General features: G+C 72.7%; 108 protein-coding genes and 1 riboswitch (2 of these 109 only partly in view). Of the genes, 36 read left to right on the top strand and 72 right to left on the bottom strand.

Annotation, left to right across the window (positions count from 1 at the left end):
- The 8 genes from trpB to hisI form a co-directional block, all read right to left on the bottom strand.
- On the bottom strand, window positions 1–4 hold the 5' end (the start) of the coding sequence (trpB, locus tag ACGFZF_RS01320; protein ID WP_393550436.1) for a tryptophan synthase subunit beta. Its footprint begins 1235 nt before the window's first position; the window shows 4 of its 1239 coding nt (coding positions 1–4); it begins with the start codon at window positions 2–4; its stop codon lies beyond the left edge, outside the window.
- Between the two features lie 218 nt (window positions 5–222).
- Entirely contained in the window at window positions 223–387 is a 165-nt protein-coding gene (gene trpM / locus ACGFZF_RS01325) for a tryptophan biosynthesis modulator TrpM (RefSeq protein ID WP_393550994.1), read from the bottom strand.
- 136 nt (window positions 388–523) lie between these two features.
- The gene (gene trpC, locus ACGFZF_RS01330) at window positions 524–1333 is read right to left on the bottom strand and encodes an indole-3-glycerol phosphate synthase TrpC (protein WP_147977562.1); all 810 of its coding nucleotides are present in this window, start codon (window positions 1331–1333) and stop codon (window positions 524–526) included.
- A 121-nt stretch (window positions 1334–1454) separates the two neighbouring features.
- The gene (locus ACGFZF_RS01335; protein WP_393550439.1) at window positions 1455–2165 is read right to left on the bottom strand and encodes a DUF2752 domain-containing protein; all 711 of its coding nucleotides are present in this window, start codon (window positions 2163–2165) and stop codon (window positions 1455–1457) included.
- Window positions 2166–2239: 74 nt separating this feature from the next.
- Window positions 2240–2488: an HGxxPAAW family protein gene (locus ACGFZF_RS01340; RefSeq protein WP_147977563.1), complete on the bottom strand. Its 249-nt coding sequence runs from the start codon at window positions 2486–2488 to the stop codon at window positions 2240–2242.
- A gap of 138 nt (window positions 2489–2626) precedes the next feature.
- Window positions 2627–3292 carry a TIGR02234 family membrane protein gene (locus tag ACGFZF_RS01345; protein WP_393550441.1) on the bottom strand — a complete coding sequence of 222 codons (666 nt, stop codon included), beginning with the start codon at window positions 3290–3292 and terminating at the stop codon, window positions 2627–2629.
- Between the two features lie 14 nt (window positions 3293–3306).
- Window positions 3307–4809 (bottom strand): anthranilate synthase component I, encoded by a 1503-nt coding sequence (locus tag ACGFZF_RS01350; protein WP_393550443.1) that lies wholly within the window; start codon window positions 4807–4809, stop codon window positions 3307–3309.
- An 11-nt stretch (window positions 4810–4820) separates the two neighbouring features.
- Window positions 4821–5171, bottom strand: a complete 351-nt coding sequence (hisI, locus tag ACGFZF_RS01355) for a phosphoribosyl-AMP cyclohydrolase (protein ID WP_147977566.1) — start codon at window positions 5169–5171, stop codon at window positions 4821–4823.
- A gap of 84 nt (window positions 5172–5255) precedes the next feature.
- Here hisI and ACGFZF_RS01360 point away from each other — a divergent pair, with 84 nt between their 5' ends.
- Entirely contained in the window at window positions 5256–5891 is a 636-nt protein-coding gene (locus ACGFZF_RS01360; protein ID WP_356609697.1) for a TIGR03085 family metal-binding protein, read from the top strand.
- A 23-nt stretch (window positions 5892–5914) separates the two neighbouring features.
- On the opposite strand, the gene ACGFZF_RS01365 is transcribed toward ACGFZF_RS01360, so the two are convergent.
- From ACGFZF_RS01365 to hisD, 10 genes are all read right to left on the bottom strand, one after another.
- Window positions 5915–7159, bottom strand: a complete 1245-nt coding sequence (locus ACGFZF_RS01365; protein WP_393550446.1) for an MFS transporter — start codon at window positions 7157–7159, stop codon at window positions 5915–5917.
- 4 nt (window positions 7160–7163) lie between these two features.
- Window positions 7164–7751, bottom strand: coding sequence for an ArsR/SmtB family transcription factor (locus ACGFZF_RS01370; protein ID WP_393550448.1), 588 nt, complete (start codon window positions 7749–7751; stop codon window positions 7164–7166).
- Between the two features lie 124 nt (window positions 7752–7875).
- Complete coding sequence (gene hisF, locus ACGFZF_RS01375) at window positions 7876–8631, bottom strand: imidazole glycerol phosphate synthase subunit HisF (RefSeq protein ID WP_147977570.1); 756 nt, start codon at window positions 8629–8631, stop codon at window positions 7876–7878.
- The gene (locus ACGFZF_RS01380; protein WP_393550451.1) at window positions 8628–9038 is read right to left on the bottom strand and encodes a RidA family protein; all 411 of its coding nucleotides are present in this window, start codon (window positions 9036–9038) and stop codon (window positions 8628–8630) included. Before ACGFZF_RS01380 ends, hisF begins: the two co-directional genes overlap by 4 nt.
- Entirely contained in the window at window positions 9035–9772 is a 738-nt protein-coding gene (priA, locus tag ACGFZF_RS01385) for a bifunctional 1-(5-phosphoribosyl)-5-((5-phosphoribosylamino)methylideneamino)imidazole-4-carboxamide isomerase/phosphoribosylanthranilate isomerase PriA (protein WP_356603353.1), read from the bottom strand. Before priA ends, ACGFZF_RS01380 begins: the two co-directional genes overlap by 4 nt.
- 2 nt (window positions 9773–9774) lie before the next feature.
- Entirely contained in the window at window positions 9775–10416 is a 642-nt protein-coding gene (gene hisH, locus ACGFZF_RS01390; protein WP_393550454.1) for an imidazole glycerol phosphate synthase subunit HisH, read from the bottom strand.
- A gap of 5 nt (window positions 10417–10421) precedes the next feature.
- Window positions 10422–10589 (bottom strand): hypothetical protein, encoded by a 168-nt coding sequence (locus tag ACGFZF_RS01395; RefSeq protein ID WP_356603349.1) that lies wholly within the window; start codon window positions 10587–10589, stop codon window positions 10422–10424.
- Window positions 10590–10593: 4 nt separating this feature from the next.
- Window positions 10594–11187, bottom strand: coding sequence for an imidazoleglycerol-phosphate dehydratase HisB (hisB, locus tag ACGFZF_RS01400; RefSeq protein WP_356603347.1), 594 nt, complete (start codon window positions 11185–11187; stop codon window positions 10594–10596).
- A complete protein-coding gene (locus ACGFZF_RS01405; protein ID WP_393550457.1) occupies window positions 11184–12317 on the bottom strand; it encodes a histidinol-phosphate transaminase in 1134 nt (377 codons plus the stop codon). Before ACGFZF_RS01405 ends, hisB begins: the two co-directional genes overlap by 4 nt.
- A complete protein-coding gene (gene hisD / locus ACGFZF_RS01410; protein WP_393550459.1) occupies window positions 12314–13639 on the bottom strand; it encodes a histidinol dehydrogenase in 1326 nt (441 codons plus the stop codon). The genes ACGFZF_RS01405 and hisD overlap by 4 nt, the downstream gene beginning before the upstream one ends.
- A gap of 174 nt (window positions 13640–13813) precedes the next feature.
- Between hisD and ACGFZF_RS01415 the strand changes: the two genes are divergently transcribed.
- The 4 genes from ACGFZF_RS01415 (at window position 13814) to ybaK (ending at window position 17883) form a co-directional block, all read left to right on the top strand.
- Window positions 13814–15442, top strand: a complete 1629-nt coding sequence (locus ACGFZF_RS01415; protein WP_393550461.1) for an oxidoreductase — start codon at window positions 13814–13816, stop codon at window positions 15440–15442.
- A 138-nt stretch (window positions 15443–15580) separates the two neighbouring features.
- Window positions 15581–16618, top strand: coding sequence for a hypothetical protein (locus ACGFZF_RS01420; protein WP_393550463.1), 1038 nt, complete (start codon window positions 15581–15583; stop codon window positions 16616–16618).
- Window positions 16619–16623: 5 nt separating this feature from the next.
- Complete coding sequence (locus tag ACGFZF_RS01425; protein ID WP_356603337.1) at window positions 16624–17361, top strand: LON peptidase substrate-binding domain-containing protein; 738 nt, start codon at window positions 16624–16626, stop codon at window positions 17359–17361.
- A 12-nt stretch (window positions 17362–17373) separates the two neighbouring features.
- Window positions 17374–17883, top strand: coding sequence for a Cys-tRNA(Pro) deacylase (gene ybaK / locus ACGFZF_RS01430; protein ID WP_147977580.1), 510 nt, complete (start codon window positions 17374–17376; stop codon window positions 17881–17883).
- Between the two features lie 111 nt (window positions 17884–17994).
- Here the strand turns inward: ybaK and ACGFZF_RS01435 are convergent, their stop codons facing one another.
- The 4 genes from ACGFZF_RS01435 to ACGFZF_RS01450 are packed head-to-tail and all read right to left on the bottom strand — an operon-like array spanning window position 17995 to window position 21801.
- Window positions 17995–18633 (bottom strand): DUF2567 domain-containing protein, encoded by a 639-nt coding sequence (locus ACGFZF_RS01435; RefSeq protein ID WP_393550465.1) that lies wholly within the window; start codon window positions 18631–18633, stop codon window positions 17995–17997.
- Window positions 18634–18667: 34 nt separating this feature from the next.
- Complete coding sequence (locus ACGFZF_RS01440; protein WP_393550467.1) at window positions 18668–19501, bottom strand: ABC transporter permease; 834 nt, start codon at window positions 19499–19501, stop codon at window positions 18668–18670.
- A gap of 31 nt (window positions 19502–19532) precedes the next feature.
- The gene (locus ACGFZF_RS01445) at window positions 19533–20504 is read right to left on the bottom strand and encodes an ABC transporter ATP-binding protein (RefSeq protein ID WP_393550995.1); all 972 of its coding nucleotides are present in this window, start codon (window positions 20502–20504) and stop codon (window positions 19533–19535) included.
- 37 nt (window positions 20505–20541) lie between these two features.
- On the bottom strand, window positions 20542–21801 hold the full coding sequence (locus ACGFZF_RS01450; RefSeq protein ID WP_393550469.1) for an NYN domain-containing protein: 1260 nt from the start codon (window positions 21799–21801) through the stop codon (window positions 20542–20544).
- A gap of 235 nt (window positions 21802–22036) precedes the next feature.
- On the opposite strand from ACGFZF_RS01450, the gene ACGFZF_RS01455 reads away from it, so the two are divergent.
- Window positions 22037–22210, top strand: coding sequence for a hypothetical protein (locus ACGFZF_RS01455; protein WP_187282634.1), 174 nt, complete (start codon window positions 22037–22039; stop codon window positions 22208–22210).
- Window positions 22211–22286: 76 nt separating this feature from the next.
- Here ACGFZF_RS01455 and dnaE read toward each other — a convergent pair whose 3' ends face one another.
- Entirely contained in the window at window positions 22287–25826 is a 3540-nt protein-coding gene (gene dnaE / locus ACGFZF_RS01460; protein ID WP_393550472.1) for a DNA polymerase III subunit alpha, read from the bottom strand.
- 236 nt (window positions 25827–26062) lie between these two features.
- Here dnaE and ACGFZF_RS01465 point away from each other — a divergent pair, with 236 nt between their 5' ends.
- The 5 genes from ACGFZF_RS01465 to ACGFZF_RS01485 all read left to right on the top strand — a co-directional run bounded on the left by ACGFZF_RS01465 (window position 26063) and on the right by ACGFZF_RS01485 (window position 32304).
- Window positions 26063–27385, top strand: a complete 1323-nt coding sequence (locus ACGFZF_RS01465) for a DUF2252 domain-containing protein (RefSeq protein ID WP_393550474.1) — start codon at window positions 26063–26065, stop codon at window positions 27383–27385.
- 62 nt (window positions 27386–27447) lie between these two features.
- Window positions 27448–28134 carry a hypothetical protein gene (locus tag ACGFZF_RS01470; protein WP_393550476.1) on the top strand — a complete coding sequence of 229 codons (687 nt, stop codon included), beginning with the start codon at window positions 27448–27450 and terminating at the stop codon, window positions 28132–28134.
- 48 nt (window positions 28135–28182) lie between these two features.
- Window positions 28183–28998 carry a DsbA family protein gene (locus tag ACGFZF_RS01475; RefSeq protein ID WP_356603323.1) on the top strand — a complete coding sequence of 272 codons (816 nt, stop codon included), beginning with the start codon at window positions 28183–28185 and terminating at the stop codon, window positions 28996–28998.
- A 355-nt stretch (window positions 28999–29353) separates the two neighbouring features.
- Window positions 29354–31003 carry an alkaline phosphatase D family protein gene (locus tag ACGFZF_RS01480; protein WP_393550478.1) on the top strand — a complete coding sequence of 550 codons (1650 nt, stop codon included), beginning with the start codon at window positions 29354–29356 and terminating at the stop codon, window positions 31001–31003.
- Between the two features lie 326 nt (window positions 31004–31329).
- Window positions 31330–32304: a zinc metalloprotease gene (locus ACGFZF_RS01485; protein ID WP_393550480.1), complete on the top strand. Its 975-nt coding sequence runs from the start codon at window positions 31330–31332 to the stop codon at window positions 32302–32304.
- 93 nt (window positions 32305–32397) lie between these two features.
- Here the strand turns inward: ACGFZF_RS01485 and ACGFZF_RS01490 are convergent, their stop codons facing one another.
- From ACGFZF_RS01490 to ACGFZF_RS01515, 6 genes are all read right to left on the bottom strand, one after another.
- Entirely contained in the window at window positions 32398–32967 is a 570-nt protein-coding gene (locus ACGFZF_RS01490; protein ID WP_393550482.1) for a dienelactone hydrolase family protein, read from the bottom strand.
- Window positions 32968–32990: 23 nt separating this feature from the next.
- Complete coding sequence (locus ACGFZF_RS01495) at window positions 32991–34577, bottom strand: Na+/H+ antiporter (protein WP_393550484.1); 1587 nt, start codon at window positions 34575–34577, stop codon at window positions 32991–32993.
- A 268-nt stretch (window positions 34578–34845) separates the two neighbouring features.
- The gene (locus ACGFZF_RS01500; RefSeq protein ID WP_393550486.1) at window positions 34846–35319 is read right to left on the bottom strand and encodes a GNAT family N-acetyltransferase; all 474 of its coding nucleotides are present in this window, start codon (window positions 35317–35319) and stop codon (window positions 34846–34848) included.
- Window positions 35316–36257 carry an RluA family pseudouridine synthase gene (locus ACGFZF_RS01505; protein ID WP_393550488.1) on the bottom strand — a complete coding sequence of 314 codons (942 nt, stop codon included), beginning with the start codon at window positions 36255–36257 and terminating at the stop codon, window positions 35316–35318. The genes ACGFZF_RS01500 and ACGFZF_RS01505 overlap by 4 nt, the downstream gene beginning before the upstream one ends.
- 41 nt (window positions 36258–36298) lie before the next feature.
- A complete protein-coding gene (lspA, locus tag ACGFZF_RS01510; protein WP_393550490.1) occupies window positions 36299–36865 on the bottom strand; it encodes a signal peptidase II in 567 nt (188 codons plus the stop codon).
- A 62-nt stretch (window positions 36866–36927) separates the two neighbouring features.
- Window positions 36928–37797 carry a TraR/DksA family transcriptional regulator gene (locus tag ACGFZF_RS01515; RefSeq protein ID WP_393550492.1) on the bottom strand — a complete coding sequence of 290 codons (870 nt, stop codon included), beginning with the start codon at window positions 37795–37797 and terminating at the stop codon, window positions 36928–36930.
- Window positions 37798–38342: 545 nt separating this feature from the next.
- On the opposite strand from ACGFZF_RS01515, the gene ileS reads away from it, so the two are divergent.
- Window positions 38343–41501 carry an isoleucine--tRNA ligase gene (ileS, locus tag ACGFZF_RS01520; protein ID WP_393550494.1) on the top strand — a complete coding sequence of 1053 codons (3159 nt, stop codon included), beginning with the start codon at window positions 38343–38345 and terminating at the stop codon, window positions 41499–41501.
- A gap of 337 nt (window positions 41502–41838) precedes the next feature.
- On the opposite strand, the gene ACGFZF_RS01525 is transcribed toward ileS, so the two are convergent.
- The 16 genes from ACGFZF_RS01525 to rsmH all read right to left on the bottom strand — a co-directional run bounded on the left by ACGFZF_RS01525 (window position 41839) and on the right by rsmH (window position 59548).
- Complete coding sequence (locus tag ACGFZF_RS01525; protein ID WP_393550496.1) at window positions 41839–42954, bottom strand: DivIVA domain-containing protein; 1116 nt, start codon at window positions 42952–42954, stop codon at window positions 41839–41841.
- A 55-nt stretch (window positions 42955–43009) separates the two neighbouring features.
- Window positions 43010–43300 (bottom strand): YggT family protein, encoded by a 291-nt coding sequence (locus ACGFZF_RS01530; protein ID WP_147977597.1) that lies wholly within the window; start codon window positions 43298–43300, stop codon window positions 43010–43012.
- 74 nt (window positions 43301–43374) lie between these two features.
- Window positions 43375–43998 (bottom strand): cell division protein SepF, encoded by a 624-nt coding sequence (locus tag ACGFZF_RS01535; RefSeq protein ID WP_147977598.1) that lies wholly within the window; start codon window positions 43996–43998, stop codon window positions 43375–43377.
- A gap of 140 nt (window positions 43999–44138) precedes the next feature.
- A complete protein-coding gene (locus ACGFZF_RS01540) occupies window positions 44139–44858 on the bottom strand; it encodes a YggS family pyridoxal phosphate-dependent enzyme (protein WP_393550996.1) in 720 nt (239 codons plus the stop codon).
- A gap of 16 nt (window positions 44859–44874) precedes the next feature.
- Window positions 44875–45606 carry a peptidoglycan editing factor PgeF gene (gene pgeF / locus ACGFZF_RS01545; protein ID WP_393550499.1) on the bottom strand — a complete coding sequence of 244 codons (732 nt, stop codon included), beginning with the start codon at window positions 45604–45606 and terminating at the stop codon, window positions 44875–44877.
- Window positions 45607–45616: 10 nt separating this feature from the next.
- Window positions 45617–46831 carry a cell division protein FtsZ gene (ftsZ, locus tag ACGFZF_RS01550; protein ID WP_393550502.1) on the bottom strand — a complete coding sequence of 405 codons (1215 nt, stop codon included), beginning with the start codon at window positions 46829–46831 and terminating at the stop codon, window positions 45617–45619.
- A 280-nt stretch (window positions 46832–47111) separates the two neighbouring features.
- Window positions 47112–47924 (bottom strand): cell division protein FtsQ/DivIB, encoded by an 813-nt coding sequence (locus tag ACGFZF_RS01555; protein ID WP_393550504.1) that lies wholly within the window; start codon window positions 47922–47924, stop codon window positions 47112–47114.
- 28 nt (window positions 47925–47952) lie between these two features.
- Entirely contained in the window at window positions 47953–49047 is a 1095-nt protein-coding gene (murG, locus tag ACGFZF_RS01560) for an undecaprenyldiphospho-muramoylpentapeptide beta-N-acetylglucosaminyltransferase (protein WP_356603296.1), read from the bottom strand.
- 6 nt (window positions 49048–49053) lie between these two features.
- A complete protein-coding gene (gene ftsW, locus ACGFZF_RS01565; protein ID WP_393550507.1) occupies window positions 49054–50394 on the bottom strand; it encodes a putative lipid II flippase FtsW in 1341 nt (446 codons plus the stop codon).
- Between the two features lie 55 nt (window positions 50395–50449).
- Window positions 50450–51907: a UDP-N-acetylmuramoyl-L-alanine--D-glutamate ligase gene (murD, locus tag ACGFZF_RS01570; RefSeq protein ID WP_393550509.1), complete on the bottom strand. Its 1458-nt coding sequence runs from the start codon at window positions 51905–51907 to the stop codon at window positions 50450–50452.
- Window positions 51889–52959, bottom strand: a complete 1071-nt coding sequence (mraY, locus tag ACGFZF_RS01575; RefSeq protein ID WP_147977605.1) for a phospho-N-acetylmuramoyl-pentapeptide-transferase — start codon at window positions 52957–52959, stop codon at window positions 51889–51891. Before mraY ends, murD begins: the two co-directional genes overlap by 19 nt.
- Entirely contained in the window at window positions 52956–54380 is a 1425-nt protein-coding gene (gene murF, locus ACGFZF_RS01580) for a UDP-N-acetylmuramoyl-tripeptide--D-alanyl-D-alanine ligase (protein WP_393550512.1), read from the bottom strand. Before murF ends, mraY begins: the two co-directional genes overlap by 4 nt.
- A 3-nt stretch (window positions 54381–54383) precedes the next feature.
- Window positions 54384–56033, bottom strand: a complete 1650-nt coding sequence (locus ACGFZF_RS01585; protein WP_393550514.1) for a UDP-N-acetylmuramoyl-L-alanyl-D-glutamate--2,6-diaminopimelate ligase — start codon at window positions 56031–56033, stop codon at window positions 54384–54386.
- Between the two features lie 16 nt (window positions 56034–56049).
- On the bottom strand, window positions 56050–58062 hold the full coding sequence (locus ACGFZF_RS01590) for a penicillin-binding transpeptidase domain-containing protein (RefSeq protein ID WP_393550997.1): 2013 nt from the start codon (window positions 58060–58062) through the stop codon (window positions 56050–56052).
- A gap of 5 nt (window positions 58063–58067) precedes the next feature.
- A complete protein-coding gene (locus ACGFZF_RS01595) occupies window positions 58068–58538 on the bottom strand; it encodes a septum formation initiator family protein (RefSeq protein WP_393550998.1) in 471 nt (156 codons plus the stop codon).
- A gap of 47 nt (window positions 58539–58585) precedes the next feature.
- On the bottom strand, window positions 58586–59548 hold the full coding sequence (gene rsmH, locus ACGFZF_RS01600) for a 16S rRNA (cytosine(1402)-N(4))-methyltransferase RsmH (protein WP_393550516.1): 963 nt from the start codon (window positions 59546–59548) through the stop codon (window positions 58586–58588).
- Between the two features lie 399 nt (window positions 59549–59947).
- On the opposite strand from rsmH, the gene ACGFZF_RS01605 reads away from it, so the two are divergent.
- From ACGFZF_RS01605 to ACGFZF_RS01620, 4 genes are all read left to right on the top strand, one after another.
- The gene (locus tag ACGFZF_RS01605; protein WP_393550518.1) at window positions 59948–60493 is read left to right on the top strand and encodes a beta-class carbonic anhydrase; all 546 of its coding nucleotides are present in this window, start codon (window positions 59948–59950) and stop codon (window positions 60491–60493) included.
- 179 nt (window positions 60494–60672) lie between these two features.
- Complete coding sequence (locus ACGFZF_RS01610) at window positions 60673–61716, top strand: AAA family ATPase (RefSeq protein WP_393550520.1); 1044 nt, start codon at window positions 60673–60675, stop codon at window positions 61714–61716.
- On the top strand, window positions 61716–63065 hold the full coding sequence (locus ACGFZF_RS01615; RefSeq protein WP_393550522.1) for a DUF58 domain-containing protein: 1350 nt from the start codon (window positions 61716–61718) through the stop codon (window positions 63063–63065). The genes ACGFZF_RS01610 and ACGFZF_RS01615 overlap by 1 nt, the downstream gene beginning before the upstream one ends.
- The gene (locus ACGFZF_RS01620) at window positions 63062–65482 is read left to right on the top strand and encodes a DUF3488 and DUF4129 domain-containing transglutaminase family protein (protein WP_393550524.1); all 2421 of its coding nucleotides are present in this window, start codon (window positions 63062–63064) and stop codon (window positions 65480–65482) included. The genes ACGFZF_RS01615 and ACGFZF_RS01620 overlap by 4 nt, the downstream gene beginning before the upstream one ends.
- Window positions 65483–65848: 366 nt before the next feature.
- Here ACGFZF_RS01620 and ACGFZF_RS01625 read toward each other — a convergent pair whose 3' ends face one another.
- From ACGFZF_RS01625 to ACGFZF_RS01635, 3 genes are all read right to left on the bottom strand, one after another.
- Entirely contained in the window at window positions 65849–66247 is a 399-nt protein-coding gene (locus ACGFZF_RS01625; RefSeq protein WP_356603277.1) for a DUF3040 domain-containing protein, read from the bottom strand.
- A 305-nt stretch (window positions 66248–66552) separates the two neighbouring features.
- A complete protein-coding gene (locus ACGFZF_RS01630; RefSeq protein ID WP_393550526.1) occupies window positions 66553–67341 on the bottom strand; it encodes a methyltransferase in 789 nt (262 codons plus the stop codon).
- A 67-nt stretch (window positions 67342–67408) separates the two neighbouring features.
- A complete protein-coding gene (locus ACGFZF_RS01635) occupies window positions 67409–67939 on the bottom strand; it encodes an SAV_6107 family HEPN domain-containing protein (RefSeq protein WP_356603273.1) in 531 nt (176 codons plus the stop codon).
- A gap of 168 nt (window positions 67940–68107) precedes the next feature.
- Here ACGFZF_RS01635 and ACGFZF_RS01640 point away from each other — a divergent pair, with 168 nt between their 5' ends.
- From ACGFZF_RS01640 to ACGFZF_RS01660, 5 genes are all read left to right on the top strand, one after another.
- A complete protein-coding gene (locus tag ACGFZF_RS01640) occupies window positions 68108–69055 on the top strand; it encodes an ATP-binding cassette domain-containing protein (protein ID WP_393550529.1) in 948 nt (315 codons plus the stop codon).
- Window positions 69027–71114, top strand: a complete 2088-nt coding sequence (locus ACGFZF_RS01645) for a YhgE/Pip family protein (protein ID WP_393550531.1) — start codon at window positions 69027–69029, stop codon at window positions 71112–71114. The genes ACGFZF_RS01640 and ACGFZF_RS01645 overlap by 29 nt, the downstream gene beginning before the upstream one ends.
- Before the next feature lie 29 nt (window positions 71115–71143).
- The gene (locus ACGFZF_RS01650) at window positions 71144–71752 is read left to right on the top strand and encodes a TetR/AcrR family transcriptional regulator (RefSeq protein ID WP_393550533.1); all 609 of its coding nucleotides are present in this window, start codon (window positions 71144–71146) and stop codon (window positions 71750–71752) included.
- Window positions 71753–72101: 349 nt separating this feature from the next.
- The gene (locus tag ACGFZF_RS01655; protein WP_356776371.1) at window positions 72102–72725 is read left to right on the top strand and encodes a DUF4126 domain-containing protein; all 624 of its coding nucleotides are present in this window, start codon (window positions 72102–72104) and stop codon (window positions 72723–72725) included.
- A gap of 35 nt (window positions 72726–72760) precedes the next feature.
- On the top strand, window positions 72761–74194 hold the full coding sequence (locus ACGFZF_RS01660; protein WP_393550535.1) for a phytoene desaturase family protein: 1434 nt from the start codon (window positions 72761–72763) through the stop codon (window positions 74192–74194).
- A 43-nt stretch (window positions 74195–74237) separates the two neighbouring features.
- Here the strand turns inward: ACGFZF_RS01660 and ACGFZF_RS01665 are convergent, their stop codons facing one another.
- From ACGFZF_RS01665 to ACGFZF_RS01685, 5 genes are all read right to left on the bottom strand, one after another.
- Window positions 74238–75050: a hypothetical protein gene (locus tag ACGFZF_RS01665; RefSeq protein ID WP_393550537.1), complete on the bottom strand. Its 813-nt coding sequence runs from the start codon at window positions 75048–75050 to the stop codon at window positions 74238–74240.
- A gap of 51 nt (window positions 75051–75101) precedes the next feature.
- A complete protein-coding gene (metF, locus tag ACGFZF_RS01670) occupies window positions 75102–76019 on the bottom strand; it encodes a methylenetetrahydrofolate reductase [NAD(P)H] (RefSeq protein WP_356603259.1) in 918 nt (305 codons plus the stop codon).
- 157 nt (window positions 76020–76176) lie between these two features.
- On the bottom strand, window positions 76177–76827 hold the full coding sequence (thiE, locus tag ACGFZF_RS01675; RefSeq protein WP_393550539.1) for a thiamine phosphate synthase: 651 nt from the start codon (window positions 76825–76827) through the stop codon (window positions 76177–76179).
- Window positions 76828–76914: 87 nt separating this feature from the next.
- Window positions 76915–77280 carry an Rv2175c family DNA-binding protein gene (locus tag ACGFZF_RS01680; RefSeq protein WP_147977623.1) on the bottom strand — a complete coding sequence of 122 codons (366 nt, stop codon included), beginning with the start codon at window positions 77278–77280 and terminating at the stop codon, window positions 76915–76917.
- Window positions 77281–77426: 146 nt separating this feature from the next.
- Window positions 77427–78590: an NAD(P)/FAD-dependent oxidoreductase gene (locus tag ACGFZF_RS01685; protein ID WP_393550999.1), complete on the bottom strand. Its 1164-nt coding sequence runs from the start codon at window positions 78588–78590 to the stop codon at window positions 77427–77429.
- Between the two features lie 133 nt (window positions 78591–78723).
- A riboswitch (TPP riboswitch) is annotated at window positions 78724–78837 on the top strand.
- Between ACGFZF_RS01685 and thiO the strand changes: the two genes are divergently transcribed.
- The 6 genes from thiO (at window position 78835) to ACGFZF_RS01715 (ending at window position 84624) form a co-directional block, all read left to right on the top strand.
- Window positions 78835–80013: a glycine oxidase ThiO gene (gene thiO / locus ACGFZF_RS01690; protein WP_393550541.1), complete on the top strand. Its 1179-nt coding sequence runs from the start codon at window positions 78835–78837 to the stop codon at window positions 80011–80013. Its footprint overlaps the riboswitch before it by 3 nt.
- Complete coding sequence (thiS, locus tag ACGFZF_RS01695) at window positions 80010–80210, top strand: sulfur carrier protein ThiS (protein ID WP_356603251.1); 201 nt, start codon at window positions 80010–80012, stop codon at window positions 80208–80210. The genes thiO and thiS overlap by 4 nt, the downstream gene beginning before the upstream one ends.
- Before the next feature lie 3 nt (window positions 80211–80213).
- Window positions 80214–81008, top strand: a complete 795-nt coding sequence (locus ACGFZF_RS01700) for a thiazole synthase (protein WP_393550544.1) — start codon at window positions 80214–80216, stop codon at window positions 81006–81008.
- A 150-nt stretch (window positions 81009–81158) separates the two neighbouring features.
- Window positions 81159–83090 carry a Stk1 family PASTA domain-containing Ser/Thr kinase gene (gene pknB / locus ACGFZF_RS01705; protein ID WP_393550546.1) on the top strand — a complete coding sequence of 644 codons (1932 nt, stop codon included), beginning with the start codon at window positions 81159–81161 and terminating at the stop codon, window positions 83088–83090.
- A gap of 6 nt (window positions 83091–83096) precedes the next feature.
- Entirely contained in the window at window positions 83097–83948 is an 852-nt protein-coding gene (locus ACGFZF_RS01710; protein ID WP_393550548.1) for a deoxyribonuclease IV, read from the top strand.
- 97 nt (window positions 83949–84045) lie between these two features.
- Window positions 84046–84624, top strand: a complete 579-nt coding sequence (locus ACGFZF_RS01715; protein ID WP_393550550.1) for a DUF4396 domain-containing protein — start codon at window positions 84046–84048, stop codon at window positions 84622–84624.
- 28 nt (window positions 84625–84652) lie between these two features.
- Here ACGFZF_RS01715 and ACGFZF_RS01720 read toward each other — a convergent pair whose 3' ends face one another.
- Window positions 84653–85285, bottom strand: a complete 633-nt coding sequence (locus ACGFZF_RS01720) for a sulfite oxidase-like oxidoreductase (protein WP_356603239.1) — start codon at window positions 85283–85285, stop codon at window positions 84653–84655.
- 174 nt (window positions 85286–85459) lie between these two features.
- On the opposite strand from ACGFZF_RS01720, the gene bfr reads away from it, so the two are divergent.
- Complete coding sequence (gene bfr / locus ACGFZF_RS01725; RefSeq protein ID WP_147977631.1) at window positions 85460–85936, top strand: bacterioferritin; 477 nt, start codon at window positions 85460–85462, stop codon at window positions 85934–85936.
- A 56-nt stretch (window positions 85937–85992) separates the two neighbouring features.
- Here bfr and ACGFZF_RS01730 read toward each other — a convergent pair whose 3' ends face one another.
- Both ACGFZF_RS01730 and ACGFZF_RS01735 read right to left on the bottom strand, forming a co-directional pair.
- Entirely contained in the window at window positions 85993–86247 is a 255-nt protein-coding gene (locus ACGFZF_RS01730) for a bacterioferritin-associated ferredoxin (RefSeq protein WP_393550553.1), read from the bottom strand.
- 135 nt (window positions 86248–86382) lie between these two features.
- Window positions 86383–87735: a class II 3-deoxy-7-phosphoheptulonate synthase gene (locus ACGFZF_RS01735; RefSeq protein ID WP_393550555.1), complete on the bottom strand. Its 1353-nt coding sequence runs from the start codon at window positions 87733–87735 to the stop codon at window positions 86383–86385.
- 101 nt (window positions 87736–87836) lie between these two features.
- Between ACGFZF_RS01735 and ACGFZF_RS01740 the strand changes: the two genes are divergently transcribed.
- Window positions 87837–87893, top strand: a complete 57-nt coding sequence (locus tag ACGFZF_RS01740) for a trp operon leader peptide (RefSeq protein ID WP_093653364.1) — start codon at window positions 87837–87839, stop codon at window positions 87891–87893.
- A gap of 96 nt (window positions 87894–87989) precedes the next feature.
- Entirely contained in the window at window positions 87990–89858 is a 1869-nt protein-coding gene (locus ACGFZF_RS01745) for an anthranilate synthase family protein (protein ID WP_393550557.1), read from the top strand.
- 178 nt (window positions 89859–90036) lie between these two features.
- On the opposite strand, the gene ACGFZF_RS01750 is transcribed toward ACGFZF_RS01745, so the two are convergent.
- The 4 genes from ACGFZF_RS01750 to ACGFZF_RS01765 all read right to left on the bottom strand — a co-directional run bounded on the left by ACGFZF_RS01750 (window position 90037) and on the right by ACGFZF_RS01765 (window position 93803).
- On the bottom strand, window positions 90037–91038 hold the full coding sequence (locus tag ACGFZF_RS01750; RefSeq protein WP_393550558.1) for a 2-hydroxyacid dehydrogenase: 1002 nt from the start codon (window positions 91036–91038) through the stop codon (window positions 90037–90039).
- Between the two features lie 85 nt (window positions 91039–91123).
- Window positions 91124–91828, bottom strand: a complete 705-nt coding sequence (locus ACGFZF_RS01755) for a response regulator transcription factor (RefSeq protein WP_356603229.1) — start codon at window positions 91826–91828, stop codon at window positions 91124–91126.
- A gap of 8 nt (window positions 91829–91836) precedes the next feature.
- Window positions 91837–93036: a MacS family sensor histidine kinase gene (macS, locus tag ACGFZF_RS01760; protein ID WP_393550559.1), complete on the bottom strand. Its 1200-nt coding sequence runs from the start codon at window positions 93034–93036 to the stop codon at window positions 91837–91839.
- Window positions 93037–93071: 35 nt separating this feature from the next.
- On the bottom strand, window positions 93072–93803 hold the full coding sequence (locus ACGFZF_RS01765) for a lysophospholipid acyltransferase family protein (protein ID WP_393551000.1): 732 nt from the start codon (window positions 93801–93803) through the stop codon (window positions 93072–93074).
- A gap of 191 nt (window positions 93804–93994) precedes the next feature.
- Here ACGFZF_RS01765 and ACGFZF_RS01770 point away from each other — a divergent pair, with 191 nt between their 5' ends.
- Window positions 93995–94777, top strand: a complete 783-nt coding sequence (locus ACGFZF_RS01770) for an alpha/beta hydrolase (RefSeq protein ID WP_393550560.1) — start codon at window positions 93995–93997, stop codon at window positions 94775–94777.
- Window positions 94770–95384: a hypothetical protein gene (locus tag ACGFZF_RS01775; protein ID WP_393550561.1), complete on the top strand. Its 615-nt coding sequence runs from the start codon at window positions 94770–94772 to the stop codon at window positions 95382–95384. The genes ACGFZF_RS01770 and ACGFZF_RS01775 overlap by 8 nt, the downstream gene beginning before the upstream one ends.
- Window positions 95385–95474: 90 nt before the next feature.
- Here the strand turns inward: ACGFZF_RS01775 and ACGFZF_RS01780 are convergent, their stop codons facing one another.
- From ACGFZF_RS01780 to ACGFZF_RS01805, 6 genes are all read right to left on the bottom strand, one after another.
- Window positions 95475–96218, bottom strand: coding sequence for an endonuclease/exonuclease/phosphatase family protein (locus ACGFZF_RS01780; protein WP_393550562.1), 744 nt, complete (start codon window positions 96216–96218; stop codon window positions 95475–95477).
- Between the two features lie 78 nt (window positions 96219–96296).
- Complete coding sequence (locus tag ACGFZF_RS01785; RefSeq protein ID WP_393550563.1) at window positions 96297–97238, bottom strand: ROK family glucokinase; 942 nt, start codon at window positions 97236–97238, stop codon at window positions 96297–96299.
- 66 nt (window positions 97239–97304) lie between these two features.
- On the bottom strand, window positions 97305–97751 hold the full coding sequence (locus ACGFZF_RS01790; RefSeq protein ID WP_356776395.1) for a DUF5304 domain-containing protein: 447 nt from the start codon (window positions 97749–97751) through the stop codon (window positions 97305–97307).
- Window positions 97752–97793: 42 nt separating this feature from the next.
- Complete coding sequence (locus ACGFZF_RS01795; protein ID WP_393550564.1) at window positions 97794–98942, bottom strand: ArsA family ATPase; 1149 nt, start codon at window positions 98940–98942, stop codon at window positions 97794–97796.
- Between the two features lie 121 nt (window positions 98943–99063).
- A complete protein-coding gene (locus tag ACGFZF_RS01800) occupies window positions 99064–99507 on the bottom strand; it encodes an SRPBCC family protein (protein WP_393550565.1) in 444 nt (147 codons plus the stop codon).
- 98 nt (window positions 99508–99605) lie between these two features.
- Window positions 99606–100373 (bottom strand): metallophosphoesterase, encoded by a 768-nt coding sequence (locus ACGFZF_RS01805; RefSeq protein WP_393551001.1) that lies wholly within the window; start codon window positions 100371–100373, stop codon window positions 99606–99608.
- Window positions 100374–100640: 267 nt separating this feature from the next.
- On the opposite strand from ACGFZF_RS01805, the gene ACGFZF_RS01810 reads away from it, so the two are divergent.
- On the top strand, window positions 100641–102437 hold the full coding sequence (locus ACGFZF_RS01810) for an AMP-dependent synthetase/ligase (RefSeq protein WP_393550566.1): 1797 nt from the start codon (window positions 100641–100643) through the stop codon (window positions 102435–102437).
- 131 nt (window positions 102438–102568) lie between these two features.
- On the top strand, window positions 102569–103087 hold the full coding sequence (locus ACGFZF_RS01815) for a hypothetical protein (protein ID WP_393550567.1): 519 nt from the start codon (window positions 102569–102571) through the stop codon (window positions 103085–103087).
- Between the two features lie 72 nt (window positions 103088–103159).
- On the opposite strand, the gene ACGFZF_RS01820 is transcribed toward ACGFZF_RS01815, so the two are convergent.
- Window positions 103160–104302, bottom strand: coding sequence for a glycosyltransferase family 4 protein (locus ACGFZF_RS01820; RefSeq protein WP_356603207.1), 1143 nt, complete (start codon window positions 104300–104302; stop codon window positions 103160–103162).
- A 251-nt stretch (window positions 104303–104553) separates the two neighbouring features.
- Here ACGFZF_RS01820 and ACGFZF_RS01825 point away from each other — a divergent pair, with 251 nt between their 5' ends.
- Entirely contained in the window at window positions 104554–105759 is a 1206-nt protein-coding gene (locus ACGFZF_RS01825) for a glycosyltransferase 87 family protein (RefSeq protein ID WP_393551002.1), read from the top strand.
- Here ACGFZF_RS01825 and ACGFZF_RS01830 read toward each other — a convergent pair.
- A complete protein-coding gene (locus tag ACGFZF_RS01830; RefSeq protein WP_393550568.1) occupies window positions 105723–107048 on the bottom strand; it encodes an MATE family efflux transporter in 1326 nt (441 codons plus the stop codon). The genes ACGFZF_RS01825 and ACGFZF_RS01830 overlap by 37 nt on opposite strands.
- Before the next feature lie 94 nt (window positions 107049–107142).
- Between ACGFZF_RS01830 and ACGFZF_RS01835 the strand changes: the two genes are divergently transcribed.
- Window positions 107143–107694 carry a PadR family transcriptional regulator gene (locus ACGFZF_RS01835; RefSeq protein ID WP_393550569.1) on the top strand — a complete coding sequence of 184 codons (552 nt, stop codon included), beginning with the start codon at window positions 107143–107145 and terminating at the stop codon, window positions 107692–107694.
- Between the two features lie 69 nt (window positions 107695–107763).
- On the opposite strand, the gene ACGFZF_RS01840 is transcribed toward ACGFZF_RS01835, so the two are convergent.
- From ACGFZF_RS01840 to ACGFZF_RS01855, 4 genes are all read right to left on the bottom strand, one after another.
- Window positions 107764–108987 (bottom strand): hypothetical protein, encoded by a 1224-nt coding sequence (locus ACGFZF_RS01840; protein ID WP_393550570.1) that lies wholly within the window; start codon window positions 108985–108987, stop codon window positions 107764–107766.
- 64 nt (window positions 108988–109051) lie between these two features.
- A complete protein-coding gene (locus tag ACGFZF_RS01845; RefSeq protein WP_393550571.1) occupies window positions 109052–110092 on the bottom strand; it encodes an NlpC/P60 family protein in 1041 nt (346 codons plus the stop codon).
- Window positions 110093–110290: 198 nt separating this feature from the next.
- Window positions 110291–111319 carry an NlpC/P60 family protein gene (locus tag ACGFZF_RS01850; RefSeq protein WP_356603197.1) on the bottom strand — a complete coding sequence of 343 codons (1029 nt, stop codon included), beginning with the start codon at window positions 111317–111319 and terminating at the stop codon, window positions 110291–110293.
- Between the two features lie 255 nt (window positions 111320–111574).
- Window positions 111575–112094, bottom strand: the 3' end of a protein-coding gene (locus tag ACGFZF_RS01855) for an NYN domain-containing protein (protein ID WP_393550572.1). Its footprint extends 845 nt past the window's final position; the window shows 520 of its 1365 coding nt (coding positions 846–1365); the start codon falls outside the window, past its right edge; it ends in the stop codon at window positions 111575–111577.

Consider the following 112094-nt stretch of genomic DNA (forward strand, 5'->3'; position numbering starts at 1 on the left):
ACATGCGACTGCTCCTCGCGGGGCGGAGCGCCCCGGATGACGTGCTGACGATGGTCACGTTATGCGCGCGGGTCCGCGGTGCACCGCAACGGCGCCGGGTCCGCCGAGGGCGGTCCGGGCGGACGGTCCGGCGGCCGTACGCGGGTACGGCGGTGCCGGGAGCGGCCGTCGGTGTGGCCGGGTGCGTACGGCGGGTCGCCGTACGGAGCCGGCGGGCGTCCGCTAGCGGTGGTGGGTGCGCGCGGGGCGCGGGCGCCATCGCATGCCGTTGACCTGGCCCGGCTCGTCGCCGATCACGTACCGCACACGGCGGCCGTGGACCCGGCGGGCGGGCGCCCGGCAGCCGCGCGGGCGGCAGCCCCGGGCCAGCGGGGCGTGGGCCGCCACGGGCGCGGCGGCGGTACGGAGCCGTCCGCTGCGGCCCGGTGCGGCGGGCGGGACCGACGCGGCCGCGCGCACGCCGTGGGCGCCCCGGGCGGTGCCCGGGACGGTCGGCGTGGCGTGGCTCGCGGTCATGACGGGGTCAGCTCCGGCCGTGGCGGAGCGCCGGGTGGGCGCCGGCGGCGACCAGGTCGGCGACGGCGGCCTTCGGGTCGCGGCCGGTCACGAGGGACTCGCCGACCAGGACCGCGTCGGCGCCGGCGTTGGCGTAGGCGATGAGGTCGTGCGGCCCGCGGACACCGGACTCGGCGACCTTGACGATCCCCGCGGGGATCTCCGGGACGACCCGGTCGAAGGTGGAGCGGTCGACCTTGAGGGTCTTGAGGTTCCGCGCGTTCACGCCGATCACCCGGGCGCCGGCCTCGACCGCGCGCTCGGCCTCCTCCTCGTCGTGCACCTCGACGAGCGGCGTCAGGCCGATGGACTCGGCGCGCTCGATCAGGGAGACCAGGGCCTCCTGCTCCAGCGCGGCGACGATCAGCAGCGCGAGGTCGGCGCCGTAGGCACGGGCCTCCCACAGCTGGTAGGCGGTGACGATGAAGTCCTTGCGCAGGACCGGGATGTCGACCCGGGCACGGACGGCCTCCAGGTCGGCGAGCGAACCGCCGAAGCGGCGCTCCTCGGTCAGCACGGAGATGACGGCGGCACCGCCGGCCTCGTAGTCGGCCGCCAGTCCGGCCGGGTCGGCGATCGCGGCGAGGGCGCCCTTGGACGGGCTGGAGCGCTTGACCTCGCAGATCACCTTGACGCCGTCCCCGCGCAGCGCGGCGACACCGTCCTTGGCCTGCGGCGCCTTGGCGGCGCGCTCCTTGAGCTCGTCGAGGGAGACCCGCGCCTGCCGCTCTGCGAGGTCGGCGCGCACGCCTTCGATGATCTCGTCGAGCACACTCACGCGAGAGGCCCCCTTCCGGGAGGGTGATGGTGGTGATGATCCAGGTTCAGCCATGTCGATGGTATCCGCAGGACGGGTCTGCACCCGCATCCGGGCGACGTGCGTCCCATCTGCTGGGACTTCAGGGCGCCAGGGCGGAGCCGAAGGGAAGGTTCCGCACAAGGGTGAAGAGGGCCAGGACGGCCCCCACGCCCCACCAGCCGAGCGGGGGGACCGCGAGTCGCATCGGCGCGCCGCGGACGGTGCGAATCAGCCAGACGGCCATGAGGACGGCGAAGAGGCCGTAGCCGACGACGGCGAGGGCGTTGGCGCCCAGCGCGGCGCCGAGGTCGCCGTGGACGAAGGCGTGGGCGCTGCGGAGCCCGCCGCAGCCGGGGCAGAGGATCCCGGTGAAGCGCAGCAGCGGGCAGACCGGGTAGTGCCCGGGCTCGTTGGGGTCGACCGTCCCGACGTAGGCGAAGGCGGCGGCGACTCCGGCGAGCGTCCCGACGGGCGTGACCAGCCGGCGTACGAGGGCGCGGGGCGCGGGAGCGCCCGGGAGGGGCGGCTGCGGGGCGGACACCCGGCCCGCGGGGCCCCAGGACGCGCCGGGCGGGCCGGAGGGGGCGTGGGGGCCGGCGGCGGCAGCGGGGTGGCCGGGGACGCCGGGCGGCCCCGCGGGAGCCGGGTCCTGGGACGCCGGCGACGTCGCCGTCCCGGGCGTGTCGGGGTGTCCGGCGCGCGCCGCGCGGATCCCGTCGGGGCCCGGCACCGCCCGGCGGCCGGGCCCGGGCGCGCCGCGGGGCGGGAAGGGTTCCTCGGTCACGGCGGGGGTCGTCGGCTTCGCGTCCACGCGGTGATTGTCGCCCCTCACGCGCGAAGGCGCAGCCCGGCCATGCCGGGCTGCGCCTTCGCGTCGGTCGTACGTCAGGAGCGCGCCGCGGCGGTCGCGGCGGCACGCGCGGCGACGACGTCGTCGGATTCCTTGGGCATGCCGAGGCCGGCCATCTTCATCGCGAGGCCCACGGCACCGCCGACGAAGATCACCGCGATGCCGGCCCAGAAGCCGGCCACGTTGGCGGCCACCATGAAGACTCCGGCGATGCAGAAGCCGATGAAGGAGATGATGACACCGGTCCAGGCGGCCGGGGTGTGTCCGTGGGCGCTGCCCGCCATGAGTTGCTCCTCGTTGCAGTTGCTCGGTGGTGGCTCGGGGTGAGGTTCGCGCGCGTGCGCGGGACGCTCGGTCTCATTGTCCCGCACGCGGGGCCGCGGAGGTGAATCGGGGGGTGGCCCGGCGATCACGCGTCGCGGTCAGTCCTCGCGCGTCGGGTCCTCACCGCGGTCCAGGGCCTTCCAGAGGTCCTCGGGCCGGTCCGGGTCCGTGCCGGTGCGGGCCGTCCTGCGCGCCGCGCGAGGGTTGCCCTCCCGCTCGTAACGGCCGCCCATCGCGGGCCAGTTCCGGCCGAACCGCAGCGCGAGCAGTCCCGCGACGAGGATCAGCAGCGCGCCGGCGGCGGCGACGTACGGCCAGGCGGTGTGGGCCAGGCCGGCCACGGAGGCGGCGCTGTCGCCGGTGATGCGGGCGGCCTCCGCGTCCAGCGCGGAGCTGTCGGAGGCGCCGAGCACCGCGCTCAGCGCCGCGCCGGCGCCGCTGAGCGCGAGGAGGCCGGAGACGAGGAGGCGTCCGGCGCGCCGGACGGCGAAGACGGCGACCAGCGCGGCGAGACCGACGATGGCGAGCGCCGTCGGGACGCCGGTGACGGTGCCGCCGTCGGCCTCGACGGGCAGGGTGCCGCCGCCGACGGCCGCGGTGCCCTCGGCCCAGATCTGGCCCGCGGACAGCAGCACGACGGTGGCGCCGAGGGCGCCGAGCAGAAGGGCCGCGGCCAGGCTGCGACGGCCGCCGGGCGCGGCGGCCGCGCCGTTCGGGCGTGCGGCTCGGGGCTGGGGTACGGGAACAGCACTCACGTACCCCACTATCCCTTACGTCGTCACGCGCCGTTCATCCGGTTGGCGGTGTGCACGGCGCGGAGCACGGCCGCCGCCTTGTTGCGGCACTCGTTGTCCTCGCCGACGGGGTCGGAGTCGGCGACGACACCCGCTCCGGCCTGCACGTATGCCGTGCCGTCGCGGAGCAGCGCGGTGCGGATGGCGATCGCGGTGTCGGAGTCGCCGGCGAAATCGAGATAACCGACACATCCGCCGTACAGGCCGCGCCGGGAGGGCTCCAGCTCCTCGATGATCTGCATCGCGCGCGGCTTGGGGGCGCCGGAGAGCGTGCCGGCGGGGAAGCAGGCGGTGAGGACGTCGAAGGCCGTCCTGCCCTCGGCGACCCGTCCGGTGACCGTGGACACGATGTGCATGACGTGGGAGTACCGCTCGATCGACATGAAGTCGACGACCTCGACGGAGCCCGGCTCGCACACCCGGCCCAGGTCGTTGCGTCCGAGGTCGACGAGCATCAGGTGCTCGGCCCGCTCCTTGGGGTCGGCGAGCAGTTCCTCGGCGAGGTCGTGGTCCTCCTGCGGGGTGGCGCCGCGGTGCCGGGTGCCGGCGATGGGGTGGACCATCGCCTGCCCGTCCTCGACCTTCACCAGCGCCTCGGGCGAGGAGCCGACGACGTCGAAGCCGTTCTCGAAGCGGAGGAGGTACATGTACGGGGACGGGTTGGTGGCGCGGAGCACCCGGTAGACGTCGAGCGCGGAGGCCGTGCACGGGGTCTCGAAGCGCTGCGAGGGGACCACCTGGAAGGCCTCGCCGGCCCGGATGCGCTCCTTGATGTCCTCGACGGCGTCCTGGTAGGCCGCGCCGCCCCACAGCGCGGAGTACTCCGGCAGCTCGGAGGCGGGCAGGGCGGCGGGGACGCCGGCGACCGGGCGGGCCAGGTCCGCCTGCATGGCGTCGAGCCGGGCGACGGCGTCCGCGTACGCCTCGTCGACGCCGGTGTCGAGGTCGTTGTGGTTGATCGCGTTGGCGATCAGCAGGACCGATCCGTCCCAGTGGTCGAGGACGGCGAGGTCGCTGGTGAGCAGCATCGTCAGCTCGGGGAGTTCGAGGTCGTCGGTGGTGTGCTCGCCGATCCTCTCCAGCCGGCGGACGATGTCGTAGCCGAGGTAGCCGACCATGCCGCCGGTGAACGGGGGCAGTCCGCCGCCGAGCACGCCGACGAGGTCCCGGGGGGTGTGCAGGGCCTCGACGGTCGCGCGCAGGGCCTGCAGGGGGTCGCCGCCCGTGGGGACCCCGACGGGCGGCGTGCCGAGCCAGTGGGCCTGTCCGTCCCGGACGGTGAGGGTGGCGTCGCTGCGGACGCCGATGAAGGAGTAGCGGGACCAGCTGCGGCCGTTCTCCGCGGATTCGAGGAGGAAGGTGCCGGCGCGTTCGGCCGCGAGCTTGCGGTAGAGCCCGACCGGGGTGTCGCCGTCCGCGAGGAGGCGGCGGCTGACGGGGATGACGCGGCGGTCGGCCGCCAGCTTGCGGAAGGTCTCGAGATCCATGGCGGCTGACCTTACTGGGAGAGCGGGAGCACGTCGGCGTCGAAGCAGGTGCGGGCCCCGGTGTGGCAGGCGGCCCCGACCTGGTCGACCTTCACCAGCACCGTGTCGGCGTCGCAGTCGAGGGCGACGGACTTGACGTGCTGGACGTGACCGGAGGTGTCACCCTTGACCCAGTACTCCCGGCGGCTGCGGGACCAGTAGGTGCAGCGGCCGGTGGTGAGGGTCCGGTGCAGGGCCTCGTCGTCCATCCAGCCGAGCATCAGCACCTCGCCGGTGTCGTACTGCTGGGCGATGGCCGGCACGAGTCCGTCCGGGCTGCGCTTGAGGCGGGCGGCGATGGCCGGGTCGAGATTGCTGCTCATGCGGCCATTGTGCCGTGAGGGTGCGGTGTTCCCGGCAGGGCGTCCACTGGGCGGACCGGGCCGTACCGCCGTACGCTGGCGTGCATGTCGACCCATGCCAAGCGTGAACGACTTCTGCTCGCCGACCTGTTGGAGGCGGCGGGGCCCGACGCACCGACGCTGTGCGAGGGCTGGCTGACCCGGGACCTCGCCGCCCACGTGGTGGTGCGCGAGCGTCGTCCGGACGCGGCGGCGGGCTCGGTCGTGCCGCCGCTGAAGGCCCGCCTCGACCGGGTGCAGGCCGAATTCGCCGACAAGCCGTACGAGGAGCTGATCCGGCTCATCCGAACGGGTCCGCCGCGGATGTCCCCGTTCACCATCAAGCAGGTGGACGAGGGCGCGAACACGGTGGAGTTCTACGTGCACGCCGAGGACGTCCGCCGGGCCCAGCCCGACTGGTCGCCGCGCGAGCTCGACCCGGTCTTCTCGGACGCGCTGTGGTCCCGTCTGGAGAAGAGCGCCCGGCTGCTGGGCCGCAAGGCGCCGGTGGGGCTGGTGCTGCGCCGTCCGAACGGCCAGACGGCGGTGGCGCACCGCGGCACCCCGGTGGTGACGGTCTCCGGGGAGCCCGGCGAGCTGACGATGTTCCTCTTCGGGCGGCAGGACACGGCGAAGGTGGACCTGGAGGGCGAGCCGGACGCGATCGAGCGGCTCCACCAGGCGAAGCAGCTGGGTATCTGAGGGCGTCCGGTCGCCCCCACGGCTCAGGCCGTGCGGGGCAGTTCCGCGCGGCGCAGGGCCGGGACGAGCAGCCCGAACGCCCCGCCCAGCGCGCAGAACGCGGCGCTGGCGGTGAAGACCGGCCCGAGTCCCCACAGGCTCACCGCCGCGCCGGTGAGCGGGAAGCTCAGCGGGGCGAGTCCGAGGCTGAAGAAGCTGGAGACCGCGGTCACCCGTCCGAGGTAGGCGGGGTCGCACTCGGTCTGGACGAGGGCCCCGCACAGGGCGCCGGAGAGTCCGGCGAGCAGGCCGATCGAGAGCGCCACGGCGACGGCCACCGGCAGCCGGGGCACCTGGGCGAGCGCGGCAATGGACCCGGCGCCCAGGGCGATGGTCCAGCCCAGGACGGCGCCGGCGCGGGGCACACGGCCCCTGACGGCGAGCAGCAGGGAGGCGGCGCCCGCGCCGGTGCCGAAGCCGGCCAGGATCCAGCCGACGCCGGCGGCGCCCCAGCCCCGTGCGTCGGAGAGCAGGGCGAGCCCGAGGTTGAGCGGGCCGACGAAGCCCAGGTCGCTGAGGGCGACGACGATCATCAGCGGGCCGAGGACGCGGTGGCCCCGCAGATAGCGCAGGCCGTCGGAGAGGTCGCTCAGTGCGGTGCCCGACCGGGCCGCGGGCTCCTCGGGGAGCGGGCGCAGCTCCAGGCCGAGCAGCAGCGGCAGGGAGGCGGCGAAGAGCAGTCCCGCCACACCGAAGGCGGCCGCCGTTCCGCCGAGGGCGACCGCGAGGCCGCCGAGCGGGCCGCCGAGGACGGCGCCGACGCGGTAGGCGAGGCCGCGCATGCCCTGGACGCGGGCGAGCTGGTCGCGGGAGGCGATCCGGGGCGGCAGCGCGCCGACGGCCGGCAGGAAGACGGCGTCGACGGTGCCGAAGACGAGGGCGACGGCGGCGAGCACCCAGAGGGCGGGCGAGGCGACGAGCAGGGAGGCGGCGACGCCGAGGACGACGAGGCAGCGGACGGTGTCGGAGGCGATGACGACCCGGCGCGGCCCGAAGCGGTCGGCCATCACTCCCCCGCCCAGCATGAGGACGGCGCGGGGGACGGCGGCGACGGCCATGACGAGGCCGGCCTCGCCCGGGCTGCCGCCCCGGACGGCGGCCCAGGACAGGGCGAGGTGGTAGACGCTGTCGCCGAGGGTGGAGGCGGTGTAGGCCCCGACCCATCGCAGGACGCCGCGATCGCGGTGGGCCGGCGGGGCGGCGGGGACGGCGGCCGTGGTCGTGGTCAACGGGTCATCCTCGGTAGGGGAAGCCGTGGAGGTGGACGGCGACGTTCTCGCGGCCCTCGGTGTCGCCGGCGGCCTCGGCGGCGCGGGCCCGCTGGTCGTACTTCTTCACGACCGCGTCCAGCTCCGCGCCGAGCTCGGCGAGTTCGGCGGCGGTGAGGCGGGGCAGCCACTCCGAGCTGACGGAGGCGGAGCGCCACTCGCCGGGCCAGGTGTGCCGCTCGTCGAGGAAGCGGTGGTACATCAGGGCCCGCTGCTCGTGCACGGTGCGGCCGAAGGCGGCGCTCGCGGCGGCGAGTTCGGGGGCGTCGCGGACGTCCTCGTCGTGGATGCCGAAGCCGTACGAGCTGGGCTGCCACCACCGCTCCCGGCCGTCCGCGGACTGCGTCTCGGCCTCCTCGATGAGGCCGTGGTCGGCCAGCTTGCGCAGGTGGTAGCTGACGAGGGAGACCGCCTCGTCGACCTGGTCGGCGAGCTGCGAGGCGGTGGCGGTGCGGGCGACGAACAGGGCCCGGTAGAGGCGCATGCGCAGCGGGTGGGCGATGGCCTTGAGGGTGCCGAGGTCGCTGATCCGGCGGTGGTCGGAAGTGGGCATGTCCCTGACCGTAGATGCGAAAGAAAAGTTGCGCAATAGATATTGCGCACATGATCCTGCGCTTCTCGCGAAGAAGAAGGGCCCCCGGAGGGGCCCTTCCTGACGACGAATCAGAGCCGGCGGCTCAGCGGACCGGGTGGCCCGCCTCCCGCAGCGCGTCCTTGACCTGCGCGATCCGCAGATCGCCGAAGTGGAACACCGACGCGGCCAGGACCGCGTCCGCGCCCGCCTCGATGGCCGGCGGGAAGTCGGCGAGCCGGCCGGCGCCGCCGCTCGCGATCACCGGCACGGTCACGTGCGTGCGCACGGCCGCGATCATCTCGGTGTCGTACCCGTCCTTGGTGCCGTCCGCGTCCATCGAGTTGAGCAGGATCTCGCCCGCGCCCAGCTCGGCGGCGCGGTGCGCCCACTCGACGGCGTCGATGCCGGTGCCGCGCCGGCCGCCGTGCGTGGTCACCTCGAAGGTGCCCGCCGGGGTGCGCCTGGCGTCGACGGAGAGCACCAGGACCTGACGGCCGAAGCGCTCCGCGATCTCCCGGATCAGCTCCGGCCGGGCGATGGCCGCGGTGTTCACCCCGACCTTGTCCGCGCCGGCGCGCAGCAGCTTGTCGACGTCCTCCGCGGTGCGCACGCCGCCGCCCACGGTGAGCGGGATGAAGACCTGCTCGGCGGTGCGGCGCACCACGTCGTAGGTCGTCTCCCGGTTGCCCGAGGAGGCCGTGATGTCCAGGAAGGTCAGCTCGTCGGCGCCCTCGGCGTCGTACAGCTTCGCCATCTCGACGGGGTCGCCGGCGTCGCGCAGGTTCTGGAAGTTGACCCCCTTGACCACCCGGCCGTTGTCCACGTCCAGGCAGGGGATCACCCGTACCGCGAGGGTCATGCGCCCTCCCCCGCTCCCGCGGGCCGGTACGCCTCCACCTCGACCTCGACGACCAGCCGCGGGTCCACGAATCCCGAGACGATGATCATCGACGCGGCCGGGCGGACGGCGTCGAACAGCTCCTTGTGGGCGCGGCCGACCTCCTCCACGTCCCGGGCGTGCGTGATGTACATCCGGGTCCGCACGACGTGCTCCGCGCCCAGGCCGAGCTTCCCCAGGGCCGCGAAGGCCACGTTGAAGGAGTTCACCGCCTGGTCGTACGGGCCGCCGTCGGCGATCTGGCCGTCGACCACCGAGGTGCAGCCGGCGACCAGCACCAGGCCACCGGGCAGCTCCACCGCGCGGGAGTAGCCGAACTGCTCCTCCCAGGGGGCGCCGGTGCTCACCCTGCGGACCTCGGAGGTCACGACGCCACCGCCGCGACGGCCGCGAGGGCCTCCTCCAGGGTGAAGGCCTTGGCGTAGAGCGCCTTGCCGACGATGGCACCCTCGACGCCCTCCGGGACCAGCCCGGAGATGGCCCGCAGGTCGTCCAGGGAGGACACGCCGCCGGAGGCGACGACGGGCTTGTCGGTGGCGGCGCAGACGTTGCGCAGCAGTTCCAGGTTGGGGCCCTGGAGGGTGCCGTCCTTGGCGATGTCGGTGACGACGTACCGCGCGCAGCCCTCGGAGTCGAGGCGGGCCAGCGTCTCGTAGAGGTCGCCGCCGTCACGGGTCCAGCCCCGGCCGCGCAGCGTGGTGCCGCGGACGTCGAGGCCGACCGCGATCTTGTCGCCGTGCTCGGCGATGACCTTGGCGACCCACTCGGGGGTCTCCAGGGCCGCGGTGCCCAGGTTGACGCGGGTGCAGCCGGTGGCGAGGGCGGCGGCGAGCGAGGCGTCGTCGCGGATGCCGCCGGACAGCTCGACCTTGATGTCCATGGCCCCGGCGACCTCGGCGATCAGCGCGCGGTTGTCGCCGGTGCCGAAGGCGGCGTCGAGGTCGACCAGGTGCAGCCACTCGGCGCCGGAGTTCTGCCACGCGAGGGCGGCCTCCAGCGGGGAGCCGTAGGAGGTCTCGGTGCCGGACTCGCCGTGCACCAGTCGGACGGCCTGGCCGTCGCGGACGTCGACGGCGGGGAGGAGTTCAAGCTTCTGAGCCATGATCAGAGGGTCTCGATCCAGTTGGTGAGGAGCTGGGCTCCGGCGTCGCCGGACTTCTCGGGGTGGAACTGGGTGGCCCACAGGGCGCCGTTCTCGACGGCGGCGACGAAGGGTTCGCCATGGGTGGCCCAGGTGACCTTGGGGGCACGGATGTTGGCGTTGCCGACCTCCAGGGTCCACTCGCGCACCGCGTAGGAGTGCACGAAGTAGAACCGGGCGTCGGCGTCGAGGCCCGCGAACAGCTCGCTGCCCTCGGGCGCGTCGACCGTGTTCCAGCCCATGTGGGGCACGATCGGCGCCTTCAGCGGCTCGACGGTGCCGGGCCACTCGTCGAGGCCCTCGGTCTCCACACCGTGCTCGATGCCGTTGGCGAAGAGGATCTGCATGCCGACGCAGATGCCCATGACGGGGCGTCCGCCGGAGAGCCGGCGGCCGACGATCCAGTCGCCGCGCGCCTCCTTGAGACCCTGCATGCAGGCGGAGAAGGCGCCGACACCGGGGACGAGCAGCCCGTCGGCGTTCATGGCCCGGTCGTAGTCGCGGGTGATCTCCACGTCGGCGCCGACGTGGGCGAGGGCGCGTTCGGCGGAGCGGACGTTGCCGAAGCCGTAGTCGAAGACCACGACCTTCTTCGAAGTGCTCATTCCGCTCATTCCCAGATTCCCTGGATGCGCAGGACGCCGGCGGCCAGGCACATCACGGAGGCGATGGCGAGGACGGCGATCACGCCCTTGGGCAGTCCCTGCTTGGAGAAGGAGTACACACCGCCGGCGAGGAAGAGACCGACGACGATGAGGATGGTGGAGAGGCCGGTCATGGGGTTACAGGGCGCCCTTCGTGGAGGGAAGGATGCCGGCGGCGCGGGGGTCGCGCTCGGACGCGTAGCGCAGGGCGCGGGCGAAGGCCTTGAACTGGCACTCCACGATGTGGTGGGCGTTGCGCCCGTACGGCACGTGGATGTGCAGCGCGATCTGGGCCTGGGCGACGAAGGACTCGAAGATGTGCCGGGTCATCGTCGTGTCGTAGGAGCCGATCATCGGCGCCATGTTCTCGGGCTCGGTGTGCACCAGGTAGGGGCGGCCGGACAGGTCGACGGTCACCTGGGCCAGGGACTCGTCCAGCGGGACGGTGCAGTTGCCGAAGCGGTAGATGCCGACCTTGTCGCCGAGGGCCTGCTTGAAGGCGGCGCCCAGCGCGAGGGCGGTGTCCTCGATGGTGTGGTGCGAGTCGATGTGCAGGTCGCCGTCGGTCTTCACGGTGAGGTCGAACAGACCGTGGCGGCCGAGCTGATCGAGCATGTGGTCGTAGAAGCCGACGCCGGTGGCGACGTCGACCTTGCCCGTGCCGTCCAGGTCGATCTCGACGACGACGGACGTCTCCTTGGTGGTGCGCTCGACCCGTCCTACGCGGCTCATGAGCTCTGCTCCTTCTTCAGTGCGCGAACCGCATCGAGGAACGCGTCGTTCTCTTCCGGGGTGCCGGCGGTGACCCGCAGCCAGCCCGGTACGCCGTTGTCCCGGACCAGGACGCCCCGGTCGAGGATCTTCTGCCAGGCCTCGTGGGAGCCCTCGGCTCCGCCGAAGTGCCCGAACTGGACGAAGTTGGCGTCGGACTCGGTGACCTCGTAGCCGAAGGCCCGCAGCTCGTCGACCAGGCGGTCGCGCTCGGCCTTGAGCTGCTCGACGTAGCCGAGCAGGGTGTCGGTGTGCTCCAGGGCGGCCAGCGCCGTGGCCTGGGTGACGGCCGACAGGTGGTACGGCAGGCGGACCAGCTGGACGGCGTCGACCACGGCGGGGTGGGCGGCGAGGTAGCCCAGGCGCAGTCCGGCGGCGCCGAACGCCTTGGACATGGTCCGGGAGACGACCAGGTTCGGCCGGCCCTCGATGAGGGGCAGCAGCGAGTCGCGGTGGCTGAACTCCACGTACGCCTCGTCGACGACGACCAGCGAGGGCCGGGCGGCCTGGGCCGCCTCGTACAGCGCGAGGACGGTCTCGGCCTCGACGGCGGTGCCGGTGGGGTTGTTGGGGGAGGTGATGAAGACGACGTCCGGGCGGTGCTCGGCGATCGCCCGCTCGGCGGCGTCGACGTCGATGGTGAAGTCCTCGTGGCGCGGGCCGGAGATCCAGCCGGTGCCGGTGCCGCGCGCGATGAGCGCGTGCATCGAGTACGAGGGTTCGAAGCCGATGGCCGTGCGGCCGGGGCCGCCGAAGGTCTGCAGCAGCTGCTGGAGGACCTCGTTGGAGCCGTTGGCCGCCCAGACGTTGCCGACGGCGACCGGGTGGCCGCCCGTGCGGGTGAGGTAGCGGGCCAGCTCGGTGCGGAGCTCGACCGCGTCCCGGTCGGGGTAGCGGTTGAGGCCGCGGGCCGCCTCGGCGACCCGCTCCGCGATCCGCGCCACCAGGGGCTCGGGCAGCGGGTAGGGGTTCTCGTTGGTGTTCAGCTGGACGGGGACGTCGAGCTGCGGCGCACCGTACGGGGACTTGCCGCGCAGTTCGTCTCGGATGGGGAGATCGTCGATGCCGACGGTCTGCTGCTGGTCGGTCACTTGCTCTCGGGCACCTTCCATCCGAACCGGGCCTTGAGGGCCGCGCCGTGGGCCGGCAGGTCCTCGGCCTCCGCCAGGGTCACCACGTGGTGGGTGACCTCGGCCAGGGCGTCCCGGGTGTAGTCCACGACGTGGATGCCGCGCAGGAAGGACTGCACGGACAGGCCCGAGGAGTGGCAGGCGCAGCCGCCGGTGGGCAGGACGTGGTTGGAGCCGGCGCAGTAGTCCCCGAGGGAGACGGGGGCCCAGGGGCCGATGAAGATCGCGCCGGCGTTGCGGACGCGGTCGGCCAGGGCGGCGGCGTCGGCGGTCTGGATCTCCAGGTGCTCGGCGCCGTACGCGTCGACGACCTTGAGGCCGTCCTCCAGGTCGCGGACGAGGACGATCGCGGACTGGCGGCCGGCGAGTGCCGGGACGATCCGGTCGTCGACGTGCTTGGTGGCGGCGACCTGGGTCTTGAGCTCCGCCTCGACGGCGGAGGCCAGCTCCTCGGAGTCGGTGACCAGGACGGCGGCGGCCATCGGGTCGTGCTCGGCCTGACTGATCAGGTCGGCGGCGACGTGCACGGGGTCGGCGGTGGAGTCCGCGAGGACCGCGATCTCGGTCGGTCCGGCCTCGGCGTCGATGCCGATGCGGCCGGTGAAGTACCGCTTGGCCGCGGCCACCCAGATGTTGCCCGGCCCGGTCACCATGTTGGCGGGGGCGCACGACTCGGTGCCGTGGGCGAACATCGCGACGGCCTGGGCGCCGCCCGCGGCGTACACCTCGTCGACCCCGAGCAGCGCGCACGCGGCGAGGATCGTCGGGTGCGGCAGGCCGCCGAACTCGGCCTGCGGCGGGGAGGCGAGCGCGACGGACTCGACGCCGGCCTCCTGCGCCGGGACGGCGTTCATGATCACGGACGAGGGGTAGACGGACCGGCCGCCGGGGGCGTAGAGGCCCACGCGCTGGACGGGGACCCACTTCTCGGTGACCGTGCCGCCGGGCACGACCTGGGTGGTGTGCGACGTGCGGCGCTGGGCGCGGTGCACGATCCGGGTGCGCCGGATGGACTCCTCCAGGGCCGCCCGGACGGCGGGGTCGAGCTGCTCCAGGGCGTCGGCGAGGGCCTCGGCCGGCACGCGCACGTGCGTGAGCTCCACCTGGTCGAACCTCTTCGCGTACTCGACCAGCGCCGCGTCGCCACGATGATGGACGTCCTCGCAGATGGGCCGCACCTTCTCCAGGGCGGCTTCCACGTCGAACTCGGCACGGGGCAGCAGGTCGCGCAGTGCGCCACCCTCGGGGAGGGCGTCGCCGCGCAGGTCGATACGAGAGATCACGGGTCAATTCTCGCAGACGCCCCACAAGCGCCGGACGGCCGTATCACTGGCTGATACGAGCCACAGTGGCGTCTTGTCGCCACAGCTGACCGTTAGCGTTCAGTCCGTCACTCAGCGGGAAGAACGGCTGTACGAATCCAGGGAAGCGGGTTCGTGGAAAGCGAGGGGGCGGCAGTGACCGAGCCGCACGAGGACGGAATGCCGGACGGTCTCACCGGGCCGGAGCAGGCGATGTGGCGGGGCTTCAGGATCGGCAGGACCTGCGACCTGAGCGAGGGGGACGCGGAGCGGGACGACCCGTTCGGGCGACACGTGTGGGGGCCCGGGCGCAGCGTCCGCGCCGACGTGGTGGCGCTGCTGCTGCTCGACGGCCCGCCGGCGCGGTCCGGGCGTGTCGCGGCGCTGAAGCTGCGCGGGGTGCGGATCACCGGGGTGCTCAACCTCGCCGGCGGGACCGTCGGCCCGTACGTGGAGCTGAACCGCTGCCGCTTCGACGCCGAGATCGTGCTCCCGGAGGCGCACTTCGGGACGGTGCGGATGGTCGAGTGCGCGATACCCCGGCTGGAGGCGGCGCGCCTGCACACCCAGGGCGACCTGCACCTGCCGCGGTGCCGGGTGGAGCGGGGCATCCGGCTGACCGACGCCCAGATCGGCACGGACCTGCTGATCAACCAGATCCGGGTCTGGCCGGACCGGCGCGGCCGGGCGATCACCGCCGACGGGCTGGTGGTGGCGCAGGACCTCCAGGCGGAGCTGATCGAGACGCACGGGGAGCTGAGCCTGCGCGGGGCCAAGGTCGGGGTCTCGCTCAGCCTGCGCGGCAGCGTGCTGCGCGGGGCGCAGCAGCGGCGGGCGCTCAACGCGCCGCAGCTGACGGTGGAGCGCTCGCTCTACCTGAACGCGGCCTGGGTGTACGAGGGCGCCGGCGGCGGTACCGCCGGGGGCACGGGCGGGCAGGCGATGGCCACTCCCCCGTACGGCGTCGGCTACACGCCGGTGAGCGGGGCCCGGCGCAGGCCCGTGGAGTGCCATGGCGGGGTGCGGCTGGACGACGGGCGGTTCGGGGACGCGGTGGACCTGCACTACGCGCGGTTCCTGCTGAACGGCGCGCACCGCGAGGAGGTGTCGCTGCGCCGGATAGTGACTCCGGAGCTGCGGTTCAACGGGGAGCGCCCGGAGGAGGGGCGGGTGGTGCTGAACGGCGCGAAGATCGTGACCCTGATCGACCTGTCGACCAGCTGGCCGGGCCCGGGCGGTCTCGCGATGAACGGTTTCGTCTACGAGAACCTCGTGCCGTACGGGCACTTCCCGCTGGCGCGCCGCCTGGAGTGGGTGGCGGCGGCGACCCCGGAGTACGCGCCGGAGCCGTACGAACGGCTCGCGGCGGTGCTGCGCAACAGCGGCGAGGACGCGGACGCGCGGGTGGTGCTGCTGGCCAAGCAGCGCCGGCGCCGGGAGACGCTGCCGGTGGCGGGGAAGCTGTGGGGGTACCTCCAGGACTGGACGGTGGCGTACGGCTACCGGCCGGGCCGGGCGGCGCTGTGGATGGCCGTGCTGTGGGCGGCGGGCGCCGTCGCCTTCTCGCACTACGAGCCCCAGCCGATGAAGGCCGGTGAGGCCCCCCGGTGGAGCGCCACGCTCTACGCGCTGGATCTGCTGCTGCCGGTGATCAACCTCGGCCAGGACGGCTACTGGCGTCTCGAAGGCGCCTGGCAGTGGGCCTCGACGGCGCTGATCCTGCTGGGCTGGGTGCTGGCCACCACGGTGGCGGCGGGAGCGTCGAGGCTGCTGAGTCGGGGGTAGCGTGAGTGAAGAGGGGGGCGGGTTCTGTCGAAGCCCGCCTCTTTCTTTACGGTGTCTTGACCTCGGACAGGACAACTTTCCCGCCGCCACCAAAGCTTCACAGTCCCCCACTGGCGCCGTCTCCACCTGCGGTTTTCAATGGTCCGCACCATGTCAATGCTCCGCGCCCTGATCGGCACCGCCCGGATGGTCCGGCACGCACCGCGGCTCAGCGCCGCGATGCCGCCGGACGACGACGTGCTGCTCGACGTGCCGGACGAACGGCTCGCCCCGGCTCTGGTCGCCGCCGCCCTGGCGGATCCCGAGCCGGCGGCCAAGCTGCTCGCGACCACCCGGGACGCCGCCGAGTGGGAGAACCGGGACCGCTACGTGGCCCGGCTCGCCACCTTCGCGTACAGCCGCGACGCCTGGCTGGCCCACTGGCTGTCCACCACGCCCCGCGACCCCGACGCCCTCCTCGTGAAGGCCCAGCTGGAGGTCCGCCGGGCCTGGGAGTCGCCGGCCCGCGCCGAGCGGCTGCGCGAGCTCGCGCCGCTGATCGACGCCGCCGCGGAGGCCGCGCCCCGCGACCCGGTGCCGTGGCGCATCGCCCTCGACCACGCCCGCGGCACGCACGCGAGCCACACGGTCTTCGAGTCGCTGTGGGAGCAGGCCGTCCGCCGCTCCCCGCACCACTACGGCTGCCACGTCGCCGCGCTCAAGTACCTCTCGGCCCAGTGGTACGGCTCGCACCGCGAGTGCTTCGACTTCGCCGAGCAGGCGGCCGAGGACGCGCTGCCGGGCTCGCTGATCCAGGCGCTGCCGGCGCGCGCGGCCTTCGCCCAGCTGCTCTCCGGGACGGGACACGTCCGGGAGGACCGGATCGACGCGGCGGCGGACCGGGCCGTCGCGCTGTCCGCGGAGTACCCGACCGCCGATCCGTGGCCCGCGGAGGTCCGCAACCTGCTGGTCTACATCCTGCTGCGGCGCCGGCGCGACGCGGAGGCGCTGGAGCAGTTCCGGCGGATCGGGCCCTACGCGACGTCCTTCCCGTGGACGCTGGTGAGCGAGGATCCGCTCGGCAGGTTCCTGGAGGCGAGGGACGGGGTACGGCTCGAAGTGGCCCGTTCGATCCCGCTCGGTCCGGTCCGTCGTGGACGGGCCGGTCGAGGCCGGGCCGACGGCCATTACGCTTGACCGCTGTGACCACCGCTCGTCTCCCCCTCTTCCCGCTGAACACGGTGCTGTTCCCGGGCCTCGTGCTGCCCTTGAACGTCTTCGAGGAGCGTTATCGCGCCATGATGCGCGAGCTGCTCAAGACCGACGAGACGGAGCCGCGGCGCTTCGCCGTCGTGGCGATCCGCGACGGCCGTGAGGTCGCGCCGACCCTGCCGGGCCTGCCGGACCCGACGGCCCAGCCCGAGAAGGGCCCCGCGGCGGGCTTCGGCCCCGACCCGATCCAGGCCTTCCACCGGGTCGGCTGCGTCGCCGACGCAGCGTCGATCCGGGAGCGCCAGGACGGCAGCTTCGAGGTGATGGTGACCGGCACGACCCGGGTGAAGCTGCTGTCCGTCGACGCGAGCGGGCCCTTCCTGGTGGCCGAGGTCGAGGAGATCCCGGAGGAGCAGGGCGACGAGGCGGGCACCCTCGCCGAGGGGGTGCTGCGGGCGTTCCGCAACTACCAGAAGCGCCTCGCGGGCGCCCGGGAGCGGTCCCTGACGACGAGCGACCTGCCGGACGAGCCGTCGGTGGTGTCGTACCTGGTCGCGGCGGCGGCGGTGCTGGACACCCCGGCGAAGCAGCGGCTGCTCCAGGCCCCGGACACGGCGACCCGGCTGCGCGAGGAGCTGACGCTGCTGCGCGCCGAGACAGCGGTGCTGCGGCACCTGCCGTCGCTGCCGGCGGTGGACCTGACGACGGGGCCCACGAGCCCGAACTGACCGAGGAGTCCGATGGCGAAGAAGCAGAGGAAGCAGGCGGGCCAGGGCGGGGGCGGCACACCGGCGACGGTCGCCCTGGCGGCGTCGGGAACCCCCTTCACGCTCCACGCCTACGACCACGACCCGGCCTCCCCGAGCTACGGCGAGGAGGCGGCCGAGGCGCTGGGCGTCTCCCCCGACCGGGTCTTCAAGACCCTGGTCGCGGACGTGGACGGGGAACTGACGGTGGCGGTGGTGCCGGTGGCCGGCCAGCTGGACCTGAAGGCGCTCGCCTCGGCGGTCGGCGGCAAGCGCGCCGCGATGGCGGACCCCGCGGCGGCCGAGCGCACCACGGGCTACGTCCGCGGCGGCATCTCCCCGCTGGGCCAGCGCAAGCGCCTGCGCACGGTCCTCGACGCCTCGGCCGACGGCCACGAGACGATCTGCGTCTCGGCCGGCCGCCGCGGTCTCGAGGTGGAACTCGCCCCGGCGGCGCTCACCGCCCTCACGTCGGCGGTGGTGGCGCCCATCGGCCGCGGCTGACCCGCCCCGCGCGGCCTCCGGGTCCAGGGCACGGCGGGACGGCGGCGCGGGTACGTCACGGGCAGGGGCCGGGGCGCCCGCGGGTGCCCCGGCCCCTGCCGCGAGCGGGTGTCAGCCCTGGGCCGGCGGGGGCGTCGACGCGTCGGGCCACTCGGGCTCCGGGTCGCGCGGGCCCAGCACCGCCGTCAGCGCCAGGTGGACGATCATCGCGGCGAGCGGCCAGGCCAGCATCGCGGCGCCCCACATCTTCAGCTTCAGCGGTGCGTCGAACACGACGTTCGGGCCGACCGACTTGGCATGGGCGACCACGTCGTGCGTCGGTCCCAGGAACGTCCCGACACCCCAGCCCAGCAGCGAGCCCAGCACGCCGCCGACCGCCAGCGCGAGCACCAGCGCCACCCCGCCGTAGCGGTGGAACAAGAAGACGAGGCCCGCGGCGACCGCGCCGAAGCCCAGGGCGAGGAGCACGAACGTGCCGTCCGCGCCGATCGCGGACTCCCCTTCGCTGTGACGCAGGAAGACCGCCTTGCCGTCCGAGATCAGCGACACCCGGGGGGCGAGCCACAGCCACAGCAGGCCCAGCGCCACGCCCGCGACCGTCGAGACCGCGGCCACCACGGCGGCCTGCCGGAGCTCCTTCGCCGTGCTCGGGACCTCGTCCTTCCCGGACAGCGGAGGGTAGGGGGCGGGCCAGGAGGCGTCGGCGCCGTTCGAGGGCGGCTGGTGAGGCGGAGTCAGAGGTGCGGTCACCCCGCCATCGTGCCAGGTACCCCGGGGGGCCGCCTCAGCGGACCGCCGCCCGCCGGTAGGCCCAGGTGGCGACGGCCAGCGAGACCACGCCGACCGCCCCGCAGACGGCGAGGTCGAGACCGACCGCCGCCCAGTCCGGATGCGGGTCGAAGGTGCGGGCGAGCGCCTCCACGCCGTACGTGGACGGCAGCAGGTCCCGCGCGTAGCCGACCACCCCGGGCAGCCGTTCGGCGGGCAGCACGCCGAGCAGCAGGGCCGCGGACATGCCGAGCTGTCCCAGCAGCGTGGCCAGTTCCTGACGGGGCGCGAGCAGCCCCAGCGCCGCGCCGAGCCCGGCGAGGGCGGCCCCGGCGAGCGGCACGACGGCCGCGAGGATCCACAGGTTCCCGAGCGGCAGCCCGAAGAGGACGGAGCCGGCGACCGCGGTCACGACCGTCCCCGGCACGGTGAAGGAGGCGTACGCCCCGGCCGCGCCGAGCACCACCGCGGCCGGCGGCACCGGCAGCGTGGCGTAGTGGTCCAGGCCGCCGCCGGCCCGCAGCTGCCCGAAGTACTGGGCGAGCAGGTTCAGCGCGACGAAGGCGACGACGAGCACGGCGGAGCCGGCCACGACGGCGCGGGCCTCCGAGCCGCCGTCGACGACGCCCCGCATCAGGATCATGATCCCGATGGACTGGAACGTCGCCACGAAGAGCAGGGGGATGCGGGAGACCCGGGCGCGCGACAGCTGCGCGCGGTACACCGCGGCGAGCGCCGGCAGCAGCCGGGCGCGCGGCGCGAGCGGCGCGGCGCCGTCCTCCTCGTCCAGGCGGGGCGCCCGGGCCGGGAGGGCGCCGGTCGGCAGGGCCTCGGCGGGCACGGTACTCACTGCGTACAGCTCCTGACGTTCACGGGGTGCGTCACGCCTTCACCAGTCCCTCGGTCGCGCCGCCGAGCGCCAGGTAGACGTCCTCCAGGCTGGGTGTCGCCAGGGTGAAGTCGTCGAGCGCGGCGAAGGCCGCGCCGCCGGTCACCGCGGCGACGGCGGCCCGCGCCTCGTCCGGGGCCAGCCGCAGGGTCCAGCGCCTGCCGGACTCCTGGGCGGAGGGCCGCAGGGCGGCGACCTCCGGCACGTCCAGCGGGGCGCGCTCGCGCCACACCAGGTCGACCCGGACCTCTCCGGCGACGCGCTCCTTGAGCCCGGCCGGGGTGTCGCAGGCGATGACCCGGCCGCGTTCGAGGACGGCGACCCGGTCCAGCACGGTCTCGGCCTCGATCACGTTGTGGGTGACCAGCAGGACGGTGGTGCCGTGCTCGGCGCGCCGCCGGTCGACCGCGGACCACACGGCGCGCCGGGCGATCGGGTCCATGCCGGTGGTGGGCTCGTCGAGGACCAGTACCGGCCGGGCCCCGATCAGGGCGGCGGCGACGCAGGCGAGCCGCCGCTGCCCGCCCGAGAGCTTCTTCAGGGGGCGTCCGGCGAGTCCGGTCAGGCCGAGTTCGTCCAGGACGGCGTCCCGCTCGGCCCGCGCGTCCCTGGCGGACAGTCCGCGCAGCCGGCCGGTGGTCTCGGCGGCGAGCGCGACGGTCAGTTCGTCGAGCGCGGTGGACTCCTGGCCGAGGTAGGCCAGGAGGCGGGCGGCGCGCTCCGGATGGCGTACGAGGTCGTGGCCGAGCAGCTCGACGGTCCCGGAGTCCGGGCGCATCAGTCCGGTCAGCTGGCGCACGAGCGTGGACTTGCCGGCGCCGTTGGGTCCGAGCAGGCCGAAGATCTCGCCGCCCCGGACGTCCAGGCTGATCCCGTCCGTGGCGCGGACCTCGGGGGTCGCGGGCGCCCCGCGCCTGCCGCGCGTGGCGGGGTACGTCTTGACCAGATCCCGCACCACACACACCGTACTCACGAGGGATGAGCCTACGGGGTCCCCGGCCCTAATCCCCCGCGGGGGCGTGCTCCGCGGCGGCCCGGACATCGATCTCGCGCCAGAATCCGGCCCGGATCGCGTACCGGTCGTGCTCGTCGATCTGGTCGTCCTTGTGGGCGAGCAGGCCGAACCTGGCCGCGTACCGGAGCAGTTCGCCGTCGATGCGGTGCGGGACGCGGGGGTACATGGTGGCCAGCTTCTGGACGTGGCTCTGCTCGGGAAGTCGCTCCATCCAACGACGGGCGAACACCTGTCCGACCTCGAAGGGGTCGCCGCCGACGGTGGTGATGTCCTCCTCCCGGTCGGCCCAGCGCTGCTCGGCGCTGGTGAGCTGGGCGAGCGTGGGCAGCGACGCCGTCTCGGGCGGTTCCCCGAGGGCGCTGCCGGGGCGTTCGATCCAGCCCTTGTCGGAGGACCAGCGCAGGGTGGCGCCGGCGGGCGGGACGGCGGCCGGGCTGCCGGGTCCGCGCAGTCCGGCGAGGTCCTTGGGCGTGGGCACGCCCCGGCCGGGAGCCGGAGCGGGCACCGCCGCCGCCCCGTCGGCCGCGGGCGCCGGCGTGGCGGCGTCCGGGGCCGGGTGGCCCGCCGCGGCGGCCGCGGCCTGCGCCTCGGCGGCCCGTTCGGCGGAGGCGGCGAGCGCCGACTCCGGGAGCGGGGCGGAGAGGATCGCGGCGATCTCGGGGCGGGGGGCCGGCGGCGGGGCGCACAGTCCGGTGAGGTCCTTGGCGCGGATGGCGCGGGTGATCCACGCCCGGTCGAGGACGCGCCGCTCGTCCGCCTCGGCGACCAGGTCCTCGGACTGGTTGTAGTCGCCGTCGGCGGCCTGGACGGCCCAGAGGTGGACGGCGACGCCGTGTTCCTTGGCGGACATCAGGCCGGGCAGCAGGTCGCCGTCGCCGGTCACCAGGACCACGTCGGAGCAGGCGCGGTTGCGTGCCAGCTCGGTGAGCTCGGCGTGCATCGCCGCGTCGACGCCCTTCTGCGCCCACCGGCCGTCGCTGCGGGTCAGGGCACCGAGCCGGACGGTGACCCGGGGCATCACGCGCAGCCGGCGGTGCTCGGGCTGCGGGACCCGGTCGGGTGCGCCGTCGAACCAGTAGATGCGCAGCAGGGGCTGCTCCGTGTCCGCCTCGGCCCCTTCGCGCAGCCCCTGGATGAGCGCGGCGTGGTCGACGGTGATCCTGGAGCGGGCCGGTTCCCCGGCGAGGAGGCTCGCGGCGGCGCCCAGCAGATAGCCGGCGTCCACCAGAACGACGCAGCGGTCCACGTGTCCCACCTTCTTTCGGGAACCTCGGGATCAGGAGTGCTTCGGAGTGCTCCGAGTCTGCCCGACCGTGGGGACGTTGACGGCCGGAACTCGATCATCGGCGTGGCGGATGTCACGCGGCGGCGCGGCCCGTCCGACCGCTCACTGTCGGTGATGATCCAAAATGCGGCGTATTGCCCGGCATGTGAGGCTGACAGCGGCCCTGGCCCCGAGATCCCCTTGAGGAGGCATCACCATGGCCAAGAATCGAAAGCAGAACCGCAGTCAGCAGCCGCAGTCGCAGGCCGAGCGCGGCGCCCAGCAGGCGCAGCAGTCCTCGATGGAGTCGCAGGCGGAGCAGCGCGCCTCGCAGGTGACTCCGGGCGACATGGCCCGCAAGGGGCGGCAGAAGCGCTTCGGTCACAACTGATCGACCGCAGGCACCGGAAGGGGCGCACCCGTGACGACGGGCGCGCCCCTTCCGGTGTCCGCGTGCGGGACCGGCGCTATCCGGCCAGGCAGGACGGGCCGAGCAGCACCTTCAGGTCGCCGAAGAGCGCCGGGTCGGGCTGCACCCGGTGCCGGTCGAGCCGCAGCACGGTGGTCGTCCGCGGGCCCTGGAGCTTGATCCGGACCTCGGTGTTGCCCTTGTGGTGTCCGAGGATCTCGCCGAGCCTGCTGATCATCGGCGGGGTGACCTTCACCGTCGGGATGGTGAGGATCACCGGCGCGTTGGTGCCGGCGTTGGACAGGTCGGGGACCATCAGCTCCATCGCGACCAGCCGGGGCACGTCCTCGCGCTTGTCGAGGCGGCCCTTCACGAAGACGACCGTGTCCTCGACCAGCTGGGTGGAGACCAGCTGGTAGGTGGCCGGGAAGAACATGCACTCGATCGAGCCGGCCAGGTCCTCGACGGTGGCGATGGCCCAGGCGTTGCCCTGCTTGGTCATCTTGCGCTGGAGGCCGGAGATGATGCCGCCGATGGTGACGACCGCGCCGTCGCTGTGCTCGCCGCCGGTGAGCTGGGAGATCGCCGCGTCCGTCTTGTCGGACAGGACGTGCTCGATGCCGAAGAGCGGGTGGTCGGAGACGTAGAGGCCGAGCATCTCGCGCTCCTGGGCGAGCAGGTACGACTTCTCCCACTCGACGTCGGAGAAGACCACGTCGAGGCCGAAGCCGGGCTCGTCGCTCGCCTCGTCGCCCATTCCGCCGAAGAGGTCGAACTGCCCCTCGGCCTCCTTGCGCTTGACGGCCACCACGTTGTCGATCATGGGCTCGTGGTGGGCGACCAGGCCCTTGCGCGTGTGCCCCATCTCGTCGAAGGCGCCGGCCTTGATCAGCGACTCGATGGTCCGCTTGTTGCAGACGACGGCCTCGACCTTGTCGAGGAAGTCGGGGAAGGAGCTGTACTTCCCCTTCGCCTTGCGCGACTTGATGATCGACTCGACGACGTTGGTGCCGACGTTGCGGACGGCGGACAGGCCGAAGAGGATCACGTCGTCGCCCTGCGCGGCGAAGTTCGACTCGGACTCGTTGACGTTGGGCGGCAGCACCTTGATGCCCATGCGCCGGCACTCGTTCAGGTAGACGGCCGACTTGTCCTTGTCGTCCTTGACCGAGGTCAGCAGGCCCGCCATGTACTCGGCGGGGTGGTTCGCCTTGAGATAGGCGGTCCAGTAGGAGACCAGGCCGTACGCGGCGGAGTGCGCCTTGTTGAAGGCGTAGCCGGCGAACGGGACCAGGACGTCCCACAGACCCTGGATCGCCTCGTCGCTGTAGCCCTTGTCCCGGGCGCCCTTCTGGAAGAGGACGAAGTTCTTCGCCAGCTCCTCGGGCTTCTTCTTGCCCATCACGCGGCGGAGGATGTCGGCCTCGCCGAGCGAGTACCCGGCGATGATCTGGGCGGCCTTCTGCACCTGCTCCTGGTAGACGATCAGGCCGTAGGTGACCGCGAGCACCTCTTCGAGGGGCTTCTCCAGCTCCGGGTGGATCGGGGTGATCTCCTGCTGCTTGTTCTTGCGCAGGGCGTAGTTCGTGTGCGAGTTCATGCCCATCGGGCCCGGCCGGTACAGGGCGGACACGGCGGAGATGTCTTCGAAGTTGTCGGGCTTCATCAGCCGCAGCAGCGAGCGCATGGGCCCGCCGTCGAACTGGAAGACGCCGAGGGTGTCACCGCGCTGCAGCAGTTCGAAGGTCTTCGGGTCGTCCAGCGGCAGGGCCAGCAGGTCGAGGTCGATGCCCTTGTTGGCCTTCACCATCTTGACGGCGTCGTCCATGATGGTCAGGTTCCGCAGGCCCAGGAAGTCCATCTTCAGCAGGCCGAGCGACTCGCACTGCGGATAGTCCCACTGCGTGATGGTCACGCCGTCGGTGTGGCGCACCCAGATCGGGGCGTGGTCGACGATGGGCTCGCTGGACATGATCACGCCGGCCGCGTGCACGCCCATCTGCCGGACCAGGCCCTCGACGCCGCGGGCGGTGTCGATCACCTTCTTCACGTCGGGCTCGTTCTCGTACATCGACCGGATCTCGCCGGCCTCGCTGTAGCGCGGGTGCGAGGGGTCGGTGATGCCGTTGAGGTCGATGCCCTTGCCGAGGACGTCGGCGGGCATGGCCTTGGTGAGCCGGTCGCCCATGGCGTACGGGTAGCCGAGGACGCGGGCGGAGTCCTTGATCGCGTTCTTGGCCTTGATCTTGCCGTACGTGCCGATCATGGCGACCTTGTCGGCGCCGTACTTCTCCGTCACGTAGCGGATCACCTCGACGCGCCGGCGCTCGTCGAAGTCGATGTCGACATCGGGCATCGAGATGCGCTCGGGGTTGAGGAAGCGCTCGAAGATCAGTCCGTGCGGGATCGGGTCGAGGTCGGTGATGCCCATGGCGTACGCGACGATCGAACCGGCCGCGGAGCCTCGGCCGGGACCGACCGCGATGCCCTGCTTCTTCGCCCACATGATGAAGTCGGCGACGACGAGGAAGTAGCCCGGGAAGCCCATCGAGATGATCGTGTCCATCTCGTACTCGACCTGCTTCATGCGGTCGTCCGGGATGCCTCCCGGGAAGCGGCGGTGCATGCCGCGCATGGTCTCCTCGCGGAACCAGGTGACCTCGGTGTAGCCGTCCGGGATGTCGAACTTCGGCATGAGGTTCTTGGCCTCGAACATGCCGGTCGTGTCGATCTGCTCGGCGACCAGGAGCGTGTTGGCGCAGCCCTCCTGCCAGGCGTCCGAGGAGTCGATGGCGTACATCTCGTCCGTGGACTTCAGGTAGTAGCCGGTGCCGTCGAACTTGAAGCGGTCCGGGTCGGAGAGGTTCTTGCCGGTCTGGATGCAGAGCAGGGCGTCGTGCGCGCCGGCCTCGTGCGCGTAGGTGTAGTGCGAGTCGTTGGTGACCAGCGGGGGGATGCCGAGCTTCTTGCCGATCTCCAGGAGTCCGTCGCGGACCCGGTGCTCGATCTCGATGCCGTGGTCCATCAGCTCCAGGAAGTACCGGTCCTTGCCGAAGATGTCCTGGTACTCGGAGGCGGCCTTCAGGGCCTCGTCGAACTGGCCGAGGCGGAGCCTGGTCTGGAGCTCGCCGGAGGGGCAGCCGGTGGAGGCGATCAGGCCCTCGGACCACTTCGAGATGGTCTCCTTGTCCATCCGCGGCCACTTCTGGAGCCAGCCCTCGGCGTAGGCGTCGGAGGACAGCTTGAAGAGGTTGTGCAGCCCGGTGGCGTTCGCCGCCCAGATCGTCTTGTGGGTGTAACCGCCGGAACCGGAGACGTCGTCGCGCTTCTGGTGGGGCTGGCCCCACTGGACCTTCCGCTTGTTGCGCCGGGACTCCGGGGCGACGTACGCCTCGATGCCGATGATCGGCGTCACACCGGACTTCTTCGCCGTGTGGAAGAAGTCGTAGGCCCCGTGGAGGTTCCCGTGGTCGGACATCGCGATGTGCGTCATGCCCATCTCGTTGCACGCGTCGAACATGTCCTTCAGCCGCGCGGCACCGTCCAGCAGCGAGTACTGGGTGTGGACGTGGAGGTGCGTGAAGGGCGGCTTGGTCACGGCGGGAGGCCTCCGGAAAAGACGCGTCGCGAAGCGCCTCGTACAGGGGGCGGTCGGGCGACGGGTGGGCGATGACAGGCTGCGGACAGTCTGGGGGGACAGCGTGGAAGTCTACGTCTCCGCAGTCTCCGTCGCCGGGCACTCGGGGGTACCGTCACGCGTTGAGAGACACGGAACACCCGTCCGTTTTGTCACGCACCATTTTGCGCCACGTCCCGCACCAGGAGGCACTCTCGATGTCGGTCCCCCAGCCCGCCGCCGCACGCGGCGAGCAGATCCTCGCCGTCTTCGACACCGCCTTCGGCGAGCTCCTGGCGGCCGATCCCGCCGCGTTCCGGGTCAAGTTCCGGAAGATGGCCGGTTCGGCCTTCGCCTTCTACCGGGGCACGGCGTGCCTGTTCTACTCCGACCTCGCGGCCGAGCGGCACGGCGGCCCGTACCTGGACGAGCGCACCGGCCGGGTCTGGATCCACGGCGACCTGCACGCCGAGAACTTCGGCACGTACATGGACGCCACGGGCCGGCTGATCTTCAACGTCAACGACTTCGACGAGGCCTACGTCGGCCCCTTCACCTGGGACCTGAAGCGCCTGGCCGCCTCCCTCGCGCTGATCGGCTACACCAAGGCGCTCAGCGACGACCAGATCACCGAGCTGGTCCGGATCTACGCGGCCGCCTACCGCGAGCGGATCCACTCGCTGTCGACCGGCGCCAAGAACGACGAGGTGCCGCCCTTCACGCTGGACACGGCCGAGGGCCCGCTCCTGGGCGCGCTGCGCGACGCCCGGTCCCTGACCCGGTTCGCGCTGCTCGACTCGATGACGGAGATCCGTGACTTCGAGCGCCGCTTCTCGGCGGGCGGCGGCGCGATCGAGCTGGACGCGGCCACCCGGTACAAGGTCCTGGCGGCCTTCGACGGCTATCTGGAGACCCTGCCCGAGGCGAGCCTGGCCCGCCCGGACTCGTACCGCGTCAAGGACGTCGTCGGGCGGCGCGGGATCGGCATCGGGTCGGCCGGCCTGCCCTCGTACAACATCCTGCTGGAGGGCAACAGCGACGCCCTGGAGAACGACGTCGTGATCTACATGAAGCAGGCGCAGACCCCGGCGGTCTCCCGCCATGTGACGGACGCGTCCGTGCGGGAGTACTTCCAGCACGAGGGGCACCGCACCGTGATCTCGCAGCGGGCGCTCCAGGCGCACGCGGACCCGTGGCTGGGCTGGACGGAGCTGGACGGCGCCGGGCAGCTGGTCGCGGAGGTCTCGCCGTACGCCGTGGACCTGGACTGGTCGGACATCGACGACCCGGAGGAGATCGCGGCGACCGTGGCCGACCTGGGCCGGGCGACGGCGACGATGCACGCGGCGGCGGACGACTCGAGCGGCCACTCGCTGGTGCCGTTCTCCACCGAGCGGGCCATCGACGCGGCGATCGCCGCCGACGAGGACGGCTTCGCGGATCTCCTGGTGGACTTCGCCCACAGCTACGGCGCCCGGGCGCGCGCCGACCACCAGATCTTCGTGGACCTCTTCCGCAACGGCCGGATCCCCGGTCTCTGACCCGGTTCACAGGCTCCCCTTAAGAGGGTCCTACACGAGGACGTGGCACACTCTCCAGCGCGATGGACATATCAGGGACGCAGCTCAGGACGCTGCGGGCGGCGCTCTTCACGGCACTGGTCGTGACGCTGTCCGCCGGCTCCCACGTGCTGCTGTCCCGGGTCCCGCTGCCGCTGATCACCGTGGGCCTGATCTCGGCCGGCGTGTTCGCCGTGGCGTACGCGCTGGCCGGCCGCGAGCGCGGTTTCGGCGCGATCGCGGGTCTGCTGGTGCCGCTGGAACTGGCCGCCGACACGGTCTTCACCACCGGGCAGGCGGTCTGCTACGGACCGGCCGGCGGGCCCGTCGCCGGTTCGCTGCGGGCGGTCGGCGTGGACGTGCTGTGCGGCGGCTCCGTGGGAACCCCGCTGCCCGGTGTGGCCGCCCCCGAGAGCGGCGGTGTCGCGGCCCTGCTCCACACCCCCGATCCGGCCCTGCCGTGGCTGCTGCTCGCCGCCCACGTGGCGGTCGGACTGGGCGCGGCGGCATGGCTGCGGCACGGCGAGCGGGCACTGGCCCGGCTGGTCGGCGCGGTGGCCGCGTTCGCGTTCCGGCCGCTCCTGCTGGTCGCCGCGTTCCTCGGCTCGCCCCACCCGTCCGGTCGTCGCGGCGGGCTTCCCTCGGACCGGCCGCGCCGGTCCCGTACGCGTCTCCTCGTGCACTCCGTCGGACGGCGGGGACCGCCGTGCCCGGGCTTCACCCTCGCCTGAGCACCAGTCCCCCTTTTTTCTTTCCTCACACCGACGGAGATCGACATCATGAGCGCACGCAACAACCAGGCGAACAAGGCCGCCGCCCGCGAGCGGCTGCGCGTCGAGCGCGAACGCCAGGCGAAGAAGGACAAGGCCCGCCGCCAGGTGATCGTCGGCGTGTCGGCCGTCGCCCTGCTGGCCGTCGCCGGCGGCGTCGGCTACCTCGTCGTCCAGGCGGGCAAGCCCGGGCAGTGGGAGGCCGCCAAGGACGCGAAGAACGTCACGGCCCCCCGGAACACCGAGGGCGCGAACGGCACCACGGTCGTGATCGGCAAGCCCGAGGCGAAGAAGACCCTGGAGCTGTACGAGGACTCGCGCTGCCCGGTGTGCGCGACCTTCGAGCAGCAGGTCGGCGCCGTCGTCGAGAAGGACGTCGCGGACGGCAAGTACAAGGTCAAGTACGTCGGCGCCACCTTCATCGACAACGCCGCACAGGGCGAGGGATCGAAGAACGCCCTGTCGGCGCTCGGCGCGGCGCTCGACGTGAGCCCCGAGGCCTTCCTGAAGTACAAGTCGGCCCTCTACTCCACGCAGTTCCACCCGGAGGAGACCCAGGACAAGTTCGCCAAGGACTCCTACCTCCTGGAGGTGGCGGACTCGGTGCCCGCACTGAAGGGCAACGCGCAGTTCAAGAAGAACGTGGAGGACGGCACCTTCGACGCCTGGGCGATGAAGATGTCCGCGGCGTTCGACGCGAGCGGCGTGAAGGGCACGCCGACGCTGAAGATGGACGGCAAGGCCCTGACCGCCGAGGGCAGCGAGAACCCGCCGCTGACGGCGGACCAGTTCAACACGGCGATCACCGCGGCCCTCAAGGGCTAGGCCGTGTCTGACAAATCCCGCCTGGCGCGCGACGCCCGGCACGCACACTCGCCGCGTTGTCGGAGGCATCCAAGTACGTCCAGTACGAGGACGATCCTCCGCCTTGCGATTGCACGCACCGGACGCCGCGCGCCCCGCCCTGCGGGCGGACGGCGGTATTTGTCAGACACGACCTAGGGGCGTCTTGTCGATCTCCTCGGGCCCGGACAGGGCCCGGGGAGCCCGTGCTCCGGGGGCCGCCCCCGGAGCGTGCTGACACAGGCGGGGACCGCCGGACGGCACGATGTCGACGGGCAGGCGAACTTTCCGGTTTTCGCCTGCCCGTTCGGCGTACCGGCCAGTAATCTGACTGCCCGTGACCAGTCGTTTCATATCCCCTGCCCCCACCCGCCGTACGGTCGTGAAGGCCGCCGCCGTCACGGCCGTCGCCGCACCGGCGCTGGTGGGCGCCGCCTCCCCCGCACTCGCGGAGACCGAGGCCCCCGCATTCCTCCACGGCGTCGCCTCCGGCGACCCGCTGCCCGACGGCGTCCTGCTGTGGACGCGCGTCACCCCCGTCGCCGACGCCGTGCCCGGTTCCGGCACGGGCCCGGACGTCGCGGTCGACTGGGAGGTCGCCGAGGACCGCGCCTTCGCCAGGACCGTGGCCCGGGGAAGGGCCACCGCGACCGCCGCCTCCGACCACACCGTCAAGGCCGACGTCCGGGGGCTGCGCCCCGCGACCACCTACCACTTCCGCTTCACGGCCGGCGGGACCGTCTCCCCGGTCGGCCGCACCCGCACCACCCCGGCCGCCGATGCCGCCACACCCGGCGTCCGCTTCGGCGTGGTCTCCTGCGCCAACTGGGAGTCCGGCTACTTCTCCGCCTACCGCCACCTCGCCGCCCGCGCGGACCTGGACGCCGTCCTGCACCTCGGCGACTACATCTACGAGTACGCCAGCGGCGGCTATCCGGAGGCGAAGTACGTCGTCCGTCCGCACGAGCCGCGGCACGAGATCGTCTCGCTGTCCGACTACCGCACCCGGCACGGGAAGTACAAGACGGACGCGGACCTGCAGGCACTGCACGCCGCCCACCCGGTCGTCGCGATCTGGGACGACCACGAGTTCGCCAACGACGCCTGGTCGGGCGGCGCGGAGAACCACACGCCGGGCGCCGAGGGAGCCTGGGCGGACCGGGTCGCCGCCGCCAAGCAGGCGTACTTCGAGTGGATGCCGGTTCGCGCGTCGACGGAGGGCACCGTCTACCGGCGGCTGCGCTTCGGCAAACTGGCCGATCTGCACCTCCTCGACCTGCGCTCCTTCCGCTCCCAGCAGGCCGGGGTCGGCAGCGGCGCGGTCGACGACCCGGAGCGCACCCTGACCGGTCGCGCCCAGCTGGACTGGCTGAAGTCCGGTCTGGCGGGCTCGGACGCCCAGTGGAAGCTCGTCGGCACCTCGGTGATGATCTCGCCGGTGGCCTTCGGTTCCCTGCCCGCGCACCTGCTCGGCCCGCTCGCGGAGCTGCTGGGGCTGCCGAAGGAGGGCCTCGCGGTCAATGTCGACCAGTGGGACGGCTACACGGACGACCGCCGCGAGCTGCTGAACCACCTGACCCAGCGATCGGTGCGGAACACCGTCTTCCTGACCGGTGACATCCACATGGCCTGGGCCAACGACGTGCCGGTGAAGGCGGCGACGTACCCGCTGTCGCAGTCGGCGGCGACCGAGTTCGTGGTGACGTCGGTGACCTCCGACAACCTCGACGACATCCTCCACGTCGCGCCGGGCACGGTGTCGGTGGTGGCCGCCGGGGCGGTCAAGGCCGCCAACCGCCACGTGAAGTGGGTGGACATGGACCACCACGGCTACGGCGTCCTCGACGTGACCGCCGAGCAGGCGCAGATGGACTACTACACGGTCTCCGACAAGGCCCGTACGGACGCGACGACCGCCTGGGCGCGCTCGTACCGGACCGCCACGGGAACGCAGCGTGTCGAGCGGGTGTACCAGCCGGTGCACTGACACCTCGTCATGGTCGATTTTCGGCCATGATCCGCATTGTTAACGGGAGATCACATCATCACGGCGGGTGGTGGGTTCGGACGATCGAATCCGGACACACCACCTGTCTCCGTCACCCCGTTCGTTACGCCCCTGTCTCAAACTCCGGAAGACGCACAAGAATTTCTTCCCGTTGCCCCGAAATGCACCACGAATGATTGGGCTTGATCAATGCTCATCAACGGCTGACATGGACCCGTAATCTCCCCGCGATGGCGAGGAAGTCCCTCTCCACCACCCCCCGCGAGGAGTCACCAGTGCGTGCTCTTGTCCGTATATCGCCGCGCATGTCACGTCGTATGCTCGGCACTGCCGTGATGGCCGGAACCTTGGCCCTGGCGCCGCTTTCCGCCCCTTCGGCCACCCCCCTCACCACCTCCGCCGCCGGCACGTCCGCCGCGGACTGCGTGGACGGTTCGGACGCCGTCTCCAGCGCCCGCAAGGCGAAGGGCGGCACCACCCACGCCGCCGAGCCCAACGAGGTCACCGCCGCCCAGGCCAAGGCCATGGACGCGGACCTGACCAACAGACTGTCCAAGATCCGGTCGTCCGGCCGCAGCTCCGCCGCCGCCTCCGCCGCGGCCGTGGTGAACATCCCGGTCTACTTCCACGTCGTCCACAGCGGCACGACCGGCAAGCTCAGCTCCACCGCGATCAACAACCAGATGGCCGTCCTCAACGCCGCGTACGCGGGCCAGGGCACCGGCAACGTGAACACCAACTTCCAGTTCACCCTGGCCGGAACCGACTACACGGACAACGCCTCCTGGTACAACCTGACCTCCGGCTCCACCGCCGAGAAGCAGATGAAGCAGACCCTCCGCAAGGGCGGCGCGGGCGCGCTGAACTTCTACACCGCGAACCTCGGCGGCGGCCTGCTGGGCTGGGCGACCTTCCCGTCCTCGTACAACTCCAGCCCGTCCATGGACGGTGTGGTCGTGCTCGACGCCTCGCTGCCGGGCGGATCCGCCGCCAACTACAACGAGGGCGACACCGCCACCCACGAGGTCGGCCACTGGATGGGGCTGTACCACACGTTCCAGGGCGGCTGCAACGGATCCGGCGACTCGGTGAGCGACACCCCGGCCGAGAAGAGCCCGGCCTACGAGTGCCCGACCGGCCGCGACAGCTGCGCGTCCAAGGCGGGTGTGGACCCCATCCACAACTTCATGGACTACACCTACGACGCGTGCATGTACCAGTTCACCGCCGGCCAGGTCGCGCGGATGAGCAGCGCCTGGACCGCGTACCGCGCAGGCTGAACGTTCCTCCACTGAGGAGCCGGGCCCGCTGAGGCCCGGCAACCGGGGAAGGGCGCGGCGGGAGAGCCCCCGCCGCGCCCTTCTTCCATCGGATCAGAGGCTCTCGACGAAGCCGAGGGCCAGCGTCCAGGTCTCCTCGGCGGCGGCCTCGTCCCAGTCCGGGAGCTCCGGGTCGGTGTACAGGTGGCCGGCGCCCGGGTAGCGGTAGATCTCGACGTCGGCGCCGATCCGCCGCATCTGCAGGTACCAGGACGTCAGCCAGTCGTGCGACTCGAAGGGGTCGGGATCAGCCACGTGCAGCTGGACCGGCAGGTCGTCGACCGTCACGTTCGGGGCGATGTCCGAGGTGCCGTGGAGCATCAGCAGCCCGCGCGCCCGCGCGTCGCCGAGGGCGAGCGTCTGCGCGACCGAGGCGCCGAAGGAGAAGCCCGCGTAGACGAGGCCGCGCTCGGAGTACGGGGCCGCGGCGAGGATCGCCCGCCGCAGCAGCTCGTCCTTGCCGATCTTCTCCTTGAGCTCCGTCCCCTCCTCGACGGTCTCGGCCGTCCGCCCCTCGAAGAGATCGGGCACGTGCACCTCGTGCCCGGCGGCCCGCAGCCGCTCGGCCGCGGCCTCCACCGCCGGGCGCAGGCCGTGGACCGAGTGGAAAAGCATGATGTCCATGCGGCCATCCTCCCTCACGGCGGCTACTTCAGACTGCGCACGTCCAGCCGGCGCAGCACCCGGTCGACCACCTCGGGATCGGCGCCCGGCTCGTTCCGGGCCGACAGCACCTCGTGGCGCGCGGCCGACATCATCTCCCGCTGGATCCGCTGGACGGCCTTGACCCGCCCGGCTCGCTCGGCGAAGGCGGCCCGCCGCTCCTCGTCCAGCATGTCCGGGCTGATCCGCGCCCCGATGTCGAACGCCCCGCGCAGGAGCCGCTCCTGGACCTCCTCGGGCAGCTCCTCCAGGTCCTCGATGTCCTTCAGCCGGCGCCGCGCCGCCTTCGCCGCCCGGATGGCCAGGTTCCGCTCCAGCTCCCGCTCGGCGTCGGTGTCGGCCCGCACCCCGAGCCGCCTCACCAGCCAGGGCAGGCTGAGACCCTGGATGACGAGCGTGGCGATGATCACGCAGAAGGCGATGAAGATGATCTGGTCGCGGCCGGGGAAGGGCGCGCCGTCGTCCGTGCGCAGCGGGATGGCGAGCGCCAGCGCCACCGAGGCCACCCCCCGCATCCCGGCCCACCACATGACGACGGTCTCCCGCCAGCTCATGGGGACCTCCTCGTCGTAGTCGCGCCGGGTGTGCAGCCGCTTGGCCAGCCAGGTCGCGGGAAGCAGCCACACCAGCCGGACGGCGACGACGACGCCGGCCACCGCGGCACCCCAGCCGATCATCTCGCCGAGGTGCCCCTCGGCGGTCCCGAAGACGACGTGGAGCTCCAGCCCGATGAGCCCGAAGGCGATGCCCGCGACGAGCGTGTCGACGATCTCCCAGAAGGTCTGCCCGGCGAGCCGCCCCACGACGTCGTCGGCGTCGGTCGCGTGGTGCGCGAGGTAGAGGGCCACGACGAGGACGGCGAGGACGCCGGAGCCGTGCAGCTCCTCGGCGAGGACGTACGACACGAAGGGGACGAGGAGGGTGAGTCCGGTCTGCAGCGTGGCCTCGCCGAGCAGGGCCATGAGCTTGTTGCTGATCCAGCCGAGGCCGAGGCCGACCGCGATGGCGACGACGGCGGAGAGGACCAGCTCGGCGCTCGCCTCCTCCCAGGAGAAGGAGCCGCCGACCGCCGCGCCGATGGCCACGTGGTAGAGCACGATGGCGGTGACGTCGTTGAAGAGGCCCTCGCCCTCCAGGATCGACACGAGCCGGCGCGGCAGCCCGAGGGAGCCGGCGACGGCGGTCGCGGCGACCGGGTCGGGCGGCGCGACGAGGGCGCCGAGGGCCACGGCTGCGGCGAGGGGGAGCCCGGGGACGAGGGCGCCCGCCACGGCGGCGACGGCGGCCGTGGTGACGAAGACGAGGGCGACGGCGAGCAGGAAGATGGGCCGTCTGTTCGCCGCGAACTGCCGCCAGGACGTGCGCTGCACGGAGGCGTAGAGGAGCGGCGGGAGGACCAGCGGCAGGATGAACTCGGGCGGGATGTCGACGTTCGGCACGAACGGCAGGAAGGCCAGCACGATCCCGACCAGGGTCATCAGGACCGGAGCCGGCAGCCCCAGCCGCTCCCCCAGCGGCACGGTGAGGAGCGCGCCGAGCAACAGCAGGAACAACAGGGCCAATTGGTCCACGGGGAGCCCTCCGCCTTCCGGCGCGTCGACGATCAGGGTCCCAACCCTGCCACGAACGCCCCGAATCGGACGAAAACCCCGTGGGTGCGACACCGCCGGAGGACCGGCGGCGGCGGAAGGAGCCGGACGGCGCGGACCGGGCCGGGGCGCCGCGCCGGTCGGGTGCCGACGGGCTGCCGGCGGCGGAGGGAGCCGGACGGCGCGGAAAGCACGACGGCCGCGCTCGCGGCGCGGCCGTCGGGGGGCGGCCCCCAGGGGCCGCCGGAGCTCAGATCGAGCGGCGCATCGCCCGGTGCGCGATGCCCGCGTCCGGGAACTCGGGTCCGTAGGCCGCGTAGCCGAGGCGCTCGTAGAAGCCGAGGGCGTGCGTCTGTGCGTGCAGGTCCACGGCCGTCAGGCCGCGCCCGCGCGCCGCGTCCTCGATCGCGCGCACCAGGGCCGCGCCGACGCCGAGGCCCCGGGCCGCCTTGGTGACGGCGAGCCGTCCCAGGGAGCCCACCGCCGCGTCGCCGCCGGTCTTGCCCGCCGCGTCCGCGCCGTACAGCAGCCGGCCGGTGCCGAGCGGCAGACCGTCGTCACGGATCGCCAGCACGTGCACGGCCGTCTCGTCGTACGAGTCGTACTCGATCTCCTGCGGGACGCGCTGCTCGACCACGAAGACGTCCTTGCGGACGGCGAAGCAGGCCGCGCGGTCGTCCGGCGCGACGGCCTCCCGTACCGAGAAGCCCGCGCCGGCGCTCACTGGCTCTCCGCCGCGATCCGGTCCAGCGCCTGCTGGAGGTCCGCCGGGTAGGTGGACGAGAACTCGACCCACCGGCCGTCCTCCGGGTGCTCGAAGCCGAGCCGCACGGCGTGCAGCCACTGCCGGGTCAGGCCGAGCCGCTTGGCCATCGTCGGGTCCGCGCCGTAGGTGAGGTCGCCGACGCACGGGTGGCGGTGGGCCGACATGTGCACCCGGATCTGGTGCGTGCGGCCCGTCTCCAGCTTGATGTCGAGCAGCGAGGCCGCGCGGTACGCCTCGATCAGGTCGTAGTGGGTGACGGACTCCTTGCCGTCGGCGGTCACGGCCCACTTGTAGTCGTGGTTCGGGTGCCGGCCGATCGGCGCGTCGATCGTGCCGCTCATCGGGTCCGGGTGCCCCTGCACCAGCGCGTGGTAGCGCTTGTCGACGACCCGCTCCTTGAACTGGGCCTTGAGCAGCGTGTACGCCCGCTCCGACTTCGCGACGACCATCAGGCCGGAGGTGCCGACGTCGAGCCGGTGCACGATCCCCTGGCGCTCGGCGGCGCCGGAGGTGGAGATGCGGTAGCCCGCGGCCGCCAGGCCGCCGATCACGGTCGTGCCGGTCCAGCCGGGGCTCGGGTGCGCCGCGACACCGACGGGCTTCATGATCACGACGATGTCGTCGTCGTCGTGGACGATCTCCATGCCCTCGACGGGCTCGGCCACGATCTGGACCGGCGCCGGCGCGCCGGGCATCTCGACCTCGAGCCAGGCACCGCCGCTGACCCGCTCGGACTTGCCGACGACGGAGCCGTCGACCTGGACCTTCCCGGCGGCGGCCAGCTCGGCCGCCTTCGTACGGGAGAACCCGAACATTCGGGCGATGGCGGCGTCGACGCGCTCGCCCTCCAGGCCATCGGGAACGGGCAGGGTGCGGACCTCGGGACTCGTACTCACCCGTCGAGTATGCCGGACGCCGCCGGTGACCGGTTCCGCCCTCAGTCCTTGTGGACGGTCCCGTCCGGGTCGAGACCGCGGAAGGAGAGGATGACGATCAGGAAGCCGCCGCACACGATCGCCGAGTCCGCCAGGTTGAAGACGGCGAAGTGGGCGGGCGCGATGAAGTCGACCACCGCGCCCTCGAAGACGCCCGGGGAGCGGAAGATCCGGTCGGTGAGGTTGCCCAGCGCACCGCCGAGCAGCAGGCCGAGCGCGATGGCCCACGCGGTGCTGTAGAGCTTCCGGGCCAGCCGGATGATCACGATGATCACGACCGCCGCGATGCAGGTGAAGATGATCGTGAAGGCCTCACCCATGCCGAACGCGGCGCCGGGATTGCGGATCGCGTCGAACTTCAGCAGGTCGCCGACGACCCGGATCGGCTCGTGGCCCTCCAGCTTGGCGACGACCAGCATCTTGCTGCCGAGGTCGACGAGGTACGCGACGACCGCCACCACGAGCAGCGCGACGATCTTCCGCCTGCCCTTCGGCAGCTCCGCGGGGGCCGCCGCCTCGTCGGCCCCTGCTGGATCCGGCGTACCGATGATGCGCTCCGCCTCTGTCACGTGAGTCCCTCAACCTAGGTGCCTGACTGTGCACGAGGGTACGGCACGGCCGTGCGGCACCGTCAGCCGCGGCGCTCCTGTTTCTGCTTGTCCTCGACGCACAGGGTGGCCCGCGGGAACGCCTGCATCCGCGCCTTGCCGATGGGCTTGCCGCAGACCTCGCAGAGGCCGTACGTGCCCGCGTCGAGCCGTTCCAGGGCGTGCTCGGACTGCTCCAGCATCTCCCGGGCGTTCGCGGCCAGCGCCAGCTCGTGCTCGCGCGTGATGTTCTTCGTGCCGGTGTCGGCCTGGTCGTCCCCCGCGCCGTCCCCGGAGTCCCGCATCAGACCGGTGAGCTCCTGCTGGGAGTGGAGCAGCTCGGACCGGAGTCTGAGCACCTCGCTCTCCAGCTCGGCACGGGCCTCGGCGACCTCCTCGGGCGTCCACGGCTCCTCGCCGGGACGCACGGCGAGCTCGCCGGCGCGGGCCTGGGGCACCGCTGCCCCGTCCTCGGCCGTCGTCACGCCACCCGCGGTCTTCTTCGCTGCCACCGTCCTGGCTCCTGTCTTCTCCACCCGTGCCGCGGAAGCGGCCTTCTTCCTGACTGCGGTCTTCCTGGCCGGTGCCTTCCGGGCGGCGGCCTTCCCCACCGGGGTACCGTCCGCCCCCGCCTCCGTCACGGCCCCGTCCGCCACGGCGGACGCGGCGGCCTCCGACGCGGCGGCCCGCTTCGCACCCGTCCGCTTGGCGGCGGTCCTCTTCGCCGTCTTCCTCGCGGTGGTGCTCCCCGTGGCCGCGGTCGTGGTCGTGGTCGCGCTCTTCCGGGCCGGGGCCGCCGTGCCCGCCTTCTTCGTGGCCGTGGACTTCTTGCCGTTCACGGCCTTGGCCGCCCCGTCCGCACCGGCGGGGCCGGCGGCCGAGGTCTTCTTCGCGGCGGTCTTCTTCGCCACCATGTCGCGGCCCCTTCACATTTTGTGATCTTGCTCGCGAATCGTGCTGGGACGATAAATCGGCCCAGGGTCCGCGGCAACGGGGCTCGCCGCCGTTTCCCACCCGCCCATGCCCGCGGCAAGGCGAGCCTGCCTGCGTTGTGCCCAGCTCCCCGGCCGGTAATCACGACGCCCCTCCCCCACATGGGCGCACCCGAAGTCCGTGCCCCCGGTGTGGCCATTCGGGTCACCGGAAAACCGGTCTGCCACGCCGCTCCGGGGCCCGTACACTGGGCCCAGCGAAAGGCTTGGATGGGGACGAGTAGCGTCGTACGCAGCCATGAGCGACCCGGGGACGGTGAGAGCCCGGGGGCCAGCCCGATGTGAAGCATCACCCCGGAGCCGCCGGAAGAAAGCCGTGAGGCGAGTAGACCCGGCATCGCGACCCCAATGAGGGGGCCACGGGCGCACGCCCGGGGCCAAGGAGGGTGGTACCGCGGGAAGCGCGCAGCACGGCGCTCTCGTCCCTCCGGACGGAAACGAAGCAGTCCGCCGGAGGAGCTCACCCCATGACGCCGCCGCAATACCGCCAGGTGCCCGCCCAGGTCGACCTGCCCGCGCTCGAGCACGCCGTTCTCGACTTCTGGCGCGAGAGCAAGGTCTTCGCCAAGACCCTGGAGCAGTCCGAGGGCCGCCCCGAGTGGGTGTTCTACGAGGGCCCGCCCACCGCCAACGGCATGCCCGGTGCCCACCACATCGAGGCCCGCGTCTTCAAGGACGTCTTCCCCCGCTTCCGGACCATGCGCGGCTACCACGTGGCCCGCAAGGCCGGCTGGGACTGCCACGGGCTGCCCGTCGAGCTCGCCGTCGAGAAGGAGCTCGGCTTCGCCGGCAAGAAGGACATCGAGGCGTACGGCATCGCGGCCTTCAACGACAAGTGCCGCGAGTCGGTGACCCGCCACACCGACGCCTTCGCCGAGCTCACGACCCGCATGGGTTACTGGGTCGACCTCGACGACGCGTACCGGACCATGGACCCCGAGTACATCGAGTCGGTCTGGTGGTCGCTGAAGCAGATCTTCGACAAGGGCCTGCTCGTCCAGGACCACCGTGTCGCCCCCTGGTGCCCGCGCTGCGGCACCGGCCTCTCGGACCACGAGCTGGCGCAGGGCTACGAGACGGTCGTCGACCCGTCCGTGTTCGTCCGCTTCCCGCTGACCTCCGGTCCGCTGGCCGGCCGGGCGGCGCTCCTGGTCTGGACGACGACCCCCTGGACCCTGGTCTCCAACACGGCGGTCGCGGCCCACCCCGAGGTGACCTACGTCGTCGCCACGGACGGCGAGGAACAGCTGGTCGTCGCCGAGCCGCTGGTCGACAAGGCCCTCGGCGAGGGCTGGGTGACCACCGGCGAGACCTTCACCGGCGCCGAGATGGAGCGCTGGACGTACCAGCGCCCCTTCGAGCTGGTGGAGTTCCCGAGCGTCGGCGAGGGAACCGGGGCGCACTACGTCGTCAACGCCGAGTACGTGACCACCGAGGACGGCACGGGTCTCGTGCACCAGTCCCCCGCCTTCGGCGAGGACGACCTCAAGGTCTGCCGGTCCTACGGCCTGCCGGTCGTGAACCCGGTCCGCCCCGACGGCACCTTCGAGGAGGACGTGCCGCTGGTCGGCGGCGTCTTCTTCAAGAAGGCCGACGAGGCCCTCACCGCGGACCTGGGCGCCCGCGGCCTGCTCTTCCGGCACGTCCCGTACGAGCACAGCTACCCGCACTGCTGGCGCTGCCACACGGCGCTGCTCTACTACGCGCAGCCGTCCTGGTACATCCGCACCACCGCCGTCAAGGACCGTCTCCTCCAGGAGAACGAGAAGACGAACTGGTTCCCGGACACCGTCAAGCACGGCCGCTTCGGCGACTGGCTGAGCAACAACATCGACTGGGCGCTCTCCCGCAACCGCTACTGGGGCACCCCGCTGCCGATCTGGCGCTGCGAGGAGGGCCACCTCACCTGCGTCGGTTCCCGCGAGGAGCTCTCGCGGCTGACGGGCACGGACCAGTCGTCCCTGGACCCGCACCGCCCGTACATCGACGACGTCACCTTCGCCTGCGGCCACGACGGCTGCTCGGCCGAGGCGACGCGCGTCCCGGAGGTCATCGACGCCTGGTACGACTCGGGCTCGATGCCGTTCGCCCAGTACGGGTACCCGTACAAGAACAAGGAGCTGTTCGAGAGCCGCTACCCGGCGCAGTTCATCTCCGAGGCCATCGACCAGACGCGCGGCTGGTTCTACACGCTGATGGCGGTCGGCACGCTGGTCTTCGACAAGTCCTCGTACGAGAACGTGGTCTGCCTGGGCCACATCCTCGCCGAGGACGGCCGCAAGATGTCCAAGCACCTCGGCAACACCCTGGACCCGATCCCGCTGATGGACCGCCACGGCGCGGACGCGGTGCGCTGGTTCATGGCGGCCGGCGGCTCCCCGTGGGCGGCCCGCCGGGTCGGCCACGGCACGATCCAGGAGGTCGTGCGCAAGACCCTGCTGACGTACTGGAACACGGTCGCCTTCCAGGCGCTGTACGCCCGTACGTCCGGCTGGGCGCCGTCCGCGGCGGACCCGGCGCCGGCGGACCGCACGGTCCTGGACCGCTGGCTGCTGAGCGAGCTCAACGCGCTGGTGGACCAGGTCACGGAGGCGCTGGAGTCCTACGACACCCAGCGCGCGGGCAAGCTGGTCTCCTCCTTCGTCGACGACCTGTCGAACTGGTACGTGCGGCGTTCGCGCCGCCGGTTCTGGCAGGGCGACGCGGCGGCGCTGCGCACCCTGCACGACGTGATCGAGACGGTCACCCGCCTGATGGCTCCGCTGACGCCGTTCATCACCGAGCGCGTCTGGCAGGACCTGGTGGTCCCCGTGACGCCCGACGCACCCGAGTCGGTCCACCTCTCGACCTGGCCGGAGGCGGACCTCACGGCCGTCGACCCGGAGCTGTCCCAGCAGATGCTGCTGGTGCGGCGCCTGGTGGAGCTGGGCCGGGCGACGCGGGCGGAGTCCGGCGTCAAGACCCGCCAGCCGCTCTCCCGCGCCCTGGTGGCCGCCAACGGCTTCGCGGCGCTCTCCGACGAGCTGCGGGCGCAGATCACGGAGGAGCTGAACGTCTCCTCGCTGGCGTCGCTCAGCGAGGTCGGCGGCTCACTGGTCGACACGACCGCGAAGGCGAACTTCCGGGCCCTGGGCAAGCGCTTCGGCAAGGGCGTCCAGGACGTGGCGAAGGCGGTCGCGGCGGCGGACGCGGCGGCGCTGTCGCTGGCGCTGCGCTCCGGCGAGGCGACGCTCGAGGTCGACGGCGAGACGATCAAGGTCGGCCCCGACGAGATCATCATCACGGAGACCCCGCGGGAGGGCTGGTCGGTCGCCTCGGACTCCGGCGCGACCGTCGCCCTGGACCTGGAGATCACTCCGGAGCTGCGGCGGGCGGGCCTGGCGCGTGACGCGATCCGCCTGATCCAGGAGGCCCGCAAGAACAGCGGCCTGGACGTGGCGGACCGGATCGCCCTGCGCTGGACGTCGGACTCCGCGGAGACGACGGAGGCGCTGACGGCGCACGCGGACCTGATCGCGGACGAGGTCCTGGCGACGGACCACGCCCGGGGCGAGGCGGACGCCGGCTTCGGCGCCCCCTTCACGGACGAGTCCCTCTCCCTGACGTTCCGCCTCCGCAAGGCGTAGGCGCTCCGCCAGAGGCCCGGCACCCCCTCGGTGGGGTGCCGGGCCTCTGGCGTGCGGGGCGGGGCGCGAGGCGCGGGCGGGCCGTGGCTCCGGGTGCGCGGGGCGTGCGACGGCGGATCCGCGGCGGGGCGCGGCCCCCCCGTCGGCGACGATCCGCCACCGGCCCTGTGCGGAGCCCACCCGGGCCGGGCGGTCCCGGCCCGGCTTCCGGGGCCGCGCGGACCTGAGGGGCCCGCGCCGTCCCCGGGTACGGCGAAGGGCCGGGACCCTGGTCTCCCAGGGGCCCGGCCCTTGCAGCCTGCCGACGGCTACGCGGTGGTCACGCCACCGCCTGCCGTCAGTTGTCGTCCTCGTCGATCAGGAAGCCGCGCATCGGCGCCGGCGCCTGCTGCATCGGCTGCGGCGCCTGCGGCCGGACCGGTGCCATCGGCTGGGTCATCGCCGGGGACATCTGCTGCTGGCCGCCGTAGGACGGGCCACCGCCCATGGACGGAGCACCACCCATGCCGCCGTTGCCGTACGACGGGGCACCCGCGCCCGCCGAGGCCATCGACGGGGCCGGCGGCAGGGAGGCCGCGGCCGGGGTCCGCGGCGGAGCCAGCGAATCGTCGGCCTGGGTCTCCAGCTGGCGCAGCTGCGACTCGAGGTAGGACTTCAGACGCGTGCGGTACTCGCGCTCGAAGCCGCGCAGGTCCTCGACCTTGCGCTCCAGCGTGGCGCGGGCCGACTCCAGCGAGCCCATCGCGACGCGGTGCTTCTCCTGCGCGTCCCGCTCCAGCGCGTCGGCCTTGGCGCGGGCGTCCCGCTCCAGGCCCTCGGCGCGCGACCGGGCCTCGCCGACGATCTTGTTGGCCTCGGAACGGGCCTCCGCGATCGCCTGGTCGGCCGTCTGCTGGGCCAGCGAGAGGACACGCGCGGCGCTGTCGCCACCCGGACCCTGCTGCTGCATCGGCGGCTGCATCTGCTGCTGCGGGTGACCCATGGGGCCGCCCATCGGCTGGCCCATGGGGCCGCCCTGCATGGGGCCGCCCTGCATCGGGCCGCCCTGCATCGGACCGGGGCCGCCCATGGGGCCGCCCTGCATCGGGCCGGGGCCGTGTCCGCCGGGGCCGGCGGGAAGCTGCGGGGCACCGGACGGCAGCTGCGGCGGGCCCATCTGCGGGGGCTGCTGCTGGACCGGCGGACCGGATATGGCGGCGGGCACGGGGGCACCGGGACCGCCGGGACGATCCTGCGGCTCCGGCGGCTTGCGCATGCCCTGCTGCTGGTTCTGCGCGGCGGCACGCGTCGCGGCGGCCAGCTTGGCGCGCAGGTCCTCGTTCTCGCGGAGCAGGCGGGTCAGTTCACCCTCGACCTCGTCGAGGAAGGCATCGACCTCGTCCTCGTCGTAGCCTTCTCGGAGGCGGACGGTCGTGAACTGCTTGTTCCGCACATCCTCAGGGGTCAACGGCATCTCTACTTCACCTCTACGTAGTCGTCGGCAGTCGGCAAGACCGTATCGTCCACATTCACCTCGCGAAGCTGCTCACGACGGAGATCAGAATGTAGACAATGATCATCAGAACGAAGAAGGACAGGTCGAGTGCCACGCCCCCGAGACGCAACGGCGGGATGAACCGCCGCAGAAGCTTGAGCGGTGGATCGGTGACAGTGTAGGTGGCCTCGAGAACGACCACCATCGCCTTGCCGGGTTGCCATGCGCGGGCGAACTGGAAGACGTAGTCCATGACCAGCCGGAAGATCAGCACGATGAGGAAGCACATCAGAGCGATGTAGACCACTTGTAGTGCGACGCCCATCCCGCGCTTCCCTCTCCCCTGGCTTTACTCTCGCTTGCCCGGCCTCGCGGCCGGCCCGTTCCGGTCTCGTGTTCTCAGCTCTGGTTGAAGAATCCGCCCTCTGCGATGCGGGCCTTGTCCTCCGCCGTGACATCGACGTTAGCAGGCGACAACAGGAACACCTTCTGCGTCACGCGCTCAATGCTGCCATGGAGCCCGAAGACGAGTCCGGCGGCAAAGTCGACAAGTCGCTTCGCATCCGTGTCGTCCATCTCCGTGAGGTTCATGATCACCGGGGTGCCCTCGCGGAAGTGTTCCCCGATGGTACGGGCCTCGTTGTAGGTCCGCGGGTGCAAAGTGGTGATGCGGTAGGGCTCCCGCTCGGACACGACCTTGGGCATGATCACCGGTGCGTTCTTCTCCAGGCTCGGGCGTTCGGGTGTGATGGATGCCACGGGGGCGATGCGAGCCGGGCGTCCGCTTTCGGCGGAAAGCGGGGCGGAATGGGCAACCGGCTCGCGGGGGGCGGCCTGGGCCACCACGCGGACCGGCTCCTCACGCTCCAGCTGGCGAGGGGGCTGGTGGTGGCGCCGGTCGCGCTCGGGCTCCGGCTCCAGTTCGGGTTCGAAGTCGTCGTCGGGGTCGAATCCCCGGCCGTCGTACCCATCGTCCTCCACGAGGCCGAGGTAGACCGCCATCTTGCGCATCGCGCCGGCCATTCTCTGAGTCCTCCGCTCTGTGGTGGATCGCCCTTGCTCAAGGGCCGCAGTGTCACCAAGTGCCCGCGATCCACGGGGTCTGCCCACCTATCAGTGGGAATGACCATATTTTCTGCTGTGGTCCGACTTGCTTGGCGACGTTACCCGAGCCTGGGGCGGACACCCAGTACCGCCGTACCGATGCGCACATGTGTCGCTCCGGCCGCCACGGCCTCCTCGAGGTCCGCACTCATCCCCGCCGACACCATGTTCGCAGTCGGACGGGTCGCGCGCAGGGCAGTCGACAAATCCATGAGGTGGTCGAAAGCCGCTCGTCGCCGCCCCGCGTACGGACCGGCGAGCGGCGCGACGGTCATCAGTCCGTCGAGCCTCAGTCCGGGTGCCGCGTCCACGGCGGCGGCCAACTCCTCGATGCCGTCCGGCGCCACGCCGCCCCGGTCGCCCCGCGCGCCCGACTCGGCGTCGAGGGCGACCTGGAGCAGGCAGCCCAGCTCCCGGCCGGCCTTCCCGGCCGCCGCCGACAGTGCCGTCACGAGCTTCAGGCGGTCGACCGACTGCACGACATCCGCATAACCCGTCACGGAACGGACCTTGTTGGTCTGCAACTGGCCGACGAAGTGCCAGCGGAGGTCCAGATCCGCACAGGCGGCGGCCTTGGGGGCCGCGTCCTGGTCCTTGTTCTCGGCGACGTCGCGGACGCCGAGTTCGTGCAGCAACCGGACGTCGCTCGCGGGGTAGGTCTTGGTGACCACGATCAGGGTCACCTCCGCCCGCTCGCGCCCGGCGGAGGCACAGGCGGCCGAGATCCGCTCCTCCACCCGCGCCAGGTTCTCGGCGAGTTCGGCCTTGCGGCCCGTCATGCCCGTCATGTCTCTCTCAGTCCAACCAGACATATCCCGCGAGTCGCCCCGTGGTGCGATCGCGGCGGTACGAGTAGTGGTCCCCCGACTCGCGGGTGCAGATCCCGTCGGCCCGCCGGTCCAGGACCCCGAGCCGTTCGAGCTGGGCGTGCACTCCGGCGGTGACGTCGACGGCCGGGGTGCCCCAGGAGGTCTCGGCCCACGCGGCCGGCTCGATCTCGGAGACCTCGGCCCGCATCTCCCGCGGGACCTCGTAGCAGCGCCCGCAGACGGCGGGCCCCGTCCGGGCCGTGATGCGGGAGGGCTCCGCGCCGAGATCGACCATCGCCTTCACCGCCGCGGGGACGACCCCGGCCACCATGCCGGGCCGCCCCGCGTGGGCGGCGGCCACCACCCCGGCGACGGGGTCGGCGAGCAGGACGGGGGTGCAGTCCGCGGTGAGGACCGCCAGGGCGAGTCCGCGCCGGGCGGTGACGAGCGCGTCCACCGACGGGATCTCGCGGTCCGCGGCCCAGGGGCCGTCGACCACCGCGACGTCGGGGCCGTGCACCTGGTTCATCCAGACGACCAGCGCCGGGTCGAGCCCCAGGGCCGCGGCGACTCGCGCCCGGTTGGCCAGGACGGCGGCGGGGTCGTCCCCCACCGCGCCGCCGAGGTTCAGCTCCTCGTACGGAACGGCGCTCACCCCGCCCCACCTGTCGGTGAAGGCGAAGTGCGCGCCGCTCGTGTGGTCGTGCTGCCCTATCACGTCGACCGGATCACTTCAGGAAGTCCGGGACGTCCAGCTCTTCCGCCTGCGTGTCCGGGTAGGGACGGGCGGAGGGGACCGCCGGCGGTACGGGCGGCTGAACCGGGGACTCGTTGACCGACGGCAGGGGCTCGGCCGGCGCGGCCGGCTCCTCCCGCGGCGTGACCGTACCGAGTCCGCCCAGCGGGCGCTGGGTCTCGGTGACGCGCGGCGCCGGGGTCGACTCCTCGCGCTTGGCCGAGGCCGAGCCGAGGATGTTGTCCCGGCGGGCCGGCGGCTGGCCGCCGTCGAAGCCGGCCGCGATGACCGTGACCCGCACCTCGTCGCCCAGGGCGTCGTCGATGACGGCGCCGAAGATGATGTTGGCCTCGGGGTGGGCGGCCTCGCTCACCAGCTGCGCGGCCTCGTTGATCTCGAAGAGACCGAGGTCCGAGCCACCGGAGATGGAGAGCAGCACGCCGCGGGCGCCGTCGATGGAGGCCTCCAGGAGCGGCGAGGAGATCGCCATCTCCGCGGCGGCCACCGCGCGGTCGTCGCCGCGGGCGGAGCCGATGCCCATGAGCGCCGAACCGGCCTCGGACATGACCGACTTGACGTCGGCGAAGTCGAGGTTGATCAGACCGGGGGTGGTGATGAGGTCGGTGATGCCCTGCACACCGCTCAGCAGCACCTGGTCGGCCGACTTGAAGGCGTCGAGCACGGAGACCTGACGGTCCGAGATCGAGAGCAGCCGGTCGTTCGGGATGACGATGAGGGTGTCGACCTCTTCGCGGAGCTCGGCGATGCCGTCCTCCGCCTGGTTGGCGCGACGGCGGCCCTCGAAGGTGAACGGCCGGGTGACCACACCGATCGTCAGGGCGCCGAGCGAGCGCGCGATGTTGGCGACGACGGGCGCGCCGCCGGTGCCGGTGCCGCCGCCTTCGCCGGCGGTGACGAAGACCATGTCGGCCCCCTTGAGGACCTCCTCGATCTCCTCACGGTGGTCCTCTGCCGCCTTGCGGCCGACGGCCGGGTTGGCCCCGGCGCCGAGGCCCCGGGTGAGTTCACGACCGACGTCGAGCTTGACGTCGGCGTCGCTCATCAACAGCGCTTGCGCGTCCGTGTTGATGGCGATGAACTCGACGCCCTTGAGACCGACCTCGATCATTCGGTTGATGGCATTGACACCACCGCCGCCGACACCGATGACCTTGATGACTGCGAGGTAGTTCTGCGGTGCTGCCACGTCGAAGGCCTCTCGCCTCGAGTTACGTGTCGCCGCTTCGCGGTGGTAGTCGCGCTGCGACGACGGATGCCGATTGGGACGGTCCGAAACGCCGACCCAAACCCTAACGTTGAAGTTTAGGGTTACCAGTGTCTCTGTTCGCTGGACTCTTCCGAACAGGACACTAAGTCGACAAGTGGCGCACGTTCAACGAACACGCCGAACCTCCCGTTTTTCTTTTCACCCTATGTGATCACCCGTAGCGCTGGCCAACCAGGGTCCTGGCCAGCGACGATGAAGGTCAACTCCCGGCTGCCGCAGGGGCTGTGGGGGCGCTTACATCGAAGTGCCCCGCTTTGGGGGTTGCTTTCATCAAAGCGACCAGTACGCGCGCTTTGAACTCGCCGTCCTCGCCGCTTCCCCAGAAGACCGTACGGCCCCCGCTGAGCTCCAGAGTGATGGAGTCGTACGAGGCGACGCGTACGACACGAGCGTCCCGGGCGACTTTCTCCGGGAGTTCGCCCGTCACGCCCACCGCTTCGAGCAGCAGCCGGTCCGCGTCGAAGCGGCGGAGGCTCGGGGAGGCGGGGACGTCCAGGACGAGTTTCGGCACTCCGCGCGGCGCGCGGTCCACCGTGGCGAATCGCGTTCCGACGGAGTCCACTTCGATGAACTTTCCGCCCTTTTCCAGCAAGAGGACCGGCTTGCGTTCCGTCACCTTCAGACCGATTCCGTGCGGCCAGGAACGGACGACCTCGACGGTGTCGATCCGGGACAGTCCCCGCAGCAGTCGCGACGTGATCGCATCGGTGTCGACGGAGACGAGCGGAGCCCCGACCGGAACGGCCGCGACCGCCTCCACTTCACGCGGCGTCAGAACCTGGGTGCCGGATGTCGTGACCTGCTCGACCCGGAACCACGAGGAGCCGTAGAGCGCCCAGGTCCCGCTCGCGACGAGCAGGACGAGGGCAACGGCGATCATCAGCAACCGCGGCCCCGGGACCCGGAAACGCCCCTCCGGGCGATTCCGGATACCCGGGCGGGGCGACCGGTCCGACGACCCCTCCGGCTTGCTCGCGCCGCTCTTCTCGGCTGTCGTCGGTCCGGCTGCCACCTGGCGTCCCCTGCCTTCCGCTGCCGCCCTATCCCTGCCGGTGGGCGGCGATCGCCTCGTACACCATGCCGACGAGCAGCTCGTCGGCGTCCCGGCGGCCGAACTCGGACGCGGCGCGGGACATCTCGTACAGCCGGTGCGGATCGGCGAGGACGGGCAGGACGTTGCCCTGGACCCACTGCGGCGTCAGCTCCGCGTCGTCGACCAGCAGTCCGCCGCCGGCCTTGACCACCGGCTGGGCGTTGAGCCGCTGTTCACCGTTGCCGATGGGCAGCGGGACGTACGCGGCCGGAAGCCCGACGGCGGAGAGCTCGGCGACGGTCATGGCGCCCGCGCGGCAGAGCATCATGTCGGCCGCGGCGTACGCGAGATCCATCCGGTCCACGTACGGTACCGGTACGTACGGCGGCATACCGGGCATGTTGTCGACGCGCGGCACTTCGTTCTTGGGGCCCACCGCGTGCAGGATCTGGATCCCCGAGCGCTGGAGCACGGGAGCGATCTGCTGGATGACCTCGTTGAGCCGCCGGGCGCCCTGCGAGCCGCCGGAGACCAGCAGGGTCGGCAGGTTCGGGTCGAGACCGAACGCGGCGCGCGCCTCCGGGCGCATGCGGGCGCGGTCCAGGGTGGCGATGGTGTGCCGCAGCGGGATGCCGATGTAGCGGGCGTTGCGGAGCTTGGAGTCGGGCGTGGCGACGCCGACCCCGGCCGCGTACCGGGACCCGATCTTGTTGGCCAGGCCGGGCCGCGCGTTGGCCTCGTGGACCACGATCGGCACTCCGAGCCGCTTGGCGGCCAGATAGCCCGGCAGGGCCACGTAGCCGCCGAAGCCGACCACGCAGTCCGCCTTGGTGCGCTCCAGGATCTGCTCGGCCGCCTTGATGGTGCCGCGCAGCCGCCCGGGGACCGTGATCAGCTCGGGGGTGGGCTTGCGCGGCAGCGGGACGGCGGGGATGAGGGCCAACTCATAGCCCCGCTCGGGCACGAGACGGGTCTCCAGACCCTTCTCCGTGCCGAGCGCCGTGATCCCCACGCTCGGGTCCTGCCTGCGCAGGGCGTCCGCGAGGGCCAGCGCCGGCTCGATGTGGCCGGCGGTCCCCCCGCCGGCGAGTACGACATGCACCGAAATTCACCGCTCTCCGGACGGACGCTTCTTGACACGCCGTCGCATCGACTTCCATCTCATCCCGGCCCGCTTCCCCCAGGTGGGGCGCCGCATGGCCAGGGCCGCTCTCGCGGCGGGTTCCTGTCGCGCGAAGGCGATCAGCAGCCCGACGGCGAACATGGTCGGCAGCAGGGCCGATCCCCCGTAGGAGAACAGCGGGAGCGGGACCCCGGCGATCGGCAGCAGACCGAGCACCGCACCGATGTTGACCACGGCCTGGGCCGTGATCCACGTGGTCACACCTCCCGCGGCGTACCTCACGAAGGGGTCCTCCGTGCCTCCGGCCACGCGGATACCCGCATAGCCTAGAGCCGCGAACAGGGCGAGTACCGACAGCGTCCCCGCCAGGCCCAGTTCCTCCCCGGTGACGGCGAAGATGAAGTCAGTGTGCGCTTCGGGTAGTTGGCCCCATTTTTCCACACTTGCACCGAGGCCGGAACCGAACCATCCGCCTGATGCCAGAGCATAGATGCCGTGTGCGGCCTGCAGACAGGGAGCACCCTCTCCGCCGGGGTCGGTGGCACCGATGCAGGCGAACCGCTTCAACCGGTTCTCGCTGGTCTTGATCAGGAGGAAGCCGATCCCGCCGGCGAAGGCGAGCACGCCGACGAAGAGCCGCGTGGGCGCGCCCGCCGTCCACAGCAGGCCGAAGAGGATCGCACTGAGCACGATCGCGGTGCCCATGTCACCCCCGAGCATGATCAGCCCGAGCAGCATGAAGGTCACCGGGACCAGCGGCACGAGCATGTGCTTCCACTGGGTCAGCAGCCTCATGTCCTGTTTGCGGGCCAGCAGGTCGGCGCCCCACAGGATCAGCGCGAGCTTGCCGAACTCGCTGGGCTGGAGCATGAACGGGCCGCCCAGGGAGATCCAGTTCTGGTTGCCGCCGACCGCGTGCCCTATCCCCGGGATCTGCACCAGCACCATCAGGAAGACGGCGCCGACGAGGATCGGGTAGGCGAGCGCGCGGTGCAGCCGGACCGGCATCCGGGAGGCCACCAGGAGCAGCGCGGCACCGAGGATCGCGGCGAAGAACTGCTTGCGGAAGAAGTACGAGGGGACCAGGTCGTAGCGCAGCGCCGTGATCATCGACGCCGAGTAGACCATCACCAGGCCGAGGGTGGTGATGAGCAGCCCGGCCCCGAAGATCACGTAGTACGCGGTCAGTGGCCGGTCCCAGGCGCGGCGGGCCTGCTCGAAGGTCCGCCGCACTCCGCCGGCGCGTGGCGTGCGCGGCGGCGCCGGGGTGCGGCCGGCGCCGCGTGCGGCGGACGGCCGACGGGTCCCCACGATTCTGCTCGGCATGGTCGCTGTCCCCTCCAGTCGTGCCCGGCTCCGCCGGACCTCCTTGCTGGTCAGGTCAGGCGCGCCCGGTCGTGGCGAGGGAACGGACCGCGTCCGCGAACGCCTCGCCCCGCTTGTTGTAGTTGGCGAACATGTCCATCGAGGCGCAGGCCGGGGCCAGCAGGACCGTGTCTCCGGGCCGGGCGAGGCCGGACGCCTCGCGGACCGCCGCGGACATCGCCCCAGTGTCGGTCCGGTCGAGGTCCACCACCGGGACCTCGGGGGCGTGTCGCGCCAGGGCTTCGCGGATCAGCTCGCGGTCGGCGCCGATCAGCACGACGCCGCGCAGCCTCTTGGCCGACCGGCTGACGAGCTCGTCGAACGTGGCCCCCTTGGCGAGGCCGCCGGCGATCCAGACGATCGGGTCGTAGGCCGCCAACGAGGCTTCCGCCGCGTGGGTGTTGGTGGCCTTGGAGTCGTCGACGTACACGACGCCCTCGATCTCCTCGACCAGTTCGATGCGGTGCGGGTCGGGGCGGAAGGCCCGCAGCCCGTCCCGTACGGCCCTGGGCTCCACGCCGTAGGCGCGCGCCAGGGCGGCGGCGGCCAGGGCGTTGGCGATGTTGTGCGGGGCCGGGGGGTTCACGTCCGCGACCTCGGCCAGCTCCTGGGCCTGCTTCTGCCGGTTCTCGACGAAGGCGCGGTCGACCAGGATGCCCTCGACGACGCCGAGCTGCGAGGGGCCGGGGGTGGCCAGGGTGAAGCCGATCGCCCGGCAGCCCTCCTCGACGTCGGCCTCGCGGACCAGGTCCTCGGTGGCCTTGTCCGCCGCGTTGTAGACGCAGGCGACGGTGTTGCCCTCGTAGATCCGGCCCTTGTCGGCGGCGTACGCCTCCATGGAGCCGTGCCAGTCGAGGTGGTCGGGCGCCAGGTTGAGCACGGCGGCCGAGTGGGCGCGCAGCGAGGGCGCCCAGTGGAGCTGGTAGCTGGAGAGTTCCACGGCGAGGACGTCGAGGTCGCCGTAGGTCTCCCGGTCGAGGACGGCGTCGAGCAGCGAGACGCCGATGTTGCCCACGGCGGCGGTCCGCAGTCCGGCCGCCTCCAGGATCGAGGCGAGCATCCGGACGGTCGTGGTCTTGCCGTTGGTGCCGGTGACCGCGAGCCAGGGGGCCGCCCCGGGGCCGCGGAGCCGCCAGGCCAGCTCGACGTCGCCCCAGACCTCGACGCCCGCCTCGGCGGCGGCGGCGAACAGGGGCTTGTCGGGGCGCCAGCCCGGCGTGGTGACGATCAGCTCGGTGCCCTCCGGCAGGGTCGCCCCGTCGCCGAGGCGGACGGCGATGCCCTCCGCCTCCAGCTCGGCGGCCTGCGCCCGGGAGCGCTCGTCGTCGCCGTCGTTGACGACGGTCACGACCGCGCCGAGGCCGTGCAGGACGCGGGCGGCGGGGATGCCGCTCACGCCGAGCCCGGCGACGGTGACGCGCTTGCCCTGCCAGTCGGAGACCTGCTGATCCGTGCTCACTTTTCGGCTGCCCATCCCGCGTAGAAGAGGCCCAGGCCCACGATCACGCACATGCCCTGGATGATCCAGAACCGGACGACGACCAGGACCTCGGACCACCCCTTGAGCTCGAAGTGGTGCTGGAGGGGAGCCATCCGGAAGACGCGCTTGCCGGTCATCTTGAAGGAGCCGACCTGGATGACCACGGACATCGTGATCATCACGAAGAGCCCGCCGAGCAGGGCGAGCAGCAGCTCGGTGCGCGAGCAGATGGCGAGGCCGGCGAGCGCGCCGCCGAGCGCCAGGGATCCGGTGTCACCCATGAAGATCTTGGCGGGCGAGGTGTTCCACCACAGGAAGCCGAAGCAGGCACCCATCAGGGCGGAGGCGACGACCGCGAGGTCGAGCGGGTCGCGGACCTCGAAGCAGGCGTTCGGGTTGGTCAGCGTCATGGCGTTGGCGCAGGACTCCTGGAACTGCCAGAGCCCGATGAAGGTGTAGGCGCCGAAGACCATCACCGACGCGCCGGTGGCCAGGCCGTCCAGGCCGTCCGTCAGGTTCACGCCGTTGGACATGGCCAGGATCATGAACAGCGCCCAGACCACGAACAGCACCGGTCCGATGGCCCAGCCGAAGTCGGTGATGAAGGAGAGCCGGGTGGAGGCCGGGGTGAGTCCGCGCAGGTCGGCGAACTGCAGCGAGAGCACGGCGAAGGCGATGCCGACGATCAGCTGGCCGGCCATCTTCGCCTTGGCCCGCAGGCCCAGCGACCGCTGCTTGACGATCTTGATGTAGTCGTCGAGGAAGCCGACGAGGCCCATGCCGGCCATCAGGAAGAGCACCAGCACGCCCGAGTACGTCGGGTCCTCGCCGGTGATGACCTTGGCGAGCGCGTACGCGATGAGCGTGGCCAGGATGAAGGAGATGCCGCCCATGGTGGGCGTGCCCTTCTTGCCGGCGTGGCCGCGCGGGCCGTCGTCGCGGATGAACTGCCCGTACCCCTTGCGCGCCAGGAGCTTGATGAGCAGCGGGGTGCCGATCAGGGTCAGGAAGAGCCCGATGGCCCCCGCGAAGAGGATCTGCCTCATCGGCCGGAAACCTCGCTCTCGGAGTCGAGCAGTGCCAGGGCGACCTGTTCGAGGCCTACCGACCTGGACGCCTTCACCAGCACGACGTCTCCCGGGCGCAGCTCACTGCGCAACAGGTCGATCGCCGCCCGCGCGTCGGACACGTGCACCGACTCCTCACCCCACGAACCCTCGTTATAAGCGCCCAGTTGCAACCAGGACGCTTCCCTGTCCCCGACCGCCACGAGCTTGCTGACGTTGAGCCGGACGGCGAGCCGTCCGACCGCGTCGTGCTCGACGAGCGACGCGTCACCGAGCTCGGCCATCCTGCCGAGCACCGCCCACGTCCGGCCCCCCTGGGCCTGAGCCGCCCGCCCCATGGCCGCGAGCGCGCGCAGGGCGGCCCGCATGGACTCGGGGTTGGCGTTGTAGGCGTCGTTGACGATCGTCACGCCGTCCGAACGCTCGGTGACCTCCATGCGCCAGCGCGACAGGGTCCCTGCCTCGGAGAGCGCGGTGGCGATCTCCTCGACGGGCATGCCCAGCTCGTGCGCGACGGCGGCCGCGGCGAGCGCGTTCGACACGTGGTGCTCACCGTACAGGCGCAAGGTCACGTCACTGCACCCGGTGGGTGTGTGGAGCTTGAAAGAGGGCTGTCCGTTCGCTGTGAGCCGGACGTTCTCGGCACGTACGGCCGCTTCGTCCGACTCTCCGAACAGCGTCACGCGCGCGCGGGTGCGCGACGCCATGGCGCGGACGAGGGGGTCGTCGGCGTTGAGGACCGCCACGCCGCCCTGGTCGGCCGGCGGCAGGGCCTCGACGAGCTCGCCCTTGGCCTGGGCGATCTGCTCGCGGCCCCCGAACTCGCCGATGTGGGCGGTCCCCACGTTCAGGACGAGTCCGATGCGCGGCGGGGTCAGTCCGGTGAGGTAGCGGATGTGGCCGATGCCCCGGGCGCCCATCTCGAGGACGAGGTGCCGGGTGTCGTCGCCCGCGCGCAGCGCGGTCAACGGCAGCCCGATCTCGTTGTTGAGCGAGCCGGGCGTCCACACGGTGGGGGCGTGGTGCTGGAGGACCTGGGCGATCAGGTCCTTCGTGGAGGTCTTGCCGGCGGAGCCGGTGAGCGCGACGACGTCGGTGCCGAGGCGTTCGACGACCGCGCGGGCGAGGGCTCCGAGGGCGCTCTGGACGTCGGCCACGACGATGGCGGGCACGCCGACGGGGCGCGCGGCCAGGACGGCTGTCGCGCCCGCCTCGACGGCGCGCACCGCGTAGTCGTGGCCGTCGACGTGCTCGCCGGCGAAGGCGGCGAAGAGGCTGCCGGTCTTCACCTCGCGGGAGTCGATGACGACGGGACCGGTGACCAGCGCGGCCGGATCCGGTATGTCGTACGACTGCCCGCCGACGATTTCGGCGATCTCGGCGAGGGAGAGGGCGATCACTACTTATCCCTGACTGTTCTTGAGGCTGCGTTCAATCGCTTCGCGCAGGATCCGGCGGTCGTCGAAGGGGCGGACCACCCCGGCGATGTCCTGGCCCTGTTCGTGGCCCTTGCCCGCCACGAGCACGGTGTCGCCGGGCCGGGCACGCGCGACGGCCGCGGCGATGGCCGCGGCCCGGTCGGCGTCGACCAGGACGTCGCCGCGCTCGTCCGCGGGCACCTCCGCCGCGCCCGAGAGCATCGCGACGAGGATCGCGAGCGGGTCCTCGGAGCGGGGGTTGTCGGAGGTCAGTACGGCGGTGTCGGCCAGCCTGGCCGCCGCGGCGCCCATCGGGCCGCGCTTGGTGGTGTCGCGGTCGCCGCCGCAGCCGAGCACGACGTGGAGCCGGCCCTCGGTGACCTCGCGCAGGGAGCGCAGGACCGATTCGACGGCGTCGGTCTTGTGGGCGTAGTCGACGACGGCCAGGTAGGGCTGGCCCGCGTCGACGCGCTCCAGGCGGCCCGGGACGCCGGGCACGGCGGCCACGCCGTCCGCGGCGGTCTGCGGGTCGGTCCCGGCGACCGCGAGGGTGACGATCGCGGCGAGGGTGTTGGCGACGTTGAAGGGGCCGGGCAGCGGGGCGGTGGCGGAGATCCGCTCGCCCTTCGGGCCGACGACGGTGAAGGTCGACTCGGCGGCGCCGAGGACGACGTCCTCGGCGCGCCAGTCGGCTCCCGGGTCGCCCGTGGCGGAGAAGGTGACGACGGGGACGGAGGACTCGCCGGCCAGCCGGCGGCCGTAGTCGTCGTCGAGGTTCACCACGCCCTGCCTGCTGCGCTCGGGCGTGAACAGCTGCGCCTTGGCCCGGAAGTAGTCCTCCATGTCGGAGTGGAACTCCATGTGCTCCGGGCTGAGGTTGTTGAAGACGGCGACGTCGAAGACGCAGCCGTCGACCCGGCCGAGCACGAGGGCGTGGCTGGAGACCTCCATGGCCACCGCGTCGACGCCGCGTTCGCGCATGACCGCGAACAGGGCCTGCAGGTCGGTGGCTTCGGGGGTCGTGCGCTCGGACTTGATGCGCTCGTCGCCGATCCGCATCTCGACCGTGCCGACCAGGCCGGTCGCGTGGCCGGCCGCCCGGAGTCCGCCTTCGACGAGGTAGGCGGTGGTGGTCTTGCCCGAGGTGCCGGTGATGCCGATCTGGAGGAGGTCCTCACCGGGCCGGCCGTAGATCTCGGCGGCCAGCTCGCCCATGCGGCCGCGCGGGTCCGCCACGACGAGCACCGGCAGCCCGGTCGCGGCGGCGCGGTCGGCGCCGGACGGGTCGGTGAGGATCGCCGCGGCACCCAGTCCGGCGGCCTGGGCGGCGAAGTCGGCGCCGTGCAGCCGGGCACCGGGAAGGGCCGCGTAGACGTCCCCGGGACGTACCGCCCTGGAGTCGTGGGTGATGCCCGAGACGTCGCCGGTGCCGGGAGTCTCGATGCCGAGCCGGGTGGCCAGATCGCCCAGGGGTGTGGGGCGGGCCTGCTCCGGACGGGGCGGGGCGGTTCGGTACTGATCAGCGTGTGGCACGGCGGTGAGCGTACCGGGCGTACCCGCCGCGGGGCCAAAAGAGGCCCGGACGTCGCCGGAGTTCGATTTCCGGTTCCCGGAATCGGGGGTGATCGTGGTCACTGGTGCTCCCGGGTCGTCACTCGCTGGCGGCGAAGGTCACGGGCAGCCGGGCGGGCGCGATGCCCGTCGGGGCCACATGGAGCGTCTTGAGGGCGAACTCCATGACCTTCTTGTAGATGGGTCCGCAGATCTGGCCGCCGAAGTAGCTGCCCTTGGTCGGGTTCTGGATGGCGCAGTAGACCGTGATCTGGGGGTCGTCGGCGGGCGCGAAGCCCGCGAACGAGGCGGTGTAGCCCTTGTAGCGGCCGAGTTCGGGGTCGACGCGGTTGGCCGTACCGGTCTTGCCCGCCACCCGGTAGCCGGGGATGCGGGCCTTGGTGCCGGTGCCCTCCTCGTTGCCGACCACCGACTCCAGCATCTGCGCGAGGGTCTTGGCGGTCTTGGCGCTGACCACCCGGGTCTGCTTCGGGGCGGGGGCGGGGGTGAAGCGGCCGTCCGGTCCCTTGGTGCCGCGTACGAGCGTGGGTTCGATCCGGACACCGCCGTTGGCGATGGTCGAGTAGACCGAGGTGGCCTGCATGGCGTTGACGGACAGGCCCTGGCCGAAGGGGATCGTGTACTGCTGCGAGGTCGACCAGTCCTTGGGCTTGGCGAGGATCCCCGGGGTCTCCCCCGGGTAGGCGAGCCCGGTGGGGCTGCCGATGCCGAACTTGCGCAGGTACGAGTAGAGGACCTGGTTGGACTCCGCCTGGCTCCTGCCCAGCTGGCCGGTGGCCAGGATCGTGCCGATGTTGCTGGACTTGGCGAGGACGCCGTTGAGCGTCAGGTACCAGGTGGGGTGGTCGATGTCGTCCTTGAACAGCCGGTCGCCGCGGTGCAGCCGGTTGGGGACGGTGACGTGGGTGTCCGGGCTCGCCACGCCCTCCTCCAGGACCGCGGCCATGGACATCACCTTGCTGGTGGAGCCGGGCTCGTAGGCGTCCTGGAGGGACGCGTTGCCCATCGCGGTGGCGTTGGCCGCGGACAGGTCGTTGGGGTCGAAGCCGGGGGCGTTGGCCATGGCCAGCACCTCGCCGGTCCGGGTGTTCTGCACTATCACGTAGCCGCGGTCCGCCCGGGACGCGCGCACCTGCTCGGTGATCGCCTGCTGGGCTGCCCACTGGACGTCCCGGTCGATGGTCAGCTCGATGTCCGAGCCGGGCACGGCCGGGGTGCCCTTGGAGCCGGCGGTGGGCACCCTGCGGCCCCCGGACTGGGCGTAGCGGATCTTTCCGTCCTTGCCGGCGAGTTCCGCGTCGAGCATGGACTCCAGACCGCCGGCGCCGCGGCCCTCGGCGTTGACGTAGCCCAGTATCCCGGCCGCGAGTTCGCCGTTGGGATACACGCGCTTGGTGCTGGGTTCGCTGATGATGCCGGCGAGCAGGTTGATCCCGTTGCCGCCCTGGGAGACCTTGGCCTTCTGCTCGTAGACCTTCTTGAGGTCCTTGATCTGCTTCCAGACCTGCGGGGTCTGCTTGCGGGCCAGCATGACGTAGCGCGACTTGGGGGTACGGAGCTTCCCGACGAGTTCGGCGGGTTCCTTGCCGAGGAGCGGCGCGAGGAGGGCGGCGGCCTGTTCCGGCGCGTCGCGGACCTTGCTGTCCTCGGGGGTGAAGAGCTTGGGGTCGGCGGTGATGTCGTAGGCGTCGACGCTCGCCGCGAGGGCGATCCCGGCGCGGTCGGTGATCTCGCCGCGGTCGGCGGAGAGCGTGTACTCCTGGTAGCGGTGCTTCTCGGCCTTGGCGGCGTACGCGCTGGCGTCGACGGCCTGCACCTGGAGCAGCCGGACGACGAAGACCAGCATCACCAGGGTCAGCCCCAGGGAGACCAGCCGCAGCCGGGGTTTGGGGCTGCCGAGCCGGATCGTGCGCGGCCTGGCCGGGGGCCGGGAGGCGGGCCGGCGTGGCGCGCTCGCGCGGGACCCGCCCGAACGCGGCGCGCCCGCACGCGGTGGCGCGGGTCGGGCGCCGCGGCCGGCGGAGCCGGACCGGGAGGACGCGGGCCGGGCGGGGCCGGGCACCCGCCGGCGCGGGGGCTCCTTGGGAGGCACAGCGGTCACCTGCCGGATCTGGTCGGGGCGGGCGCGGTCGTCTTCGGCGTGTCGGGGGTGCTCGCGGGCGTCCGCACCGGCGTGTCGGGGGACGGGTCCGCGGTGGTGGGCTTGGCGCCGGCCGTGGGCTTCGCCGTGGGCGGTGCCGGGTCGGGCGTGGGGGCGGCGGCCTCGGAGGGCTCGCCGCGCACCGTGCCGTCGGGGTCGAGGAACGCCGGGCTGCCGCCCGGGACCATGCCGAGCTCGCGGGCCCGCCGCTCCAGCGCGTCGGGAGCGGAGTAGTCGTCCACGTCCCGCTGGAGGGCCTGCTCCTCGTCGGTCAGCTCGGTGGTCTTCTTCTTCAGCTCGCTGAGCTTGAAGGAGCCCTGGTTGAGGGCGGAGTTGAGCAGCAGCAGGGTGATCAGGCCGCCGCCGAGCAGGACCACGACGAGCAGGACGAAGGGCGTGCGGGCGGCGGTGCTGGGCCCCGACGGCATGAGCCGCCCGAGCCGCGCGGCCCGCCCCTTGAGCGGCCCCTTCCCCGTCACGAGGTCTCGTCCTCCCGGATCCGCTCCGCGCCCCGCAGCCGGGCCGGGGCGGCGCGGCGGTTCTCGGCGACCTCCTCCTCCGTGGGGAGCTCGGCGCCGCGGGTGAGGAGCCTGAGGCGGGGCTGGTAGCGCTCCGGCACGACCGGCAGGCCGGGCGGGGCCGTGTTCGCCGCGCCGGCCGCGAAGACCTGCTTGACCAGCCGGTCCTCCAGCGAGTGGTACGACAGCACCGCGATCCGGCCACGCACCGCGAGCGCCTTCACGGCCGCCGGGATCGCCCGCTCCAGGACGGTCAGTTCGCCGTTGACCTCGATCCGCAGGGCCTGGAAGGTGCGCTTGGCGGGGTTCCCTCCGGTGCGCTTGGCGGCCTGCGGCAGCGAGTCGCGGATCAGCTCGACCAGGCGGGCGCTGTTGCTGAACGGCTCCTTGTCGCGTTCGCGCACGACGGCGGAGACGATGCGCTTGGCCTGCTTCTCCTCGCCGTAGGCGCGCAGGATGCGGACGAGCTCACCGGCCGGGTAGGTGTTGAGGACCTCGGCCGCGCTCATGCCGGTCGTCTGGTCCATGCGCATGTCGAGCGGGGCGTCCTGCGCGTAGGCGAAGCCGCGGTCGGCCTCGTCGAGCTGCATCGAGGAGACGCCGAGGTCGAAGAGGACGCCGTCGACGCGCGGGACGCCGAGCCGGTCGAGGACCTCGGGCAGCTCGTCGTACACGGCGTGCACGAGCGTGGCGCGCTCGCCGTACGGGGCCAGCCGCTCGCCGGAGAGCCGCAGTGCCTCCTTGTCCCGGTCGAGGGCGATCAGCCGCGCCTCGGGGAACCGGCGGAGCAGGGCCTCGCTGTGGCCGCCGAGGCCGAGGGTGCAGTCGACGACCACCGCGCCGGGGCGCTCCTCCAGGGCCGGGGCCAGCATGTCCAGGCACCGCTGGAGCATCACCGGGACGTGGCGGTCGTTGCTCAATGCGCCCTCTCAGATCCGGCGCGGCCGGTACGCACCACCGGGTCCCCGCCCGCTCGCAGAAAGGGGAAGTGGCAGGCCGGCGCCGGTAAGGCGCGTCGGCCGGCCGGCGAGCGGGAGGAGGCCGAGCCGTACGAACCGCCGCACACGCGGGGGAGAATCCGCTGAATTCGCTCGATGTCTCCGTGAACTCCGCGTCACTTTAGTCCACTGGCCCCGACGGTCAATCAACCGGCTGGCGCGTCGCGCCGGCCGGCGACCCGACACCGACATCCCGGACAGATCACCCGTACGGGCCCGGACACCTCATGCCTGTGGGTTAGCTCACAACAAGGCTCATTGACGTTCTTTGTCCGCTCTCACAGCGGGCCGGTGAGCCCTGTGACCATTACCGTCGACGTCATGTCGACCTCTGCACACTCTTCCCACGCCGCCGACGCCATAGCGTCGGACCGGACGGTCACGGACCGGCTCGTCGAGGCGAACGGTCGCTACGCGGCGGCCTTCACCGACCCGGGCATGGACGCCCGGCCCGTCCTGAACGTCGCCGTCGTCGCCTGCATGGACGCCCGCCTCGACCTGCACCGCGCCCTGGGCCTGGAGCTCGGCGACTGCCACACCATCCGCAACGCGGGCGGTGTCGTCACCGACGACGTGATCCGTTCCCTCACGATCAGCCAGCGCGCCCTCGGGACGCGCAGCGTCGTGCTGATCCACCACACCGGCTGCGGCCTGGAATCGCTCACCGAGGACTTCCGGCACGAGCTGGAGATGGAGGTCGGCCAGCGGCCGTCCTGGGCGGTCGAGGCGTTCCGCGACGTCGAGCAGGACGTCCGGCAGTCGATGCAGCGGGTCCGGACCTCCCCCTTCCTGCTGCACACGAACGACGTCCGGGGCTTCGTCTTCGACGTGACGACCGGCCTGCTGCGCGAGATCGACCCGGCTTGAGCCGGCAAACCCCGGCATAAACACCGGTTTTGTCCCCGGGCAAGTGACACATCGAGCCACGGGCAACAAGAATGCTCGGGTGGCACCACCCGGAAACCCCCGGGGCAGCGGTGTCCGTGTGTCGGGGTGGGCCGGGCCGTCAGTGGCGCCCGGCCCGGTGAAGGGCCGAGGAGGGCCGGGTGACGACCTATGACGATCGAGCGAGCCTCGCAGATCTGACCACCGCAGCGGAGCGCATCCGCAGGTCGGTGGAGGCAGTGATCGAGGGCAAGCCTGAGGTCGTACGGCTTTCGCTGACCGTGCTGCTCGCCGAAGGGCATCTTCTGATCGAGGATGTCCCCGGCGTCGGCAAGACCATGCTGGCGAAGACGCTCGCGCGGTCCATCGACTGCTCGGTGCGCCGTATCCAGTTCACGCCGGACCTGCTGCCGTCGGACATCACGGGCGTGTCCATCTTCGACCAGCAGCGGCGGGACTTCGAGTTCAAGCCGGGCGCGGTCTTCGCGCAGATCGTGATCGGCGACGAGATCAACCGCGCCTCGCCGAAGACGCAGTCCGCGCTCCTGGAGTCCCTGGAGGAGCGCCAGGTCACCGTCGACGGCCAGACCTACGAGCTGCCCAGCCCGTTCATGGTGGTCGCCACCCAGAACCCGGTGGAGATGGAGGGCACCTACCCGCTCCCCGAGGCCCAGCGCGACCGCTTCATGGCCCGTGTCTCGATCGGCTACCCCAGCCCCGAGGCCGAGCTCCAGATGCTGGACGTGCACGGCGCGCTCTCCCCGCTGGACGACCTGCAGCCGGTGGCGCACGCCCACGACATCCTGAAGCTGATCGAGACGGTGCGGGGGGTGCACGTCGCCGACGCCGTCCGCCGCTACGCCGTGGACATCGTCGCCGCGACCCGGACCCACCCCGATCTCAGACTGGGCGCCTCCCCCCGCGCCACGCTGCACCTGGTGCGCGCCGCCAAGGCGTCCGCCGCCCTCAGCGGCCGGGAGTACGTCCTGCCCGACGACCTCCAGGCGCTGGCCGTTCCGGTACTCGCCCACCGTCTGCTGCCCACCGCGCAGGCACAGCTCAACCGGCGCACCGCGGAGCAGGTCGTGCTCGACATCCTGCAGCGCACGCCCGTCCCTGCCTCCGCGCCCCCCGCCGGACCGGCCCCCGCCGCGGGCGCCCGCCCGCTCTACGGCCAGCAGCAGCCCGGCGTCCGGCAGCTGTGATGACCACCGCTGCCGGGCCGGAGGGGCAGCAGGGGGACGGTCAGGGCGGTCTGTGGGCCGCCCTGGGCGGGCTCACCACCCGCGGCCGGTCCTTCCTCGCCGCCGGGATCGCCGCCGCGATCTGCGCCTACGTCCTCGGCCAGGGCGACCTGCTGCGCGTCGGACTCCTGCTCGCCGTACTGCCGCTGATCTGCGTCGGCGTGCTGCACCGCACCCGCTACCGCGTCGCCGGCAGCCGCCGGCTCTCCCCCCAGCGGGTGGCGGTCGGCTCCGAGGCGCGCGTCCATCTGCGCATGGAGAACGTGTCGAAGCTGCCCACGGGCCTGCTGATGCTCCAGGACCACGTCCCGTACATGCTCGGGCCGAGGCCCCGCTTCGTGCTGGACCGGGTCGAGGCGGGCGGCCGGCGCGAGGTGTCCTACCGGGTCCGCTCCGACCTGCGCGGACGCTTCCCCCTGGGGCCGCTCCAGCTGCGCCTGAACGACCCGTTCGGGATGTGCGAGCTGACCCGCTCCTTCAGCGCCCACGACATGCTGACCGTGGTGCCCCGGACCGAGCCGCTGCCCCCGGTGCGGCTGGCCGGCGAGGCGGCCGGATACGGGGACGGCCGGCAGCGCTCCCTGGCGCTGTCCGGGGACGACGACGTCATTCCGCGGACCTACCGACACGGCGACGACCTGCGCCGGGTCCACTGGCGCTCCACCGCCCGCTACGGCGAGCTGATGGTCCGTCGCGAGGAACAGCCGCAGCGGGCCCGCTGCACGGTGCTGCTCGACACCCGCGCCCTCGCCTACCAGGGAGCGGGCCCCGACTCGGCCTTCGAGTGGGCGGTCTCGGGCGCCGCCTCCGCCCTGGTGCACATGCTGGAGCGCGGCTACTCGGTCCGGCTGCTCACCGACACCGGCACCGCGGTGCCGGGCGACGGCGCCGAGGGCTTCGCGGGCACGTCGCAGGACTCGGCCGAGGCGGCCGGTCTGATGATGGACACCCTCGCCGTCGTCGACCACTCCGACGGGGCCGGGATCTCGCGGGCTCACGACGTGCTGCGCGGCGGGAACGAAGGGCTGCTGGTCGCCTTCTTCGGCGACATCGACGAGGAGCAGGCGGCGCTGGCCGCCCGGATGCGGCAGCGCAGCGGCGCGGCCGTCGCCTTCCTGCTGGACAGCGGATCCTGGCTGACCGGCGGCGCGGTCGCCGGCGCGGTCGAGGAGCGGCTGCGGCAACTGCGGGAGGCGGGCTGGACGGCACTGGCCGTGCCCCCCGGCGCCGCACTCGCCGAGCTGTGGCAGCAGGCCGGCGGCATGCGCGCGGAGAGCACCGCGGGCGACACCTGGGGAGGACGGTCATGAGCGGGCGCGGACGGCTGACGGTGGGCGCCTTCGGCGCGACCCTGACCGCCTCGGGCGCGCTGCTGCCCCTGGTGAAGCCGGCCACCTGGATCTTCACCGCGGCGCTGCTGCTCGCGCTGCAGAGCGGCGTCGGCGCGCTGACCCGGCGGGTGCCGCTGGCCCGGCCGCTGACGATCGCGGCCCAGGCCGTGGCGACGCTGCTCGCCCTGACCCTGGTCTTCGCCCGCGAGGAGGCGCTGCTCGGGGTGGTTCCCGGGCCGGAGGCGTTCGCCCGGTTCGCCACGCTGTTCCAGGCGGGTGCCGAGGACGTCGGCCGGTACGCCATCCCCGCGCCCGACACCGAGGGCATCCGCCTCATGCTCGTCTGCGGCGTCGTGGCGATCGGCCTGCTGGTGGACACGCTCGCGGTGACCTTCCGGGCGGCGGCCCCGGCCGGACTGCCCCTGCTGGCGCTGTACTCGGTGGCCGCCGGCCTGTCCGGCGGCGGCGCCAGCTGGCTGTGGTTCCTGCTGGCCTCCTCCGGCTACCTGCTGCTCCTGCTCGCCGAGGGCCGCGACCGGCTCTCGCAGTGGGGGCGGGTGTTCGGCGGCGCGCCGCGCACCGGCCGCCAGGGATCGGGGGTCTCCGAGAGCGGGCAGGTGCTCGCCCCGGTGCGGACCGGCCGACGGATCGGCGTGGTCGCGATGGGCGTCGCGCTGGTGGTGCCGCTGGCGCTGCCGGGGCTCACCGGCGGGCTGTTCGGCGGCCCGGGCGAGGGTCCGGGCGCCGGCGGCAAGGGCGGCACGATCTCGGCGGTGAACCCGCTGGTCTCGATCCAGGACAACCTGCGGCAGCCCGAGGACCGCGAGGTGCTCCGCTACCGGACCAACGCGACCGACACCAGCGGCATGTACCTGCGGCTCGTGGCGCTCGACCAGTTCGACGGGACCTCGTGGAAGTCCTCGGTCCGCCCGATCAAGGACGTGCCCGAGCTGCTGCCGTGGCCGGACGGGCTCGGCCAGGACGTCCGGGCCCAGGAGGTGACGAGCAACTTCGTGGCCTCCCGTACCTACGAGCAGAAGTGGCTCCCGATGCCGTACCCGGCGTCCCGGGTGGCGATCGGCGGACGCTGGCGCTTCGAACCGGCCGGGCGGATGCTCGTCGGCGACGACGGCCAGAACACCAAGGGCGCGGAGTACCAGGTCACGAGCCTGGACGTGCGGCCGACGGCCGAGCAGCTGGGCGCGGCCTCCGCTCCCCCGCAGAAGCTGAGGAGCGAGTACACCCGGGTCCCCGACTCGCTGCCCGCCGACGTGCGGTCGACGGCGCTGACGGTCACCAGGGGCGCCCGGAACGACTACGAGCGGGCCGTGAAGCTCCAGGACTGGTTCGCACGCGACGGCGGCTTCCGCTACGACGTCGAGGTCGAGTCGGGGACCGGGGTCCAGGCGATCTCGCGCTTCCTGCGCCAGAAGGAGGGCTTCTGCGTCCACTTCTCCTTCTCGATGGCGGCGATGGCCCGTTCGCTGGGCATCCCGGCCCGGGTGGCGGTCGGCTTCATGCCGGGCACCCCGCAGGCCGACGGCACGCTGTCGGTGGGCATCAGGGACGCGCACGCCTGGCCCGAGCTGTACTTCGAGGGCGTGGGCTGGACCCGGTTCGAACCGACGCCGACGCGGGGCTCCACTCCGGAGTACACCCGGGACCGGTCCCCGACCGGTACGCCGACCGGACCGGCCCAGCCGAGCGCCTCGGCCTCCGCCCAGCCCTCGGCCGCGCCGAGCGCCTCGGAGAGCTGCTCGCCGCAGATGCGCCGCCAGGGCGACTGCGGCCCGGACCCGGCGGCGGCCGGGGCCTCGTCGGACGACGGCGGGGTGCCGCCGCTGACGGTGGCGCTGATCGTGCTGGGCGTGGCCGTGCTGCTGGCGCTGCCGCTCACGCCCCTGCTGTGGCGCACGAGGGTACGGGCCCGGCGGCTCGGCTCCACGGGCCGCGCCGCCGAGGACGCGGCGGCGCGCACGCTCGCCGCGTGGCAGGAGATCAACGACACGGCCTGGGACCACGGGGTCGTGCCCGACGAGTCGCAGACGCCGCGGCGGACGGCCGCGCGCGTCGTCCGGCTGGGCGGCCTGGACGGCGAGGCGGCCGACGCGGTGCACCGGGTGGCGCGGGCGGTGGAGCAGGTCCTCTACGCGCCCCGGCCCCGGCCGGGCACGGGCCTGGCGGAGGAGGTCGCCCTGGTCAGGGCGGGCTTCCACGCGGTGGCCGGTCGGCGGACCCGGCTGCGGGCCCTGCTCGCGCCCCGCTCGGCGGCCCGGGTGCTCTGGGCGGCCTCGGCCCGCCGGGCGGCGCTGACGGACCTCTGGTCGTCCCGGCGCCGGGCCCTGACGGACCGGCTCACGACGCTGGTCCGCCGCCCGTCCCGCGGCGAGGGCTGACCCCTTCCCCCTGTCCGTCCCCCCGCCCGCGGCGGGGGGAGGGACCGGGGGCGACGGCGGGCGGGCTGCGCCGGAGCGCGGGCGGGGCCGTGGACACCGTGGCACTGCGCGACCGCGAGGGGCGGGCTGCGCCGGGGCGGCGACAGGCCGGGATCGGGCGTCGGCCGCTCTGCCGGAGCGGGGTCGCAGGAGTCCGTGACGCCCCGAAGGGCGACCGCCGGGCCGGCCGGTCCGCGAGCGGTCGGGTCCCGAAGGGAGCCGTGGGTCCGGACACGCGACGAGCCCCGGGGCCGGGGCACCTGGGGGTGCCGGGCCTCGGGGCTCGGAGTCGTCGTGGTCGGAGGAAATCCTCCGCTCAGGGGGCCGTCAGTGGCCGTCCTGCTGTTCGTCCCGGCGGCGCTGCCACCGTTCCTCGATGCGATGCATCATCGAGCGGCGCTGTCGGGCCTGACGGCCGCCGGCCGCCCCGCCCCTCGCCTGCTGCTCGCCCGGCTTGGGCGCCTTGCGCCATCCGGTGACCGCCAGGACCGCGCAGCCCAGCATGACGAGGAACCCCACCACGCTGATCCAGATCTGCTGGGCGACCATTCCGGCCATGAGGAGCGCGATACCCACCAGGAAGCCGGCGACCGCTTGGTAGACCCGTCGCCGGGTGTACGTACGCAGTCCGCTTCCCTCGAGCGCTGTCGCGAACTTGGGATCTTCGGCGTACAGCGCTCGCTCCATCTGCTCGAGCATTCGCTGCTCGTGCTCCGAGAGCGGCACGGAGTCCTCCTAGTCGTCGGTCGCGGGGGCGACCGGTATGCGGCCCTTTCAGGATAGGCAGGGATTCGCCCCCGTGAAACCCGCCCTCAACGCCAAATCGCCAATCCGGGCCGCCATGCGGTTCGGTTGCTGAGGCGTTGATTCCCCAGGGCCCTGCCCGTCATGCCGGATGGTGTCCCCCGATCATACGGGGACACGGGCACGATCGGGGGGCCTGTGGCGTACTCCATGTGCGGCTGCGTCGCTGATCAGCACGGTGGGGGCTGTCGTCCCCGGCCGGCCGGCGGCGTGCCGCCGGCCGGGTGTCAGGCGCGCTTCTCGCCCAGGAGGTGCAGCTGGGTGGCGATGGCCTGGAAGGACGGCAGCTCGGCGGCGGCCTCCTCCAGCCTGAGCAGGGCCTCCGCGGCGCCGGGCTCGGTGTCGACCAGGGCCCCGGGAACCAGGTCGGCGAAGATCCGCACGCCGTGCACCGCACCGACGTGCAGGCCGGCCTCCGCGGCCAGTTCGGTGAGCTGCTCGGCGGTGAAGCGGCGGGGCACCGGGTCGCCCGCTCCCCAGCGGCCCGCGGGGTCGCTCAGCGCCTGGCGGGCCTCGCTGAAGTGGCCGGCCAGCGCGCGGGCGAGGACGGCACCGCCCAGGCCGGCGGCGAGCAGGCTGAGGGCGCCGCCGGGCCGGAGCGCGGCGACCGCGTTGCGCACGCCCTCGGCCGGGTCGTCCACGTACTCCAGGACACCGTGGCAGAGCACCGCGTCGTACCCCTCCCGCTCGACCACGTCGAACAGGCCGCGCACGTCGCCCTGCACGCCGCTGACACGATCGGCGACGCCCGCCTCGGCCGCCCGGCGCTCCAGCGCGAACAGGGCGTTGGGGCTGGGGTCGACGACGGTGACCCGGTGGCCGAGTCGGGCCACCGGGACCGCGAAGTTGCCGGAGCCGCCGCCCGTGTCGAGGACGTCGAGGCTGTCCTTCCCGGTGGCCTTGACCCGGCGGTCGAGCGCCTCTTTCAGGACGTCCCAGACGACGGCGGTGCGCAGGGAGGCGCGCGACGGACGCGACGACGCCTCTCGACCGAAGACAGGGGAAGGGTCCGGCACGGCTGTTGACTCCTCGCTACGGGTACGAACGCTCCCCACCCTATGGCCTCGGGCGCCGTCCCCCCGCTCACCTCACGGCGTCGTCCGCCCCGGGCTGGCGGGGCAGTACGGGCTGGAGGACGAGCATCCGCTCGACCAGGCGCAGGAACATGGCGGCGTCCCGGATCAGGTCGTCGGCGTCCCGCCGGCCGGCCGCCGCGGCGATGCCCGCCTCGGCGCGGGCCCGGCGCTCGGCACCCGAGGCGAAGAGCGCGCTCCACTCCGTCAGCTCGGGGGCTATCTCGGGGAGGACTTCCCAGGCGCTCCGGATCCGGGCGCGCTTGCGGGGACTGGTCTCGGGCCGGCCGCGGGCGGCGAGCACGGCGGCCGCGGTGCGCAGCGCGGCGAGATGGGCGGTGGCGTAGCGCTCGTGGGGCAGGTCGAGGGCGGCTGCCTCCTCGATGCCGGCGCGGGCCTGGGCGAGCAGGTCGAGTGCGGCGGGCGGGGCGGTGGCGCGGCGCAGGACGGGGTGGATGTCGGTCGGGGGTCCGACCAGTGCGGGGGCAGGGCGACCGGTGCTGCGGCGCCGGGGCGCGGCTGCTGCTGAGGAGCTGGTCATGACGAGCCTCCTGTCGTCGTGTGACGGCACTGTGGCCGTGTGTATCCATCGTGCAGGCCGGCACTGACAATCCGGCTGACCAGGACCTTTTGCCTTCAGGGCGGACCCGGGGGTAAGTTTTTGAACTGACTGGTCAGTTCAAAAGGGGAAAACTGGGGGTGGGGGTCCGTGGAAGCGAACCCGGACGAGCCGCACGGCGCCGCCGTGGTCGCGGACGGCTTCGGGCTGAAGGGACCGCGCGGCTGGGTCTTCCGCGAGGTCGGCCTGCGGGCCGAGCCCGGCTCGCTCGTCGCGATCGAAGGACCGTCCGGCTCGGGCCGCACCTGTCTGCTGCTCGCCCTCACCGGGCGGATGAAGGCACACGAGGGCCACGCCGAGGTCGCCGGTCTGCGGCTGCCGCGCAAGATGGCCGCCGTCCGCCGGATCAGCGCGCTGGGCCCCGTGCCGGGCGTCAGCGACCTCGACCCGGCGCTCACCGTCGACGAGCACCTGCGCGAGCGGGCACTGCTCCAGCGCCGCTACGACGGTTCGGTCCGCGCGCTGGTGCGGCGCCCCGCCGAGCGGGCCGCAGCGACCAGGGCCCGGATCGACGAGGCCCTGGCGGCGGCCGGCCTCGACCGGGACGCCCTGCCCAAGTCCGGCCGGACCTCCGTACGGGACCTGGAGCGGCTGGAGGCCCTGCGCCTCTCGGTCGCCCTCGCGCTGATCGGCCGGCCCCGCGTGCTGGCCCTGGACGACACCGACCTCAAGCTCTCGGACGCCGACCGGGCCGAGGCCTGGGCACTGCTGCGCTCGGTCGCCGACGCGGGGACGACCGTGCTGGCCGTGTGCAGCGAGGCACCCGAGGGCGCCCTGCGGATCACCACCACGGCGGACGCCGGCGAGGAGCCGACGGGCCCCCGGGCCGAGGTCGCGGACGCGGCGGACGACCCGGACGACGCGGACGCGGCGGTCACCGACGGCGGCGCGCCGGACGCCCGGTCCGCCGGGGACACACCGGCCGCGCAGGCCACCGAGGCCACCGAGGCCACCGACAGCACCGACGACACCGACGACACCGAGAACACCGTCGAGGAGGGGGAGAGCGATGCGTTCGCCGAGACTGGCCGCGCTTGAGCTGAAGCGCTTCGGCAGGGGGAAGCTGCCGCGCGCCGCGCTCGTCGCGATCCTGCTGCTGCCGCTGCTGTACGGCGCGCTGTACCTGTGGTCCTTCTGGGACCCGTACAGCAGGCTCGACCGGATCCCGGTCGCGCTCGTCAACGAGGACCGGGGTGCCACCACCGGCGGCGAGGAGATCAACGCCGGCGCGGACATCACCAAGGGCCTGCGCGAGAGCGCGGTCTTCGAGTGGCACGAGGTGAGCGACGAGGAGGCCGCCGCCGGCGTGGAGGACGGGACGTACTACCTCTCCCTGACCATGCCCGGCGACTTCAGCTCGCGGATCGCCTCCAGCTCCGGCGACGCCCCCGAGACCGGGGCCCTGAAGGTGCGGACGAACGACGCCAACAACTACATCGTCGGGCAGATCTCCCGCACGGTGTTCTCCGAGGTGCGCACCGCCGCCTCCACCAAGTCCTCGCGCACGTTCCTCGACCGGATCTTCATCTCCTTCTCCGACATCCACGACGCGACGGCGGATGCGGCCAAGGGCGCCGGTCAGGTCAAGGACGGCGTGGACAAGGCGAAGAAGGGCTCCAAGAGCCTCGCCGACGGTCTGAAGGACGCCAAGAAGGGCAGTGGCGACCTCGCCTCCGGCCTCAGGAAGCTCGACAAGGGCGCGGGCGACCTGGAGACCGGCTCCCGGCAGGTGGCCGGCGGCACCCAGGCGCTCGCCGACAAGGTCAACGGCACCGCCGGTCGGATCCGCCCGTTCCTGAAGGACAACGGCAAGTCGATCGGTGACACCGCCCGTCTGGTCTCCCACTCCGTGCAGGCCGTCCGCCACGACCTGGACGACCTGGTGCGGCGCGCGCCCCTCGCCCGCAGCGCCGCGCACCTCGCCGACGACAAGCTGGAGGCGCTGTACGAGAAGGAGTGCGTCGGCAACCCCCTGCCCGACCCCAAGGCCTGCCCCGTCCTCAAGGAGGCCAAGGTCAGCGCGGACGACGTGGCGAAGATCGCCGACGACCTGCACGAGCTGACCAAGGACAGCACGGGCGACCTGAAGAAGCTCGACGGGCAGCTGGCCACGCTGCAGAAGCAGGCGAACGCGCTGGCCAAGGCCGCGCCGCACCTGGACGAGGACCTCGAGGGCGCGGTCAAGAAGATCAACGCCCTCAACTCGGGCGCGCACAAGGTCGCCAAGGGCGCCGACACCCTGCACACCGGGCTGACCAGCGCCAAGACGGGCTCGGCCGGTCTCGACTCCGGTGTCGGCCGGCTCAAGAAGGGCGCGGGCGAGCTCGACGGCGGCCTGTTCAAGCTCGCCGACGGCTCCGGTGAGCTCGCCACCGGCCTCCACGACGGAGTCGCGAAGATCCCCGACTACGACAAGCAGGACCGCGACCGCCGCACCGAGGTCATGGCCGACCCGGTGGAGCTCGCCTCCCAGTCGCTGCACAAGGCGCCCAACTACGGCACCGGTTTCGCCCCGTACTTCATCCCGCTCTCCCTCTGGGTCGGCGCGATGGTGGCGTACATGCTGATCCAGCCGCTCAACCGGCGTGCCCTCGCGGCCGGAGCGTCCGCCTGGCGGATCGCCCTGGCCGGCTGGCTCCCGGTCGCGGCGATCGGGGTGCTCCAGGTCGCCGCGCTGATGTCCGTGCTGCACTGGGGACTGGGCCTGCAGATGGCCAGGGCGGCCGGCACGGTCGGCTTCCTCGCCCTGGTGACCTGCTGCTTCGCGGCGATCATCCAGTGGCTCAACGCCCGCTTCGGCGCGGCGGGCCGGATCCTGGTGCTCGCGGTCCTGATGCTGCAGCTCACCTCGGCGGGCGGCACCTACCCGGTGCAGACCAGCCCCGGGTTCTTCAACGCGATCCACCCGTTCCTGCCGATGACCCACGTGGTCGAGGCGCTGCGGCGGCTGATCACGGGCGGCGGCGTGGGGCCGGTCTGGCAGGCGGTGGCGGTCCTGACCGCGTTCACGGTGGGCGCGCTGGCGCTGACGGCCGTCTCGGCCCGGCGCAAGCAGGTGTGGACCATGGACCGGCTCCACCCGGAACTGTCCCTGTGACGCCCGCCGGACCTGTGAGAATCGATCCCATGGACAGCAGCAGCACCAGACGCCGGGCCACACGCGCGAAGCTCTACGAGGCCGCCGTCACCCTCATCGCCGAGCAGGGCTTCTCGGCGACGACGGTGGACGAGATCGCCGAGCGCGCGGGCGTCGCCAAGGGCACGGTCTACTACAACTTCAAGAGCAAGACCGAGCTCTTCGAGGAGCTGCTGCGGCACGGTGTCGGCCTGCTCACCGCCTCGCTGCGGGACGCGGCCGAGGAGACGGCGGAACGAGGGGGCAGCCGGGTCGACGCGCTGGACGCGATGATCCGGGCCGGTCTGCTCTTCATCGACCGCTACCCGGCCTTCACCCAGCTGTACGTGGCCGAACTCTGGCGCACCAACCGGGCGTGGAACTCCACCCTCCTGGTGGTCCGCCAGCAGGCGGTCGCGGTGGTGGAGGGCGTGCTCCGCGACGGTGTCGAGGCCGGCGAGCTGAGCGAGGAGATCGACATCCCGCTCACGGCGGCGGCGCTGGTCGGCATGGTCCTGGTGGCCGCGCTGGACTGGCAGGCCTTCCAGAGCGAACGCTCGATCGACGACGTCCACAGCGCGCTGTCCCGCCTGCTGCACGGCCGGGTGAGCGGCTGCTGAACCTCCCGCTCCGCGCGGGTCCGCCCCCGCCGGAGAAGCACGAGAAGAGCGCCGGTCCTGCGAGGCTCGATCCCCCCGAGCCTCGCCGAACCGGCGCTCTTCCTTTCCACTTCCCCCGTGAGCACCCCCCGTGCCCCCGTGCACCCCCGTGCCGGCAGGTGCGCGACCCCGCTCCGCCGCCCCGTGCCGGCGGTGCGGAGCCGCGCCCCTTCCGTTGCCCTCCACTCTTCCGTCCGCGCAGGTCGAAGCCCATCCGCGCAGCTACTCATCTCGCCGCCTAGGTACGGGTACTCAGCAGTCCGTGCCGATGCCCACGCGCGGGCGCCGCGGTCTGACTACGATCGCGACCGTGTCCGTACTTCCCCTGGTCTTCACCAGCGGCTGGGCCAGCGGGATCAACGCCTACGCGGTGGTCCTGCTGCTCGGCCTCTTCGGCATCACCGGCCTCAGCGACGAGGTGCCCGCGTCGCTCGAGCGCACCGACGTGCTGATCGCCGCCGGGGTGCTCTTCCTCTGCGAGGCCGTGGCGGACAAGATCCCCTACGTCGACTCGGTCTGGGACTCCGTCCACACGGTGATCCGGCCGATCGCCGGCGCCGTCGTGGGCGCCCTGCTCGCCGGACAGTCGGGGTCGCTGCCGGAGCTGGCCGCGGGCGCGGTCGGCGGGACGACCGCCCTGCTGAGTCATGTCGTCAAGGCCGGGACCCGGATGGCGGTCAACACCTCGCCGGAACCGTTCTCCAACATCACCCTCAGCCTGGCCGAGGATCTCGGGGTGGCGGGGATCGTCACCTTCGCGATCTTCAACCCGCAGGCGGCGGCGGTCATCGCGGCCGTCCTGCTGGTGCTCGGGCTGGTGATACTGGGGTTCCTCGCCCACCGGATCCGCCGTTTCCTGCGCCGCAGGGCGCAGCGACGTGAGGAGCGGCGGCTCGCGGCGGCGGGGGCCCGGGTTCCGGGACCGCCCGGCTGACCGGGGCGCCGGCGGGGGCGGATAGGGTCCCTGACATGGCACGGATTGTGGTGATCGGCGCCGGGATGGGCGCCATGGCGGCCGCGGCCCGGCTGGCCGTGGCCGGCCACCGGGTGACGGTGTACGAGCGCGCGGCGACGTACGGCGGTGGCGTCGGCCGCTTCGAGCGGGACGGCTTCGCCTTCGACACCGGCCCCCAGCTGCTGCATCTGCCCGCCGTCTACCGTGACCTGTTCGTCAAGACGGGCAAGGAGCCGCTGGAGGACCGCGTCACGCTGACGCAGGTCGACCCGGCGAGCCGGCACGCCTTCGCCGACGGCACCCGGGTCGACCTGCCGAACGCCTCGCGCGCCGGCACGCTGTCCGCGCTGGACGCGGCGCTCGGCGCGGGCGCCGGGGAGCGCTGGGGGGACTTCCTGGTCCGGGCCCGCGAGACCTGGGACCGCACCCGCCGCCCGCTGCTGGAGGAGCCGCAGGCCGCGGACGTCTCCGCGCCGGCCCGCGAGCCCTACCCGGCCCTGAAGGCGCCGTTCCTGCGGTCCCGCACCACCACCCTGGCCCAGGTCGGGGCGCGGGAGCTGCGCGACCCCCGGCTGATCGCGCTGCTGGAGTCCTACGCGTGGTCGTACGGCTTCGATCCGGTCGGCGCCCCCGCGTCGGCGGCCGTCCTGCCGTACATGGAGCAGACCTTCGGCACCTGGTACGTGACGGGCGGCGTCCGGGCGCTCGCGGAGGCGGTGTACGAGCGGTGCCTCGCGCGCCGGGTGGAGTTCGTCTTCGGGGCCGAGGTCACCGGTGTGCGGGAGAAGGACGGCCGGGCCACCGGGATCGAGCTGGCGGGCGGCGAGGTGGCCGAGGCGGACCACGTCGTCGCGGGCGCGCCCGTTCCCGTGCTGTACCGGCACCACGTCGTGGGCCGGGAGAGCCGGGGCGACCTGCCGTGGGACCGGGGCGACCGGACGGGGCGGATGACGGTCTGTCTGGCCCTGCGCGGCGCGCGTGAGGCGGATGCCGTGCACCGGACGGTGGTCCATGGCACCGGTGACCACCCCACCACGACGGTGCTGCGGCCCGACGACCCGTCGGTGCGCCCCGACGGCGGCCACGAGGCGGTCACGGTCACCGCGACCGTGAACCTCCACCCGGAGCACGACTGGGCGGAGATCTCCGAGGAGATGGTGACGGCGGCCGAGTCCGCCGTTCCGGGCCTTCGCGAGCGGCTGCTGTGGCGGGAGGTCCGCACCCCTGAGGACACCCGCCGGGAGACGGGCGTCGCCGAGGTCCCCGGCCCCGCCCTCGCGGGCGACCGCGGGTCCTTCCTGCCGGCGGCCAACGCCTCCGCGCTGCCCGGCCTGTACTTCGCCGGCGGCTGGTCCCACCCGGGCGGCGGGCTCGCCCACGCGGGCATGTCGGGGGCGCTGGTCGCGGGCCTGATCGTGGAGGGCGCGGAGTTCCGCGGCTCGCAGTGACCGCCCGGCCCGCGGGGCGGGACGGACCCGGAGCCGCCGCCCGTCAGTACCGGTACTGCTGGTCGTTGTCGTACGGCTCGTAGCCCGGCTGCTGCGGGGGCTGCTCGCCCTCCCGCTGCTGCGGCACCCACACCCCGCCGGGCGGGGTGTCGTAGCCGTACGAGGCGGCGTACGGGTCCTGGTAGGCGGCGTACTGCTGCTGGCCGCCCGTGCCGTAGTCGTACGAGGTGTACTGCTGGCCGTCCGTGCCCGGGCCGATGTACGGGTCGGAGTAGGCGGCGTACTGCTGCTGCCCGCCCGCGCCGTAGTCGTACCCCTGCTGCGGGTAGGCCGACGGGTCGTAGCCCTGCTGGTCGTAGCCCGCCCCGTAGGAGTCGTAGCCCGCGCTGTAGGCGGGCTGCTGCTCCTGCTGGGCACCGCCGGCGTAGGAGGGGTCGTAGACGCCGTACTGGCCGGTGTCCTCGGGCATCGGCTCGGGCTCGTAGACCGCGGCGGTCTCGGCCGGCGCGGGTTCCACCGGCTCGTAGGAGAGGTCGGTGACCTCCAGGGTGGGGCGTGCCTCGGCCGGCGGGCCCGACCGGCGGCGACGGCTCGCGCCCGGGCTCCCGCCGATCGCCCAACCGGTGGAGAAGCCGCGACGGAACGACAGGGTGACGTAGGTCTGCCCGACGGCGAAGGCGATCGCCCCCGCGATGATCACGGCGACGGACGGCAGCAGGACGCCGAGGACCACCGCCAGGAAGCCGCTGAACGCGAGCAGGCGCCAGCGCAGCCGCGCCTTGTACTGGAGCAGTACCTCACCCAACAGCCACAACGCGACGACACCGAACGCGATGTAGAGGACCGTCCACCCCATGCCCGCCCCTCTCCTACGGCCACCGCCGCGGGTCGGGGGCGGGTACGCCGATCACGACTGCTCGTGCAGTCCGAGATTCTCGTAGATCTCCAGCGTCGCGGCGGAGTTGTTCAGCGTGATGAAGTGCAGTCCGGGGACACCCTCGGAGAGCAGACGCGCACAGAACTCCGTCGCGAACTCGATGCCAATGGAGCGTACAGCGGTCGGATCGTCCTTGACGGCGAGGATCCGTTCTTTCACGTCCCCGGGGAAGACCGCGTTGCTCAGCTGGGGCAGCCTGTCCAGGGTACGGGCGTTCACCACGGGCATGACCTCGGGGATGATCGGCGTCTCGCAGCCGGCCTTCTCGACGCTGTCACGCATCCGCAGGTAGCTCTCCGGGTCGAAGAACATCTGGGTGATGGCGTAGTCGGCTCCGGCACGGCACTTGTCCACGAAGTGCCGGATGTCCGCGTCCCAGTCGTCGGAGCGGGGGTGCATCTCGGGGAACGCGGCCACGCCGACGCAGAAGTCGCCGGACTCCTTGATCAGCCGGACCAGGTCGGCGGCGTAGCGGACGCCCTCGGGGTGCTCGACCCAGGTGCCGAGCGGGTCGCCGGGCGGGTCGCCGCGCAGGGCGAGCATGTTGCGGATGCCGGCGTCGGCGTACTGCCCCAGGACGTTCCGCAGCTCGGCGACCGAATGGTCGACCGCCGTGAGGTGGGCGACGGGCGTGAGGGTGGTGTCGGCGGCGATCTCCTGGGTGGCCTTGACCGTGCCACCACGGGTGGAGCCGCCGGCGCCGTAGGTCACGGAGACGAAGCTCGGACCGACCTGCTCGACATGGCGCAGCGCCTTCCACAGGCTCCGCTCGCCCTTCTCCGTGCGGGGCGCGAAGAACTCGAAGGAGTACGAGCACTTTCCGGACGCGAGAATGTCGCGCACCGTGCGGGCGCGATCCGACCGTGTGGAAGCGGTTCCGAGAGCCATACGGGCAGGTTAGACGTGGTCCTGCCACCGCAGAAGCCGGGTCCGCAGAATGGACACGTTTTCAGACACGGACCGGAGGGCGATACCGGGCGGATCCAGGAGCGTCCCGTCGATCTTGCCGGGCCCCCGGCAAGATCGTCAAGGCACTCGGGTCCACCTAGGACGTGCGCTCACGGACCCGCTTGGCGAGCCGGGCGGCCGCCGCGGCCGGGTCGTCGGCCTCGGTGATCGCGCGGACGACGACGATCCGGCGGGCGCCGGCGTCGAGGACCTCGTCGAGGGTGGTCTCGTCGATCCCGCCGATGGCGAACCAGGGCCGGTCCTGCTCCAGGGCCGCGGCGTACCGCACGAGCCCGAGCCCCGGCGCGTACCGCCCCGGCTTGGTGGGGGTGGGCCAGCAGGGTCCGGTGCAGAAGTAGTCGACGCCGGGCTCCGCGGCGGCCGCGTCCACCTCGGACTCGGCGTGGCAGGAGCGGCCGACGAGGACGCCGTCGCCCAGGATCGCCCGGGCGGCGGGCACCGGCAGGTCGCCCTGCCCCAGGTGCAGCACGTCGGAGCCGATGGCGTGGGCGACGTCGGCCCGGTCGTTCACGGCGAGCAGCTTGCCGTGGCGGCGGCAGGCGTCGGCGAACACGGCGAGGTGCTCCAGCTCCTCACCGGCCTCCATGCCCTTGTCGCGCAGCTGCACGATGTCCACACCCGACGACAGCACGGCGTCGAGGAACGCGGGCAGGTCGCCCTGGCTCCTGCGGGCGTCGGTGCACAGGTAGAGCCGGGCGTCGGCGAGCTGGGCGCGAGGCGTGGGCATGGGTGGATCCCCCCGTCGGTGCGGCGGCGCCGTGGGGGCCGGGCACGGCCCGGTCCCCACGGAACCTCCTGTGGTGTCGTCGGTGCGTCAGACGGCGAGCGCCTGGGCGCGGCGCTTCACCTCCGTGCCGCGATTCTCGCTGAGGGCCTGCGCGGGCGTGCCCGGCAGGCTGGGGTCGGGAGTGAAGAGCCACTCCAGCATCTCTTCGTCGGTGAAGCCGTCGTCCTTCAGGAGCGTCAGGGTCCCGGCGAGACCCTTGACCACCTTGTCGCCCTGGATGAAGGCGGCAGGCACCTGGAGCGCCCTGTTCTCACCGCGGCGCACGGCGATGAGCTGGCCTTCCTTGACCAGCTGCCGGACGCGCGTCACCTCGACGTCGAGCATTTCCGCGATGTCGGGGAGGTAGAGCCAGGCGGGGACGAGAGCATCGGTCTTTGCGTCAATCTCGGTCACGGGACAAGCCTGCCATCCCGGGCTGACAGCCGGTAGTCGGGCCCGGTGGAAGTCCCTCCGGATCGGGCCGGATCGGTGAATTCCGGGCACTGGGCGCTAGGGGGTGTCTTGCCGATTCGAGGCCGGCAAGATCGGCAAGACACCCCCTAGACCGCCGCCGCCTTCAGGGGGACGGCCGGGTCGGCCGCGCGGTCCGGGTCGAGCCGGGCGCCCGCCTCGATCAGCTTGCGGCCCTGAGCCAGGTCGCGCGGGCGCCCGACGGCCAGCAGCGCGACGAGCACGCCGTCGCGCAGCCAGAGCACGGACCAGGCGGCGCCGGCCGGGTCGCCGCGGCGGACGAGATCACCGGCGCCGGTGTGGTGGCCGGCGTACTGCACGAAGCGGCCGAACTGCTCGGACCAGAAGTACGGGACCGGGTCGTAGTCCTCGGGGGCGTCGCCGACGATGTCGGCCGCGACCGTGCGCGGGCCCTGCAGGGCGTTGTCCCAGTGGTGGACCAGGAGCCGTTCGCCGTAGCGGGCGGACGGGAAGGAGGCGCAGTCGCCGACGGCGTACACATCGGGCAGCGAGGTGCGCAGCCGCGCGTCGGCGGTGACGGAGCCGCCCGCGTCGAGGGCGATGCCGGAGCCGTCGAGCCAGTCGGTGGCGGGCCGCGCGCCGATGCCGACGACGACCGCGTCGGCGGGCAGGTGCCGGCCGTCGGCGAGGACGACGCGGCCGGGTTCGATCGCCGCCACCCGCGCGTGGGTGAGGAGTTCGGCGCCGCTCTCGGCGTACCACGCGGCCATGGGCGCGGCGACCTCGGCGGGCAGCGCCCCGAACAGCGGCCGCTCGGCGGCCTCGACGACCGTGACGGCGCACCCCGCCTCGCGCGCGGCGGTGGCGAACTCGGCGCCGATCCAGCCCGCGCCGACGACCACGATGTCGTGCCGCTGCTCCAGGACGGGCTTGAGGCGGGCGGCGTCGTCCAGGGTGCGCAGCAGGTGGACCCCGGGAACGCCCTCGGTGCCCGGCAGGGTGACGGGCCGGGCCCCGGTGGCGAGGACGAGGACGTCGTACGGGACGGGGCCGGCCTCGGTGTCGATCTCGTGGTCGGCGGCGCGCAGACCGGTCACGTCCAGGCCGAGGCGCAGTCCGATGCCGAGCGCCTCGAAGTCGACGTCGAAGGCGGAGTCCTCGGCCTTGCCGAGGAGGACCGCCTTGGAGAGCGGCGGCCGGTCGTAGGGCTGGTGCGGCTCGGCGCCGATGAGGGTGACGGGGCCGGTGAAGCCCTGTTCGCGCAGGGCGACGGCGGTCTGCACGCCTGCCATTCCGGCACCCACGACGACCACACGCTGCGATGACTGCTTCTGCTCGCTCACCCGTCCACCTTACGCATCTGACGACCCGTCAGTAAGGGTGGGCCCTGGGACCGGAACGGGGCGGGGGCTAGTCTGGCCGACGTAAAGCACTCGCGGGAGCCCGGACGCACCGGGCTGAGAGGGAGGCTGCGACGGCCTCCGACCGTACGAACCTGATCCGGGTCATGCCGGCGAAGGGAGGGGCTGGACGCCCATGCAGCCACGTTCAGGATCGGACGTCCTCGTCATCGGGGGCGGAATCATCGGCCTGGTCACGGCCTGGCGGACCGCGCTGCGCGGACTGCGCACCGCCGTCGTCGACCCCGAACCGGGCGGCGGGGCCGCCGCCGTGGCGGCGGGCATGCTCGCCGCCGTCACCGAGCTCCACTACGGCGAGGAGACCCTGCTCGGCCTCAACCTCGCCTCCGCGCGCCGCTATCCGGGGTTCGTCGCCGAACTCCAGGACGCCACGGGGCACGATGTCGGCTACCGCGCCTGCGGCACGCTCGCCGTCGCGCTCGACGCCGACGACCGCGCGCACCTGCGGGAACTGCACGCGCTGCAGACCCGCTGCGGCCTGGAGTCGGAGTGGCTCAGCGGGCGCGACTGCCGGCGCCTGGAGCCGATGCTGGCACCGGGCGTGCGGGGCGGGCTGCGGGTCGACGGCGACCACCAGGTCGATCCGCGCCGGCTCGCCGCCGCACTGGTCACCGCCTGCGAACGGGCCGGCGTGATCTTCCACCGGGCCGTCGCGGAACGGCTGACGGTGGCCCGGGACCGGGCCGTGGGCGCGGTGCTCGACGACGGGACGGGGCTCCCCGCGGACCAGGTCGTGCTGGCCGGCGGCAGCCTCAGCGGCCGGCTGGCCGGTGTACCGCACGAGGTCCTGCCGCCCGTACGCCCGGTGAAGGGCCAGGTGCTGCGGCTCACCGTGCCGCCGGCGTACGCCCCGTTCCTGTCCCGGACCGTCCGTGCCGTCGTCCGCGGCAGCCACGTCTACCTGGTGCCGCGCGAGAGCGGCGAGCTCGTCGTCGGCGCGACCAGCGAGGAGCTGGGCTGGGACACGACGGTGACCGCCGGCGGGGTGTACGAGCTGCTGCGCGACGCCCACGAGCTGGTGCCCGGCATCACCGAACTGCCGCTCACCGAGACCCGGGCCGGTCTGCGCCCCGGCTCGCCGGACAACGCGCCGATGCTCGGCCCGAGCGCCCTGCCGGGCCTCCATCTGGCCACCGGCCACTACCGCAACGGAGTGCTGCTCACCCCCGTCACGGGCGACGTCATGGCCGAGGCCCTGGCCACCGGCACGCTGCCGGACGAGGCGCGCCCCTTCACCCCCCGCCGTTTCTCCCCCGCACCCCCGGTGCACGCACGTCAGGAGCAGCCCGCATGAACGTCTCCGTGAACGGGGAGCCGCGCGTGCTCGCCGGCCCCCTTTCCCTCGACGTCCTGGTCGCCACGCTGACCACGGCGCCCGCCGGCGTGGCCGCGGCGGTCAACGAGGCGGTCGTGCCGCGCAGCCGGTGGTCCGCGACCGTCCTCGGCGAGGGGGACCGGGTCGAGGTCCTCACCGCGGTGCAGGGAGGCTGAGCCATGTCCGACGATCTCCTCGTCCTCGGCGGCACGGAGTTCACCTCGCGCCTGATCATGGGCACGGGCGGGGCGCCCAGCCTCGACGCGCTGGAGCGCTCGCTGGTCGCCAGCGGCACCGAACTCACGACGGTCGCGATGCGGCGGCTCGACCCGACGGTCCAGGGCTCGGTGCTGTCCGTCCTGGACCGGCTCGGCATCCGGGTCCTGCCCAACACGGCGGGCTGCTTCACCGCGGGAGAGGCCGTGCTGACGGCCCGGCTCGCCCGCGAGGCGCTGGGCACCGACTGGATCAAGCTGGAGGTCGTCGCCGACGAGCGGACCCTGCTGCCGGACGCGGTGGAACTGCTCGACGCGGCGGAGACCCTGGTCGACGACGGCTTCACGGTGCTGCCGTACACCAACGACGATCCGGTCCTCGCGAAGAAGCTGGAGGACGTCGGGTGCGCGGCGATCATGCCCTTGGGCTCGCCCATCGGCTCCGGGCTCGGGATCCGCAACCCGCACAACTTCTCCCTGATCGTGGAGCGCGCGCAGGTGCCGGTGATCCTGGACGCGGGGGCCGGGACGGCCTCGGACGCGGCGCTCGCGATGGAGCTCGGCTGTGCGGCGGTGATGCTCGCCTCGGCGGTGACCCGGGCGCAGGAGCCGGTGCTGATGGCGGAGGCGATGCGGCACGCCGTGGAGGCGGGCCGGCTGGCCCGGCGGGCGGGCCGCATCCCCCGCCGCCACTTCGCCGAGGCCTCCTCGCCGACCGAGGGCCGCGCGCACCTGGATCCGGAACGCCCGGCGTTCTGACGGCCCGGCGCCGCGGGGGTGGAGCGCCGCCCCCGCGGCCCGCCGGGGACGGGTGTCCCGGGTCCCCGCGCCGTCACAGCTCGGCTGCAGTACGGGCCCGTCCCGGCCACGCGGACCGCGCCGTGCCCCCGGACTCGTAAACTCGGGGCCGTGGACACGACCCTTCAGGACCCTCTCGTCGGGCAGCTGCTCGACGGCCGCTACCGCGTCGACGCGCGCATCGCCGTCGGCGGGATGGCCACGGTCTACCGGGCCGTCGACATCCGGCTCGACCGGGTGCTCGCGCTCAAGGTGATGCACCCGTCGCTCGCCACGGACGCGACCTTCGTCGAGCGGTTCATCCGCGAGGCGAAGTCCGTCGCACGGCTGTCCCACCCGAACGTCGTGGGGGTCTTCGACCAGGGCGCGGACGGCGCGTACGTCTACCTCGCCATGGAGTACGTCGCCGGCTGCACGCTGCGCGACGTCCTGCGCGAGCGGGGCGCCCTCCAGCCCCGCGCGGCTCTCGACATCCTGGAGCCGGTGCTCGCCGCGCTCGGCGCCGCGCACCGGGCCGGGTTCGTGCACCGGGACATGAAGCCGGAGAACGTCCTGATAGGGGACGACGGCCGGGTCAAGGTCGCCGACTTCGGGCTCGTACGGGCCGTCGGCTCCGCCACCCAGACCACCGGCGCCGTCCTCGGCACCGTCTCCTACCTCGCGCCCGAGCAGATCGAGCACGGCACCGCCGACACCCGCGCCGATGTGTACGCCTGCGGTGTCGTCCTGTACGAGATGCTGACCGGCGGCAAGCCGCACACCGGGGACACCCCCGCCCAGGTGCTCTACCAGCACCTGAACACCGACGTCCCCGCCCCGTCGGCCGTCGTCCCGGGCCTCGCGCTCGAACTGGACGAACTGGTCGCGGGCGCCACCGCGCGCAACGCGGACGTCCGCCCCTACGACGCCGTCGACCTGCTGGCCCGGACCCGGGAGGCCCGCGCCGCACTGAGCGACGAACAGCTGGACCTGGTGCCGCCGCAGGCGCGCCGCGAGGACGCCGCCGGGACGGGGGCCCCGTCCGAGGACCCGACCAGTGTGATCCCGCGCGTCCGGCCCGAGCACACCAGCAGGCTGACCCCGCCGGCGTCCGTGCCGGCCGCGCACGCGACACCCGGACTCCCTCCCGCCCCGAGGCCGGGCCGGGCTCCCCTGCTGTCCCGCGGTCCGCTGCTGGTCGTCGCCGCCGTCCTGCTGATCCTCGGGATCGGCACGGGCGTCTGGTACATCAACTCCGGCCAGTTCACCCGGGTCCCGGCCGTGCTCGGCCAGACGGAGGCCGAGGCCACGAAGCGGCTCGCCGACGCCGGACTCGAGGTCGGCACGACGGACCGCGCCTTCAGCGAGGTCTACGAGCGCGGCACGGTGATGGACACCGACCCGGCCCCCGGCGAGCGGATCCGCGGCAACGGCTCGGTGAAGCTGACCCTCTCGCGCGGTCCCGAGGTCGTGAAGGTCCCCAACCTCAAGGGCAAGCCGCTGGCGGAGGCGAAGAAGCTGCTGGAGCAGGAGGGGCTGGCCACCGGCGTGGTCACGAACACCTTCAGCCGGTCGGTCCCGCAGGGCGCGGTGATCGGCTCGGACCCCGAGCCGGGCACCGAGCGCACCCCCGACTCCGCGGTCGCCCTGGTCGTCAGCAAGGGCGCCCCGATCGACGTCCCGGACGTGACCGGCGAGAGCGTGGCGGACGCGACGAGCACGCTCCAGGAGGCCGGCCTCACCGTGCGGGTCGCCACCGAGCGGATCGACTCCCCCGAGGACGCGGGCACGATCGCCGCCCAGTCGCTGGCCGAGGGCAGCCGGGCCGCCAAGGGGGACACGATCACCCTCACCGTCTCCAAGGGCCCGAAGATGGTCGCGGTCCCCGACGTCGTGGGCGCCACGGTCGACGAGGCGCGCGAGGAGCTGGAGGGCGCGGGCTTCGAGGTGAAGGTCGAGAAGTCCTTCCCCTACCTCGGGAACACGGTCGCGGAGCAGTCCGTCGGCGGCGGCTCCACGGCGGCCGAGGGCTCCACGATCACCATCACGATCAAGGGACTGTAGAGACTCATGCGCAACCCCGTCGGCGGCCACGTCCCCGTGGCCGGCGGCCTCGCCACGGTCGGACTCGGCTACGCCCGCACGCTCGGCGCCGAGACCGTGCAGGTCTTCGTCGCCAACCCGCGCGGCTGGGCGACGCCCGCCGGCAACCCGGCGCAGGACGAACGCTTCCGCGCGGAGTGCGAGGCCGAGGGCCTGTCCGCCTGGGTGCACGCCCCGTACCTGATCAACTTCGGCTCCCACACCGAGGCCACCGTCGACCACTCGGTCACCTCGCTGCGCCACTCGCTGCGCCGCGCCCGGGAGATCGGTGCGCGGGGTGTGGTGGTGCACACCGGCTCGGCGACCGGCGGCCGGCCGCGCGAGGTGGCCCTCGCGCAGGTGCGGGAGCGGATGCGCCCGCTGCTGGACGAGCTGACCCACGACGACGACCCGTTCCTGCTGCTGGAGTCGACGGCGGGGCAGGGCTCGTCGCTCTGCTCGCGGGCGGAGGACCTCGGCCCGTACTTCGACGCCCTCGACCACCACCCCCGGCTGGGGATCTGCCTGGACACCTGTCACATCTTCGCCGCCGGCCACGACCTGGCCGGGCCGGACGGCATGGCGCGCACCCTGGACGAGCTGGTGGCGACCGTCGGGGAGGGACGGCTGAAGCTGATCCACGCCAACGACTCCGAGGACGTCGTCGGCGCCCGCAAGGACCGGCACGCGAACATCGGCGCCGGGCACATCGGCGAGGAGCCGTTCCGGACGCTGTTCACCCACCCGGCGACCGCGGGCGTGCCGCTGGTCATCGAGACGCCCGGCGGGCCCGAGGGGCACGCGGCGGACGTGGAGCGGCTGAAGAAGCTCAGGGAGTGATCGGCCCGGCACGCGCGTCACACCGTTGAGGAATACCCCAGGGGGGTATACGGTTCCTAGAGAGGCAGGAACCGCTACTCGACGTTTGGGGCCCGTCATGGAGCACGAAGCGCACACCGAGCACCACCACACCGGCCACGAGGGCCACGGAGACCACGGGAGCCACCAGGCTCACGGAGGTCACGAGGGCCACGACGGCGGCGGGCACGGGAGTCATCACGCGCACCCCACCTCCGGTGGGGTCACCTGGGCCACGGCCGCCAAGGCGACGCTGCACTGCCTCACCGGCTGCGCCATCGGCGAGGTGCTCGGCATGATCATCGGTACCGCGCTGGGCTGGGAGAACATGCCGACGATGATCCTGGCGATCGTCCTGGCGTTCTTCTTCGGCTACGCGCTCACCCTGCGCGGCATCCTGAAGGCCGGCGTCGACTTCCGGACCGCCTTCAAGGTCGCGCTGGCCGCCGACACCCTCTCGATCGCCGTCATGGAACTGATCGACAACGGCGTGATCGCCCTGTGGCCGGGCGCCATGGACGCGCACCTGACGGACGCGTTGTTCTGGGTCGTCCTCGCGATCGCGCTGGCCGCCGCCTTCGTCCTCACCACGCCGGTCAACAAGTGGATGATCGGCCGGGGCAAGGGACACGCGGTGGTGCACCGGTACCACCACTGAACGGACCGGGGGGGGCGGACCACCGGGGCTACAGCTCCGGGCCGTCCCCCGGCTCCTCCTGGTAGGAGTAGCGCTGCTCCGTCCACGGGTCGCCGATGTTGTGGTAGCCGCGCTCCTCCCAGAAGCCGCGGCGGTCGGCCGTCATGTACTCCACGCCGCGGACCCACTTCGGGCCCTTCCAGGCGTAGAGGTGCGGGACGACGAGCCGGAGCGGGAAGCCGTGCTCGGCGGTGAGCAGTTCACCGTCCTTGTGGGTGGCGAAGATCGTGCGCTCCGAGGCGAAGTCGGCCAGGCGCATGTTGGCACTGAAGCCGTACTCGGCCCAGACCATCACGTGCGTGACGTTCGCGGCCGGCGGGGCCAGGTCGAGGATCGTCCGGGCGGGGACGCCACCCCATTCGGCCCCCAGCATGCTGAACTTCGTCACGCAGTGCAGATCGGCCACGACCGTCGCGAACGGCAGGGCCGAGAACTCCTCGTGGTTCCAGCACCGCTTGTCGCCGTCCGCCGTGGCGCCGAAGACCCTGAACTCCCAGCGGTCCGGCTTGAACTTGGGGACGGGACCGTAATGGGTGACCGGCCAGCCGCGTTGCAGCCGCTGCCCCGGCGGAAGATCCGACTGTCCTGCTTCCCGGTGTACTCCGCTCTCCGGCTGACCCATGTCATCCATGGTGACAGACCGCGAGGGGTGGTCATGACCAGGCAACCTCCGACCTTGTGCGATTCGGGCAACTCCCACTAAGCCTGCACTTACTGGACGCCCCCCATGCGTGGTGCGAGGATGCCGCCATCCTGCCCAGTCACGACACAGACATGCGTGGAAGGAGCCTCTGCGATGCAGGGCGACCCCGAGGTCCTCGAGTTCCTCAACGAGCAGCTGACCGGCGAGCTGACAGCCATCAACCAGTACTGGCTGCACTACCGCATCCAGGACAACAAGGGCTGGACGAAGCTCGCCAAGTACACCCGCGAAGAATCCATCGACGAGATGAAGCACGCGGACAAGCTGACCGAGCGCATCCTGATGCTGGACGGCCTGCCCAACTACCAGCGGCTCTTCCACGTCCGGGTCGGCCAGACCATCACGGAGATGTTCCAGGCGGACCGCCAGGTGGAGGTGGAGGCGATCGACCGCCTCAAGCGCGGCATCGAGGTCATGCGCACCAAGGGCGACATCACCTCGGCGAACCTCTTCGAGGAGATCCTGGCCGACGAGGAGCACCACATCGACTACCTCGACACCCAGCTGGAGCTCATCGAGAGCCTGGGCGAGGCGCTGTACATCTCGACTCTGATCGAGCAGCCGAGCTAGGTCCCGTCCCCGGGGACGCCGGGCGGTACACGGCGCCGCGGGCGGGAGAGCGGCCCTCAGGCCGCCTCGGAGAGCTCCTCCGGTACGGCCGGCTCACTCGTCAGGGCCGGGATGCCCTGGTCCAGGAGCTCCCGTCGCGGGCAGTTGCCACGGCCCAATATGGCTTGAATGCGTCGTACGCAGGAGCCACAGTCGGTGCCGGCCTTGCAGGCGGAGGCGATCTGGCGAGGCGTGCAGGCGCCCGCGTCCGCGTGCTCCTTGACCTGCTTCTCCGTGACACCGAAGCATGAGCAGACGTACACGCGGTTCACCTCCCGCCGAGATCGATAAGGCTAACCTAACCTTACCCGGCGGGTCTGGCGCGTAAAAGCCCTCGTGACGACGGTGGGGCACGGATCACATCGATCCGTGCCCCACCGTCGTAGGAAGCTACCTACTGATCACGCTCACTGGTCGCGGTACATCTCCGCCACCAGGAACGCCAGGTCCAGCGACTGGCTGCGGTTGAGGCGCGGGTCGCAGGCCGTCTCGTAGCGCTGGTGCAGGTCGTCGACGAAGATCTCGTCGCCGCCGCCCACGCACTCGGTGACGTCGTCACCGGTGAGCTCGACGTGGATGCCGCCGGGGTGGGTGCCGAGGGCCTTGTGGACCTCGAAGAAGCCCTTGACCTCGTCGAGCACGTCGTCGAAGCGCCGGGTCTTGTGCCCCGAGGCCGCCTCGAAGGTGTTGCCGTGCATCGGGTCGGTCACCCAGGCGACGACCGCGCCGGAGGCGGTGACCTTCTCGACCAGCTCCGGGAGCTTGTCCCGGACCTTGTCGGCGCCCATGCGGACGACGAAGGTCAGCCGGCCCGGCTCGCGCTCGGGGTCCAGGCGGTCGATGTACGTCAGCGCCTCGTCGACCGTGGTGGTCGGGCCGAGCTTGATGCCGACCGGGTTGGCGATCTGCGCGCAGAACTCGATGTGCGCGTGGTCCAGCTGGCGGGTGCGCTCACCGATCCAGACCATGTGGCCGGAGGTGTCGTACAGCTTGCCGGTGCGCGAGTCCGTGCGGGTCAGCGCGCCCTCGTAGTCGAGCAGCAGCGCCTCGTGCGAGGAGTAGAACTCCACCGCCTTGAACTCGGCCGGGTCGGTGCCGCAGGCCTTCATGAAGTTCAGCGCGTTGTCGATCTCGCGCGCCAGCTGCTCGTAGCGCTGTCCCGACGGGGACGACTTCACGAAGTCCTGGTTCCAGGCGTGCACCTGGCGCAGGTCGGCGTAACCACCGGTGGTGAAGGCGCGCACCAGGTTGAGCGTTGAGGCGGAGGCGTTGTACATCCGCTTGAGGCGCTCGGGGTCCGGGACGCGGGCCTTCTCGTTGAAGTCGAAGCCGTTGACGGAGTCGCCGCGGTAGGTCGGCAGGGTCACGCCGTCGCGGGTCTCGGTCCCCTTGGAACGGGGCTTCGAGTACTGCCCCGCGATGCGGCCGACCTTCACGACGGGCACGGAGGCCGCGTAGGTGAGGACGGCGCTCATCTGGAGCAGCGTCTTGAGCTTGGCACGGATGTGGTCGGCGGACACGGCGTCGAAGGCCTCGGCGCAGTCGCCACCCTGGAGCAGGAACGCCTCGCCACGGGCGACGGCTCCCATCCGGGCGCGCAGCTGGTCGCACTCGCCCGCGAACACGAGCGGGGGATACGACTCGAGGTCCGCGATCACATCGCGCAGAGCCTCGGCATCGGGGTACTCAGGCTGCTGCGCCGCGGGCAGGTCTCGCCAGGTCGCCTTGGCGACGGCGTGGGGTTCAGCGTTCACGGTCACACGACCCACAGTACGTGGCCGAGGACTCCGTCCACGCCAGTGACCGCTTGATGAGACGGAAGAGACGGACGGGACATCTTGGATGGGCTACCATCACCGGCATGTTCGCGCAGACGACCCGTAACTGGTGGTGGACCGCTCATCCGGCGGCCCACTGACTGCGCGTACCCAACACGCGAAGGCCGCCCGAGGGGCGGCCTTCTTCCGTTTCCAGGGCCGTTCCTCTCCGCTCCACGGAAGGAACGACGTACCGCATGGACCTCTCCCGTCTCCTCGACGACTCCTGCCCCCCGTTCGCGCTGCTGCGCCGACGCACCCCCGGACGTGACCACGACACCGTCGAGGTGCTGATCGGCGCCGTCCACGAGGCCGAGCGGCTCGCCGAGCTGCCGGTCGGCGAGCGGCCGACCCTCGCCCTCGTGCCGTTCCGGCAGATCCGGGAGCGCGGCTTCGACGTCCGCGACGACGGCACCCCCCTGTCCTTCCTCGTCGCCGAGGAGGCGTACGAACTGCCGCTGTCCGAGGCGATGGAGCGGCTTCCGGCCCACGAGGTACGGGTCGAGGACGGCGGCTTCGACGTGTCGGACGAGCTCTACGCGCGGACGGTGCGCCGGGTCGTGGAGGAGGAGATCGGCTCGGGCGAAGGGGCGAACTTCGTCATCCGCCGGACCTACACGGGCGAGATCCCCGGCTTCGGGCGGGCCGACGCGCTCGCCCTCTTCCGGCGGCTGCTGGCGGGCGAGCGGGGCGCGTACTGGACCTTCGTCGTCCACACGGGGTCCCGCACGCTGGTCGGCGCGAGCCCGGAGGTGCACGTCCGGATGTCCGGCGGGACGGTCGTGATGAACCCGATCAGCGGCACCTACCGGTACCCGGCCGGCGCGGCCCCGACCCCGGAGGACCTGCTGGCCTTCCTGGCCGACCGCAAGGAGACGGAGGAGCTCTCCATGGTGGTCGACGAGGAGCTGAAGATGATGTGCACCGTCGGCGACCGGGGCGGGGTGGTGATCGGGCCGCGTCTCAAGGAGATGGCACATCTCGCCCATACGGAGTACGAGCTGCGCGGCCGTTCGTCCCTCGACGTGCGGGAGGTCCTGCGGGAGACCATGTTCGCGGCGACCGTCACCGGATCGCCGGTGCAGAACGCCTGCCGGGTCATCGAGCGCCACGAGACCGGCGGCCGCGGCTACTACGCGGGCGCGCTGGCGCTGCTCGGCACGGACGCGACGGGGACCCAGACCCTGGACTCCCCCATCCTGATCCGGACCGCGGACATCGACGCGGACGGCCGGCTGCGGGTACCGGTCGGCGCGACGCTGGTGCGCCACTCCGACCCGGCGGGCGAGGTCGCCGAGACCCACGCCAAGGCGGCGGGGGTGCTCACGGCGCTCGGTGTACGGGAGGGGCGGCCCCGCGACGCCTCGCCGCGGGCGCCGCGGCTGGCCGAGGACCCGCGAGTGCGGGCGGCCCTGGACGCGCGGCGGGCGGACCTCGCGCCGTTCTGGCTGAAGATGCAGGTGCGGGCGGCCGACCTGACGGGCCACGCGCTGGTCGTCGACGCGGAGGACACCTTCACGGCGATGCTCGCGCACCTGCTGCGCTCCTCCGGCCTGGAGGTCTCGGTACTCCGCTACGACGAGCCGGGTCTTCGGGAGCTGGCACTCGGCCACGAGGGTCCGGTCGTGCTCGGTCCGGGGCCCGGCGACCCGGGTGACGCGGCAGATCCGAAGATGCGGTTCCTGCGCGCGCTCACGGCCGATCTCGTACGGGACCACCGGCACGGGCTGCTCGGGGTGTGTCTGGGCCACGAGCTGATCGCGGCGGAGCTGGGTCTGGAGATCGTGCGCAAGCGGACCCCCTTCCAGGGCGCGCAGATGCGCATCGACCTCTTCGGACAGGAGCAGACGGTGGGCTTCTACAACAGCTTCACGGCGCGCTGCGACGACCGGGCCGCGACCGAGCTGGCGCTGCACCGGATCGAGGTGAGCCGCGACGCGGCCACGGACGAGGTGCACGCGCTGCGCGGCCCGGGCTTCGCCGGTGTGCAGTTCCACCCGGAGTCGGTCCTGACCCGGGACGGGGCCGCGCTCACCGCGTCGCTGCTCGCGGGGGTGCTGGTCTAGGGGGAAGGTCCTCCTAGGTCCTGTCCGGGCGATCTTCTCGGGCCCGCGACGACGGCTGCGGCGTCTCGCGGCGTTGTCGGAGTCGCCCGAGTACGCCCGGTACGAGGGCGATCCTCCGCCTTGCGATACACCACATCCGACGCCGCGGGCCGGTCCTCAAAGATCGCCCGGACAGGACCTAGGGGGTGTCGGACGGGACCAGGACGTTCTCGCTGCGCCGGCCCGCGAGGTAGTCGAGGACGTTCCGGACGGTGGCGTCGATGATCTGGCCGACCGCGTCGAGGGTGTAGTAGGCCTGGTGGGAGGTGACGACGACGTTCGGGAAGGTCATGAGCCGGGCCAGGGTGTCGTCCTGGACGACCTCCAGGGACTTGTCGAGGAAGAAGAGCCCGGCCTCCGCCTCGTACACGTCGAGGCCGACCCCGGCGAACCGGCCGGCGCGGAGTTCGGCGACGAGCGCCTCGGTGTCGATCAGCCCGCCGCGGCTGGAGTTCACCAGCAGGACGTCGTCCTTCATCGACTTGAGGGCGGCCGCGTCGACCAGCCGCTCGGTGGCGGGGAGCAGCGGGACGTGGAGGCTGATCAGGTCGGCCTCGGCGAAGAGCCGCTCCTTGTCGACGTACGTCATGCCGAGCTCCAGGCAGGCGGGGTTCTCGGCGATGTCCCAGCCGAGCAGCCTCATGCCGTAGCCGTGGGCGATCCGGGTGAAGGCCTCGCCGATCTTCCCGGTGCCGAGGACGCCGACGGTGCGGCCGCGCAGGTCGCGGCCCATCAGTCCGGCGAGCCGGAAGTCGAAGTCGCGGGTCCGGTTGGAGGCCCGGACGATCCGGCGGTTGACGGCCGTCGCCAGGGTCCAGGCGAACTCGGCCACGGAGTACGGGGAGTAGTACGAGACGCGGGCGACGGTGAGGCCGAGCCGGGCGGCGACGTCGAGGTCGATGTTGTTGAAGCCGGTGGAGCGCTGGGCGATCAGCCGGGTCCCCCCGGCGTGGAGGGTGCGCAGCACGCGGCCTCCGAGGTCGGCGTTGACGCTGCTGGAGACGATCTCGTAGCCGGCCGCGATGGGCGCGGTGTCCTCGGTGAGGAAGACGTCCAGACAGCGGACGTCGTGGTGGCCCGCGAAGGCCTTCTCGATCATCGGCTTCTCGTCCGCCTGCACGCCGAACGCCAGGATTTCCACGGAGCCCCTCCGGGGTGTGCCGGAATTGTCTGGTCCCGGCGAATATACGACCCCCGGAGGTGCCCGGCTCCCGGGGCGTCCGGCCTCAGGCGTCGTCGAGGCCGCGCTCGATGGCGTACCGGACCAGCTCCACGCGGTTGTGCAGCTGGAGCTTGCCCAGGGTGTTCTGGACGTGGTTCTGCACGGTGCGGTGCGAGATGACCAGGCGTTCGGCGATCTGCTTGTAGCTCAGTCCCTTGGCGACCAGGCGCAGCACCTCGGTCTCGCGCTCGGTGAGCTGGGGGGCCTTCGGCTCGTCGGCGCCCGCGGCCGGCTCCGGCTCGGAGGCCAGGCGGCGGTACTCGCCGAGCACCAGGCCCGCGAGGCCGGGGGTGAAGACGGGGTCGCCGACGGCGGTGCGGTGCACGGCGTCGATCAGCTCGGCGGTGCTGGCCGACTTGAGCAGGTAGCCGGTGGCACCGGACTTGACCGCCTCCAGCACGTCGGCGTGCTCGCCGCTGGCGGAGAGCACCAGGACCCGCAGCGTGGGGTCGGCGCCGACGAGCTCCTTGCACACCTGCACGCCGGGCTTGGCCGGCAGGTTCAGGTCGAGGACGAGGACGTCCGGGCCGACGGCCTTCGCGCGCCGCACGGCCTGCTCGCCGTCGCCGGCCGTGGCGACCACGTCCAGTCCGGCCTCGGCGAGGTCGCGGGCGACCGCGTCCCGCCACATCGGGTGGTCGTCGACGACCATCACCCTGACCGGGCGGCCGTCCGCCGGCCGGTCGGTCCGCGTCTGCTGCTCGCTCATCTGTCCGTTCACCTTCCCCCGTGGCCCCGCGGGACCTTCAGTTCCACTTCCGTGCCCTGGCCCGGTACCGAGATCAGCTCGGCCGTGCCGCCCAGATCCCGCAGCCGTCCCCGGATGGACAGGGCGACGCCCATCCGGCCTTCGCCCTCGGCCTGCGCGAGCCGCCCCTCCGGGATGCCGGGGCCGTCGTCCCGGACCGTGACGACGACCTCGTCGGACCAGTCCTCGACCAGGATCCACGCCCGCGCGTCCCCGCCCGCGTGCACCCGGACGTTGTCCAGGGCGGCGAACACGGCGGCGGTCAGCTCACGGGCGGCTGCCGGCGCCAGCAGGACCGGCACGCCCGGGTCGGAGAGCGTGACCCGTGCACCCGCCCGCGGGGCGAGCAGGGTGCGCAGGTCGACCGGAGCGTCGTCGTCCGGCTCCTCGACGAAGCGGACCACCGCGCCCTCGGACTCGTCCTCGGAGACCAGTGAGGGCCGGGTGAGCCCGCCGGCGACCAGGGTGCGCAACGCGACCTCCTGCTCCCCGGCCATCCGGCCCAGCTCGGCTGCCTCGCCGCCCAGCGCCGTGCCCCGCCGCTGCACCATCGCCAGCACCTGGAGGACGCTGTCGTGGATGTCGCGGGCGAGCCGCTCCCGCTCGCGGGTGGCGGCCTCGATCTCCAGGGCGCGGGCCAGGGTGCGTTCGGAGGCGCGGGCGACCTCCACGACGTAGCCGATGGCGATGGACGCCACCCAGACCAGCAGGACGTTGTGGAGCGTGTCCCGGCTGGGGCTGCCGCGCTCGACCAGGTTGGCGACGGCCACCAGCGAGGAGGCGAAGCCGGCCCAGCGCCAGCCGCCCTTGATCGCGTACGCGAGGACGGCTCCGGCCGTCCATATGGAGGGCAGCGTCGGGCCGTCGACCGACCGGGCCTGCTCGTCCGCGAGCGGGGTGAGCAGGATGCCGACGAGGGCGATCGCGAGGTCGGCGACCAGGAAGCCCCTCGTGCAGCTGACCGCGTTCGCCACCTTCGGGAGGGTGGCCAGCGTCCACACGCACATCACGGCGAGGAACGCGACCGCCACCCACGGCCGTTCGAAGGCGTCACGGGAGAAGACGAAGATCAGTACCGCGTAGATCATCGTCAGGACGCGGTAGGCGGTGAGCGCGCGCCACAGCGGCTGCTCGACCGACATGCGCACGACACGCTCGCGCTTGGCCATCTCCCCCACCCACCCCGGGTCCGCCCCCGCAGGGGTTACGCGCCGGACTCTTCCCGCGCCGCGATCTCGGCCTTGACGGCCTCCTTCGCGGCCTTCTCGGCCTCCGCGATCTGCCGCTTGGCGGCGGTCGCGTAGATGTCGACGTACTCCTGGCCGGACAGCTTCATGATCTCGTACATGACCTCGTCGGTCACCGAGCGGAGGATGAAGCGGTCCCCGTCCATGCCCTGGTAGCGGGTGAAGTCCAGCGGCTCGCCGATCCGGATCCCCGGGCGCATCAGCTTGGGGACGACCTTGCCGGGCGGCTGGATCTTCTCCGTGTCGATCATCGCGACCGGGATCACGGGCGCGCCGGTGGCCAGGGCCACGCGCGCGAGGCCGCCGGGCTTGCCGCGGTAGAGCCGCCCGTCGGGCGAGCGGGTGCCCTCGGGGTAGATCCCGAAGAGCCCGCCCTTCTCGATCACCTCGATGCCGGCCTTGATGGCCGCCTCGCCCGCGCCGCGCGCGCCGGAACGGTCCACCGGAAGCTGGCCGACGCCCTTGAAGAAGGCGGCGGTGAGCTTGCCCTTCACTCCCGGCGAGGTGAAGTACTCGGCCTTGGCGATGAAGGTGACCTTGCGGTCCAGGACGGCCGGCAGGAAGAACGAGTCGGAGAACGACAGGTGGTTGCTCGCGAGGATCGCCGGCCCCTCGGCGGGAATGTTCTCGAGGCCCTCCACCCAAGGCCTGAAGGCGAGCTTCAGGGACCCTCCGATGGAGAACTTCATTGCGCCGTAGATCAACTCGGGTACCTTCCGTGTGCTGTGGGAGAGACCTTATCCCGTACGGCCTCGGCCGAGCCGCGACGGGCTCGGCACCATCGTGCGAACGGCCCTGGTCGGTGTCGGTCCGGTCGCGTACGGTGAAGGTCCTTCCCCTTTTGTCGTCGCTTCGTCGAACCCACGAACAGGAGACCCCGGTGCCGGTCCTTCCTGGAGCTGAGCCGTACCGCCATGAGGGCGGGGAGGTAGGCGTCCTTCTCTGTCACGGATTCACCGGTTCCCCTCAGTCGCTGCGCCCCTGGGCCGAGTACCTGGCCGAGCGCGGGCTGACGGTGTCGCTGCCCCTGCTGCCCGGGCACGGCACCCGCTGGGAGGACATGCAGCTCACCACCTGGCACGACTGGTACGCGGAGGTGGACCGCGCCCTGCAGGAGCTGCTCGCGCGGTGCGAGACGGTCTTCGTCTTCGGCCTCTCCATGGGCGGGGCGCTGACCCTGCGGCTCGCGGCCCGCCACGGCGACGCGATCCGCGGGATCGTCCTCGTCAACCCGGGCAACAAGGTGCACGGCCTGGCGGCGCACGCGCTGCCGGTGGCCCGCCACCTCGTCGCCTCCACCAAGGGCATCGCCAGCGACATCGCCAAGGAGGGAGTGACCGAGGTCGGCTACGACCGCGTCCCGCTGCACGCGGCGCACTCGCTGCGGCGCTTCTTCCAGGTCGTCGACGCGGAGCTGCCGCAGGTCACGCAGCCGCTGGTACTGCTGCACAGCCCGCAGGACCACGTGGTGCCGCCGGCCGACTCGGCCCGTGTCCTGAGCCGGGTCTCCTCGACGGACGTGACGGAGATCCTGCTGGAACAGAGCTACCACGTGGCGACGTTGGACCATGACGCGGAGCGGATCTTCGAGGAGAGCTGGGCGTTCGTGGGCCGGCTCGCTCCGCTGGCGGCCGACGAGAAGGGAAGCACGAGCGGTGGCTGAACAGCAGGACGGCGAGCGCGAGCCGCAGCCCATCGACGAGGAGGCGGCCTGGGCCGCGATCGTCGCCGGGTACGGCGATGAGCCGGCGGACCCGCCGGGGGCCCGGCCCTTCCGGTCGGTGGAGGACCTGGCGCTTCCGGAGGAGGACCAGGGCGGGGACGAGGACGACGAGGACCACCAGGGCCCGGCCGCCGACCCGGAGGAACCGGGGAAGCCGGACAAGCCCGCCCTCGGCAGCTCGATCGTGTTCGCGCCCGGCGTGCGCGTGGGGACGGGTCCGCGGGACTACGCGGTGGCGGACCCGGACGACGAGACCGGTGACGGCCGGACCCCCGACGGCCGCGACGGCGACGAGGGCCACTTCGTGCCCCCGGAGCCGCCTCCGCTGCCCGAGGCCGACGCGACGACGAAGTTCGCGTGGCTGGGCGTGGTGGGCGGCCCGGTGCTGATGCTGCTCGCGGTACTGCTCCAGTGGGACATGACGTGGTGGCTGACGACGGTCTGCGTCGGCGGCTTCCTGGGCGGCTTCGCGACGCTGGTGGCCCGGATGAGGCACGACGACGACGAGGACGGCCACGACGACCCGGGGCGCGGCGCGGTCGTGTAGCCGGGGACGCCCGCTCCCCCGGCGGGCCGCGGCTCGCGCGGGCCGGCGTGCCGCGCGCCGGGGCCGCGGGCCGTCCGGCGGCCCCGTCGGTCAGCCGGCCGGGATGCGGACCGCCGCCAGGACCGGGAGGTGGTCCGTCGCCGCCCGCAGGTCCGCCTCGGGGAGGTCCGTCGGGACGCCGCAGCCGAGGAACTCCACGCCCGGGGTGGCCAGGATCGCGTCGATGCGCTGGTGCGGTTCGCCGGACGGCGAGGTGTACTCGCCGCCCCACGGGCTGACCGCCCAGCCGTCCTGGAGTTCCTTCGCCAGGCGGGTGAAGCTCCGGCCGTCGGGGCGTTCGTTCAGGTCCCCGGCGACGAGGGTGTGGGGCACGTTGAGCGCGGCGACCCGGTCGAGCAGCATCCCGGCCTGGGCGTAGCGCTCGTCCTTCTGCAGGCTCAGATGGCAGCTGACCGCGCCGACCCGGGCTCCGCCGAAGCGGACGACGGCGGTGGCGAAGCCGCGCCGGTGCAGTCCGGGCGTGAGCGGCAGCAGGACGTCCTCGGTGCGCTCCACCGTGGCCCGCAGCGAGCACATCAGCAACGGCCCGGCGGCCGTGGCCCCGCCGGTGAGCACGACCAGCTCGCTCTTCGCCGCGAGCCGGGCCGCGTGCTTGCGCCAGCGGAAGAACCGCGGCGCCTCCTGGACGAAGACCAGATCGGGCGCGCAGGCCCGGACGACCCGGGCGAGGGCGTCCTCGTCGTCCCGCAGGGACCGGACGTTGTAGCTGAGCACCCGGACGACGGCCGAACCGTCCTCCTCGGTGCGGGAGTTGGGCAGGTCACTGATCGCCATGGCCAGCAACATACGACAACGCCCGCCGCATCCGTGGAGGACGCGACGGGCGTACGGGGAGGGCGACGCTCCAGGCCCTCAGCCCTGGCGTGCCAGGTCGGCCGCGCCGACCAGGCCGGCCTTGTTGCCCAGCTTGGCCGCGAGGACCTGGGCGTGCGGACGCCACTGTCCGCCGATCAGCCAGCGCCGGAAGGACTTCCGGATCGGGTCGAGCACCAGGTCGCCCTCGTCGGAGACACCGCCGCCGACGATGAAGGCCGACGGGTCGAACAGCGACGCGAGGTCCGCGAGACCCGCGCCCGCCCAGCGGGCCAGCTCGCGGAAGGAGTCCACGGCCACCTTGTCGCCCTGGCGGGCGGCGGCGCTGACGTGCTTGCCCTGGATGCCCTCGGGCGTGCCGTCGCCGAGGCCGAGCAGGATCTCGGCGTTCTCCGGCGTCGCGTTGGCGCGCTGCCTGGCGTACCGGACGAGCGCGCGCCCCGAGGCGTACTGCTCCCAGCAGCCCTGGCTGCCGCAGCCGCACAGCAGGCCGTCCGGGACGACCCGGATGTGGCCGAACTCGGCGGCCACGCCGAAGCGGCCTCGCCGAAGCTTGTTGCCGATGATGATGCCGCCGCCGAGGCCCGTGCCGAGCGTGATGCAGATGACGTCCTCGTGCCCCTGCCCCGCGCCGAACCGGTACTCGCCCCAGGCAGCCGCGTTCGCGTCGTTCTCGACGACGACCGGGAGGCCCACCCGCTGCTCGACCTTGTCCTTCAGCGGCTCGTGCCGCCAGTCGATGTTCGGCGCGAAGAGGACGGTGGCGCGCTTGTCGTCGACGTAGCCCGCGGCACCGATGCCCACGGCCTCGATCTGGTGGCCCGTGCCGGCCTCGGAGACGGCCGCTGCGATCGCGTCGACGATGCCTTCGGGGGTCGGCGGGGTGGGCACCTTGTGCGTGTCGAGGATGTTGCCCTCCTCGTCGACCACGCCGGCCGCGATCTTCGTGCCGCCGATGTCGACGCCGATGGTGAGTCCCATGTGTCCCTCAGTTTTCGGTCGAGCCCCGCTATGCCCAACCGTACCCGAGGGGGCCGGTCGTCCCGGTCAGTCCAGGTCGATGTGCTGCCCGGTTCCGGGCCCGTCGTCGTCCTTGCGCGGCTCGTCCTTGCGGAGATCGTCGCCGCCGAGGCCGTCCGTGCGCCGGTCGTCGTCCCGTGTCCAGCGGGTCTCGTGGCCCTCGACCGCCGACCGGTAGGCGGCGAGCAGCTCGTTGCCGGCCGCCGCGAGGTGGTCGAAGACCTGCGGGTTCCGCTCGATGACCGGCTCGACGGCCGCCTTCGCCTGGTTGACGAACTGCTGCACGGCTCCTTGGGCGGCCATGCCCGTCAGCGGGTTCCGCAGCGTGGAGACCTTGTCGGCGACGGCGTCGAAGAGCTTGCGGAACTCCTCGGCCGCGGAGCCGGGCTCCGCGCCGTTCCGCGCGCGACGGCGGGCCTTCTCGGCCTCCAGGTCCTCGGCGCAGGCCTTGGCCCAGGCGTCCGAATCGCTCATGGCGTACTCCTTAGGCTTCTACCGTCGACGGTACACGCCGTGTCACGGGGTCTTCGGCCAGAGCCCGGGATCCGGGGTGAACCGGACGCGCAGGTCGCCCTCGACGAGCCCGGCTCCCGTGACGGTGCAGCGGCGCAGGGCGCCCGGCAGGGGCAGACTGCGCCGGAACGCTCCGACGGCGAGCAGGAGTTCGTCGCCGCGGCGGACGAGCGAGACCTCGCCCTTGACCGCGCCGGGCAGCGGCAGGTGCCAGACGAGGACCCCGTCCTGGTCGCGACGGTCCTCGACGGTGTGCCCGGGCGCGTCGACGGCGTGCGCCTCGTGCCGGGCGGCGCCGAGGAGTGCGAGGTCCTCGGGGCCCCGGGGGTCCCGGCCGAGGTGCGGGAGCTCGTGGACGGACGGGTGGGCCTCGCGCAGGCGGGCCAGGTGCTCGTGCTGCTGCGCGGTCAGCCCGGCGAGCCAGGGGTCCGCCGACTCGGCGGGGAGCAGCCGGTTCGCGACGACGAGGTCGAGGGCGACGCCCTGGAGGGCGAGGGCGAGCCGGGCGGTGCGGAGGGCGTCGGTGGCGGCCGGGCCGGGTTCGACGACGAGCCGGACGGCGGTGTCCGGGGCGTCGATCACCGCCTGGACGGCGGCGAGCTCGGTCTCCCAGCGGGCGGTGGTCTCGTACAGCCACTGGGCGGGCATCGGGACGCCGGCCAGCTGGGCCAGCATCGGACGCAGGGCGCGGGCGGCCTGTCGCTCGGGCGGCAGGAGGCGGCGCAGATAGCGGCGGAGCTGTTCGGGCAGGGCCAGCACGGCGAGCGCGTCGGGCAGCGGGGGCATGTCGACGACGACGAGGTCGTGGTCCCCGGCGGCGGCGTCCCGCAGGGCGCGGAGCAGGGCGAACCGGTCGCTGCCGGGCAGCTCGGTGAGTTCGGCCTCCTCGAAGTGGGCCGCGCCGAGCAGGTCGAAGGCGGTGCCGAGCCGGGTCTGGAGGGCGAGGAACTCGCGGCGGAAGTCGGCGCCGGGGTCGGGGCGGTGGATCCGCAGGCCGTCGGGCAGGTCCCCGTCGCCGAGGACCGTGGCGGACGCGGCGTCCGCCGAGACCAGCAGCACGCGGCGGCCAGCCCATGCCTCGACGAGGGCGGTCGCCGCGGCGACGGTGGTGCGTCCGGCGCCGCCGGGGCCTGTGACAAGGATGATCCGCATGCGGCGACGGTACCGGGACGCGTGGCGGCGACGGTCGGGCGACCCTCCGCCGTGCGAGCGCACGCACCGGACGCCGCCGGGCCCGCCCTCCGGGCGGACGGCGCTACTTTCGCAACACGCCCTAGACGCCCGCCTCGACGCGCTTCTTCAGACCGGCCAGCGCGCGGTCGATGATGACCTTCTCCGCCTTGCGCTTGATCATGCCGAGCATCGGGATCTTGACGTCGACCGTCAGCTGGTAGGTGACCTCGGTGCGGCCGCCGCCGGCCGCCGGGGCCAGCCGGTAGGAGCCGTCCAGGGAGCGCAGCATCTGGGACTTGACCAGCGTCCAGCTGACCTCGTTGTCGCCGGTCCAGGTGTACGCCAGGGTGTGGTCGTCCTTGATGGCCCCGGCGTCCAGCAGCAGCCGGACCTTCTCGGCGCGGCCGGCCGCGTCGGTCTCCAGGACCTCGGCCTCCTTCACCTCGCCCGTCCATTCGGGGTAGCGGACGAAGTCGGCGATCACGCCCATGACGTCGGCCGGCGCCGCCTCGATGGTGATGCTCGAGCTGGTGTGTTCGGCCATCGCGGTGGTTCCTCCACTGTGCGGTCCGGCGGAAGTCGTCAGGGCACTGGCGTGCCGACCCGAAGGCTATCGCGCCCCCGGCACCCGCTTCGCACCGCTCACCACTCCAGCGCCCACGGCGTGCCCGTCGAGGCGAAGTGGCCGACGTTCACGCACTCGGTCGCGCCTATCCGCATCCGGCGCACCAGCGGCTGGTGGACATGCCCGAAGAGCGCGTACCGGGGCCGGGTGCGGTGGATGGCGTCCAGCAGGGCCCGGCTGCCGCGCTCGAAGCGGCGCGCCACCGTGTCGTAGGTCAGTTCCGGCACGTCGGGAGGGATGTGACTGCACAGCACGTCGACGTCCCCGAGCGCCTCGACCTTCGCCGCGTACTCCTCGTCGGAGATCTCGTACGGCGTCCGCATGGGGGTGCGCAGCCCGCCGCCCACGAAGCCGAAGACCAGTCCGCCGATCTCGGCCCGGCCGCCGTCGAGGACCGTGGTGCCCGGGCGGGCGTACTCGGGCCACAGGCCGGGCACGTCGACGTTGCCGTAGGTCGCGTAGGTGGGTGTCGGGAAGGCCGCGAAGAGTTCCGCGTACTGGCGGCGTACCGCGGACTCGATCGCGGTGTCGCGGTCGACGTCCAGCTCGGACCAGAGCCGCCGCCCCAGGTCGCGGGCCTCGTCGAAGCGGCGCGCCGTGCGCAGGGCGACGATCAGGTCGGCGTTCTCGACCCCGAACAGGTCGGGGAAGATCCCCCGGCTGTGGTCGGCGTAGTCGAGGAAGAGCACCAGGTCACCCAGGCAGATCAGGGCGTCCGCCCCCTCTCCCGCCCTGGCGAGGGCGCCGGCGTTACCGTGCACGTCACTGACCACATGGACTCTCATGCCTGGCATGAGATTCACCTTAGGGCGTCGGACCTGCGGTTACTTCCAAGTCGTCGAAGACGTGGACTACTGTGCGCGAAGCACCGCCACACGTATGTGACGCACCGAACATCTGGCCAGGACCCCCTATCGGGAACCGAGTACTGGTGGGTAACGTCCGAGCAGTCCAGTCGTGCTCACCCCCACTGAGCACCCCTGCCCGATCTTGGACCGCACCGGTGCATCACACAGAGCCGTGGCGCCGGCGCCCGATGAGGAGCAGCAGTCTTGCGCGAGTTCAGCCTTCCGGCCCTGTACGAGGTCCCCACGGACGGCAACCTGACGGATCTCATCCGCCGCAACGCCTCTCAACACCCAGATGTCGCCGTGATGGGGCGCAAGGTGGCCGGCGTCTGGACGGACGTCACCGCCAAGCAGTTCCTCGCCGAGGTCCGCGGGGCTGCCAAGGGGCTGATCGCCTCCGGCGTGGAGCCGGGCGACCGGGTGGCCCTGCTGTCCCGGACCCGCTACGAGTGGGTTCTCCTCGACTTCGCCATCTGGAGCGCGGGCGCGGTCACCGTGCCCGTGTACGAGACCAGCTCGCCCGAGCAGATCCAGTGGATCCTCGGCGACTCGGCCGCCGCCCTCGCCCTCGTGGAGTCGGCGGCGCACGCGGAGTCGGTCGAGTCCGTCCGGGCGTCCCTGCCGGCGCTCAAGGGCGTCTGGCAGATCGAGGACGACGCCGTCGCCCGGCTGACCGCCGCGGGCGCCGAGGTCACCGACGAGCTGCTCGACGAGCGGATGTCAGCGGCGAACGCGGACGACATCGCGACGATCGTCTACACCTCCGGCACCACCGGCCGCCCCAAGGGCTGCGTACTGACGCACCGGGCGTTCTTCGCCGAGTGCGGCAACGTGGTGGAGCGCCTGAAGCCGCTCTTCCGGACCGGCGAGTGTTCCGTCCTGCTCTTCCTGCCCGCCGCCCACGTCTTCGGACGACTGGTCGAGGTCGCCTCCGTCATGGCGCCGATCAAGCTGGGCTGCGTGCCGGACATCAAGAACCTCACCGACGAGCTGGCCGCCTTCCGGCCGACGCTGGTCCTCGGTGTGCCGCGCGTCTTCGAGAAGGTCTACAACTCGGCGCGCGCCAAGGCCCAGGCCGACGGCAAGGGCAAGATCTTCGACAAGGCCGCGCACACGGCGATCGCGTACAGCCGCGCGCTCGGCACCCCGCAGGGCCCGTCCTTCGGGCTCAAGGTCAAGCACAAAGTCTTCGACAAGCTGGTCTTCTCCAAGCTGCGGGCCGTCCTCGGCGGCCGCGGCGAGTACGCGATCTCGGGCGGCGCGCCGCTGGGCGAGCGGCTCGGGCACTTCTTCCGCGGCATCGGCTTCACGGTGCTGGAGGGCTACGGCCTGACGGAGTCGTGCGCCGCGACCGCCTTCAACCCGTGGGACCGGCAGAAGATCGGCACGGTCGGCCAGCCGCTGCCGGGCTCGGTGGTGCGGATCGCCGACGACGGCGAGGTCCTGCTGCACGGCGAGCACATCTTCAGCGGCTACTGGCAGAACGAGGCGGCGACCGCCGAGGCGCTGGCCGACGGCTGGTTCCACACCGGTGACATCGGCACGCTGGACGAGGACGGCTACCTCGCGATCACCGGCCGCAAGAAGGAGATCCTGGTGACGGCGGGCGGCAAGAACGTCGCCCCGGCCGTCATCGAGGACCGGATCCGGGCGCACGCGCTGGTCGCGGAGTGCATGGTGGTGGGCGACGGGCGTCCGTTCGTGGGCGCGCTGGTGACCCTGGACGAGGAGTTCCTGACCCGCTGGGCCGTCGAGCACGGCAAGTCGGCGGACTCCACGGCGGCCTCCCTGCGCGACGACGCCGACCTCCTCGCGGAGGTCCAGCGTGCGATCGACGACGGCAACGCGGCGGTGTCGAAGGCGGAGTCGGTGCGGAAGTTCAGGGTCCTGAACTCCCAGTTCACCGAGGAGGCCGGCCACATCACGCCGTCGCTGAAGCTCAAGCGCAACGTGGTGGCGAAGGACTTCGCGGACGAGATCGAAGCGATCTACCGCGCCTGACGTACGCTCGGCACGCCCCCGGCTCCACCGCTTCGCGGACGCCGGGGGCGTTCGCGCGCGCCGGGACACTCCGGCCCGCCGAAACCCGCCGGGACACGCCGGCCCACCGAAACAAGAGGAGCAGGGGATTCATGCGGCTCAAGCGCACCGCGGTAGTGGGGGCGGCCCTCGTCGCGCTGGTCAGTGTCACGGGCTGTGCCGGGGCCTGGGGCGAGGACGCCGGACTGCCGAAGGCGGGTGACATGGCGGGGCTCGAGAAGCTCGTCGGGCGGCACGCCCTCTGCAGCGACCTGCGGGCCGGCAGCGACAGCGGCGCCATGAGCCGGGAGTCCGGCGACCCGGCGTGGGGCATCGAGGCGCGTGCGGTGTGCGGGAACGACAGCAGGGTCACCCTCACGCTGCTGTCCGTCGCGGACATGGAGAAGTTCCAGCAGGCGAACCGCAAGGCCGCGGCCGAGGGGGCGGGGGGCCGCTTCCTGCTCGGCCAGGACTTCGCGCTCGTGGCGGACGACCGGATGTCCGCCGAGGAACTGAAGAAGTCCGGCGTCCTGCTCTTCACCTGCGAGAAGGACTTCGCGATACCCCAGGGCTACCGCCACGAGGAACTCCTGGTGGACGGCTGCGCGCTGACCGACTACCTGCCCGCCTGACCTCCGCTGCCCCGGACGCGCGCCGCGCGGGTGACCCGGGCGGCCGCGCGGAGCGGTCACCCGGGTCACCGGTCAGAGCAGTTCCCTCAGACGCTCGGCGAGCAGGTCCCAGCGCCAGCGGTCCTCGACCCACCGGCGGCCCCGCTCGCCCATCCGCCGGCGCAGCTCGGGGTCGAGGAGCAGCGTCGCGATGCGGTCCGCCGACTCCTCGGGGATCCCGCCGCGCACGACCCAGCCGGTCTCGCCGTCCAGGACGGCGTCCGGCGCCCCGCCGGAGTCGCCGGCGACGACGGGCAGCCCGGTGGCCGAGGCCTCCAGGTAGACGATGCCGAGGCCCTCGACGTCGAGGCCGCCGCGGCGCGTGCGGCAGGGCATCGCGAAGACGTCCCCGGCGCCGTAGTGCGCGGGCAGCTCCTCCCACGGCACGGCGCCGGTGAAGCGCACGGAGCCGGCCACCCCGGTCTCCCGGGCGAGCCGCCGCAGGTCGTCCTCGTACGGGCCGCCGCCGACGATCAGCAGTACCGCGTCCGGCACGCGCCGCAGGATCTCGGGCATGGCCAGGATCAGCGTGTCCTGTCCCTTGCGCGGGACCAGCCGCGAGACGCAGACGACCACCGGCCGGTCGCTGAGCCCGAGCCGCTCCCGTACCGCCTCGCCGCCCGAGCCCGGGTGGAAGGTCTTCTCGTCCACGCCCGGCGGCAGCTGCACCATGCGGCCGGCCGCGGCCGGGGTCAGCGCCGTCGCGATCCGGGAGCGGGTGTACTCGCCGAGGTAGGTGATCGTGTCCGTGCCCTCGCCGATCCGCCGCAGCAGCTGCCGGGCCGCGGGCAGCTGCGCCCAGCCCGCCTCGTGCCCGTGCGTGGTGGCCACCAGCCGGCGCGCGCCGGCCCGGCGCAGCGCCGGGGCCATCAGCCCGAGCGGAGCCGCCGCCCCGAACCAGACCGAGGTGCAGCCGTGCTCGCGGAGCAGCCCGGCCGCCCGCGCGGTCACGCGGGGAGTGGGCAGCAGCATGGTGGTGCGGTCGCGTACGACCGTGAAAGGCTGCTCGGCGTCGAACGCGGCGGTCGCCTCGATGCCCTCGCGGCTGCGCTTCCAGGTGGAGGCGTAGACCACGGTCCGCTCGGGATCCAGGCGCAGCGCCATGTTGTGCAGGAACGCCTGGATTCCACCGGGGCGGGGCGGGAAGTCGTTGGTTACGATCAGGGTCTTGTGCATCGTGGCCGAATCTACAGGGGCCGCACTCCCCGCCCGGCACCACCACCTCCGCGCGAGCGGACCGACAGGACAAGGACGAGGTAGGGATGACGGGCGTACTGGGCGCGGCGCGCGCAGGCACGGGCACGACTCCGGACCCGGGTTCGGACACGGACGCGGCTTCGGGTGCGAGGACGGCGGCGGACGCGCGGCCGGGCACGGGGAGCGGCCCGGACAGATCCCTGCGCGGGCTCCTGCGTCACCCCGTCACGCTGTGGAGCGTCACCCGGATCGTCCTGCTCCTCTGCGTCTTCAAGGTCGTCACGGTCCCCGGCCCGGACGTCACCAGTGACGTCGAGCAGATCTACCAGGGCTGGTTCGAGGTCCTGAGGACCGGCACGTACCCGCTGGACGACGTCACCTGGCAGTACCCGCCGGCCGCCGCCCTGGCGATCCTCTCCCCCGCGCTGCTGCCGTTCCTGGGCTACTCCGCCGCCTTCTTCGTGCTCGCCTTCCTGTGCGACGCGTTCGTCTTCGGGCTGCTGCGGTACACCGGACGCCGGCCCGGGTGTTCGCAGCGCGGCGCCTGGATCTGGGTGGCGGGAGTCCCGCTGCTCGGCCCGACCGCGTACGCGCGGTACGACCTCATGGTCACCGCGGTGGCCGTCGCCGCCCTGCTCGCCGGGCTGAGCCACCCGCGTGTGATGGGCGCCCTGGCCGGTTTCGGCGCGACGCTGAAGGTCTGGCCCGCGCTGCTCCTCGCGGGCACCCCCCGCGGCCGCGCCACCTTCCGGTCCTGGTCGACGGCGGCGGGCGCGGCGGCGGGCGTGCTGCTCCTGTGCACGCTCGCGGCGCCGGGGGCGCTGGCGTTCCTGACCTTCCAGCGCGACCGGGGCACGGAGGTCGAGTCGCTCGGTTCGCTCGTCTTCCACGTGGCCCGGCACTTCGGCTGGGAGGGCGAGGCCCGGCTGAACTACGGCTCGGTGGAGTTCCTCGGGCCGTACGTCTCCACCGTCACCTCCGCCGCGATGGCGCTGACGGTCGCGGCCTTCGCCTGGCTGCTGCTGTGGCGCATACGGGCGCGCGCGTTCTCGACGACGACCCCGGCGGACGCCGCCTTCGTCGCGGTGCTGCTCTTCACCACCACGAGCCGGGTGATCAGCCCGCAGTACATGATCTGGCTGGTCGGTCTGGCCGCGGTGTGCCTGGTCCACCGGACGAGCCGGATGCGCCGGCCGGTCCACCTGGTGGTGTGGGCGACCGCCGTCACGCAGTTCGAGTTCCCGGTGTGGTTCTCGCACGTGTCGCACAGCGATCCGCTGGGCATCGCCCTGCTGCTCGTGCGCAACGGCCTGCTGGTCGCCGCCACCCTCTCCGCCTGCCGCGTCCTGTGGCGGCAGACGGTGACGGAGCCGCGCCTCACGCCGGCGTCGGTGCCCGCTCAGCGTGACCGCTCGAGGACCCTTCCGGTCGCCTGAGGGGTCGGCGTGCGGCGGTGCAGCAGGCCGAGGGCCGTGCACTGCCCGGCCATCGCCAGCCCCATCGCCAGCGTCACGCCCGGCAGCCCGAGCCCGGAGAGGGCGTACGCCAGCGGGAGCTGGGCGAGCACGCCCGCGATCGTGATCCTGGCGAGCCGCGGGCTGCCGCCACTGCCCTCGAAGACCCCCGCGAGCGCGATGAACCCGGCCGTCAGCACGAGACAGGGCCCCAGGCAGCGCAGGAAGAGGGCGCCGGCGTCCGCCACGTCGGGGGACGCCCCGAAGCCGCGCATCACGAGGTCGGCGGTGAGGAACAGCAGGGCGGCGGCGGCCGTGCCGAGGACCCCGCCGAGGACCAGGGCCTGCCGGCCGACGGCCGCGCGTTCGTCGCGGCCCGCTCCGAGCAGGTGTGCCGTGTGGATGGCGGCCGCCTGGCGGACGGAGTAGAAGGCCATGGTCGCGACGTACATGGCCTTGGTGGCGATGCCGTACGCGGCGACCTGGGTGACGCCGAGGCGTGCGACCACGGCGACGAGGGCGAGGGTCCCCGTCATCCGGACGACGAAGTCGACGGACATGGGCAGCCCGGTGGCGGCGGTGCGGCGCAGGGCGGCGACCGTGCCCGCGGCGGGACGGGCGGCCCGCGCGGCGCGCAGGAGGGAGTTGCGGCGCAGCACCCACAGGCCCACGCCGAGGGCGGCGGAGCGGCCCAGGACGGTCGCGAGGGCGGCGCCCGGCACTCCGTGGGCGTGGATGAGCAGCGGGTCGAGGACGAGGATCAGCCCGTTGGCGAGGAAGGCGAGCCGCATCGGGGTGCGGGTGTCTCCGGCCCCCTTGAGGATGCCATCGAGGACGGTGGTGGCGAAGAAGACGGCCATGCCCGGCAGGGAGATCGCGAAGTAGGCGGTGGCCAGGGCGAGAGCGGGGGTGCCGTCGCCGCCGAGGACGAGCCGGGCGAGGGGTTCGCGCAGCAGGTACCCGCCGACGGTGACCGGCGGGACCAGCAGGGCGGCGAGCGCCCAGCCGCCGCGGACGGCGGCCCGCAGGGCGCCGGGGTCCCCGGCACCGCGGGCGCGGGCGACGAGGACGGTGGTGCCGGAGGCCGCCATGAGCACGACGCCGAGGAGGACGTTCTCGACGTTGGTCGCGACGGCGACGGCGGCGACCGCGTCCCCGCCGAGGCGGGCGACCCAGACCATGGAGATGATCCCGGCGGCGACGCCGGCGAGGAGTTCGCCGTAGACCGGGTACGCCAGCCGGATCAGGATGTGCCGGTGCCGGATCGCCATGTCTGCCCCCTCGTTTCGTTGTACCTCGATTAGAGGCACCTCGAAAAGAGGTAGCATGAACGGAGGTCCGGGACAAGCGAACAGGAGGGGCCGGATGCTGGAGCTGTCGATCCTCGGCTTTCTGCACGACAGGCCGCTGCACGGGTACGAGCTGAAGGACCGCATCCAGGGGCTCAGCGGCCACGTGCGCCCCGTCAGTGACGGCGCGCTCTACCCGGCCATCACCCGCATGGTGAAGGCCGGGCTGCTGGAGCGGCGTACGGAACCGGGCACCGGCGCGGCACCGCGCCGGACGCTGTCGCTCACACCCGACGGCCGTGCGGAGCTGCTCGCCCGCCTGCGCGAGCCCAGGGAGGCCGACATCACCGACGGCCAGCGCTTCTTCACCCTGCTCGCCTTCCTGAGCCTGCTCCCCGATCCCGCCGAGCGGGCCGCGGTGCTGCGCCGCCGCCAGGCCTTCCTCCACACACCCGCCAGCTTCTTCTACGAGGGCGGCGCCCCGGTGCGCGCCGAGGACGAGCCCGACCTCTTCCGCCGGGGCATGCTCCGGATCGCCCGGGCGACCGGCACCGCGGAGAAGGAATGGCTGGCGGAGGCGCTGGCCGAGCTGGAGGCCGCGGGTCCGGACTCCCCCGGGGCCCCCTGAGCCCACTCGGCCGCTCCCCGGCGCCCGGAGCCCGGCTCCGGAGCCCCGGCGCTCAGGCCGGCCCGGCGCTCAGGCCAGACGTCGCGCGAGGTAGGCGCGCCAGGTCGCGGTGAAGTCCTCCGGGGTGGTGTCCAGCACGTCCCGCAGGGCCTTCTCCACCGCGCCGTCCCGGCCGGGATGCCCGCCCACCGCGCGGTAGAAGTCGGTCAGGGCCTTCTCGCCCCAGCGGTCGGCGATCAGCGCGCAGGCCAGCCAGCCGCTCTCGTAGGCGCGGGCCAGCGCCTCGGCGTTACCGCCGAAGGCGAACTCCCCGTCCTCGGGGAGCCGTGCGGGGGTGTCGCCCGCCCGGACCGCGCGCCGCAGTTCCGGCGCGGCCTGGGCGGCCGTACGCCCGGTGCCCCGGTAGGCCGCCCAGTCCGCGAAGCCCTCCGAGAGCCAGACCGGGGTGGCGGCCGAGGTGTGCGCGCGGGTGGCCACGTGCGTGGTCTCGTGGGTGAGGACCACCTGCCGGCCGAAGCCGCCGAGCACCCCGTACGCGTCGGGGTTCACGATCACCCGGTCCGCGGGCGCGTCCGGGCCACCGCCGACCTCGCCCGTGGTGACGGCGGCGATCCCCCGGTACGAGGCGCCCGGCGCGCCGAGCAGACCGCCCATCCCGTCCAGAGAGGCCGGGACGAGGACGACCACCCGGCCCGCCCACGGCACCGGCCAGGCCGCGGAGACCGCGGGGACCGCCCGGTCCGCCGCGGCCGCGATCGCCGTGAGCCGCTCGCGGGACTGCCCGACGCCGAGGACGAGGCTGCGCCCTCCCCGTACCGCCTCCACGTCGCCCTGCTGCCAGAGCTGCTGGGCGGAGCCCTCCGCGGGCCGGTCCGCGGTGACGTACCAGCGGCCGTCCCGCTCGGCCAGGTCGAGCACCCGCTCGGTGGTGACGGGCCCGGAGTCGTAGCCGCTGATCCGGTAGCTGAGCTCGGTCCGGGCGGTCGCCCGGCCCCCGTCCGCCCGGTCCACGTCCGTCACCCGGTAGCCCCAGGTGCCGAGCGGCACCTCGGCGAGCCGGTCGAACTCCGTCAGCGCGGCGGGGGCGAGCGCCGGATCGACCCCGGCGACGAAGGCCGCCTCGTCCCGGGCGAGCAGCGCGCGGGCGTGCCGGTCGAGCAGGCTCTGGATCTCCCGGGACGCCGGATCGGCGGTGCCGCCGGATCCGGGGGCGACGCATCCGGCCAGGGCCAGCAGGGTCACCAGCAGACAGGCCGCCGCCCGTCGCACCGTTCCGCACCCCTGACCTGCCACGCCTTCGATCGTACGGGCAGGCACCCGGGCGGGTGTACGAGCGGACGGACGGCCCGGCAGGAGGTCAGACCCGGGTCACCGTCGCGTGCGACATCATCCCGACCGGGTCGTAGCGCACCCGGGCCCCCGGGTAGGGGGCGTGGATCACCTGTCCGTTGCCGGCGTAGACGGCCACATGGCTGGCGTCGCTGCGGTACGTGACCAGGTCGCCGGGCTGCGCCTGCGCGAGGGGCACCTGCCGTCCCGCGTACCGCTGGGCCGAGGAGGTCCGCGGCAGGCTGATGCCGGCCTGCCGGAACGACCAGACCATCAGCCCCGAGCAGTCGAAGGCGGACGGGCCCGTCGCGCCCCAGACGTAGGGCTTGCCGATCGCGCTGCGCGCGGCGATCACCGCCGCCGCGGCCCGCCCCGAGGCCGGGCCGAGGTCGGCGAGCGGCGGCAGGGACTCCTCGCGGCCGGACCGCGAGGCGCGCGCGGAGCGGTCGAAGTCCGCGCGCTCCGGCCCGCTCAGGGACTGCAGCACCCGCCGGGCCTCGGCGAGCTTCCCCTCGACCGTGCGCTTGTGCCGGGCGACCTGGGTCCGGCTGCGCTCCAGCTCCGTCAGCAGCCGGGTCGCCTCCGTCCGCTGCTGGTGGAGCCGCCGCTGCTCGTGCCGGAGGCGGCCGAGGGCCGCGCCCTGCCGGGCGGTGACCCGGTCGAGCACCGAGGCCCGCTCCAGGTAGGAGTCGGGGTCGGCCGAGAGCAGCAGGGCGAGGGCCGGGTCGATGCCCCCGGAGCGGTACTGCGCGCCGGCGACCATGCCGAGCGAGCCCCGCATGAGGTTGATCCGCTCCTGGCCGCGCGCCACGCTGTCCTGGGCCCGGGAGACCGTCCTGCGCAGGGCGTCCGCCCGCTCGTCGGCCTTGTTGTAGCCCTCGGTGGCCCGTTCGGCCTCCTCGAAGAGACGGTCGACGGCGGCCCTGCCGGCAGCCGGGGTACCGCTCGGGTCGGCGCTCGCGGGTACGGCGCCGAGCGCCGTGGCAGCGGTCGCCGCCGCGGCGGCGGTCAGGACGGTGACCCTCACGGGTCGTCGGTGGGACGCCACGTATCGCGCTCCGTTCGGCATCTACGCAGACTGGCGCGGCAGACAGTAGCCCGAGATCCACCCCGCTCCAACGAAGGCGCCGGGCACACAAAGTGACGCCCCGCCGGAGACCACAGGTCACCGGCGGGGCGTCAGGTCAGTCACGAACGCGACGAACCACCCGATTGGGCGTCGTGTCGGAGGCTCCCGGAGGGGCTCCGCGCGACGGAGTCGGAGGCGTCAGACGCGCACACCGAACTGGAACGTACCCATGTAGCTCATCGACTCGTAGCGGACCGAGGCGCCCGGCTTGGGAGCGTGCAGGATCGTGTTGTTGCCCGCGTACAGGGCCACGTGGGACAGGTTGTTGAAGAAGACCAGGTCGCCCGGCTTGAGCTGGCTGCGGCCGATCTTCACACCGTCGTTCTGCTGGGTGTACGTGGTGCGGGTGAGCGACACGCCGGCCTGGCGGTAGGCCCACTGGGTCAGACCCGAGCAGTCGTACGAGTTGGGGCCCTCGGCGCCGGAGACGTACGGCTTGCCGATCTGGGTGGCGGCGGCGCTGAGCGCGGCGGCGCCACGCTGCGAGGCGGGCACCTCGTTGCCGAGGTCGACCCGGTCGCCGGCGGCGCGGCTGGCACGCAGCTCGTCCTGCTGGATCTTGGCGCGCTCGGCGGCGGTCAGCGAGTTGAGCAGCTTCTGCGCATCGGCGAGCTTGCCCTGGAAGGCCTTCTTCTTCTCGCCGAGGGTCTTGCGGACGTCCTCGAGGTCGGCGAGCTTCGTCGTCGCCTCGGCCCGCTGCTGGGCGAGGGTGCGCTGCTTGGCCTGGATCGACTGGAGCACGTCGGCCTGCTTGGCGCCGAGCTGGTCGATCGCGGACGCCTTGTCGAGGTAGGTGTCCGGGTCGGAGGAGAGGAAGAGCTGGATCGCCGGGTCGATGCCGCCGGAGCGGTACTGCGCGCTGGCGACCGAACCGATGTTGTCGCGCAGGGTGTTGAGCTCCTGCTGACCGCGGGCCACCTTGTCCTGGAGGGCCCCGATCTCCTTCTGCAGCTTGCCGCGGCGCTCCTCGGCGAGGTTGTACTGCTCCGTGGCCTCCTCGGCCTCGTGGTGCAGCTTGTCGACCTTCGACTTCACGTCGTCGATCTTCGGCTTCGGAGCCGCCTGGGCGCCGGACTGGGCGGTGAGCGCGACAGCGGCAGCGGCGGTCACGGTGAGCACGGTCACACGGGTGCGGCTCGGCTGCTTGGGACGACGGTGGGACGCCACGAAGGCGATCTCCTTCTTCCTCGAGCCGCCAACCAGGCTGCGGCCGGCGGTTCCTCCGCTGCCATCCCCGATAGATGATCAACCGCGCGAAGGTTCGAGGCCCGACCCTAGTGACCTAGCTGTGATCAGTTCAAATCCTCATGAGCAAAATCTCGCTCACGCAGCACATTATTTACAGACACCGCACGGGCAGTAATGGCCACTTGACGGTGCGCCCTCCAGAATTCGGGCATTAGCCCCAGGACTTACGAGAAGTCACGAGACGCGCGAAAGCCGCTTCAGCAACAAGGCGGACGCGACCGGCCGGGCTCCGGACTTCGCTACTCCGTCGGCGACTTCGCGGTCGGTGGAGACCACCACGACGGGACGGCCCGGAGGCTCGGCACGCACCAGCTGGCGGATCAGCTCGTCCGCGGTGACACCCGGCTTAGAGAACAGCACCCGCACCCCGCGCGGCGGGGCGAGCAGCACCGGGGCCGCCAGCTCGGCCCCGTCGAAGACGCAGGTGATCTCGGCGCCCGAGCGGGCGGCGAGCGCGGAGAGCCCGCCGAGCAGCCGCAGCCGCTGCTTCTCCAGCGGCATGGTCGGATAGCCGGTCTTCGTGACGTTGTAGCCGTCCACGACCAGGTGCGCCTGCGGCAGTTCGAGCAGCTGGTCGAGGAGCGCCGGGTCGGTCTCCGAGAGCGCGCGGGCCGCGATGTCCTTCGGCGACATCCGGCCGGGCTCCACCGCGTCGACGGTGTCGGCGGGGTGCATGGAGGCGGGCGGCAGGGCC

This window comes from Streptomyces sp. NPDC048338 (assembly GCF_043201055.1).
In the GTDB taxonomy this organism is placed as follows: Bacteria; Actinomycetota; Actinomycetes; order Streptomycetales; family Streptomycetaceae; genus Streptomyces.

What these genes read in the sequence shown, in the direction of transcription:
- ftsW (WP_393550507.1), bottom strand. Translation starts at nt 50,394, where the DNA reads ATGCCGAGCAGAATCGTGGGGACCCGTCGGCCGTCCGCCGCACGCGGC.
- priA (WP_356603353.1), bottom strand. Translation starts at nt 9,772, where the DNA reads ATGGCTCAGAAGCTTGAACTCCTCCCCGCCGTCGACGTCCGCGACGGC.
- ACGFZF_RS01820 (WP_356603207.1), bottom strand. Translation starts at nt 104,302, where the DNA reads ATGCACAAGACCCTGATCGTAACCAACGACTTCCCGCCCCGCCCCGGT.
- ACGFZF_RS01785 (WP_393550563.1), bottom strand. Translation starts at nt 97,238, where the DNA reads ATGGGACTCACCATCGGCGTCGACATCGGCGGCACGAAGATCGCGGCC.
- ACGFZF_RS01765 (WP_393551000.1), bottom strand. Translation starts at nt 93,803, where the DNA reads ATGAAGTTCTCCATCGGAGGGTCCCTGAAGCTCGCCTTCAGGCCTTGG.
- ACGFZF_RS01745 (WP_393550557.1), top strand. Translation starts at nt 87,990, where the DNA reads ATGGACCTCTCCCGTCTCCTCGACGACTCCTGCCCCCCGTTCGCGCTG.
- ACGFZF_RS01830 (WP_393550568.1), bottom strand. Translation starts at nt 107,048, where the DNA reads ATGGCGATCCGGCACCGGCACATCCTGATCCGGCTGGCGTACCCGGTC.
- ACGFZF_RS01420 (WP_393550463.1), top strand. Translation starts at nt 15,581, where the DNA reads ATGGTCCGCACCATGTCAATGCTCCGCGCCCTGATCGGCACCGCCCGG.
- ACGFZF_RS01755 (WP_356603229.1), bottom strand. Translation starts at nt 91,828, where the DNA reads ATGAGCGAGCAGCAGACGCGGACCGACCGGCCGGCGGACGGCCGCCCG.
- ACGFZF_RS01530 (WP_147977597.1), bottom strand. Translation starts at nt 43,300, where the DNA reads ATGGGCGTCGCACTACAAGTGGTCTACATCGCTCTGATGTGCTTCCTC.
- ACGFZF_RS01685 (WP_393550999.1), bottom strand. Translation starts at nt 78,590, where the DNA reads ATGGCAGGCGTGCAGACCGCCGTCGCCCTGCGCGAACAGGGCTTCACC.
- ybaK (WP_147977580.1), top strand. Translation starts at nt 17,374, where the DNA reads ATGGCGAAGAAGCAGAGGAAGCAGGCGGGCCAGGGCGGGGGCGGCACA.
- hisI (WP_147977566.1), bottom strand. Translation starts at nt 5,171, where the DNA reads ATGAGCAGCAATCTCGACCCGGCCATCGCCGCCCGCCTCAAGCGCAGC.
- ACGFZF_RS01710 (WP_393550548.1), top strand. Translation starts at nt 83,097, where the DNA reads ATGCGCAACCCCGTCGGCGGCCACGTCCCCGTGGCCGGCGGCCTCGCC.
- ACGFZF_RS01790 (WP_356776395.1), bottom strand. Translation starts at nt 97,751, where the DNA reads ATGAGCGATTCGGACGCCTGGGCCAAGGCCTGCGCCGAGGACCTGGAG.
- ACGFZF_RS01525 (WP_393550496.1), bottom strand. Translation starts at nt 42,954, where the DNA reads ATGCCGTTGACCCCTGAGGATGTGCGGAACAAGCAGTTCACGACCGTC.
- ACGFZF_RS01535 (WP_147977598.1), bottom strand. Translation starts at nt 43,998, where the DNA reads ATGGCCGGCGCGATGCGCAAGATGGCGGTCTACCTCGGCCTCGTGGAG.
- metF (WP_356603259.1), bottom strand. Translation starts at nt 76,019, where the DNA reads ATGGCTCTCGGAACCGCTTCCACACGGTCGGATCGCGCCCGCACGGTG.
- mraY (WP_147977605.1), bottom strand. Translation starts at nt 52,959, where the DNA reads ATGAGGCAGATCCTCTTCGCGGGGGCCATCGGGCTCTTCCTGACCCTG.
- ACGFZF_RS01615 (WP_393550522.1), top strand. Translation starts at nt 61,716, where the DNA reads ATGACCACCGCTGCCGGGCCGGAGGGGCAGCAGGGGGACGGTCAGGGC.
- thiS (WP_356603251.1), top strand. Translation starts at nt 80,010, where the DNA reads ATGAACGTCTCCGTGAACGGGGAGCCGCGCGTGCTCGCCGGCCCCCTT.
- ACGFZF_RS01485 (WP_393550480.1), top strand. Translation starts at nt 31,330, where the DNA reads ATGTCACGTCGTATGCTCGGCACTGCCGTGATGGCCGGAACCTTGGCC.
- ACGFZF_RS01720 (WP_356603239.1), bottom strand. Translation starts at nt 85,285, where the DNA reads ATGGGTCAGCCGGAGAGCGGAGTACACCGGGAAGCAGGACAGTCGGAT.
- ACGFZF_RS01475 (WP_356603323.1), top strand. Translation starts at nt 28,183, where the DNA reads ATGAGCGCACGCAACAACCAGGCGAACAAGGCCGCCGCCCGCGAGCGG.
- ACGFZF_RS01635 (WP_356603273.1), bottom strand. Translation starts at nt 67,939, where the DNA reads ATGACCAGCTCCTCAGCAGCAGCCGCGCCCCGGCGCCGCAGCACCGGT.
- ACGFZF_RS01715 (WP_393550550.1), top strand. Translation starts at nt 84,046, where the DNA reads ATGGAGCACGAAGCGCACACCGAGCACCACCACACCGGCCACGAGGGC.
- ACGFZF_RS01370 (WP_393550448.1), bottom strand. Translation starts at nt 7,751, where the DNA reads ATGCCCACTTCCGACCACCGCCGGATCAGCGACCTCGGCACCCTCAAG.
- ACGFZF_RS01360 (WP_356609697.1), top strand. Translation starts at nt 5,256, where the DNA reads ATGTCGACCCATGCCAAGCGTGAACGACTTCTGCTCGCCGACCTGTTG.
- ACGFZF_RS01835 (WP_393550569.1), top strand. Translation starts at nt 107,143, where the DNA reads ATGCTGGAGCTGTCGATCCTCGGCTTTCTGCACGACAGGCCGCTGCAC.
- ACGFZF_RS01455 (WP_187282634.1), top strand. Translation starts at nt 22,037, where the DNA reads ATGGCCAAGAATCGAAAGCAGAACCGCAGTCAGCAGCCGCAGTCGCAG.
- hisF (WP_147977570.1), bottom strand. Translation starts at nt 8,631, where the DNA reads ATGACCCTCGCGGTACGGGTGATCCCCTGCCTGGACGTGGACAACGGC.
- ACGFZF_RS01620 (WP_393550524.1), top strand. Translation starts at nt 63,062, where the DNA reads ATGAGCGGGCGCGGACGGCTGACGGTGGGCGCCTTCGGCGCGACCCTG.
- ACGFZF_RS01395 (WP_356603349.1), bottom strand. Translation starts at nt 10,589, where the DNA reads ATGACCGGCCTCTCCACCATCCTCATCGTCGTCGGTCTCTTCCTCGCC.
- ACGFZF_RS01665 (WP_393550537.1), bottom strand. Translation starts at nt 75,050, where the DNA reads ATGGGGTGGACGGTCCTCTACATCGCGTTCGGTGTCGTCGCGTTGTGG.
- ACGFZF_RS01465 (WP_393550474.1), top strand. Translation starts at nt 26,063, where the DNA reads ATGTCGGTCCCCCAGCCCGCCGCCGCACGCGGCGAGCAGATCCTCGCC.
- thiO (WP_393550541.1), top strand. Translation starts at nt 78,835, where the DNA reads ATGCAGCCACGTTCAGGATCGGACGTCCTCGTCATCGGGGGCGGAATC.
- bfr (WP_147977631.1), top strand. Translation starts at nt 85,460, where the DNA reads ATGCAGGGCGACCCCGAGGTCCTCGAGTTCCTCAACGAGCAGCTGACC.
- ACGFZF_RS01800 (WP_393550565.1), bottom strand. Translation starts at nt 99,507, where the DNA reads ATGGCCGAACACACCAGCTCGAGCATCACCATCGAGGCGGCGCCGGCC.
- ACGFZF_RS01470 (WP_393550476.1), top strand. Translation starts at nt 27,448, where the DNA reads ATGGACATATCAGGGACGCAGCTCAGGACGCTGCGGGCGGCGCTCTTC.
- ACGFZF_RS01515 (WP_393550492.1), bottom strand. Translation starts at nt 37,797, where the DNA reads ATGGTGGCGAAGAAGACCGCCGCGAAGAAGACCTCGGCCGCCGGCCCC.
- ACGFZF_RS01540 (WP_393550996.1), bottom strand. Translation starts at nt 44,858, where the DNA reads ATGACGGGCCGCAAGGCCGAACTCGCCGAGAACCTGGCGCGGGTGGAG.
- hisB (WP_356603347.1), bottom strand. Translation starts at nt 11,187, where the DNA reads ATGAGCCGCGTAGGACGGGTCGAGCGCACCACCAAGGAGACGTCCGTC.
- ileS (WP_393550494.1), top strand. Translation starts at nt 38,343, where the DNA reads ATGACGCCGCCGCAATACCGCCAGGTGCCCGCCCAGGTCGACCTGCCC.
- ACGFZF_RS01805 (WP_393551001.1), bottom strand. Translation starts at nt 100,373, where the DNA reads ATGAGAGTCCATGTGGTCAGTGACGTGCACGGTAACGCCGGCGCCCTC.
- murD (WP_393550509.1), bottom strand. Translation starts at nt 51,907, where the DNA reads ATGGGCAGCCGAAAAGTGAGCACGGATCAGCAGGTCTCCGACTGGCAG.
- ACGFZF_RS01595 (WP_393550998.1), bottom strand. Translation starts at nt 58,538, where the DNA reads ATGCCGTCGGGGCCCAGCACCGCCGCCCGCACGCCCTTCGTCCTGCTC.
- macS (WP_393550559.1), bottom strand. Translation starts at nt 93,036, where the DNA reads ATGGCCAAGCGCGAGCGTGTCGTGCGCATGTCGGTCGAGCAGCCGCTG.
- ACGFZF_RS01795 (WP_393550564.1), bottom strand. Translation starts at nt 98,942, where the DNA reads ATGCGGATCATCCTTGTCACAGGCCCCGGCGGCGCCGGACGCACCACC.
- ACGFZF_RS01660 (WP_393550535.1), top strand. Translation starts at nt 72,761, where the DNA reads ATGGCACGGATTGTGGTGATCGGCGCCGGGATGGGCGCCATGGCGGCC.
- ACGFZF_RS01350 (WP_393550443.1), bottom strand. Translation starts at nt 4,809, where the DNA reads ATGGATCTCGAGACCTTCCGCAAGCTGGCGGCCGACCGCCGCGTCATC.
- ACGFZF_RS01340 (WP_147977563.1), bottom strand. Translation starts at nt 2,488, where the DNA reads ATGGCGGGCAGCGCCCACGGACACACCCCGGCCGCCTGGACCGGTGTC.
- ACGFZF_RS01845 (WP_393550571.1), bottom strand. Translation starts at nt 110,092, where the DNA reads ATGCCGAACGGAGCGCGATACGTGGCGTCCCACCGACGACCCGTGAGG.
- ACGFZF_RS01490 (WP_393550482.1), bottom strand. Translation starts at nt 32,967, where the DNA reads ATGGACATCATGCTTTTCCACTCGGTCCACGGCCTGCGCCCGGCGGTG.
- ACGFZF_RS01650 (WP_393550533.1), top strand. Translation starts at nt 71,144, where the DNA reads ATGGACAGCAGCAGCACCAGACGCCGGGCCACACGCGCGAAGCTCTAC.
- hisH (WP_393550454.1), bottom strand. Translation starts at nt 10,416, where the DNA reads ATGAGCACTTCGAAGAAGGTCGTGGTCTTCGACTACGGCTTCGGCAAC.
- ACGFZF_RS01780 (WP_393550562.1), bottom strand. Translation starts at nt 96,218, where the DNA reads ATGGCGATCAGTGACCTGCCCAACTCCCGCACCGAGGAGGACGGTTCG.
- ACGFZF_RS01605 (WP_393550518.1), top strand. Translation starts at nt 59,948, where the DNA reads ATGTCGACCTCTGCACACTCTTCCCACGCCGCCGACGCCATAGCGTCG.
- ACGFZF_RS01700 (WP_393550544.1), top strand. Translation starts at nt 80,214, where the DNA reads ATGTCCGACGATCTCCTCGTCCTCGGCGGCACGGAGTTCACCTCGCGC.
- ACGFZF_RS01815 (WP_393550567.1), top strand. Translation starts at nt 102,569, where the DNA reads ATGCGGCTCAAGCGCACCGCGGTAGTGGGGGCGGCCCTCGTCGCGCTG.
- ACGFZF_RS01645 (WP_393550531.1), top strand. Translation starts at nt 69,027, where the DNA reads ATGCGTTCGCCGAGACTGGCCGCGCTTGAGCTGAAGCGCTTCGGCAGG.
- thiE (WP_393550539.1), bottom strand. Translation starts at nt 76,827, where the DNA reads ATGCCCACGCCTCGCGCCCAGCTCGCCGACGCCCGGCTCTACCTGTGC.